Source organism: Streptomyces sp. 3211.6 (genome assembly GCF_003634815.1).
In the GTDB taxonomy this organism is placed as follows: domain Bacteria; phylum Actinomycetota; class Actinomycetes; order Streptomycetales; family Streptomycetaceae; genus Streptomyces; species Streptomyces katrae_A.
Window position 1 is genome coordinate 6,124,149 of record NZ_RBXC01000001.1, and the last position, 115,343, is coordinate 6,239,491.

Genomic DNA, 115,343 nt, shown 5'->3' on the forward strand with positions numbered 1-115,343 from the left:
GGCCCGGCCCGCCGGGGTAGGTCCGGTACACGGGCGAGGCGATCAGCAACTCGCGGACCGCCGAAGCCCGTTCCGGTCCCGCCCAGCGTTCCAGGGTGGCCAGTTCGGCGGCCAGGTCACCGGTCAGGACCTCCCGGGCGGCCGTCGAAGCGGTGTCCTCCCACGAGGGTGTGCCCGTCGACTCGCCGTGCTGCCGGGCCAGTTCACCGACTCCGGCCGCGTCCGTGAACACCCCGTCCACCCGGTGCAGCGCGTCGTAGCCGGTGGTGCCCGCCACGGGCCAGGACGCCGGCAGGCGTTCGTCGCGGGCCAGGATCTTCTCCACGACCACCCAGCAGTCCGGGCCGGCCGCCGCCCGCAGCCGTCGCAGGTACTCCTCGGGGTCGGCCAGGCCGTCCACGTGGTCGATGCGCAGGCCCGCCACCACCCCGTCCCGTACCAGCTCCAGCACCTTGGCGTGGGTGGCGGCGAAGACGGCGGGGTCCTCCACCCGCACTCCGATCAGGTCCGAAATGGTGAAGAAACGGCGGTAGTTGAGGGAGGTACGGGCCTCGCGCCACCAGGCCGGCCGGTACCACTGGGCGGCCAGCAGCTCCGGCAGCGGCAGGTGCGCGGTGCCGGCGCGCAGGGGGAACTCCCGGTCTCCGCAGCGCAGCAGGCCCGCGCCGGCGTCCACGGTGAAGGGCTCGTCCGGCCGTGCGAGCACCGGCAGCAGGAGCTGTCCGCCCCCCGCCTCCCAGTCGATGTCGAACCACCGGGCGTAGGGCGACGCCGGCCCCTCCCGCGCCACCTCCCACAGGGGCCGGTTCAGCCGCAGTGGCGACGGCAGCGCCATGTGGTTGGGGACGATGTCGAGCACCAGCGCGAGCCCCCGCTCCCGCGCGGCCGCGGCCAGGGCGCGCAGACCCCGCTCCCCGCCGAGTTCCTCCCGGACCCGGCCGTGGTCGGTGACGTCGTACCCGTGGGCCGAGCCCGGTACGGCCTCCAGGACGGGGGAGAGGTGGAGGTGTGACACGCCGAGCGAGGAGAGGTACGGCAGGGCTGCCCCGGCCGCCGCGAAGGGGAATGCGGGCGTCAGCTGGAGACGGTACGTCGACGCCGGAATGACGTCCTTCTGAACGTCGGATTCCGATTGGCTGATTGAATACCGCTGGCTCATGAGAACGTACGTACCCAGCCCGCGTGATTCCGTGCCATGACCCAATGCATCCGGGTGACTGCGCCGCGTTAGTGTCGATCAAGTGGCTTCAACCCTCAGTACGTACCGGAGCGTCATCGCCCTGACCGGGCCCTTCCTCCCCGTCCTCTCCTTCTTCGCCCGACTGCCCGTCGCGATGTCCCAGTTCGGGAGTGTCCTGCTGGTGTCCGAGACCAGCGGCTCCCTGGCCACCGCCGGCATCGTCGGGGGCTGTCTCTCGGCGGGCCAGGTGGTCTTCGGGCCCGTTCTGGGGCGGCTCGCCGACCGGCACGGGCAGCGGCCTGTGGTCCTCGCCGCGGCGGCGGTCAACGCCGTGGCCACCGCCGCCCTCGTCGCCGGGGCGCTCACGGGCCTGGGGACCGCCGTGCTCGCCGCCGTCGGCGCCGTCGCCGGGGCCTCCGTGCCGCTGATCGGGCCGCTCGCCCGGACCCGCTCCGTGGCGCTCGCCCACCGGGCGCGGGCCGGTGAGGGGGTGGTGGGGGCCGTGCACTCGCTGGAGGGCACCCTCGACGAGGTCTCCTTCGTCTTCGGCCCCGCGCTCGTCGGCCTGGCCGCGCTCGCCCTGCACCCGGCCGTCGCCCTCGGCGGGGCGGCCGCCCTCGTCGCCGTCTTCGGCACCGCCTACGCCCTGCACCCCACCGCCGCCGTCACGGCCGCGAGCTCGGCACGGGCCCGCGCCGAGGGCGTACGGGCGCCGCGCCGGCCCCGCGTGGCCCAGCCCCGCGTGGTCCACGCCGTCCGCGCCTCCCTCGCCCTCCAGGGCGCCATGTTCGGCGCCTGCCAGGCCGGAATCGCCTCCCTCACCGCCAGGTTGGGCGTACCCGGCCAGGCCGGCATCGTGTACGCCGCGATGGGGGTGGTCAGCGCCGCCGTGGGCCTCGCGCTCGGCGCGCTGCCCGCCCGCTTCGGGCTGCGGCTGCGCTGGCGGGTGGCGACGGGCGCGGCGCTGGTGCTGTCGGTGCCGCTGCTGTTCACGCAGACGCTGTGGCCGCTGTACGCGGTCGTGACCGTCCTCGGGGCCGCCTACGCCCCGCACCTGATCACCGCGTTCGCGCTCACGGAACGGGTGGTCGCGCCGTCCCGGCTGGCCGAGTCGATGGCCTTCGCCGCGAGTGCGCTGGTGGCCGGGCAGGCCGCGGCCCTGGCCGTCTCCGGGCGGCTCGCCGAGGCCCACGGGCCCGTCGGGGCCTTCGCGGTGGCCGTGGGCGCGGCCGCACTGTGCCTGGCCACCGCCCTGGTCACCCGGGTCCCGTCGGCCCGGCCCCCGGCCCCGGCCGCGGAACCCGCCAGGGCGTTCATCCCGGCCCAGCGCACCGGTTCCGTCGAGGGCCGGGGCGCGCCCGGCGGCGCCGCGGGCTACGCGGGCCGCTGAAGCGCCGCTGCACGCCACGCCGGGTGCTGGAGCACCGCCGCGGACTACTCCGGCCGCTGGAGGACCGCTGCACGCTACGCCGGGCGCTGGAGCACCGCCAGGCACCGGCCCGTCAGCGCCACCCGGTCCCCGGCCGCGTACTGCGGCCCGGTGCCCGGGGGCAGCACCTCCGCCCGGGAGGTGTCCACGACCAGCCGCCAGTGCGCGCCGTGCCCGGCCGGGACGGTGAACTCCTGCGGGTCGGCGCCCGCGTTGAACATCAGCAGGAACGAGTCGTCGGTGATCCGCTCCCCGCGCGAGCCGGGCTCGGAGATGGCCTCACCGTTGAGGAACACCGTCAGGGCCCGGGCGTGCTGCGCCTGCCAGTCCCGGGCCCGCATCTCCTCGCCGTGCGGGGTGAACCAGGCGATGTCGGAGAGTTCGTCATGCGTGCCCTCCACCGGCCGGCCGTGGAAGAAGCGGCGCCGCCGAAACACCGGGTGGTCGCGGCGCAGCCACACCATCCGGCGGGTGAACTCCAGGAGTGAGGGCGGTGGTTTCCCCGGTTCGGGCCAGGTCACCCAGGACAGCTCGTTGTCCTGGCAGTAGGCGTTGTTGTTGCCGCCCTGGGAGCGGGCGAACTCGTCGCCGTGGCTGAGCATGGGCACGCCCTGCGAGAGCATCAGGGTGGCGATGAAGTTGCGCATCTGCCGTTCGCGCAGCTCCAGGACGGCGGGGTCCTCGGTCGGCCCCTCGACCCCGCAGTTCCAGGACCGGTTGTGGGTCTCGCCGTCCCGGTTCCCCTCCCTGTTGGCCTCGTTGTGCTTCTCGTTGTACGAGACCAGATCGTGCAGGGTGAAACCGTCGTGGCAGGTGGCGAAGTTGATGGAGGCCAGCGGGCGGCGCCCGTCGTCCTGGTAGAGGTCCGAGGAGCCCGTCAGCCGTCCCGCGAACTCCGCGAGGGTGCGCGGCTGGCCGCGCCACAAGTCCCGTACGGTGTCGCGGTACTTGCCGTTCCACTCGGTCCACAGCGGCGGGAAGTTGCCCACCTGGTAGCCGCCTTCGCCCAGGTCCCAGGGCTCCGCGATCAGCTTGACCTGGCTGACCACCGGGTCCTGCTGCACCAGGTCGAAGAACGAGGACAGCCGGTCGACCTCGTGGAACTGCCGGGCCAGGGTGGCCGCCAGGTCGAAGCGGAAGCCGTCCACGTGCATCTCGGTCACCCAGTACCGCAGCGAGTCCATGATCAGCTGGAGGACGTGCGGGGAGCGCATCAGCAGGGAGTTCCCGGTCCCGGTGGTGTCCGTGTAGTGCCGGGGGTCGTCCGCGAGCCGGTAGTACGAGGCGTTGTCCAGGCCCCGGAAGGACAGGGTGGGGCCCAGGTGGTTGCCCTCGGCGGTGTGGTTGTAGACCACGTCCAGGATCACCTCGATCCCGGCCTCGTGCAGGGCGCGCACCGCCGACTTGAACTCCAGCACCTGCTGGCCCCGGTCGCCGGAGGCGTAGCCGTTGTGCGGGGCGAAGAAGCCGATGGTGTTGTAGCCCCAGTAGTTGCTGAGCCCGTCGTTGGCGAGGCGGTGGTCGTTGACGTACTGGTGCACGGGCATCAGCTCCAGCGCCGTCACCCCGAGCTTGACCAGGTGTCCGATGACCGCCGGGTGGGCCAGCGCCCCGTAGGTGCCGCGCAGCTCCTCGGGAAGGTCGGGATGACGCATGGTCAGGCCCTTGACGTGGGCCTCGTAGAGCACCGTGTGGTGGTATTCGTGGCGCGGCGGGCGGTCGTTGGCCCAGTCGAAGTACGGGTTCACCACGACCGAACTCATCGTGTGCGGCGCCGAGTCCAGGTCGTTGCGGGAGTCGGGACGGCCGAAGTGGTAGCCGTAGACCTCCTCGCCCCAGTCGATCCGCCCGCTGATGGCCCGGGCGTACGGGTCCAGCAGCAGCTTGGCCGCGTTGCAGCGCAGCCCGCGCTCGGGCTCGTACGGGCCGTGCACCCGGAACCCGTACCGCTGGCCGGGCATCACCCCGGGGAGGTAGGCGTGCCGGACGAAGGCGTCCGTCTCACGCAGCTCCACGGCGGTCTCGGAGCCGTCGTCGTGCAGCAGGCACAGCTCGATGCGGCGCGCGGCCTCGGAGTAGACCGCGAAGTTGGTGCCGGCGCCGTCGTACGTGGCACCCAGCGGATACGCCTGTCCCGGCCAGACCTGCATCAGCAACGACTTCTTTCCATCCTGGTCCGGTCGGTCCGGCGCGGATCACGTCTCTGCCGAATCTTCCCCGAAAGAGGCTCCGCACGCGTGGACTTGGGATGCTCCTCACGGGTGAACCGGAGAGCTGATATGCGGATCGGCTGACCGTCCGGGCATCACATAATGGTCTGACGGACAGTCGGACGGGGTGTGCGTGATCACCTCGGCCGGCTTCGGGCTGCATCGGGCCGCGCGCGCGGAGTACCCTTCCGTGATCACTGGAGACGGGCGTCCGGACGCAGAAGGCGGTGCACGAGTGAGCTCGGGAGGTCTGGAGCTGCCCCCTGGTGACAGCGGTCACGAGGGCGGCCCGGCGGACGCCCCAGGCGGTGTGCCGGGGGCCGCGGCGGCCGGGGCGGCGGTGTCGCTGGCCCAGCCGGCGGCCGGGGAGGGGCGTGCCGGGGCGGAGCTGGACTGGAGCGCCGAGGCGTGGAGCGAGGTCCGGACCCGGGCCCAGCGTGCGGGGCGGGCGTACATCTGGCTGAACCTCATCGAGCAGCGGCTGCGGTCGGTGGTCGGCGCCGTGCTGCGGCCCGTCTACGAGCCCGTGCACGGCGGGGACGACTGGGTGGTCGCGGCCGCCGGTCCCGCCGGGCAGGAGTGGGTGCAGCGGGCGGTGGCGGTGCGCGAGGTCAGCCGGCGCAAGGGCTACCTCCTCGACCCGGCCGACGACAACGTGCTGAGCTTCCTGACCCTGCCGCAGCTGCGGGAGCTGATGGTCCAGCACTGGCCCTGTTTCGAGCCGTACTTCGACGACCGGCGCGAGATCGAGCTGGCCCTGGACGAGCTGGAGGTCACGCGGAACGTGGTCTCCCGCAACCGGGCGCTGTCGCGGGCGGTGCTGGAGCAGGCGGAGCGCGCGTCGGCGCGGCTGCTGGAGGTGCTGGGGGCCGGTTCGGGCAGCCCGTCGGCGGACCGGCTGCCGATCGACGCCGTGGAGGACCTGGTCGGGGACCGGTACGCGGACGTCATCTCCGTCCATCCGGACCGGGTGCGGCTCCAGCGGCAGCTGCCCGCGGAGGACCTGTTCGGCGGCGCGCGGCGGCTCGACGCGATCGGCATAGGCCTCAACCTGCTGGTGCAGAACTTCTCGGGCCGCCGGCTGGTACGGCTGTCGGAGGCGGGCTGCCGGGTGCGGCTGCTGTTCCTGAACCCGGCGAGCAGCGCGGTCAAGCGGCGCGAGCGCGAGCTGGGGCTGCGCAAGGGCGAGCTGAGCCGCTCGGTGGAGATGAACATCCTGCACGTGCGCCGGGTGCGGGCGGGCCTGAAGGACCCCTCGCGCTTCGACATCCACGTCTTCGACGAGACCCCGCGCTTCACCGCCTATCTGGTGGAGGGGCACTCCTCGGGCATCGCGGTGGTCCAGTCGTACCTGCGGCGGGCCCGGGGCATGGAGGCGCCGGTGCTGGTGCTGCGCGGGGGCGGGCGGGGGGTTCCCAAGGACGCGGACCACGGGCTGTTCCAGACCTACCGGGAGGAGTTCGAGTCGGTCTGGGAGGACTCCCGCCCGGTGTCCTGAGCCCGGCCCCCGGGGGTGGCCGCGTCCGGTGTCAGTGCCTCGTGGCAGGCTGAAACGCGTTGACCGGAAAACGGGGGAGGGCGCGTCATGGAGGCGTGGCACGGGGGAGTGCGCGGCGGGTTCGGCCAGGGGACGGCGGGCGCGGGGCCGACGGGTGGCGTGGCGCTCGTCACAGGCGGGCGGCGGCCGACGCCGCGCGCCGGGGCGGGAGCCGTCCGATGAGCTGGCTCGGCGGGCCGCTGGTGGCCTTCGACCTGGAGACCACCGGGACCGACGTGGAGACCGACCGGATCGTGACGGCGGCGGTCGTGCGGCTGGACGCGGACGGGTCCGTGACGGGGGAGCGGACCTGGCTGCTCGATCCCGGGGTGGCCATACCGGAGCAGGCGTCGGCGATCCACGGCATATCGACGGAGCACGCCCGGGCGCACGGGGTGCCCGCCGCGTCCGCCGTGGAGGAGATCGCGCGGACCGTGGCCGGGGCGCTGCGGCTCGGGACGCCCCTGGTGGTGATGAACGCGCGCTACGACCTGTCCCTGCTGGACCGCGAGTGCGGGCGGCACGGGGTCGCCTCGGTCAGCGAGCGGCTGGGCGGCGGGCCTTGGCCCGTCATCGATCCGCTGGTGATCGACAAGCACGTGGACAAGTACCGCAAGGGCAAGCGGGCCCTCCACGCGCTGTGCGACCACTACGGGGTGGCGCTGGACGACGCGCACAACGCGCGGGCGGACGCCCTGGCCGCCGCCCGTGTGGTGCGGCGCATGGGGGAGCGGCACCGGCCGGTCGGCCTGATGCCGCTGGCGGACCTGCACGAGCTCCAGGTCCGCGCGGCGGCCGAACAGTCGGTCTCGCTCCAGGCCTACCTGCGGCGCACGGCCGACCCGGCGGCGGTCGTCGAGCCGGCCTGGCCGCTCATACCCCGCGGGCGCTGACCGCCCCGGCCCGGCGCCGCTCACCGCGCGGCCCCGCGCTGTCCCCGTGGATCAGAAGGGGTACCAGCGCACGTGCGGGTCCCCGTCGCGCAGGGAGGCCACACGGCGGCGGAACTCGGCCAGGGCCTTCGGGTTGGCCGGTGCGTGCTGGGCGACCCAGGCGCAGCTGGCCGTCTCGCGGGCGCCGCGCAGCAGGGCGCAGCCCTCCCATGCCCGTACGTCCCAGCCGTAGGCGGTGGTGAAGGCCTCGTAGTCGGCCGGGGGCAGCCCGTACCGGTCGCGGGACAGGGCCATCACCACCAGGTCGTGCTCGCGCAGGTCCACCGAGACGGTCTCCAGGTCGACCAGGACCGGCCCGTCCGGCCCCACGTGCACGTTGCGGGGCAGGGCGTCGCCGTGGACCGGACCCGGGGTCAGGTGCGGGGTGAGGGCGGCGACCTGCCCGGCGTAAGCGTCGCGGCGGGCCCGCAGGTAGGCCGCGTCCTCGGGGTCGACGGCCGTCCCAGCCAGCCGCAGCCAGCGTTCGACCCCGCCGAGGAGATCCCGGGCGGGCAGCGCGAAGGGCGGGGCGGGCAGCGCGTGCAGCGGCCGCAGGAGCGCCGCCAGGTCCTCGGGGCCGGCCGGGCGGAGCGCGTCGGGGAGCCGGTGCCACAGGGTCACCGGGTGGCCGTCGACCAGCCGTGGCTCCGGTTCGGCCGCGCGGACCGCCGGGATCCCCGCGGTGGCGAGCCAGCCGGCGACCGCCAGCTCGCGCTCGGCCCGCTCCAGCAGCCCGGCCTCGCGGCCGACCTTGACGACGAGGTCCCCGAGGGCGAAGACGGCGTTCTCGCCGAAGGCGAGCAGCTCGGCCGGTCCCGTGAGACCCGCCCGTGTCAGTACGTCCCTGGCCCGTGCCTCGTCCATGCGCTCGTCTCGTCCTTCGCCGCTTGATCGTGAATGCGTCAAGTCTCCCATTCCCCGGCCGACGGGGGCCCGTTCTGCGGTTATTGGGTTGCACGAGACGTCTCGTCTCGTTAATGTCGATCACATGACCTCAGCCAGGACCGCACACATCGCCATGTTCTCCATCGCCGCCGCCGGGCACGTGAACCCGAGCATCGAAGTCGTCCGGGAACTCGTCGCACGGGGCCACCGCGTCAGCTACGCCATCCCCGCCCCCTTCGCCGGCACGGTCGCCGAGACCGGTGCCACCCCGGTGGTCTGGAAGTCCGTCCTGCCCACCGAGGAACAGCCGGAGGCCTGGGGCACCGAGCTCATCGACCACCTCGAACCCTTCCTGGAGGACGCCGTGCAGTCGCTCCCCCAGCTCGCGGCCGCCTTCGAGGACGACGTACCGGACCTCGTCATCCACGACATCACCTCCTACGCGGCGCGCGTCCTCGCCCACCGCTGGCAGGTCCCCGCGGTCTCCCTCTCGCCGAACCTGGTGGCCTGGGAGGGCTACGAGGAGGAGGTGGGCGCCGCCATGACCGCCGAACTGCACGCGAGCGAGCGCGGCAGGGCGTACTACGCCCGCTTCCGCGCCTGGCTGGACGAGAACGGCATCGAGCAGGACGCGGACTCCTTCGTCGGCAGGCCGCGGCGCAGCGTCGTGCTGATCCCGCGCGCCCTCCAGCCCCACGCCGACCGGGTCGACCCGGCCGTCCACACCTTCGTCGGGGCCTGCCAGGGCGACCGCAGCGCCACCCAGGGCACCTGGGAGCGCCCCGCGGCCGCCGAGGGGAAGAAGGTCCTGCTGGTCTCGCTCGGATCCACCTTCACCAAGCAGCCCGCCTTCTACCGCGCCTGCATCGAAGCCTTCGGGGACCTGCCCGACTGGCACGTCGTCCTGCAGATCGGCAAGTTCACCGACGAGGCCGAACTGGGGGAGGTCCCCGCCAACGTGGAGGTCCACCGCTGGGTCCCCCAGCTGGACATCCTGCGGCAGGCCGACGCCTTCGTCACCCACGCCGGCGCGGGCGGCAGCCAGGAGGGCCTGGCCACCGGCACCCCGATGGTCGCCGTCCCGCAGGCCGTCGACCAGTTCGGCAACGCCGACATGCTGGCCTCCCTCGGGGTGGCGCGGCACGTCCCGATGGAGGAGGCCGACGCGGCCACCCTGCGCGAGGCCGTCCTCGGCCTGCTCGCCGACCCCCGCGTCGCCGCCCGCGCCGAGGAGATCCGCGCGCAGATGGCCACCGAGGGCGGCACCCGGCAGGCCGCCGACCTCATCGAGGCCGCGCTGCCGTAGCGGCATAGGGTGCGGCCATGACCAAGAAGCCGACCCCCGTCAAGAAGTACGCGGCGCTGCTGCGCGGCATCAACGTCGGCGGGAAGAAGAAGGTCCCCATGGCGGAACTCCGTTCCGTGCTGGAGGGGCTCGGGTACGGCGAGGTGCGGACCTACCTGCAGAGCGGCAACGCCGTCTTCAGCAGCGCGAGCCAGGACCCCGCCGCCCTCGCCCGGGAGCTGGAGGCGGCCATCGAGGCCCGCTTCGGCTTCCCGGTGAAGGTCCTGGTGGTCGACGGCGCGTACCTGCGCGCCGTCGCCGAGGCCTGCCCCTTCCCCGCCGCCGAGCTGGAGGGCAGGCAGCTGCACGCCACCTTCTTCTCGCAGCAGCCCGGCCCGGAACGCTTCGCGGCGGTCGACCCGGCCGCGTACCTCCCCGAGGACTACCGCCTGGGCGACCGCGTCCTCTACCTCTACGCCCCGGGCGGGCTGGGCAGCTCCGAGCTGGGCGCGGCCCTCCACAAGCCGGCCGTCCTCAAGGGCATCGACGCGACCACCCGCAACTGGAACACGGTCGCCATGCTGGTCGAACTGACGGCCGATCAGCCAGACCCGGCCGGCCAGGCCGACGACGATTAGCCCGCGGGCCCCCAGGACGCGCCCGCCCCCTCCCGGACGGCCCCGGCCACCCGAACGCGCGCGGCCGGAGCGGGCGCCACCCCGCCCACCAGGCGGTCCTCGCCCCGTCCCGGCCCGGTGGGCCCACGTTCCGCACCGTGTGCCAGGCTCTGGGCATGCGTTACATCATCATCGGCGCCGGAGCGGTCGGCGCGACCATCGGGGGACGGCTCGCGGAAACGGGCCGGGAGGTCGTCCTCGTCGCACGTGGCCCGCACGCCGAGGCCCTGAGGGCGCACGGGCTGCGGCTCACCACCGCCGACGGGGAGCGCGTCCACCGCCTGCCCGTCGCCACGCACCCCGCAGACCTCGGCGCACTGCGCCCCGACGACGTACTGCTGCTGACCGTCAAGACCCAGGACGCCGTCGCCGCCCTCGACGCCTGGGGCGCCGCCGAGGTCACCGGAGGCGGCACCGCAGCCCAGCGGCTGCCGCTGCTGTGCGCCCAGAACGGCGTGGAGAGCGAGCGCCTCGCCCTGCGCCGCTTCGCCCGCGTCTACGGGGTCTGCCTCTGGCTCCCCGCCACCTTCCTGGAACCCGGCGTGGTCTCCGCCCTCTGCACCCCGCTGACTGGCATCCTCCACCTCGGGCGGGCCGCCGGCGGGTCCGACGAGCGGATCCGGGCCATCGCCGCCGACCTCGGCAAGGCCGGCTTCGAGGCCCCCGTCGTCGAGGACGTGATGCGCTGGAAGTACGCCAAGCTCCTCGGCAACCTGGGCAACGCGATCCAGGCCACCACCGGCCCCGAACCCGACCCGGCCAAGGCGGCCCTGCTGCTGCGCGCGATCCGCGAGGCCAAGGCCGCCTTCGCCGCCGCGGGTATCGACTACGTATCGGAAACCGACCAGTCGGCGGCCCGTGACGGCAAGGTCGACCAGCCGCCCGGCGTCCGGGGAGGCTCCTCCTGGCAGAGCCTGGCCCGCGGCACCGGCTCGGTCGAAGCCGACTACCTCAACGGCGAGATCACCCTGCTGGGCCGCCTCCACGGCGTTCCCACCCCGGTCAACGACGTCCTGCGCCACGCGGCGAACATCTTCGCCCGCGAATCCCTGCCCCCGGGAGCCATGTCCATCACCGACCTGACCGCCCTGGCCGACGAGGCCGAAGGGCGAGGATAGTACCCGCCCATGACTGACCTATATTGTTCTGGAACCGTAAAGGCCACACACAACTCAATCGCCTGACAATGATCGCTTCCAGACGCGGTCGACGACGCCATGCACCAGCGTTCCACCGCGAAGGCTCCCGGGGCCGGTTCCAGAGGAATCCCCGACCGCCTTCGCAAGGGCTGACGTGCAGTGGCGATTTTGACGTGCGGAGCGTTCGGCTCGGCGCTGCCTCGCGGATGAGCAGAACAACTTGACGAACGGCTTGAATGTGCAGAACGGACTGGCCCGAGGTGCCACCATCACGGGCGAACCCCACAACCAGGGACCAGGGTCTGTCGGACTCTCCGTGGTCATCCCCGCCTACCGGGAAGAGGAGCGTCTCGCCCCCACCCTGGAGCTGGTCCGGGACTACCTCGACGAGCACGTAGGCAGCGGCCAGGCCGACTGGGAGGTCATCGTCGTCGACGACGGCTCCCCGGACAGGACCGCGGCCATAGCGCTCAAGGCCGGGGCGGACGAGCCCCGCATCCGGCTCGTGCAGTCGGAGGAGAACAGGGGCAAGGGCAGCGCCCTGCGCCTGGGTGTCCGTGCCTCCCTGGGCCGACGCGTACTGATCATGGACGCCGACCTGGCGACCCCCATAGAAGAACTCGCCCGGCTGGAACAGGCGCTGGCCGACAACCCGTCCCTGGACGCGGCCATCGGCTCGCGCGCCCACCGCGACTCCGCCATCGAGCGCCAGCAGAGCGTGCTGCGCGAGGTCCTCGGCTGGGTCGGCAACCGGGTCATCCGTCTGGTGGCCGTACGGGGCATCCGCGACACGCAGTGCGGGTTCAAGCTGTTCGACGGGGACCAGGCCCGGGCCGCCTTCGGCGCCGCCCGGCTCGACGGCTGGGCCATCGACGTCGAGATCCTCCAGTACTACCGCCGCAAGGGCTGGCCCGTGGCCGAGGTGCCCGTCCGCTGGGCGCACCAGGACGGCTCCAAGGTGCAGCTGCTGGACTACCTGCGCACCCTCGGCGAGCTGATGCGGCTGAACGCGGGCGGCCTCGCCGTCGCCGGCCTCTACCTCCTGGCGTCGCTCTACCTCTACAAGGGGCTCTGGACGGACCTGGACGGGTCGATCCTGGCCCACTCCCTCCAGGACCAGAACCAGTGGGAGTGGTTCTTCGGCGTCACGGCCGACAACGTCGCCCATCTGCGCAACCCGTTGTTCACCGACTTCCAGAACATGCCGGACGGCGTGAACCTGATGGCGAACACGGTGATGCTCGGGCTCTCGGTGCCCATGACCCCGGTCACCCTGCTCTTCGGTCCGACCGTCGCCCTGGCGCTGGTCTTCACGCTCGGCATCGCCGCGACGGCCTGGGCCTGGTACTGGCTGATCCACCGCCGTCTGACGGAGAGCCGCTGGGCGGCCGCGGCCGGCGGCGCGCTGGCGGCCTTCGCGCCGCCCATGATCTCGCACGCCAACGCGCACCCGAACTTCGTCGTCCTCTTCATGATCCCGGTGATCATCGACCGGGCCCTGCGCCTGTGCGCGGGCAAGAACGTGGTCCGCGACGGCGTCTTCCTGGGCCTGTTCACCGCCTACCAGATCCTCCTGGGCGAGGAGCCCTTCCTCCTGGCCGCGATGGGCATGGCGATCTTCGCCCTCATCCACGCCTGCTACGACCGGGAGAACGCGCGCGCCGCCGCCAAGCCGCTCGCCAAGGGCCTCGGGATCGCGGCGGCCGTCTCCATACCGCTCGCCGCCTTCCCCCTGTACTGGCAGTTCTTCGGACCGCAGAGCTACCACTCGGTGCTCCACGGCGACAACGGCGCCGGCAACCCGCTGCGCGCCCTGAGCGAGTACCCGGCGCGCTCCCTGTTCGGCGACGCCGAGACCGCGGCCAAGCTCTCGATGAACACCACCGAGCAGAACGCCTTCTACGGCTGGCCGCTGCTCGCGCTGGCCATCGGCATCACCCTGTGGATGTGGCGCCGCCCCCTCGTGCGCGCCCTGGGCCTCACCGCCGTGGCCGCCGCCGTGCTCTCGCTCGGCCCCCGGGTGGAGCTCGACAAGTTCGGCATCACCGTGCCCGCCCCGTGGCGCCTGCTGCGGCACCTCCCCCTGCTGGAGTCCGTGATCGAGAGCCGGGTGGCGATGGTCTGCGCCCCGGTCTTCGGCATGCTGCTCGCCCTCGCGCTGGACCGGATACGGGGCTTCCGCTCCGGCGACCACCGTGCGGTCGGCTACCTCGCCGTCGCCGCCGCCGTGGTCCCGATCCTGCCGCTCCCGCTGGTCACCAAGGTCCGCGAGCCGGTGCCGTCCTTCATCACGCAGGGCCTCTACAAGGACTACGTCAAGGACGGCCGCTCGCTCGTCCCGGTGCCCCTCCCCGACCCCGGTTCCGCCGCCGCCCTGCACTGGCAGAGCGGCACGGGCTTCGGCTTCAAGCTCGCCGGCGGGTACTTCAACGGTCCCGACGGCCCCGACCGCGTCGGGATCTACGGCGCCAAGCCGCGCAAGCTCTCCACCCTCCTCAACGACGTGCGCTGGGGCACCGTCCAGCCCCCGCAGGACATCACCCCGCAGATGCGCGACCAGGCCCGTGAGGACCTGGCGTACTGGAAGGCCGGCGTGCTGGTCCTGCCGGTCAACCAGCAGCGCGCCCCGGAGCTGCGCAGCACCCTCTCGGGTCTCCTGGGCCAGGAACCGAAGGTGGTCGCCGACTGCCTGATCTGGCAGGTCGACGCCTCCTAGCCGGCGGTGTTGTCCTGGGACGTCGGTGACAGGCGTGCTGGGTGCTTGAAACGGGCGAGGGCCTCCGGATCCGGTGTGGATTGCGATATCTGCACCGAGATCAGGAGGCCCTCGTGGTCCCCCGCAATGCCCCGCCGACCGAGGCCTGGCGGCTGCGTCCGGGCCCGCTGGACCCACCGCTACCGACAACTGGGCGTCGCCGCAATGCACGTCCCGCCCGCCCGCACCGTCAGGCCTGCCGCTGCGCGCGGGCGCCGCGGGGTACGAGGGCGCCTCCCATCACCCCCGCCGTGACCACTGCGGCGACCACCGTGACGGCCAGCCAGCCGCCCGGGACAGCCATGCCGGTGCCCATACCAGTCAGGAATGCCGCCGAGGCGGCGAGGCCCCACAGGGTGCCGGCCGCGCAGCTGACGACGATCAGCAGCCCGGACATCGAGGACGCGAGCCGCCGGCGCCACCAGGCCGTGGCCCCGACGGCGCCGAGCATCCGGTACTCGCCCCTCAGGTCCGAGGTCCACAGGCTGACCATGGCGGCCACGATCAGCACGGTGGTCAATACGGAGACCCCCGCCACGGCGGGCTGGAGCCGGGCCACCGCGCCGACGACCGACGGGCCGGACTCGACGGCGACGGTCGAATCCGCCTGCGCGTCCACCGGGAGGGCCCGCAGGACGTCCTGCTGCCGGGGCTTGGCGTCCGCGTCGAGCAGGTACGTCGGGGAGCCGACGGGGATGATGCCCGACTTCCGGGCCCCCGCCGGGCTGACGAGGACCGCGGGCAGTTGCTGGTACTCATCCGCCCGGGCGGCGTCCGGGTGGATGAGCGGCAGGGTCGTGGTGCTGTCCAGGGCGAATCCGTCCGGCTTGCGCGCCATCGCCACGAGCGCGACCTCGCCCCCCAGCCCGACCGGTGTGACGGCGACGGCCGCCTGGCCGCTCTCGTAGCGCTGCCGCTGTTCGGCCGTCATCGTGCCGGCGAGCGCCTCGGCACCCGCCGTGTCGGCGATACCGACCGCGGGGAAGGGGATGTGGGACCGGGAGCCGACGTAGCAGGGCTGCCAGTCGTTGTTCCCGTACTTCAGCAGGCCACGGTCGTCGATACAGCCCAGGAAGTCGGTACGGGGCGACACCGGCAGCTGCTTGCCCTCGCGCGCGACCGCCGCCCGCTGGTAGCCGGTCGACACCCGCGAGGCCCCGGTGGAGCTGCGCAGGGCGCCCAGCTCGGTGGCGGTCAGCGGACGGGAGGAGACGATCAGGGCCGCGGCGGCGGGCAGTTCCGGCCGGTAGTCCTCGCGCTGTTTCTCCGCCACCGAAGCGGAGGCGATGAGCACCGTGGTGGACACGGCAGCGACCGCGCCGAGCGCGACCACCGTCGCGATCGCGCGGACCGGGAAGGCCAGCAGGGAGCGCAGCGCCGACCGGAACACGGCGGGCAGCGGCAGGTACGGGGTGTCCGCCTTGCGCAGGGCGAACGCCGACAGCACCAGAGCGGTCGCCGTGACCCCGGAGGCGAACACGACCACCCCCAGCGCGGCCGTGACGGCCCCGGCGTCGAGCGCGACGGCGGCGAGTCCTGCGGCGGCCGCGGCCACCAGGCATCCGGCCGCAGCGGACCGCAGGCGCGGCCGACGGCCGCCGTGGACCGGAGGGACCGCCTTGAGCAGGGCGACGGGATCCTCCCGCAGGGCGGCGCGCGACGGCAGTACGGAGGCCAGGACCGTGACGGCGACGGCGACGCCGGCCAGCACCAGCGAGGTGGTCCAGGCGCCGTCGACCGGCCCCCAGTCCGCGCCCGCCCGCTCGGCCAGCACCGGCGCGGCGACCCGCGCCACTGCCTGCCCTGCGGCGAGGCCCGCCGAGGAGCCGAGCACCGCCACGCACAGGGCGTGGGTCCGCAGGAACGAGGCCGTCACCCGGGCGGGAGCACCCAGGGCCGCGAGGAGCCCCATGTGCCGGCGCTGGCTGCGTACGACGACCGCGAAGGCGGCGGTCACCAGCAGCACGGTCTCGGCCAGCAGCCCGAGCCCGATCAGCAGGGCGGTGGAGTCCGCGGCCCCGCCCCGTTCGGCGAGCGCGGCGGCCTGGCTGCCGGGCACGTACGCGTATCCCGCGCTCTTGAGCTTCCCGGACACGGCGGGCAGATCCGCCCCAGGCGGCCAGGTGACGAACCATCGGGGGCTGCCCAGGTCCTTCGCCGACGCCAGGGCCGCGGCCGCCCGGGGCCCGCCCGGTGGGAGGGCGAACAGGCGGTGTCCGAGGTCGAACCGGTCGGAGACCAGGGCCGACACGGTGAACTGCCCGCCGCCGATGGACACGTTCTGACCGGTCCCGGTGATCCCGACCGAGGCCGCCAGTGCGGACGACAGCACGATCGTGCCGTCCTGGGAGGACGGGGCGCCTCGATCGACGCGGTACAGGCCGTCGGTGAGGGGGTCGGCCAGGCTGACCGCCCTTCCGTCGACGGTGCTCTGGCGTCCCTCCGGTCCCCGGACGGTGAGCCCGAGCACGTCGGTGTCGTAGGCGAGACGGGTTCCGCCGGGAAGGGCGGGCCCGAGCTGCATCGCCAGCTGCGCGGGGGAGGCCGCGTCCGGGTTCCGCTCGCCGGCCAGGGTGGTGAGCCGGCCGTCCGCCGCGCCGAAGGCGGCCGCCCGGGCCTCCGGCACCGAGACGAGGGCGGTGGCGGTGACGGCCGCGACCGCCGTCCCGACGGCGACGGGCAGCGCGATGGCCAGGCACACCAGCAGCGTGCGCAGACGGCTGCGGCTCGCCAGCCGCCACCCGAGGGTCCAGGCGAGGCGGCGGTTGCGGTTCACGCGCCACCCTCCACGACGCGGCCGTCCTGGATCCGGACGACATGGTCGGCGGCCGCGGTGACGTCCGGGTTGTGCGTCGCGATCAGACAGGCCACCCCGTCCGCCGCGACCTCGCGCAGGAGCTCGACGATGCGCTCGCCGTTGGCGGAGTCCAGGGCGCCCGTGGGCTCGTCGGCCAGGACGAGCGGGCGCCGGTCGGCGACGGCACGGGCGATGGCCACGCGCTGCTGCTCGCCGCCCGAGAGCTGGTCGGGGAACTTGCGGGTGTGCCGGGGCACCCCCGTCCGCTCCAGCGCAGCCGCCGCACGGCGCCGGGCCTCGGCCCGAGCCATGCCGGACAGCTCCAGGGGTAAGCACACGTTTTCCAGCACCGTCATGGTGCGGATCAGGTTGTACTCCTGGAAGACGTAGGCCACCAGGCTCGCCCGGGTGCGGGTGAGTTCGGCGGGGCCCATGTTCGTCAGGACGTGGCCGGCCAGGGTGATCGTCCCGGAAGTAACCTGTTCCAGGCCGCCGGAGACGTTGAGCAGGGTGGACTTGCCCGAGCCGCTGTGGCCGACCAGGGCGGTGAGACGGGCGGCATGGAAGTCGGCCGTGACCCCGTCCAGGGCCACGTGCCGTGCCTCGCCGCTGCCGTAGACCTTGTGGACGCCTTCGAGCCGGAGGACCGGTTCGTCCGGTCCTCCGGCTCCAGGTGTGGTGGAAACCGCGGTGCGCATCGTTCGGGAACAACCTCTCTCACGCTGTCGTAGCTGCCCCGCGGATCGCTCCGCGGTCTCCACCGGTGTCAGTCGGTCATCGCTCAGGAGGCCTTGGTCTCCATGATGGCCTGGCGCATGCTGAACCAGCAGAACCCGTTCTGCGCGTACTGCCACCCGGTGACCCACGCGGTGTAGATGTCCGGGGCGCCGGCGCAGTCGGCCCGGCCACGGGCCTGGCCGCCCACGACGTCACCGCACGAGATCCACACGCCGTCGCTGTTCTTGCCGTAACTGCCCACGGCGCAGTCGGCGTACACCGCCTCCGCCCCGGTGGCCGCGGCCTGTGCGGGCGCGGCGGCCACGAGGCCGGTGAGTGCGGCGGCGCCGAGACCGAGCGCTGCCACCTTGCGGCTGAAGTTGCCACGTAACACGAGATGTTCTCCCTCTGGGATGCGGGTCAGAACTGATCGTCGGTTGTGCAGAAGGAACACAACCGCTCGCATGAAACGGACATAACCGTGATTTACGCCAGCCGAGGGCCCGTGAAGGGACGGGTTCGGAGCGGGAGGCAGCTGTTATGGGTCTTGACAAATGCTCGCGAACGGCTGAAAACCGCAGCATGTCGCGCGCTGGCCCCGCCGTGAGGTGGCGCAAGCGAGGACGAGAGGGCGCACGGGATGGCCGATCTCGACGCGGAGGGCGAGGCAGCCGACTCGTGCCGGAGTACGTACTCGTCGTAGGACCACCCGTCTTGTCGCTGTAGACGTGGACCGGGTGGTCGAGTGTTCGATGTGCGTAGCCAGAGGGAGGAGGATCGAGTTCCGTGAGTGACGAACTGATCGTTCCGGGATAAGTGCTGTCCTGAAAACGGGCCGACTGCCGTTCTCTGCGCCGAGCGGGGGCCGCAGTCTCCCTCGGCCCGTGGCCCCGTTCTCCTTTTGGACGCGTCGGCGCCCGGCTGCGTTCACCATCCGGACCGCCGCCCGAGTGTGCGGGAATCCCGTCGTACGGCCGGACTCGGCCGTTGCGGCGGGGTGGCCGCGGGGCCTTGCCCCGCCGCCGGCCTTCTTCGCCCCGCCACTGCGGTCACCCGCCGAAAATCCGACCCTGACGGCAACCCCCGCGGCGGCCAGCCCGCCAACTGGCCCGGCAACCGCACCTTCCTTGGAGGTGTCGACGACAGCAGCACGGGCCTGACCCACATCGGAGCCCGCGAGTACGAACCCTCCACCGGGCGCTTCATCTCGGTCGACCCGATCATCGACATCACCGACCCGCTCCAGATGAACGGCTACACCTACGCCAACGGCAACCCCATCACCAATAGCGACCCGTCCGGCCTGATGATCTACGAGGGCATGGACAGCGGCGGCATCAGCAGCGGCGGATGCGGTGGCTGCAATATCGTCAACCACCCCGATGACTATCACTCGATCGGATTTAAGTCTTACTACTACCCCAAGGATTACGACAGCTACATCGAAATGGGCCCCGTCAAGGTCCACTACACGAGCCAGAAGGCCCTCGATAACGCATTCGCTGCAGTAGAAAAGCACCAGCCCAACCTCTTCAAGAAGTACAACTGGGTCGCAAACTGCATGTACAAGGACGGACGGTGCAACGCCACCTCGGTACCAGTCCTCCCCTACCTCTCCCACGTGATGTGCAACATGGACGGCATCACCTGCGAGAATTCAGTAGACAACATTGGATACATACTGGGCCTTGGCTTGTATGCCGAACTCGAAAACGGTGGCGAGCTCGAGAAGAGCATCAACAAGATAGTCTTCGGCGGTAAGCCGGCGGCTCGGCCTAAGTCAAAGCCCGATGAATGCAAGAACAGCTTCGTATCTGGCACGCGCGTACTCCTCGCGGACGGCACCAGCAAGCCCATCGAGGAGCTGAAGCCCGACGACGAGGTTCTGGCCACCGACCCCGAAACGGGCGAGACCACGCCCGAGACCGTGACCGCAGCCATCCGCACCGAGGACGACAAGGAATACGTCGACCTCACCATCGAAACGACTGATGGCCCCCAGACCATCACTACCACTGACCACCACCCCTTCTGGTCCGAAACCGACCGTGAGTGGCGCGACGCAGCAACCCTCACCCCCGGCACCCACCTACGGACAGCAGAGGGTAAATCTGTCACCCTCACCAACAGCCGGACCTACCTCGCCCACCTCGTCACCCACAACCTCACGGTTGCGGCGCTCCACACGTACTACGTGTTGGCGGGGGCCGTCTCGGTCCTCGTCCACAACTGCCCCCCGTCGGCCGGCAGTGGCGTTGTCGAGTTCAGTCCGCCCCCCAATGCGACTGCAGCCGAGATCCAGGAGGTCAAGGACTATGTTGCCTCCTGCGAACGAGCTCGCTGTGCTGGCCACACGGCTGGTGGCCGCCCGAGCACCACTGGCACGCTGCGAAGCCAAGCCAGCAGATCGGCGGCGGCCGAGCGCAAGCGAGCCGCTGCTGCAGGTACTCCGTACACAGGTGTCGTCGGGCACGGGCCCGATACCACTTGACAGGGATGGCTAATCCGCCTGAGTGGATTGACCTGTCCAGTAGGGTAAATTCAAGCCTTGGTGGGCAATCGCTACGTTACCCAGTGGGATTCGTTCCGACTGAATTTAGGTTTAAACCATGAAGCATGATGATCGGTACTGGCGGCAGACGGTGGAGCGATTTTCGCGCTTGACCAACGAAATGGCCGCAGCGGATGTCAATGAGATCTGGAATTACGGGCCACCAAACCCCGGAGCCACGCCGACGGAGATCGGTGAATGCAGGGAGATTGTCCCTGGACTTCTCGTCGCAGGTCATGTGCAGCTGCTGACGGTAGCGAATGGCTGGCCCGGCTTCTATCACGATGTGGACCTGTTTGGAACGGATGATTTCATTCGCGGCGAAAAACTTCAAAAGGCGTGGGAGCTCCTGGAGGCGGCCGATCAGGGGAGCGGTGGCCTTCTCTCGATCGACCGCGCGAAGTTCCTCCCAATCGCTGCAGCGCAGTTTGACATCGACTGCTTCGTGCTCGGTCTTGAAACTGGGGTGGTTAGATGGATTGCAGGACAAGAAATCGAGACGTTTCCATCAATTGCCGCTTTCGTTGAGGGAATGATTCGCTACAACGAAGAAACCCTGACCGAATTGCGGGTGGATCCCTGGCTCGGGGCGGGGTAGCTGCCGCACCCGACGGGGGTACATCATTCCCTGCCTGGCAATTCGAAATTTAGAATGTAACATCCCATTCCTTGCTGTGGAGAAGAACTTCGCGTCGTACGCCGCGGCAGGGTTGACGGGATAGCCTGATGTTGCAAGAGAAGGGCGTACCGATTAATTTTCGGCAGGCCCTTTCTCACTTGATGGATGGGCCATGGCTAACGACCGCAGCGAGAAGCCTCCGCCAGCATCCCGCTATCCGTCCGAGCCGCCGCGGGCGTCGCGATCAGAAGCGTGCGGCACGCGAGCGACCGAAGTCCGCTGGACCGGTTTTCCCCTGACTCCTCGCCGGTACCGATTAGCGGCTCGACGACCTGGCCCCCGCCCGTATGGCCTGACTCGCGTGGAGGGGCGACATTCCCCCGCCTGCCTGTCCGCGCGCGTCCGTGGCACGTCGGCTACTGGGGGATCACGATGCAGGGGGTGCTCGGCGCAACAGGCGGAGGCGGGTTGCTGCCGCCGATGACGAGGGACAGGAGGACGGAGAACCCTTCGTTGCGCAGGACCCTGGCGGCCTGCGCGCGCTTGAGCGGGTCCGGGGTTGGAAGGGAGAGGGCCACGCATGAGGGGTCGGTGCCGGTGCGGATGGGGACGGCCGCGCACCCTTGTGTCCAGGGCGTATTCCTGGAGGTCGAGAGGGGCTCGCCGGGATCGCGGGTGTCGAGTTCGGCGAACAGCTCCTCCTGGCTGGTGATCGTGTGCGGGGTGAAGGCCTCCATTCAGTGCCTGACCAGGTGGTCGCGGCGCTCGGCGGGGTTGGGCTGGCCCAGCAGGGCCTTGCCGATGGCGTGGACGGCTTCCCGCCGGGGCGGTGGGGCTGTCGGCGTACTGGGTGATGGAGGCCTCGCCGTCGGTGTAGGCAGCGACGTAGACCGCGGCCCCGACCTCGTGGCGCAGCAACGCGCCCGCGGTGCGGCCGGAGTCGGCGAGCTTGAGGGAGGAGCCAGTGGCGTAGACGCCGAACGCGACTGGGGTGGCGAGCTGGGTGCGGACCAGGATTTCGATGGCGTGTGCAAGGTGGAAGTGGGATAGCGCGATCTGCCCCGGGAGGCCCTGTCGATGTATCCGTGGATGACCTCCAGGACGCGCTGAGGCCTTTGGGTGGCCTCCAGCTGGGGGTTGGCTGGCTGGAGGCGCTTGGGTCGCTTCGCCATGTGGGCGCCCGGCTTCGCCTCCGAGGACAGGCCCCGCTCAGGCCGTCAGGGCCCGGTGCGGGGTGTGGGTCGGGGTGGCTGTGTCGTAGCGGTGGAGGAGGAGGCGGGCCAGGTCCGGGGCTGCGCCCAGGACGTCCGCCACCGCGTCCGCGCCGGCCGTCCGGGCGCCCGTCACGATGCGGTCCGGGAGGAAGCCCGGGGCGATGACGTACGGGGCCACGGCCACGCGGCGGACGCCCTCCGCGCGCAGGGCGCGGACGGCGTCCTCCGTACGCGGAAGGGCGGCGGAGGCGAACGCAGGCCGCACGGCGCACCAACCGGTGTGCCGCCACTCCCGCGCGATTTCAGCGATCACTGCGATCGCCTCCGGGTCCGAGGAGCCGGCGGACGCGAGGACGATACCGGTCCTCGCGCGGTCCGCCGGGGTGAGGCCGACACCGGCCTCGGCGAGGCGGCGCTCCAGGGAGGCCACCAGGAAGGGGTGCGGGCCCAGCACGTCCGCCACCCGGACCGCGAGGTCGGGCAGGCGGGTCGCCGACTCCGCGAGGACCGCGGGGATGTCGGCCTTGGCGTGGAAGGCCCTGGTGAGGAGCAGCGGCAGGGCCACGACCTCCCGGGCGCCCGACAGGTACAGGGAGGCCAGGGCCTGGGAGACGGTGGGACCGTTGAAGTCCAGGAAGGCCGTCTCCACCCGCAGCCCCGGCCGCAGCGAGCGGACGCGCCCGACGAGGGCGTGCACGGTCGCCGCGTGCCGCGGGTCGCGGCTGCCGTGGGCTATGACCAGGAGGGCGGGGGAGGACATGGGACTCTCGGGTTTCAGTTCTTGACCAGCAGGCCGCGGCTGCGCAGGACCCAGCGCTCGACCGGGCTGAAGATCAGCAGGTCGATGGCGATGCCCACGACCAGGATCAGGACGATCGCGAGGAACACGCCCGGCAGGTCGATGTTGTTGCGGCCGTTCTCCAGCAGCTGGCCGAGGCCGAGGCCCAGGTCGGGGGAGCTGGCGATGATCTCGGCGGCCATCAGGGAGCGCCAGGAGAAGGCCCAGCCCTGCTTGAGGCCGGCGACGTAGCCCGGCAGGGCGGCCGGCATGACGACGTGCCAGGCGCCGCGCAGGCCGGTGGCGCCCAGGGTGCGGCCGGCCCGCAGGAACAGCGGCGGGACCTGGTCGATGCCGGAGACGAGACCGTTGGCGATGGACGGGACGGCGCCCAGCAGGATCACCGTGTACATCATGGCGTCGTTGAGGCCGAACCAGAGCACCGCCGGCGGCACCCAGGCGACCGAGGGCAGGGACTGCAGGCCCTGGAGGATCGGGCCGATCGCGGCGCGGACGAACTTCACCCGCGCCACCAGCAGGCCCAGCGGGGTGCCGATGGCCAGGGCGAGGAGGAAGCCGAGCAGACCGCGGGAGACCGAGGTCCAGATGACGTCGAGGAGCGTGCCCTTGAGCCACATCGCGGACAGGCTGTCCCAGACGGCGGAAAGGGCGGGGAGCTTGGTCTCGTTGGTGACCTTCGCCGAGACCAGGACCTGCCAGACCACCAGCACCAGGCCGACGGCCAGGAGCGGGGGCAGGACCTTCTTGGTCAGGACCTCGCGCACCGGGGTGCGGTGGGTCTGGACCGCGTCGAGGGCGTCGAGGCCGGCCTCCAGGCCGGCCAGGTCGTCGCCCTTCGCCGCCTTGGGGGTGGTGTCAGTGCTGGCCATGGCGGCGGATCTCCCCACGCAGGTGTTCAGTGATCTCGAGGGACAGCTCGGCTACGTCCGCGTCCTCGATGCGGCGCGGCTGGGGGATGTCGACGGTCCATTCCTTGGCGACCCGGCCGGGGCGGGAGGAGAGGAGGACGACGCGCTGGGCGAGGCGGACGGCCTCGCGGACGTTGTGGGTGACGAAGAGGACCGAGAGGCCGCCCGCGGCGGAGCCGCTGATGTTCGCGGCGTCCCAGATGCGGGTGAGTTCGCCGTGGAGGACGTCGCGGGTGATGGCGTCGAGGGCCGCGAACGGCTCGTCCATGAGGAGGAGGCGGCTGTCCTGGGCGAGGGCCCGGGCGAGGGCGACGCGCTGGCGCATGCCGCCGGAGAGTTCGTGGACGCGCTTGGCGTGGGCGCCGCCGAGCCGGACCAGCTCCAGCAGCCGTTCGGCCTCCGGCTTGCGGTCGGCCTTGGCCACCCCGCGCAGCCGCAGCGCCAGCTCGATGTTCTTCCCGGCCGTCAGCCAGGGGAACAGGGCGTGCTCCTGGAACATCAGCGCCGGACGGCCGCCGGGGGTCTCGATCGACCCCGCGGACGGCTTGTCCAGACCCGCGACCAGGTTCAGCAGGGTGGACTTGCCGCACCCCGACGCCCCCAGGAGGGTGACGAACTCGCCGGGAGCGACATCGAGGCTGATGTCGTCCAGGACGAGCTGCGATCCGGCCGGGCCGGAGAAGGACTTCGAGACGTGCTCGATGCGGGCGGCGTGCGTCTGCTCCGCAGCCGCGCCCTCGGCAGCCTTGGCGAGCATGGTGGCCATGGTCGTCACCTCCTGGGTTTGCTGGACTACGGGTTACTTGGCGCCGAGGCCGGCGTCGGAGACCTCGGGCTTTCCGGCGGTCTTGAGGACCTTGTTGAGGAGCGTGAGGTCGTAGATGCCGGTGAGGTCGGGCTTGTCCAGGAGCTTGGCCTTGACGGCCCAGTCGGACTCGGTCTTCAGGGTGCCCGCGAGGGGGTCGTCGGTGACGAGGATGGACTGCCAGGCCGGGTCGAGGACCTTGGCGTCGAGTTCCTTGCCGCTGTCGGCCTTGAGCTTGGCGTTGGCGGAGGCCTTGGCCTTCTCGGGGTTGGCGTTGATCCACTCGTTGGTCTTGACGGTGCCGCGCAGGACGGCCTCGACGACGTCGGCGTGTTCCTTGAGGAACTTCTGGGACACGATGACGTTGGTGATGACGAACTTCTTGTCGGGCCACAGGGAGGTCTCGTCGAGGAGGACGGAGCCGCCGTCGGAGACGAGCTTGGAGGCGGTGGGTTCGGGGACCCAGGCGCCGTCGATGGAGCCCTGCTTGAAGGCGTCGGGGGTGACCTTGTTGTCGGTGCGGACGACGGAGACGTCGCCCTTGCCGGATTCGGGGTCGACCGTCCAGCCCTTCTCGGCGATCCAGTTGAGGAAGGCGACGTCCTGGGTGTTGCCCTTCTGCGGGGTGGCGATCTTCTTGCCCTTGAGGTCGTCGAGGGTCTTGATCTTGTCGGGGTTGACGACGAGCTTGACGCCGCCGGAGGCGGAGCCGGAGATGATCCGCAGGTTGGAGCCCTTGGACTTGACGTAGCCGTTGATGGAGGGGGAGGGGCCGATGAAGCCGATGTCGAGGGAGCCGCCGTTGAGGGCTTCGATCTCGGAGGGGCCGGCGTTGAAGGTCTGCGGCTTGATCTGGGTGGCGCCGAGTTCCTTGGCGATGAGGCCTTCCTGGAGGCCGACCAGGGCGGTGGCGTGGGTCAGGTTCGGGAAGTACCCGATGCGGACCTCGGACGCCGAGAGCTTCGCGCCACCGTCGGCGGTGGCGCCGGCCGCCTTGTTCTCCGGCTTCTCGGCCTGGGAGCCGTAGCCGCAGGAGGCGAGGGCGCCGATCAGCAGCGGCAGGGCGGTGGCGGCGACGGCGCCGCGGCGGAGCAGGGTCTTGTGGATGGCAGGCACGGGAGGACTTCCTCTCGGCGCGCCGTCAGTCGGTTACGGCGCGGTTCTTCGGCGGTGGTGCGGGGGCGGGCAGGCGTGGGGGCGAAGGCGGGACGCCGACGGCAGTCCGGTCAGCACGCACATCGGGCCACTCCGCCCTGGCCGCTGCCGAGGGCGCCGCTTCCCACGCGGCCGCCCTCCTTGGCGAAGCTGGTGTACATGTCGGTCCGCATGGCCTAGAAGTCCCAGCCTTCCTCGTCCGCCGGTACCGCTTCGGCCTTGGAGGCGAAGGACTCGCCCGCCATGCCCGCCGCGAGGGTGGTGCCGTCGGCCGGGTCGATCAGCAGGAAGGACCCGGTACGGCGCGAGTCGGCGTACGCGTCGAGCGCGAGCGGCTCGGCGGTGCGGACGACGACGCGGCCGATGTCGTTGGCCACCAGCTGACCCGGGGCCGGGTGCTGGGAGAGGTCGTCGAGGGTCAGCCGGGACGGGATCTCCTTGACGATCGCCTTGACCGTGCGCGTGGTGTGCTTCAGCAGCACCCGCGCGCCCACGGCCAGCGGCTGGTCGGCCACGTGGCAGACCGTCGCGACGACGTCCTGGGTGGTGGCCGGCGCGCTCGCGGTCGGCGCGATCAGGTCGCCGCGCGAGATGTCGATGTCGTCCTTCAGCCGCAGCGTCACCGACTGCGGGGACCAGGCGATGTCCACCGGCTCGCCGAGCGCGTCGATGCCCTCGATGACCGAGGTCTTGCCCGACGGCAGGACCGTGACGGCTTCGCCGACGCGCAGGACGCCGGAGGCGATCTGGCCCGCGTAGCCGCGGTAGTCGGGGTGCTCGGCGGTCTGCGGACGGATCACGTACTGCACGGGGAAACGCGCCGGGCAGGCGGTGAGGTCGTGGCTGACCGGGACGGTCTCCAGGTGCTCCAGCACCGTCGGGCCGCCGTACCAGTCCATGTTCGCGGAGGGCTCGACCACGTTGTCCCCGGCCAGCGCCGAGATCGGGATCGCGGTGATCTCCGGGACGCCCAGCTCGGAGGCGTAGGCGGTGAACTCCTCGGCGATCTCCGCGAAGACGCTCTCCCGGTAGTCGACGAGGTCCATCTTGTTGACGGCGAGGACGACGTGGGGGACGCGCAGGAGGGCGGCGACGGCGGCGTGGCGGCGGGTCTGCTCGATGACGCCGTTGCGGGCGTCGACGAGGACCACGGCGAGGTCGGCGGTGGAGGCGCCGGTGACCATGTTGCGGGTGTACTGCACGTGCCCGGGGGTGTCGGCGAGGATGAACCGGCGGCGGGCGGTGGCGAAGTAGCGGTAGGCCACGTCGATGGTGATGCCCTGCTCCCGCTCGGCCCGCAGGCCGTCGGTCAGCAGCGCCAGGTCCGGGGCGTCCTGGCCGCGGTCGGCGGAGACCCGCTCCACGGCCTCCAGCTGGTCCTCGAGGACCGACTTCGAGTCGTGCAGCAGGCGGCCCACCAGGGTGGACTTGCCGTCGTCGACGGAACCCGCGGTGGCGAAGCGCAGCAGCGTCGTGGCGCTGAGCTGCTCGGTGGTGGTGGTCATGGCTAGAAGTACCCTTCGCGCTTGCGGTCTTCCATCGCGGCCTCGGACAGCTTGTCGTCGGCGCGGGTGGCGCCCCGCTCGGTGAGGCGGGAGACGGCGATCTCGGCGATCACGGCGTCCAGGTCGGCGGCGTCGGAGTCGACGGCGCCGGTGCAGGACATGTCACCGACGGTGCGGTAGCGCACGAGGCGCGTCTCCACCGGCTCGGTGTCCTTGGGGCCGCCCCACTCGCCGGCGGTCAGCCACATGCCGTTGCGCCGGAAGACGTCCCGCTCGTGCGCGAAGTAGATCTCCGGCAGTTCGATGCCCTCCCGGGCGATGTACTGCCAGACGTCCAGCTCGGTCCAGTTGGACAGCGGGAAGACGCGGACGTGCTCGCCGGGGGCGTGGCGCCCGTTGTAGAGCTGCCAGAGCTCGGGGCGCTGGCGGCGGGGGTCCCACTGGGAGAACTCGTCGCGCAGGGAGAACACCCGCTCCTTGGCGCGGGCCTTCTCCTCGTCGCGGCGCCCGCCGCCGAAGACGGCGTCGAACTTCAGCTGCTGGATCGCCTCGGTCAGCGGGACGGTCTGAAGCGGGTTGCGGACGCCGTCCGGGCGCTCGCGGAGCTTGCCGGCGTCGATGTACTCCTGGACGGAGGCCACGTGCAGGCGCAGGCCGTGCCGGGCGACGGCGCGGTCGCGGTAGGCCAGTACCTCGGGGAAGTTGTGGCCGGTGTCCACGTGCAGCAGGGCGAAGGGCACCGGGGCGGGGGCGAAGGCCTTCAGCGCCAGGTGCAGCATGACGATGGAGTCCTTGCCGCCGGAGAAGAGGATCACCGGCTTCTCGAACTCGCCCGCCACCTCGCGGAAGATGTGCACCGCCTCGGATTCGAGGGCGTCGAGGTGCGACAGCGCGTAGGGCGCGTCGGAGCCGGACTCGGTGTGCGGGTGCGCGGCGGTGGTCATGCCAGACCCCTCTCGGTGAGCAGTGCGTGCAGGGCGGAAGCCGATTCCTGCACGGTCTGCGTGTGCGACTCGATGCGGAGGTCGGGGGTCTGCGGTGCCTCGTACGGGTCGTCGACGCCGGTCAGGCCGGAGATCTCGCCCGCCGCCTGCTTGGCGTACAGGCCCTTCACGTCGCGCTCGGAGCACACCTCGACGGGGGTCGCGACGTGTACTTCGAGGTAGCGCGTACCGGCGGCGGCGTGCCGCTTGGCGACGGCCTCGCGGCTGTCGGCGAAGGGCGCGATCACCGGGACGAGGGCCTTGACGCCGTTGCTCGCGAGGAGTTCGGCGACGAAGCCGATCCGCTGCACGTTGGTGTGCCGGTCCTCGCGGCTGAAGCCCAGGCCGGCGGAGAGGAACTCGCGGATCTCGTCGCCGTCGAGGACCTCCACCCGGTGGCCCTCGCCCCGCAGCCGCTCCGCCAGCGCGTAGGCGATGGTGGTCTTGCCCGCGCTGGGCAGACCGGTCAGCCACACGGTGGCTCCCTGGCCGGTCACGCTCATCCGCTTCTCCGTAAGTTCCGTGGTGTGCCTGGTTTGTGGGGGGTGGGGGGTGGTCATCAGCCGTGCAGTCCGCACTCGGTCTTGCCGCGGCCGGCCCAGCGGCCGGCCCGTACGTCCTCGCCCTCGGCGACCCGGCGGGTGCAGGGGGCGCAGCCGACGGAGGTGTAGCCGTCCATCAGCAGCGGGTTGGTCAGCACCCCGTGCTCGGCGACGTACGCCTCCACGTCCTCCTGGGTCCAGCGCGCGATCGGCGAGACCTTGACCTTGCCCCGCTTCTCGTCCCAGCCGACCACCGGGGTGTTCGCCCGGGTGGGGGACTCGTCGCGGCGCAGGCCCGTGGCCCAGGCCTCGTACGCGGTCAGGCCCTCTTCGAGGGGCTTGACCTTGCGCAGGGCGCAGCACAGGTCGGGGTCGCGGTCGTGGAGCTTCGGCCCGTACTCGGCGTCCTGCTCGGCGACGCTCTGGCGCGGGGTGAGGGTGATGACGTTGACGTCCATCACGGCCTCGACCGCGTCGCGGGTGCCGATGGTCTCCTCGAAGTGGTAGCCGGTGTCCAGGAACACCACGTCCACGCCGGGGAAGGCGCGGGAGGCGAGGTGGGCGACCACCGCGTCCTCCATCGAGGAGGTCACGCAGAACTTCGCACCGAAGGTCTCCGCGGCCCAGGTGAGGATCTCCAGTGCGGAGGCGTCCTCCAGCTCCCGGCCCGCCCACCCGGCGAGTTCCTTGAGTTCCGTGAGACGCGCGTCTTGAACGGTGGTCATATCTCGTCCCCTCCAGCGACGTTGGTCTGAACACCCCGGGCCAGCAGCCCGAGGTACTTCAGCTGGAAGGCTCGGTTGCAGGCCCTGCATTCCCAGGCGCCGTGGCCCGTTTCGTTGGGAAACAGGTCCTCGGCGCCGCAGTACGGGCAGTAGAACGGTGCGGCGCGCTCGCTCACGAGAGGTCCTCGTCCTTGGCGCGGCCGACCCAGGCGGCGAAGCGCTCGCCGTCCTCGCGCTGCTCCTCGAAGCGCGTGACGACCCGCTCGACGTAGTCCGGCAGACCGGCCGAGGTGACCTTGAGGCCGCGGACCTTGCGGCCGAAGCCGGCCTCCAGGCCCAGGGCGCCGCCCAGGTGGACCTGGTAGCCCTCGACCTGGTTGCCCTCGTCGTCCAGGACCAGCTGGCCCTTGAGACCGATGTCCGCCACCTGGATACGGGCGCAGGCGTTCGGGCACCCGTTGATGTTGATGGTGAGCGGCTCGGCGAAGTCCGGGAGGCGGCGCTCCAGTTCGTCGATCAGGGACGCGCCGCGGCCCTTGGTCTCGACGATGGCCAGCTTGCAGAACTCGATGCCGGTGCAGGCCATGGTGCCGCGGCGGAACGGAGACGGCTTGACCCGCAGGTCCAGCGCCTCCAGCGCCCCGACGAGGGAGTCGACCTTGTCGGCCTCGATGTCGAGGACGATCATCTTCTGCTCGGCGGTGGTGCGCAGGCGGCCGGAGCCGTGCTGCTCGGCGATCTCCGCGATCTTGGTCAGGGTGGCGCCGTCCACACGGCCGACGCGGGGGGCGAAGCCGACGTAGAACCTGCCGTCCTGCTGCTGGTGCACGCCGACGTGGTCGCGCCACTGGCCGCTGGGCTGCTCGGGCGCGGGGCCGTCGGACAGCTTGCGCTTCAGGTACTCGTCCTCCAGGACCTGGCGGAACTTGGCCGCGCCCCAGTCGGCGACGAGGAACTTCAGGCGGGCGCGGGTGCGCAGGCGCCGGTAGCCGTAGTCGCGGAAGATCGAGATGACGCCCTCGTAGACGTCCGGGACCTCGTCGAGCGAGACCCAGGTGCCCAGGCGGACGCCCAGCTTGGGGTTGGTGGACAGGCCGCCGCCGACCCAGACGTCGAAGCCGGGGCCGTGCTCCGGGTGGTTCACGCCGACGAAGGCGACGTCGTTGATCTCGTGCGCCACGTCGAGCAGCGGCGAGCCGGAGATCGCGGACTTGAACTTGCGGGGCAGGTTGGAGAAGTCCTTGTTGCCGACGATGCGGCGGTAGATCTCCTCGATGGCGGGGGTGCCGTCGATGATCTCGTCCTGGGCGATGCCGGCGACGGGCGAGCCGAGGATGACGCGGGGGGTGTCACCGCAGGCCTCGGTGGTGGACAGGCCGACGGCCTCCAGGCGGCGCCAGATCTCGGGGACGTCCTCGATCCGGATCCAGTGGTACTGCACGTTCTGGCGGTCGGTGAGGTCGGCGGTACCGCGCGCGAACTCCTCGGAGATCTCGCCGATGACGCGCAGCTGCTCGGTGGTCAGCCGGCCGCCGTCGATGCGGACGCGCAGCATGAAGTACTTGTCGTCCAGCTCCTCCGGCTCCAGGATCGCGGTCTTGCCGCCGTCGATCCCGGGCTTGCGCTGGGTGTAGAGACCCCACCAGCGCATACGGCCGCGCAGGTCGTTGGGGTCGATCGAGTCGAAGCCCGTCTTGGAGTAGATCGTCTCAATGCGCGTCCGCACGTTGAGACCGTCGTCGTCCTTCTTGAACTGCTCGTTGCCGTTGAGGGGGGTGTGGTGTCCGACGGCCCACTGGCCCTCACCGCGGTGACGGCCGGTCTTGCGGCGCGCGGCGGCTGCAGGGGCGGCTGCGGGCGTTTCGGGGGTGGCGGCCATGGCGGGTACGTCCTTCTTCAACGGCTCGAGGCGGGGCAGGGGGAGCGGCGGCGCGCCCCTGTCACGCTGGAATCTCCGAGCAGGTGTGGTCGATTTCCGCCCTTTTGTCGGGGTTTCCGGCATGCGAGGGCGGTGTTCGGCCTTCAGGGGGCTTGCAGGGGGTCGACGCGTCCGCGGCGGCGGGGACGGCGGCGACGTGCGGCGGTGGCTGGTTCCGTCAGCTCGCGCGACACATGGCGCTGGACATGCGGCCGAGGTCGACGTGACGTCGACTCACCAAGGCGATTCCAGCTCCATTCATGGCCGAAGCGTGGCACGGGCCGATTGGAGGAGTCCACTACTGTCCATCATGCGGACGAACTGGTCCCGGATTATGAGATCGCGTGACGGGAGTCACGCCGCACGGGTCTTCCGTTCCCGCCCCGCCCGCGCCGCCCGGAGGGCCGGGGCGGCGCGGACGGGGCCTCGTGAAATGAAGGGACGGGGGCCTACGCGCCGGGCCAGGGGCCGGGGGTCGGGGTGTCCTGCTTCTCTTCCGTTTCCGTCTTGAAGAGCTTGAAGCCGCGACGCTGGTAGTTGTCCATCGCCGTGGGCCCGTCCTGGCTGCACGTGTGCAGCCAGACACGGCGGGTGGGCTCGCGGTCCGGCCAGCGCTCCGCGAGGTCCCAGGCGCGGGCTATGCCCACCGACAGCAGGTGCCCCCCGATCCGCCGGCCCCGGAAGGCGGGCAGCAGTCCGAAGTAGATGATCTCCACCACGCCGTCCGGCTGCGGGTCGAACTCCACGTACCCCGCCGGGGTGCCCCGGTCGTACGCCACCCACGTCTCCACGCCCGGCCGCTCCAGCTGCTCCACCCACTGCGCGCGGGTCAGCGACAGCCGGTCCGTCCAGTGGATGTCCTGGCCCACCGAGGCGTACAGGAAGCGGCTGAACTCGGGGGAGGGCACCTCGGCCCGGCTGATCGTGATCTCCGGGCCGGGGTGGGCCGCCGGAACCAGGTCGGCGGGAGAGGTCATCTCGAGGGACCAGGTGGTCAGTGTGATGGTGCTCATGCGCTTCAGGGAACCACACCCCCGGAGGCCCCCGGCGCTCCCCAGGGACCCCCCAGGCCCAGCCGGGCCCGGACCACCGCCGGGGCCGTGGAGTGCGGCAGCAGCCCGGCCGGGTGCTGCGGGCGGATCAGCTCCACCTCCACGTCCTCCGCGAACCGGTACGGCCGGTGGCTCAGCACCCCGGCGAGGTGGCGGCGGACCCGGGAGAGCTCGGCCCGGACCGTCACCGTACGCGTGGGGTCCCCGAACAGCTCCTGCGCCAGCTCCGCCGCCGTCCGCCCGCGCGGGGTCTCCGCCAGCAGGAACAGCAGCTCGGCGTGGCGCGGGCTGAGCTCCTGCGACCAGCTGCCCGCGGCCCCGTACACCGTCGCCGACCAGGACCGGGGCCGGCTCAGGTCCAGCACCACCCGGCTCACCGCCGCGGCCGCCGAACGCTCCTCCAGGCGCAGCAGCCAGCCCCCGGGCAGCGGCTCGGCGACGCAGTCGCCCAGCTGCGGGATCCACAGCCGCCCGGGGCCCAGCGCCTTCGGCAGCTGCACCCGGTCCGCGGGGACCAGCCCCGTCACCGCCGCCGTCCAGCCGTGCGGGTCCACGGCCACCGCCCGCCCCGGCAGGCGGGCCAGCAGCGGCGCCGCCACCGTCCGCAGCCGCTCCAGGGACTCCAGGTGGCGCACCCGCAGCTCCCGCTCGGCCAGCCGGGCCACCGAGCTGACCCAGGCCAGCGTCGCCGGGTGCATCGTGGCCAGCGGCCCGCTGACGTCGACCACGCCCAGCAGCTGCCCGTCCCGGGGGTCGTGCACGGGGGCACCGGCGCAGGTCCAGTCGTGATGGCTGGAGACGAAGTGCTCGGCGGAGAACACCTGCACCGGCCGCCGGGTCACCAGCGAGGTGCCCACCCCGTTCGTGCCGACCACGGCCTCGTCCCAGTCGGCCCCCACCGCGAACCCCAGCCGGTCGGCCTTGCGCAGGATGCTGCTGTGCCCCTCCCGCCACAGCAGCCGCCCGTCGGCGTCGGCGACGACCATGATGTGCAGGGACTCGTCCAGCTCGGGCAGCAGCCCCTCCCGCAGGACGGGCAGGAGCTCCCGCAGCGGTGAGACCTGCCGGCGCTCCTCGGTCTCGGCGGCCGACAGCATCCGCGAGCGCGTGTCCCGGTCGGGGTGCACCCCGCCGGCCATCATCCGCCGCCAGGACTCGGCGATCTCCGGGCGCGGGGCGGCCGGCGGGCGGTCCCCGGCCAGCGCCGCCGCCCGTACCCCCTTGAGCAGACGCGCGGCGTCCCGCGCGTCCATGGCCGAGATGCGCGCCACGTCGACCGTGCTGCCTGCGGTGTTGGCCACCGGAACCTCCCCGTGCTGAACAGGACGTACTGCGGAAACCGCCGAGGCCGGCGCGCGAGACCCTTCCCCGGGCACGTGCGGCGGGCACCTGCGACCACCTGTCGACCGAAGGGTTGCAACGGTATGCAACTCTCGCCAACCCCCGGCCGTCCGACCGAAACTATCGGTACGCCGCCCAGCGGCGTGACAGCTCCTTCCTCGGGGCTCTTGGGACCAGGGGTGGTGCCGAGTCGGCGCGGCGCCACCCCCGGTCCCACCTGGACGGGTTCGGATCCCGGCGCTGAACGGTTCAAGGTCGCGGTGGTTTGGGGACCGCCGCGGCCCCGCGGTCCCGGCTGGTTTGGGGACCATCCGGGAACCGCGCGAACCGCAGCGGTCAGGGGACCGCGTTCAGCCCGCGATCCGCGCCCGTGCCACCACCGCACCCAGGTCCAGGGTGTGCGGCAGCGTCCCGAAGGCCGCCCCCCAGTCGCCGCCGAGCCGCGACGCGCAGAAGGCGTCGGCCACCTCCGGCGGGGCGAAGCGCACCAGCAGCGAACCCTGCAGCACCAGCGTCATCCGCTCCACCACCCGGCGCGCCCGTCCCTCGATCCCCTCCAGGTCCGCGAGGTCCGTGAACAAGTGCTTGACGGCCGCGTCCAGCCGGTGGTCGGCGCCCCGGGCCAGGCCGATCTCCTGGAGGAAGGCGTTCAGGGCCTGCGGCTCCCGCTGCAGGGCGCGCAGCACGTCCAGGGACTGGACGTTGCCCGAGCCCTCCCAGATCGAGTTCACCGGGGATTCGCGCAGCAGTCTCGGCAGCCCGGACTCCTCTACGTAGCCGTTTCCCCCCAGACACTCCAGTGCCTCCGCCACCATCGGCGTACAGCGCTTGGTCACCCAGTACTTCGCCGCAGGCACCGCCAGCCGCAGGAAGGCCCGCTCCTGCTCGGTCCCCGCGTCGTGCGCGGCCGCCAGGCGCAGGGTCAAGGCGGTGGCCGCCTCCGACTCCAGGGCGAGGTCGGCGAGGACGTTGCGCATCAGCGGCTGGTCGATGAGCGGCGCTCCGAAAGCAGAGCGGTGCTCCGCGTGGTGGACGGCCTGCGTCAGCGCCTGCCGCATCAGCGCGGCCGACCCGGTCACACAGTCCATCCGGGTCGCCGCGACCATCCCGATGATGGTCCGCACCCCCTGCCCCTCCTCGCCCACCCGCCGCGCCCAGGTCCCGTCGAACTCGATCTCCCCCGACGCGTTCGACCGGTTCCCCAGCTTCTCCTTCAGCCGCTGGATCGCGAACGCGTTCCGCGTCCCGTCCGGCAGCACCCGCGGCACCAGGAAGCAGGTCAGCCTGTCCTTCCCCGAGGGGGCCGCCTGCGCCAGCACCAGGAAGGCGTCCGACATCGGGGCCGAACAGAACCACTTGTGCCCGGTCAGCAGGTACTCCCCGGAGGCGTCCAGCGGCTTCGCCGACGTCGTGTTCGCCCGGACGTCACTGCCGCCCTGCTTCTCCGTCATCGCCATCCCGAACAGCACCCCGGCCTTGTCCCCCGGCGGCCGCAGCCCCTCCTCGTACACGTGCGAGGTCAGCAGCGGCTCCCACCGCGCGGCCAGCTCCGGATCCGCGCGCAGCGCCGGCACCGCCGCGTGCGTCATCGACACCGGGCAGCCGTGCCCCGCCTCCGCCTGCGACCACACGAAGAAGCCCGCCGTCCGCCGCAGGTGCCCCGACGGCCGCCCCCAGGCGTCGGTCAGCCCCGCACCCACCGCGTGCCCCAGCAGCCGGTGCCACGCCGGATGGAACTCCACCTCGTCGATCCGGTGCCCGTAGCGGTCGTGCGTCCGCAGCACCGGCGGGTTCTCGTTCGCCTCCCGGCCCCACCGCTGGGCCTGCGCCGACCCCGCGGAGCGCCCCAGATCGGTGAGCTCCCGGCGCACCTCGTCCCGGACGCCGGGAGCCGCGTCGGCGAGGTGCCGCTCCACCCCCTCGGTGAGGGCACGGTCGCCGAGGTAGACCTCGTACCCGACGAGCGGCGGGGCCTGGTTGCTGACTGTGTGGGTGGTGGCTGCCATGCGGCTACGGTAAGGACGTGCAGCCAGCAAAAGAAACACCCGAGGGAACCCCGGCCCGTCCGGGCAGGCTCCACCGGGCCCGCGTCCTCTACCGCAACGTCTCCAAGCGCAAGATGGGCTGGCTGCTCCTCAAAGACACGGTCAACTCGTGCATCGAGTACCGGATCCTCGGGCTCGCCGCCGAAGCCGCCTTCTTCACCCTCCTGTCCCTGCCCCCGCTCTTCCTCGGCCTGCTGGGCCTCCTCGGCTACGTGGACGGCTGGACCAACACCCAGTCCGTGGCCAGCATCGAGGAGAACATCCTGCGCGCCGTCGGCACCGTCCTGTCCGACCGGGGCGTCAACGACATCGCCCGGCCGATGCTCGACGACGTCACCCGCGAGGGCCGCCCCGACCTGATCTCCCTCGGCTTCGCCTTCGCCCTGTGGTCCGGCTCCCGCGCCGTCAACGTCTTCATCGACACCATCACCGTCATGTACGGGCTCGACGGGCAGCGCGGCATCGTCAAGACCCGGCTGCTCGCCTTCCTCCTCTACGTCGTCGCCCTGGTGATCGGCGCGATCGTGCTGCCGCTGATGGTGGTCGGCCCCGACGCCGTCGTCCGGCTGGTGCCCTGGAGCACCGAGGTGATCGCCGTCCTGTACTGGCCGGTGGTCACCCTGCTCTCCATCGCCTTCCTCACCACGCTCTACCACGTCTCCGTGCCCGTCCGCTCGCCCTGGATCGAGGACGTCCCCGGCGCGCTCGTCGCCCTCGCGATGTGGGTGCTCGGCTCGTTCCTGCTGCGGATCTACCTCACCAACACCGTGGAGGGCCCGACCATCTACGGGTCCCTGGCCGCCCCGGTCGCCATCCTGCTGTGGATCGGCATCTCGGCCTTCGCGGTGCTCGTCGGCGCGGCCGTCAACGCCGCCATCGACCGGGTCTGGCCCTCGGTGGCCACCGCCGCCGCCCGCGAGGCCAACGAACGGGTCCGCGAGGCCGAGGCCGCCCAGCTCGTCGCCCGGGCCGCCGCCTGGCGGGCCCTGGCCGAGGGGGAGTCCGAGGACGACGAGGACGCCGGGATGCCCTCGGAGTTCCCCGAGCGCTGGTCGAACTTCCTGCCGCCGGACGACTACACCTCCCGCCTGCGCAAACACTGACCGGCCCGGCGGCGGCCGCCCCTCTCCACCCGTGGGTGGAGAGCCAACCTCCACCCGGGATCCACCCCGGCGCCGATCACGCGGACGCGGCCCGTTCCTAGCGTGAAGGGCATGGATATCGCACGTGTTCTCGTCATCGCACTGGTCGTCGTCTTCGTCCTCGTACGCAGGTTCGGCGGGCGGCCCGTCAAGGACCAGGACCGCCTCTGGGTACTGCCCGCCGTCCTCGCCGCCGTCGGCGTGGCCGAGGGCGGGCTGCTCGCCCCCGCCCACCCGGTGCTCAGCGCCCTGCTGCTCGCCGCCGGGATCGCCGCGGCCTTCGGCACCGGCCACCTCATGGGCCGCGCCATGACCCTGTGGCGCGAGCCCGACGGCACCCTCTGGGCCAAGGGCAACCGCACGGTCCTCGCCCTGTTCGGGCTCTCCCTCGCCACCCGGGCGGGCCTCGCCCTCCTCGGCGCCGCCGCGGGCGTCCCCGTGAAGAACGGGCCCCTGCTGGTCACCTTCGCGAGCTGGATCCTGGCCCAGGGCCTGGCCCTGGCCGCCCGCTCCCGCAGGGTCCCCGCAGCGGCCTGAAGGGACCCTCCGATGCACACCGCCACCCGCGGACCCGCCTGGCTAGAGTGGGCAGGGATGCCGATGTCACGCACCCTGCCCGCGCTCACGAACACCCACGTCAGGATGGCCGTCCAGGCGGCGCTGCTCGTCTGGTTCCTGCACGGCCTGCTCACACCCCCGCCCGGCGCCCCCGCCCTCGCGTGCGGGCTGGCCGGGCTCGCCCTGACCCTCCTCGGCGTCACCCTCCTCGACCGCCGCCCCCGCACCGGGGCGTGGACCCTGGCCGCCGCCCTGGCCGCCGCCTGCGCCACCGGCCTGCTGGCGCCCGCCACCCCCTGGGTGGTCCTCGTCTTCGCCGTGTGCGGCTTCGCCGCGGCCCGCCTCGGGGTGCTCCCCGCCGGCGTCCTGCTCGCCGCCGGGTCGGCCGCGGCCGCCGCCGTCATCCTGCTGCGCTCCCGCGACCCCGTCGAACTGTGGAACGTCGTTGGCCTCTGCGGGATGTTCGCCTACGTGCGGGCCGGCCGCTCCCGGCGCGCCGCCGCCGAGTCCGAGCGCCAGCGCGCCCTGCTGGCCGAGCGGGCCCACGTGGCACGGGAGGTCCACGACATCCTCGCGCACTCCCTCTCCGCCCAGCTCATCCACCTGGAGAGCGCCCGCCTGACCCTGGAGGCCGGCCGCTACGAGGAGGCCGGGGCCCTGGTCGAGCGGGCCCGCACCCTCGCCAAGGGCGGCCTGGAGGAGACCCGCCGCGCCGTCGCCGTGCTGCGCGGCGACACCCCCGCCCCGCGGGAGGCCCTCGCCGCCCTCGCCGAGGAGCACCGCCGTACGACGGGCGCCGCGTGCGCCCTCACCGTCGCGGCCGGCCCGCTCCCGCTGCCGCCCGAGGCCGCCCTCGCCGTCGTCCGCACCGCACAGGAGGCCCTGACCAACGCCCGCAAACACGCCGCCGGGGCCGACGTGGAGATCACCCTCTCCTGTGCCGGCGGCCGCTACGAACTGTGCGTCACCGACTCCGGCGGCACCGGCCCCGCCCCGCACGCCACCACCGGCGGCGGATACGGCCTGGTCGGGATGGCCGAACGGGCCGAACTCATCGGAGCCCGCCTCGACGCCGGGCCGTACGGCCCCGGCTTCCGCGTCCGCCTGGAAGGACCCCTCGCACCGTGAGCGACACCGCAGCCCCGATCCGCGTGGTCGTGGCCGACGACCAGACCGTCGTACGGGAAGGGCTCGTCCTGCTGCTGGGACTGCTGCCCGGCACCGAGGTGGTCGCCGCGGCCGCCGACGGCGCCGAGGCCGTCCGGCTCGTCGCCGAACACGCCCCCGACGTGGTCCTGATGGACCTGCGCATGCCCCGCATGGACGGTGTGGAAGCCACCCGGCTGATCACCGAGAACCACCCCGGCACCGGGGTCGTCGTCCTCACCACCTTCAGCGACGACACCTCCGTCCTGGACGCCCTCAAGGCCGGCGCCCGCGGCTACCTCACCAAGGACGCCGACGCGCAGGAGATCGCCCGCGCCCTGGCCGCCGTACGCGACGGCGCCACCAGCCTCGGCCGCGCGGCCCAGGAACGACTCGTCGCGGCCGCCGTCGCCGCACCGCCTCCGCGCCCCCAAGGGGCCGCCCTGCCCGACGGCCTGACGGCACGTGAGGGCCAGGTGCTCGCCCTGATCGCCGAGGGGCACTCGAACTCCGAGATCGCCCGGCGGCTCACCATCGGCGAATCCACCGTCAAGACGCACATCAACAACCTCTTCGCCAAGACCGGGGTCCGCGACCGCGCCCAGGCCGTGCGCTACGCCTACCGCCACGGGCTGGCGGCCCCGTCCGATTAATTCGGTGGAACGGCCCGACGGGGCCGGGTTATGGTTCCGGGGACGGAAAGCGCGGGGCCCAACCGCCTTCCGGGAGAGCCGCGTCGGCTCGTCGAGGACCCAACAGGAGGTGAGAACGTTGATGACTGTCACGGTGACGGGTGCTGCCCGCGTTCAGGAGTTCGTCTTCGTTTCCGCCCCCGTGGTCTCCGGCTGACCTCACACCTCTGCGCGCGCCGCCGTGCGCGCGCTGCCGGGGCCACCCTGTGAAGGGTTCCCCTTGACTCTCTCTTCCTCCCTTTCCGCACGCCCGCACGCCCTCGCCGCCTACGGCTGGGACGAGACCTGGGCCGCCGAGTTCGCCCCGTACGCCGCCGCCGGACTCCTTCCCGGCCGGGTCGTCCGCGTCGACCGCGGACAGTGCGACGTCATGACCGAGGACGGCGTGATCCGCGCCGACACCGCGTTCGTGACCCCCCACGACCCGCTCCGGGTCATCTGCACGGGCGACTGGGCCGCGGTCGAGGCGACCGGCAGCCCGCGCTACGTGAAGGCCTACCTGCCGCGCCGCACCGCCTTCGTGCGCTCCACCTCCTCGCAGCGGTCCGAGGGGCAGATCCTCGCCGCCAACGTCGACCACGCGATCATCGCGGTCTCGCTGGCCGTCGAGCTCGACCTCGGCCGGATCGAACGCTTCCTCGCCCTGGCGTGGGAGTCGGGTGCCCAGCCGCTGGTCGTACTGACCAAGGCCGACCTGGTCCCCGACCCGGACGCGCTCGCCTACCTCGTCCGGGACGTGGAGACCACCGCGCCCGGCGTCCAGGTCCTCACCGTCTCCTCCCACACGGGGGAGGGCACGGACGTCCTCGCGGCGGTCGTGTCCGGCGGGACCAGCGTCCTCCTGGGGATCTCCGGCGCGGGCAAGTCCACGCTGGCGAACGCCCTCCTCGGCGAGGACGCCATGGACGTCCAGGCCACCCGCGAGGTCGACGGCAAGGGCCGCCACACCACCACCACCCGCAACCTGCTCGCCCTCCCGGGCGGGGGCGTCCTGATCGACACCCCGGGACTGCGGGGCGTGGGGCTCTTCGACGCGGAGGCGGGCGTGGGGCAGGTGTTCTCGGAGATCGAGGACCTCGCCGCCGGCTGCCGCTTCCACGACTGCGCGCACGAGGCGGAGCCGGGCTGCGCCGTCCTCGCGGCGGTGGCCGACGGGACGCTCCCGGAACGCCGGCTGGAGAGCTACCGCAAGCTGCTGCGCGAGAACCAGCGCATCGTGGCCAAGACGGACGCCCGCCTGAGGGCGGAGATCCGCCGCGACTGGCGCGTCAAGTCGGCGGTGGGCCGCGCCAACTACGCCGCGAAGCGGGGCGGCCGGGTCTGACCCGCGGTGCGGGCCGGGGTCCCGGCCCGCACCGCGGCACCGGACGGTCAGGCGGACGTGAACAGCAGGGCGGCGTTGTGGCCGCCGAAGCCGAACGCGTTCGACAGGGCGGCGGGCACCGGCATGCGCCGGGGCCCGCCCGCGACCACGTCCAGGCCGATCAGAGGGTCCTGGGACTCCAGGTTGCGGGTCGGCGGGACCACCCCCTCGTACACGGACATCACCGCTGCGAGCGCCCCCACCGCCCCCGCCGCCCCGAACAGGTGGCCCGTCATGGACTTGGTCGCCGTCACCGCGGCGTGCGTGCCGACCGCCTCCCCGAGCGAGCGGGCCTCCACCAGGTCGCCCGCCTGCGTCGACGTCGCGTGCGCGTGCACCAGCGCGACGTCGGCCGGGCCGAGTCCGGCCGAGGCCAGCGCGGTCCGTATCGCGCGCACCTGCCCAGGCGCGTGCGCGGCGGTGATGTGGTGGGCGTCCGAGGTCACCCCGGCCCCCGCCAGCCGCGCGTACACCCGGGCCCCGCGGGCCGCCGCGAACTCCGCCCGCTCCAGGACGAGCAGCCCCGCGCCCTCGCCGATGACGAACCCGTCGCGGCCGGTGTCGAAGGGCCGGCAGGCCGCCCCGGGGGCGTCGTTGCGCGTCGAGTGGGCCCGCGCCTGCGCGAACCCGGCCAGGGGCAGCGGATGCACGCAGGCCTCCGTCCCGCCGGCCACCACCACGTCGGCCCGGCCCAGCCGGATCAGGTCCAGGGCCAGCGCCAGTGCCTCCCCGCCGGAGGCGCAGGCACTGACCGGGGTGTGCGCCCCGGCGCGCGCGCCGAGCTCGATGGACACCCAGGCCGCCGGACCGTTGGCCATCAGCATCGGCACGGTGTGCGGGGAGACCTTGCGCACCCCCGAGGACTCCAGCACGTCGTCCTGCCCGAGCAGGGTCAGCGCCCCGCCCGTCCCGGTCCCGACGACCACGGCGAGCCGCTCCGGCTCCACCGGGGGCCGTCCCGCGTCGGCCCAGGCCTCGCGGGCGGCGACCAGGGCGAGCTGTTCGCACCGGTCCAGGCGACGGGCCAGGACCCGGTCGAGCACCTCGGCCGGGTCCTGGCGGACCCGCCCGGCGATGCGCACCGGCAGGGAAGCCGCCCAGTCCTCCTCGATGGCGCGGATGCCGTTCTCCCCGCGCAGCATCGCCCGCCAGGTCGCCGCCGCGTCGCCGCCCAGCGGGGTCGTGGCCCCCAGGCCGGTGACGGAAACTTCGGTGATGCCCGTACCCATGACGGATCCCCCTTGTGGTCGTTCCACAGTCGGTCTGACTATGTGTCCCACCACTGTGGCAAGCAACGGCAAGGATTCCAGGCGTGCGCATCGAGCAATTCATGATCACGAATTTGTAGGGTTCAGTGAATGACGGTCAGTCGGTCAGGACCGTCGCCGCCCACGCCGCCACCACGGTCAGGCAGGCCGTCAGCTCCACCAGCACGCTCGTCCCCACCGCCCGCATCACCGCCCGCACCGAGGCCACGGCCTCCCCGTGCGCCCCCAGCCGCCGCCGCTCGCACAGGTAGATCCCGCCCACGAACCCCGGGACCGCCCCCACCACCGGGAGCAGCACGAAGCCGACGAGCGCCCCGGCCCCGGCGTACCGCACCATCCGGCGGGTCACCCCCACCCCCCGCAGCCGCCGCGGCGGCAGGTACGCCGTGACCAGCTGGACCACGAGCAGCAGCACCGTCGCCCCGGCCAGCAGGCCCCAGGCCGGCGCCGTCCGCTCGTGCAGCGTCCACCACAAGAGCCCTGCCCACACCAGCCAGGTCCCCGGCACCCCGGGCACCAGCACCCCCGCCACCCCGAGCAGCATGACCAGCCCCACCAGGAACAGCTGAGGCAGACCCATGCGCCCAGCGTGCCCGAGGAGGTGCTACCGGGCCACCCAGCCCCGTTCGTACGCGTGCCAGCCCAGCTGGAGCCGGGTGGTCACCCCGGCCAGCTCCATCAGGCCCTTCACCCGGCGCTGGACCGTGCGCAGGCCCAGCTCCAGGTGCTTGGCCACGCTCGAATCCGTCATCCCGGCCAGCAGCAGGGTCAGGATCTCCAGGTCCGTGGTGTCCGGCACGCCGCCCGACTCCTGCGGCGCCCCGGTCGTCCCCAGCCGGAGCGGGACGGCATCGTGCCAGACCGCCTCGAACAGCCCCACCAGCGACTCCAGCAGCCCCGAGGCGTGGACTACGAGCGCCGCCGGCTCCGCGCCGCGCGCCGTCAACGGCACCATGGCCAGGGTGCGGTCCGCGATGACCAGGCTGGTGGGGACCCGGCCCGTCACCCGCACCCGCGCGCCCCGCACCAGCGCCGTCGACGCCTCCCGGATCCCGGTGGGCAGGCCCAGCACGTCCCGCTCGATGACCACCCGGTACGCGACGCCGCGCACGGAGGCCTCCTCCTCCGTCGGCTCGTTCTCCATGCCCGAGACGACCAGCGGCCGCGCGCTCGCCAGGGCGCACACCTCCGCCTGTGCGCCCAGCTGGATCTGGTGGAAGCGGTGCGCGACCGCGCTCGCGCCCGTCACCACCTCCACCAGGTCGTGCACCACCGGGTCCGCGGGCTCCGCCCGGTACTCCCGCGCCAGCAGCTCCGCGGCCTGCTCGGCCTGCTCCAGTTCCTGCCGCTGCCGGGTGAGGAGGGCGCCCAGGGCCACCTCCGGCGGGGCGGCGACCCAGCGGCCGGGACGGGCCGAGGAGCGGGCCGCCAGCCCCTGCCGTTCCAGGCGCCGCAGGGTCCGCTCCGTCTGCGGTACCGGCAGCGTCAGCCGGCGGGCGAGGTCCGCCGCCTCGGCCGCGCCCAGCGCGACCAGCGCGCGGTACGCCGACTCCTGCCCCTCGTCCAGGCCTATGGCACCCAGCACCCCGTCCACCCCACTCTCCGAGCCGTTCGGGCCCATCTTCGCCGCACGGCCGGTCCGTTTGCCAAGGTGGCGCCGCCGGACCGGGGGACCTTTTCGTGCATTCGGGGTTTTCCGCCGCCCGGTGCGGCCGACAATGAGGGCATGAGTCAGCAGGGCGCGCAGGACTGGTGGCAGAAGCTGTACGAGGACCCGCACGCGGAGCCCGGACCCGACCCGGGGGACACGCTGGACCAGCGCTTCCGCTCGGCGTCGGTCCTGGTCGGCGACGACGGCCCGGCACCGCCCGGGGCCGGGCCCGAGCCCCCGCTGCTGCCCGGCCCCCGCCCCGCCGGCGCCGCGCCCGCGGGGCCCCCGGTGGCCCCCGAGCCGCCCCCCGGGGCCGGCCCGCCGCTGCGGCTGGACAAGGGCGCGCCGCCGCCCCGGCGGGAGGAGCGCCTGCCGCAGCCCCGGCCCGAGGCCCCCGTGCCGCCGCCCCGGCCCGGCGGGCCCGCCCCGGCGCCCCGGTTCGACCATCCCGTGCCGCCGTCCCGGAGCGATCCCCGGGTGGCCGGGGCCACCGGGTACGCCGAGGGGGACCTGGCCGTGCCGCCCGCGCCGGCGGAGGCTCCGCGGGAGCCGGGGCCCGGGCCCCTACCGGAGCCGGCTGGGCGGCCGACGGTCAGCCATCTCGGGGACCGGGCCCCCACCTACGCCGCCGAGCCGGGCGCGCTGCCCGCGGCCGACCCGGCCGCGCTGGACTTCCTCACCCCCGACACCGTCCTGGAGGGGGCCCGCTACGGCACGTACACCCTGCGCGCCGCCTCCCTGCGCGGGGACTCCGCCCGCTACCGGGGCGAAGCCCGCCGGGACTTCCTGCTCACCGCCCGCTTCGGCAGCGGGGACGACGCCCTCGTGCTGGTGGTCCTGGCCGGCGGGGACCGGGCCGCCCCGGGCGCCCGCGAGGCCGCCGCCGAACTCGGGCACTCCGTCGCGGCGGCCGTCGGGCGCAGCCGGGAGCGGCTGGCCGAGGACATCCGGGCGGGCCGCCGCGAAGCCCTGCTCTCCGGGCTCCAGCGTCTCACCGACCGGGGCTACGGGAGGCTGCGGGCCCGGGCCGCCGAACTCGGGCTCGACCAGGAGGCCTACACGGCGGGGCTGCGCGGGCTGCTGCTGCCGCTCGACCCCCAGTGCCCCCACCGGATCTGCTTCGGCGCCGGCGCGGGCGGCATCTTCCGGCTGCGCGCGGGCCGTTGGCAGGACCTGGAGGAGGACACCGCCGGCGCCACCGGTTTCCGGTTCCGCGCCTCCGCGGCCCGTCCGGGTGACACGCTGCTGCTCTGCTCGGGAGGGCTCGCGGACCCCATGCGCGAGGAGGCCCTGCTCCCGGCCGAGCTCGCCGCCCGCTGGTCCCAGGGGGAGCCGCCGGGTCTGGCGGCCTTCCTCGCGGACACCCAGCTGCGGGTCAAGGGATACGCCGACGACCGCACGGCCGCCGCGGTCTGGGAGGCGTGACCGCGCCGTCAAGGGGTGCCACCGCCGGGCGGGGCCGGTTCCTCGATGCCGGCGGGAGATTTCCTCCCCCTCGTGCAGTACGGGCCGCCCGTCAAAAGGCCCCACTTCGCCGGTCGGCGGCCGGAAGCGGCGCAGGGGACCGGTCGCATTCCGGCCTCCGTCCGTACGCGGCCGCGCGGTGCGGCCCGCCGCGTGGCACGGGGGCCCGCTCTGGTGGACGGGGTACGGGAGGCCGGAGGGCTGTCGGTTCCACCCAGGGCCGGTGTCCGGAGGGTGACCGGATTCGCACCATCGGACAGCGGCGCCGTGCCGGCCCGGCCGCGGGCGGGGCGCGGCGCATGGCCGGATCCCGTCGCCGCCGCCCGCCCGGCGCCCGGCGGCGAAGGAGTGCGAACCCGCCCCGGGGGCATGCATCCCGTAGACCAGTTCGACAGCCGGGCACAGTAATACGGGGAGGTACATCGCCGTGCGCGTGGGGGCGAAGACCGGTAAGCCGTGGCGCAGAGGGCGGCCGGTGCCGCGCGAACCGTCGCAGGACCAGACGGAGATGACGCGCAGCGTACCGCGGGCCGACCTGAAGGCGGTGGGCCAGGTGCGCAGGGACCTGCGGGAGCTGCTCCGCCACCGCTGCCGGGCCGACACGGCCGAGGTGGCCGAACTGCTGATCACCGAACTCGTCACCAACGCCCTCGTCCACACGGAAGGGGGTGCCGAGGTGTCCGCGAGCGTCAAGGACGCCCGGTTACGGGTCGAGGTCCGCGACGGAGCCGCCCGCCGGCCCCGGCCGCACGTACCGTCCGCCGACGACGGTACGCACGGACGGGGGCTGGTCCTGGTGGAGGCGCTCGCCGACACCTGGGGCGTGGATCCGACGGCGCTCGGGCCGGGCAAGGTGGTCTGGTTCGAGCTGGAGGACGCCGGATAGCGGCACGGTGGCCCGCGGCGTGCGACGGCGGGGCCGCCCGAAGGCTGCCCCGCCGAGGCGGCACGGCGTTCCGGCCGGTGTGCCGGTCAGCCGAACTGCTGCTCCAGGTCCTTCAGTTTGCGCTCCAGTGAGTCGAGCCGGGGGATGGTCTGGGTGTCGTCCTCGGCGGTGAGGTCCACCGTCCGGGGGCCGGCCGGGTCAGCGGACTCGGCCGTGTTCACGGCTTGCAGGGAGGGCCTTCCGGGGGCCCGTCCCAGCGGGGGCTGGGGGAGCAAGGGCAGTTGTCCGGGTTCCGATATGGCCGGCTCCGCGCCGACCGGCGCGGAGCCCGACCCGGGGTTCAGCCCCGGCAGGTCGACCTGACGCGCCCGGGCCCGCCCGAACGCCCTGTTCTGCCGGCCCAGCGCCTTGATGCGGGCGCGGTCCAGACGGTGCTGCTCCCGCCTGCGGTGGCGGTCCTGCTCCCGCTCCCTCTTGTCCTCGCGCACCTCGTCGACCGCCTCGTCGAGCGTGCGGACGCCCTCCAGGAGCATCAGCGACCAGGCGCCGAAGGTCTCGCGGGGGGCCCGCAGCCAGCGGACCATGCGGATCTGCGGGAGCGGGCGCGGGATCAGGCCCTGCTCGCGCAGCGCCGCCCGGCGGGTCTGCTTGAGGGCCCGGTCGAAGAGCACCGCCGCCGAGAGCGACATCCCGGCGAAGAACTGCGGGGCGCCGTCGTGGCCCGAACCCCGGGGCGCGTGCACCCAGTTGAACCAGGCCGCCGCCCCGGCGAACAGCCAGACCAGCATCCGGGAGCCCAGGGCCGCGTCGCCGTGGCTGGCCTCGCGGACGGCGAGCACCGAGCAGAACATGGCGGCGCCGTCGAGGCCGAACGGGACCAGGTACTCCCAGCCGCCGGAGAGGTTGAGGTTCTGCCGGCCGAAGCCGACCAGTCCGTGGAAGGAGAGCGCGGCGGCCACCGCCGCGCAGCAGAAGAGCAGGACGTACGAGGCGGTGCCGTAGACGGCCTCCTTGCGGCGTCGCCGCTCCTCGCTGCGTTCCCAGCTGTCGTCGGCCGCGGCCTTCTCGCCCTCACGCTTGCCCCGGGCCAGTACCGCCACTGCCGCAAGCACGCCCAGGATCAACAGGCTGCCGGGCAGCAGCCAGTCCAGCGATATGTCGGTCAGTCTCATGCGGTTGTCCCTTGCCTCGCGTATGCGGCGTTCCGGGCGTCATAGTGACGCAGCCGGTCCGTGGTGCACGTGGGTTTCGGGTCAAGTGGACGCCAACGGGGGGCGGGTCCCGTCGGATAGGGTGTTGTGTCTCGAACTCCTGCTCGTAAGCGCCGAGTTGAGTTCGAATTCGCTTCATCCGGCGGGGTGGGTTCAGCCGGTGGCGGCCGTGAGCCGGGCGACCCTTTCGGTGTCGCGGGTGCGGGGGCAGGTCGTACAGGTGTCCTCGGGGCGGACCGTGTAGAAGAAGCAGCAGCCGGCCCGGTCCCGGGTGGTGAGCTCCGTCCCGCCGGGGCCGGCGAGCGTACGGAACCGCGCGCCGCCCGGGTACGGGGCGAGCGCGCCCGGCAGGAGCCGCTCCAGCTCGCGCACCGCCCGCCGCTCCTCGCCGAGCAGGCTCCCGAGGTACCACAGGCCCTCGGTCACCTCGTCGGTGGCCGTGGCCCACAGGGCGCGCGGCCCGCGCCGCATCCGCGGGCCGAACCCCTCGAGCAGCGGCCCGAGGTGCTCGGCCACCGCAGCCCGCACCTCCCGGCGCAGCTCCTCCTCGCCGGTCACGGTCCGCGCGCCGGGGAGGGCCGCCGCGGGGTCGCCGGGCAGGCAGGCGAACTCCTCGACGCGTACGGCCATCCGCCCCTCGGTCCGCTGGAAGGCCACCCGGTCCACGGGGAGCCGGGGCACCCGGCGGTCCAGGAACCAGGGGATGGTGATGAGCAGGCAGGCCGGCCAGGCGTACCGGTGCAGCCCGAAGCCGGCCGCCACGTCGGGCCGCGCCGGGCGCCCGTAGTCCCGTACGACCTGGGCCGCGTCCCAGGCGAGATGGGAGTCGAGCGCCTCGCCGCCCGCCGCGAGCTCGTGCGCGCCGATCCATCCCGCACCGCTGGGGAGGGGTTCGTGCGCGGCGTGCTCGCGGATCCGCAGTCCGGGGTAGGCGGCCGTCAGGCGCTCGTAGGCGCCCGCCACCGGAGAGCCGGGCGGGGCGGGGGCGGGCGAGCCGGACATCACGGACCACCGAATCACGCGGAGTGGGCAAGGTTAGCCTTACCTTAACTGATCTCCGCCGAGCGGGCCGTGCCGTGCCCGTCGCCTATCCTCGGAACCGGTCGAGACCCGGAGGAGGACCGAGTGCACGAAGCGGCCCATGCCCTGGTGTCGGAACCGTCGGAGCCGTCGGAGCCGGCGGGGGCCTTCGAGGCTTCCGTGCCGGTGGTACCGGCCCAGGTCCAGAAGGTGCTGCGCCATTCGGTGCGCGGACAGGTCCTCGTCGCGCTGCGCGCGGCGCTGGTCGACGGGGAGCTGGTGCCGGGGGAGATCTACTCGGGCCCGGCGCTCGGCGATCGCTTCGGGGTCTCCGCGACCCCGGTCCGCGAGGCGATGCAGCAGCTGGCGCTGGAGGGGGCGGTGGAATGCCTGCCCAACCGGGGGTTCCGGGTGCTGACCCGTACCGCCCGGAGCCTGGCGGAGCTGGCCGAGGTGCGGGCGCTGCTGGAGGTCCCGGTGATGCTCCGGCTGGCCCGCTCCGTGCCGGCCGCCACCTGGGAGGCCCTGCGCCCGGCGGCCCATGCCACGGCCGAGGCGGCCGCCGCGGGGGACCTGCCGGCGTACGGGGAGGCGGACCGGGCCTTCCACCGGGCGGTGCTCTCGCTGGCGGACAACGGCCAGCTGGTGCAGGTCGCGGAGGAACTCCACCGGCGTGCGCAGTGGCCCCTGCCGGGGGCTCCGCGGGTGCGGCAGGCCGATCTGGTGGCCGATGCGGCGGAGCATGCGGCGCTGCTGGAGGCGCTGATCGCGCGGGACCTCCCGGTGGTCGAGTCCCTGGTCCGCGAACACTTCGCGGGCGCCTAGCCCCTCCGTCTCCCGCTGCGCGGTACCGTCTCCCCGCCCCGCGCAGCGGCAACGGTCGGCAGCCGACCACCGGCCCCCGGCCACGGGCCCCGGCCCCGCCCGGCCGCCGGCGGACGGAGTCCGTCGCAGCGGCGCGATGCCGGGGAGGCGCCCCCGGCGCCGAGCCGCGCGAGCGGTGCGTCAAGAGGGGAGGCGCCCCCGGCGCCGAGCCGCGCGAGCGGTGCATCAAGAGGGAACGGGGTGGAGTTGGTCCGCCAGCCAGGTCGGGATGCCGCCCAGGAGGTGGAACAGCCGCCGGGCCTCCGCCCGCAGCCGGGACGCCTCCGGCTCCGGCTCCGCCTCCGCCAGCGCGGCCAGCGCGGGGGCCGTGCCCACCAGGAAGCCCAGGTCCTCGCGGATCCGCAGGGACTCCTCGAAGCCCTTGCGGGCCTCCGCCACCTCCCCGTCCCGCAGCGCCAGCGCGGCCAGGTGCCGCCAGGTGAAGGACAGCAGCAGCGTGTCCCCGTGGGCCTCCGCCCCCGCGTGGGCGCGCCGGTAGGCCGGCAGGGCCGCCTGCGGGGCGTCGGCCAGGTGTTCGGCCACCAGCCCCCGCCGGAAGTCCAGCAGCGGGCGGGTCCGCGACCCCGGCGACAGCAGGGCCGCCGCCCGGCCCAGCGCCGAGCGGGCCTCGTCCGCCCGGTCCCGTACGCCGAGCACCGTGGCGGCGTAGGCCAGCTGGCCCCGCTCGCAGGCGGCCGCCCCCCGCTCGTCGTCGTTGCGGGCCGTGGCCTCGGCCAGCCGCAGCGCGTCCTCCGCCTCGCTCCAGCCCTGGCCGGTGAACAGGCACCGTTCCACCAGGAGCGCGGTCCGCTGGACCGCCGCCCCGGCTTCGTGGGCGTGCGGTGTCAGCAGGGCCGCCGCGTCCGTCCAACAGCCGCGCGAGCGCAGCCGCCATATCGCCCGCTGGAGGGGGTCGTCGCCCCCGGTTGATCCCGCACCGGACATGGCGGTATCCGCCACATTGCCCTCCCCGAAGCAGCCAGCAGCAACCAAGCAGCACGTCGTTGAGCCCTGGGGCGAAATGAGAGCACGGATCGGCTGCATCGGCCAAGGGGTCGGGTGAACTCTTTCACAAAGTCCGGACGGTTCGTCAGCGCCCCCCGTCCGGCCCCTTCGTGCCTGCCCGGTCGTATTCGGTCAGCTCATGCGCAGTGCCAGGAAGAAGTCCAGCTTGTCCTCCAGGCGCGAGAGGTCGCGCGCCGTCAGCTGCTCGATTCGCCCGACCCGGTAACGCAGCGTGTTGACGTGGAGGTGCAGCCGCGTCGCGCAGCGGGTCCAGGAGCCGTCGCAGTCGAGGAACGCCTCCAGGGTGGGGATGAGTTCCGCCCGGTGCCGGCGGTCGTAGTCCCGCAGCGGGTCCAGCAGCCGGGCCGTGAAGGCGCGGCGCACGTCGTCCGGCACGAACGGCAGCAGCAGCACGTGCGAGGCGAGCTCGTGGTGGCCCGCGGCGCAGACCCGGCCGGGGCGGGCGGCGGCCACCCGGCGGGCGTGCCGCGCCTCCTCCAGCGCCCCGCGCAGCCCCTCGGCGGAGTGCACGGCCGCGCTGACGCCCAGCGTGAGCCGGCCGTCGTCGGCCAGGCCGGCCGCCAGCGGCTCGCGCACGGTCGCCAGCAGCGCGTCGGCGTGCAGGGCGGAGTCCGGGCCCTTGTCCTCGCCGGCCTCGCCGGAGAGGGCGGGCAGTGGCACGAGGGCGATCGCCTCGTCCCCGGCGTGGGCCACCGCGATCCGGTCGGACGGTTCCGGCCCGGACAGCGACGGGTCGACGAGGATCTCCTCCAGCAGCGACTGGGCCACCGGGCCGCCGGGGATGTCCCCGTTCTCCCAGTCCACCCGCGCCACCACGACCTGCCAGTGCGGGGCGGAGCCCAGCCCGGGCAGCAGCACCGGCGCGGCCACCCGCAGGCGGGCGGCGATCTCGGCGGGCGGCGCGCCCGTCTGGACCAGTTCCAGCACCTCCTGCGCCAGCCGGCGGCGCACCGTACGGGCCGCGTCGCGGCGGTCCCGCTCGACGGCGATCAGCTGGGTGACGCCCTGGAGCAGGTCGAGCCGCTCGGCCGGCCAGTCCCCGGCGTCGGCCTCGACGGCCAGCAGCCAGTCCGACAGCACGGTTTCGCGCACGTCACGGGCCCCGGGGCCCTGACCCCGGCCCGCTCCCCTGATCGGGAAGAGGGAGTAGGTAATACCCTGGATGGACAGCCGGTGCGGGCCCCTTCGGCCGGTCCGGACCGCCGCGAGGTGTTCGCTCGCCAGCGTCGCGCAGACGCCCGGGGCCAGGGGTTCACCCGCCCCGGCGATCTGCCGCCCGGTGGGGGAGAGCACCCAGGCCCGCAGATCGAGGTCCGTGGTGAGCAGATCCAGCACCACATCGGGTCCGCCACCCGCCGGCCCCGAGGTCATCAGCCGCCGGTGGCGGTCCACGACGGCCGCGAGGTCGCCCGCGCGCTCGCCCGAGACCTGCCGCACCACGTATTCCGTGATGGTGGCGAATGCAACGTCCTCGTTCACGGCGAAGAGCGGGAGCCGGTTGCGCCGACAGGCTGAAACCAGATCATCGGGAATGTCGCCGAGCTCCGCCTCGCCCGCCGCGAGGCCGGCCACCCCGGCACTCGCAAGGATTCGTACGAATGGCTCGGAGTCGGCTGAATTTCTTCGCCATGCCAGGCCGGTGAGGACGAGTTCTCCTCCCGAGAGGTATCGGCTGGGATCCCTCAGGTCGGTCGTCATGACCCCGCGGACCGTCCGGTCGAGTTCTTCCTCGCCGCCCAGCAGCCGCAGCCCCAGCGCCTCGGTTTCCAGCAGTGCGCGCAGCCGCATGATGTCGCCGCCGATCTGTCTCGAATGTTGCCGTTGGAAATCGGGCAGGTCGTCGCATCCTGCCTTTCATACGAATCTACAAGACGGGAGAGGCACCCAGCCAACTCCTTCATGGTTTCGGTGACTGCACCCCGGGACGCGCGGCTTGTGTACTGGCTCCACACCGCGTTAACAGCACGTGAACGACCAGTCGAGGGCCCCTAGGCCTCCTGGCTTGAAGTGAACGGCCCGACTAAGAAGAAGAGAGCCGCACATGGACTTCCTTCGCCCCGCCAGCTGGGAGGAGGCACTCGCCGCCAAGGCCGAGTACCCCACAGCTGTGCCGATTGCGGGTGGCACCGACATCATGGTCGAGATCAACTTCGACCACCGCCGTCCGGAATACCTCCTGGACCTCAACCGCATCGAGCTGCTGCGGGAGTGGGAGGTCGGCGAGGAGGTCACCAAGCTGGGTGCCTCCGTTCCGTACACCCAGATCATGGAGAACCTGCGCGGTACGCTCCCGGGTCTCGCGCTCGCCTCGCACACGGTCGCGTCCCCGCAGATCCGCAACCGCGGCGGTGTCGGCGGCAACCTCGGCTGCGCCTCGCCCGCCGGCGACTCCCACCCCGCCCTGCTGGCCGCCGGCTGCGAGGTCGAGGTGGAGTCCGTACGCGGCTCCCGCATGATCCCGATCGACGAGTTCTACACCGGCGTGAAGCGCAACGCGCTCGCCGCCGACGAACTGATCAAGTCGGTGCACATCAAGAACGCCACGGGCCCCCAGCAGTACTCGAAGGTCGGCACCCGCAACGCGATGGTCATCGCCGTGTGCGGCTTCGGCCTCGCGCTGCACCCCGACACCCGTACCGTCCGTACGGGCATCGGCTCCGCCGCCCCGACCCCCGTCCGGGCCAAGGCCGCCGAGGAATTCCTGAACGCCGCGCTCGAAGAGGGCGGTTTCTGGGACAACGGCAAGGTCATCACCCCGTCGATCGCCAAGCAGTTCGGTGAGCTCGCCTCCGCCGCGTGCAACCCGATCGACGACGTCCGCGGCACGGCGAAGTACCGCCGTCACGCGGTTGGCATCCTTGCTCGCCGCCAGCTCGTCTGGACCTGGGAGCAGTACCGCGGCACCAACGGCCGCTCGCTTGAAGGGGCTGCGTAATCATGCGCGTCAATTTCACCGTCAACGGTCGTCCGCAGGAAGCCGACGACGTCTGGGAGGGCGAGTCCCTCCTCTACGTGCTGCGCGAGCGCCTGGGCCTGCCCGGCTCGAAGAACGCCTGTGAGCAGGGCGAGTGCGGTTCCTGCACCGTCCGCCTCGACGGCGTGCCGGTCTGTTCCTGCCTGGTCGCGGCCGGTCAGGTCGAGGGCCGCGACGTCGTGACCGTCGAGGGCCTGGCCGACTTCGCCAAGCAGCGCGAGGAGCACGGCCACGCCTGTGGCACCAGCGCCTGCGGCGGCGGCAAGGGCGTGTCCACGGACGAGGCCAAGCACTGGTCCGCCAAGGGCACCGACTCCCAGACCGGTGAGGGCGTCGAGCTCTCCAACATCCAGCAGGCGTTCATCGACGCCGGCGCCGTCCAGTGCGGTTTCTGCACCCCGGGTCTGCTCGTGCAGGCCGACGCGCTGCTGGAGAGCAACGCGTCCCCGTCCGACCAGGACATCCGTGAGGCCCTGTCCGGCAACCTCTGCCGCTGCACGGGCTACGAGAAGATCCTCGACGCGGTCCGCCTCGCGGCCGCCCGTCAGGGAGAGGCTGTCTGATCATGGCCAACACCCGCACCACGCCTTCCGGGACCCCGACGAACGTCACCCAGAAGCACACCAAGGGCGGCATCGGCGAGTCCACGCTCCGCCCGGACGGCACCCTCAAGGTCACCGGCGAGTTCGCGTACTCCTCGGACATGTGGCACGAGGACATGCTGTGGGGCCAGACCCTGCGCAGCACCGTCGCCCACGCCGAGATCGTATCCATCGACATCTCCGAGGCCCTGGCCATGCCGGGCGTCTACTCGGTGCTGACGTACGACGACCTGCCGGCCGAGATGAAGAACTACGGCCTGGAGATCCAGGACACCCCGGTCCTCGCCAACGGCCGGGTACGCCACCACGGCGAGCCGGTCGCCCTCGTGGCCGCCGACCACCCGGAGACCGCCCGCCGCGCGGCCGCCAAGATCAAGATCGACTACAAGGAGCTGCCGCTCGTCACGGACGAGGCCTCCGCCCTCGCCGCAGACGCGCCGCTGCTCCACCCGGGCCGCGACGACCACCACGCCGGTCACGTCCCGCACCCCAACATCGTGCACCGCCAGCCGATCATCCGCGGCAACGTGGAGGAGGCCCGCAAGCGGGCCGACGTGATCGTCGAGGGCGAGTACACCTTCGGCATGCAGGACCAGGCCTTCCTCGGCCCGGAGTCCGGCCTCGCCGTGCCCTCCGAGGACGGCGGTGTCGACCTCTACGTCGCCACCCAGTGGCTGCACTCGGACCTCAAGCAGATCGCCCCCGTCCTCGGCCTGCCCGAGGAGAAGGTGCGCATGACGCTCTCCGGCGTCGGCGGTGCCTTCGGCGGCCGCGAGGACATCTCGATGCAGATCCACGCCTGCCTCCTGGCCCTGGCCACGGGCAAGCCGGTCAAGATCGTCTACAACCGCTTCGAGTCCTTCTTCGGCCACGTGCACCGCCACCCGGCGAAGCTCTGGTACGAGCACGGCGCCACCAAGGACGGCAAGATCACGCACATGAAGTGCAAGATCGTGCTCGACGGGGGCGCCTACGCCTCGGCCTCCCCGGCCGTCGTCGGCAACGCCTCCTCCCTCTCGGTGGGCCCGTACGTCATCGACGACGTGGACATCGAGGCGATCGCGCTCTACACGAACAACCCGCCCTGCGGCGCGATGCGCGGCTTCGGCGCCGTCCAGGCCTGCTTCGCGTACGAGGCCCAGATGGACAAGCTCGCGGCGAAGCTGGGCATGGACCCGGTCGAGTTCCGCCAGCTGAACGCCATGGAGATGGGCACGATCATGCCCACCGGCCAGGTCGTGGACTCCCCGGCCCCGGTCGCCGAGCTGCTGCGCCGGGTCAAGGCCCGCCCGCTGCCGCCGGAGCGCCAGTGGGAGACCGCCGGCGAGGCCGCGGACCTGCGCGCGCTGCCGGGTGGTCTGTCCAACACCACCCACGGCGAGGGCGTCGTGCGCGGCGTCGGCTACGCGGTCGGCATCAAGAACGTCGGCTTCTCCGAGGGCTTCGACGACTACTCCACCGCCCGCGTGCGCCTGGAGGTCATCAACGGCGAGCCCGTCGCGATGGTCCACACGGCCATGGCGGAGGTCGGCCAGGGCGGTGTCACCGTCCACGCGCAGATCGCCCGCACCGAGCTGGGCGTCACGCAGGTGACCATCCACCCGGCCGACACGCAGGTCGGCTCCGCCGGTTCCACGTCCGCCTCGCGGCAGACGTACATGACCGGTGGCGCCGTGAAGAACACCTGCGAGGCCGTGCGCGAGGCGCTGCTGGAGATGGGCCGCCGCAAGAACGGCTCGTACCACCCGGCGTGGGCCCACGCGGAGCTCCTGCTGGAGGGCGGCAAGGTCGTCACGGACGGCGGTGAGGTCCTCGCGGACATCGCCGACATCCTCGAGGACGAGGCCATCGACCTCGAACTCGAGTTCCGTCACCGTCCGACCGTCGCGTTCGACCTGGTCACCGGCCAGGGCGACGGCCACGTCCAGTACACCTTCGCCGCGCACCGCGCGGTCGTCGAGGTGGACACCGAGCTCGGTCTGGTCAAGGTCGTCGAGCTGGCGACCGCCCAGGACGTCGGCAAGGCGCTCAACATGCTCTCCGTCGTCGGCCAGATCCAGGGTGGTACCACCCAGGGCCTCGGCGTGGCGGTCATGGAAGAGATCATCGTGGACCCGAAGACCGCGAAGGTGCGCAACCCCTCCTTCACGGACTACCTGATCCCGACCATCCTCGACACCCCGACCATCCCGGTCGACGTCCTGGAGCTCGCCGACCCGAACGCGCCCTACGGCCTGCGCGGCCTGGGCGAGGCCCCGACCCTGTCGTCCACCCCGGCCGTCCTCGCGGCGATCCGGGCGGCGACCGGTCTGGAGCTCAACAAGACGCCGATCCGTCCGGAAGCCCTCACCGGGACCCTCTAGGAACGGCCCGGTCCGGGGGCCGAGAGGCCCCCGGACCCCCTGGACTCTCCGGGCGGTGCGGACACGGGAACGTCACACTTGCCGCCCGCACCGCCCGGAGCACCGAAGTAACCGCACCGCTCGCGGTCAGCTTCACCCGCAGCACCCCTGCGAAAACCCCCCCCGTAGTACCAGCGGTCACCCCGCACTACCCGCAGTACACGCAGTGCACTTTCGCGTCGCCTCGGGCCGTCACCCCGGGTCGTGCAGCCAACGCAATTTCCCAAATCCCGCGTCTCCAATCTTTATGCGGGTGCCCCTTTGAACCTTGGGAGTCAGGCACCATGACCCAGTCGTCTGTGGAGCCCAAGACCACCGCGGAAGAGGCCGGCGACGGCTCTCTGAACCCCGCCGGGCGTTCTTGGCTCGACCGTTACTTTCACATCACCCATAGAGGGTCGACCGTCGGCACCGAGATTCGTGGCGGCGTCACGACCTTCATGGCCATGGCGTACATCCTCCTGCTGAACCCGCTGATCCTCTCCGGCAAGGACGTCGCCGGCGACACGATGAGCCAGAAGGCCCTGATCACGGCCACCGCCTTCGCCGCGGCCGCGACCACCCTCCTGATGGGCTTCATCGGCAAGGTCCCGCTGGTCCTGGCCGCGGGCCTGTCCGTCTCCGGCGTCCTGTCCTCGCAGGTCGCCCCGCAGATGACCTGGCCGCAGGCCATGGGCATGTGCGTCATGTACGGCGTCGTGATCTGTCTCCTGGTCGTCACCGGCCTCCGGGAGATGATCATGAACGCGATCCCGCTCGCGCTCAAGCACGCGATCACCATGGGCATCGGCATGTTCGTCGCCCTGATCGGTCTCGTGAAGGCCGGCTTCGTCGGCAAGGGCCCCGAGTTCGGTCCCCCCGTCCAGCTCGGTTCGGTCGGCGAGCTCGCCGGCTGGCCCGTCCTGATCTTCTGCCTCACCCTGCTGGCGATCTTCATGCTCCAGGCCCGCAAGGTCCCGGGCGCCATCCTGATCGGCATCGTCGGCGGCACCGTCCTCGCGGCCATCGTCAACGCCGTCGTGGACATCGACCCGAAGGCCTGGAAGAACGGCCCGCCGGTCCTCGACGGCTCCGCCATCTCGATGCCCGACTTCTCGCTCTTCGGCAAGGTCGAGTTCGGCGGCTGGGGCGACGTCGGTGTCATGACCGTCGGCATGATCGTCTTCACCCTCGTGCTCGCCGGCTTCTTCGACGCCATGGCCACCATCATCGGCGTCGGCACCGAGGCCAAGCTGGCCGACGACCAGGGCCGCATGCCGGGCCTGTCCAAGGCGCTGTTCATCGACGGTGCCGGTGGCGCCATCGGCGGCATCGCCGGCGGCTCCGGCCAGACGGTCTTCGTCGAGTCGGCCACCGGCGTCGGCGAGGGCGCCCGCACGGGCCTCGCCTCCGCCGTCAGCGGTCTGCTCTTCGCCGCCTGCCTCTTCTTCACCCCGATCACGCAGATCGTCCCGGGTGAGGTCGCCTCCGCGGCCCTGGTCGTCATCGGCGCGATGATGATGCAGAACGCCCGCCACGTGGACTGGGCCGACGCCGCGACCGCGATCCCGGTCTTCCTGACCGTCGTGATCATGCCGTTCACGTACTCGATCACCCCCGGCGTCGCCGCCGGTGTGCTCTCCTACGTGGCCATCAAGGTCGCGCAGGGCAAGGCCCGCGAGATCGGTGCCTTCATGTGGGCGCTCACCGTCGTCTTCCTGATCTTCTTCGCGCTCCACCCCATCGAGGCGTGGCTCGGCGTGAAGTAGTCCGGCGAAGATCGGTACCGACCCGGCCGGCACCGGGCCCCCGCGGCCCGGTGCCGGCCGGGTCACCACCCTTCACGCAACCCATACTGGAAACCGAACCTCTCCGAGGAGGCCGCACATGCTGGACATCGCCGAAGAACTGAACCGGTGGGTCGAGCAGGGACGTGACTTCGCCGTCGCCACCGTGGTGGCGGTCGGCGGCAGCGCGCCCCGGCAGCCCGGAGCCGCCCTCGCCGTCGACAGCGAGGGCACGGCCATCGGCTCGGTTTCCGGCGGCTGCGTGGAGGGGGCCGTCTACGAGCTCTGCCGGCAGTCGCTCGAGGACGGCGAGACCGTCCAGGAGCGCTTCGGCTACAGCGACGACGACGCCTTCGCCGTGGGCCTGACCTGCGGCGGCATCATCGACATCCTGGTCACCCCGGTTCCCGTCGGCTCCCCCCGGCGCGAGGCCCTGGCCACCGCCCTGCGCGCCGCCTCGAACGGCGAGGCGGCGGCCCTCGCCCGGATAGCCGACGGCCCGGCCGAGCTGATGGGCCGCGCCCTGGTCGTCCTCGGCGACGGCTCCTTCGAAGGCGGCTTCGGCGGCCACCCCGAGCTCGACCGGACCATCGCCGAAGAGGCCCGCGCCATGCTGGACGCCGGCAAGACCGGCGTCCTGGAGATCGGCGCCGACGGCAGGCTCTGCGGAGAGCCCCTCAAGGTGCTCGTCGAGTCCAGCGTCCCGCCCCCGCGGATGATCGTCTTCGGGGCCATCGACTTCGCCTCCGCCCTGGTGCGGATCGGCAAGTTCCTCGGCTACCACGTCACGCTGTGCGACGCCCGGCCCGTGTTCGCCACGAAGAAGCGCTTCCCCGAGGCGGACGAGGTCGTGGTCGACTGGCCGCACCGCTACCTGGAGGCCCAGGCCCAGTCCGGCGCCGTCGACGGCCGCACCGTTCTGTGCGTCCTGACCCACGACGCCAAGTTCGACGTCCCGCTCCTCGAACTGGCCCTCAGGCTGCCCGTCGCCTACGTCGGCGCCATGGGCTCCCGCCGCACGCACGAGGACCGCAACAAGCGGCTGCGCGAGGTCGGCGTGACCGAGCTCGAACTGGCGCGCCTGCGCTCCCCGATCGGCCTGGACCTGGGCGCCCGCTCCCCGGAGGAGACCGCGCTGTCCATCGCCGCCGAGATCGTCGCCAACCGCCGCGGCGGCAGCGGAGCGGCCCTGACCGGTGCGCACATCCCGATCCACCGGGACTCCTCGCACACCGTGGTCTCCCGCATCGGCTCCGTCGCCTGAGCCGGCGGACCACCGGCACGACCGAAGGCGCAGCCCCCCGAGGGTTGCGCCTTCTGCGCGTCCCGCCTATTTTACCGGCCGGTAACGGAGCTTCTTCGCAACGGAGTTGAGCGGATGTCCCGGTACGGTCGCACCCCTTCACGCACCCTCCGCCTGGCCTGCGCCCTGGCACTGGCGGGCCTCGCGGCCGCGCTGGGCCCGGCCGCCGCCGCGTCCCCCCAGGCGGCGCCCGCCACGGAACCCGGGCTGCGGGAGGTGCTCTTCGTCGGCAACAACTGGGAGGGCACCGCCGACGTCCTCGCCTCCACCGGCGACCTCGCCCGCGTCGGCAGGATCAACGTGATCCCCGACAAGGAGGAAAGGCTCCGGGAGATCTACCTCAACCCCGTGAAGCTCGGCTTCTTCCTGGGCATCCGGGCCACCGCCGGAGAGGGCCACGACCAGTTCGCCGACGACATGTACACCACCCCGGACGGCACCGCGGTGGTCGTCTCGCGCCCCAGCTTCGCCGACGTGGTCTCCGTCGACCTGCGCTCGGGCCGCATCAACTGGCGCTTCCCCGTCGCCGGTTACCGCTCCGACCACATGGCCGTCTCGCCCGACGGCACCCGGGTGGCCGTCTCCGCCTCCACCGCCAACACCGTGCACGTCCTCGACATCGCCACCGGCCGCCAGGTCGGCTCCTTCGCCACCGGCGACAAGCCGCACGAGAACACCTACACCCGGGGCGGCCGCCTCCTGTGGAACAGCTCCATCGGGGACGTGACCTCCGCCCTCGACGCGCCCTGGCTGGACTGGACGAAGGGCGACCGCAAGCTCACCGTCGTCGACGCGCAGACCTTCCGCACCGTCCGGACCGTCGACATGCGCGAACGCCTCGACGCCTTCGGCCGCCAGGACCTCTCCGACGCCGTCCGCCCCATGGTCTTCACCCCCGACGAGTCCACGCTCTACTTCCAGGTCTCCTTCTTCAACGGCCTCGTGGAGTACGACGTCGCCGGCGACCGGATCACCCGGGTCAAGACCCTCCCCGAGAACCCCGCCACCAGCCGCGACCGCACCACCTGGGTCAACGACTCCCGCCACCACGGCCTGTCCATGAGCCCCGACGGCAGCAAGCTCTGCGTCGCCGGCACCATGGACGACTACGCCACCGTCGTGGACCGCGCCACCCTCGCCGAAGGCCCCCTGGTCCCCGCCGACAAGCCCTACTGGGCCACCGTCGACGGCGACGGCAAGGGCTGCGTCATCTCCGAGAGCGGCGCCGACCGGGTCACCGCCATCGACTTCGCCACCGGCGCCAAGCGGGTCTCCGTCCCCGTCGGCGACCACCCCCAGCGGGTCCGCCTCGGCCGCGTCCCGGCGGACTGGAGCGGCCCCGGCGCCCGGCAGGCCCCGGCGGCCACCCGGGAGTAGCGTGGGAAGGGGGAACACCCGTCGCGTCTCGCGCCCCCTGCAAGGAGAGCCGCGCGTATGTCCAGACTGCCCCGATCACCGCGCTCCCGTGCCCCCCACGGCGCGGCCCTGGCCCTCACGCTGTTCCTCGCGCTCTCCGGCCCCGGCCCGGCCTTCGCTGCCACGGCCGCCGGGGATCCGGGCGACATCGAGGTGGGGGACTGCTTCAACGCCAGCACCGCCCCGAAGGACTACCAGCGTGACAAGGTGACCCAAGGGCCCTTGTCGGTCGACATCGTGCCCTGCGACCAGCCGCACCAGTCCGAGGCGTACGCCGTCATCGCCTTGCCGGACGGACCCTATCCCGGCGAGAGCGCGCTCCTGCCCCTCGCCCGCGAGAAGTGCGGCGGCAAGACGCTTTCCGACTACGTGGGCACCGACGCGAAACTCTCGGCCACGTTGACGGAGTACTTCTTCGGTCCGTCCGCCGACAACTGGAAAGCCGGGGACCGCGACCTCATCTGCTATCTCAGCGAACCCGGGGGCAAGACCACCGGCTCCCTGCGCGCCTCCTGATCCTGAGTTCGCACAGATCAAGCCACTATGGTGCGAGCCGTCCGCGATGACCGTTTAGTCTCCTGATCATGGTGGACATCCGCGAGGTACCCGAGGACGGCATCGCCCGCGCCCAGGAGCACGCCTACCTGGTCTTCCACGACCGGCCCGAGCCGGAAGGGCGCGCCCGCCACCACGCCCTGCTGAGCCGCTGCGACCGCCTCGGCGCCTACGACGGGGACACCCTCGTCGGCTTCATGGCGGCACACCCCTTCCGGCTCACCGTCCCCGGCACCGAACTCGCCTGCCCGGGACTCACCTTCGTCTCCGTCGCCCCCACCCACCGGCGCCGCGGCGTCCTCACCGCCCTCATGGACGAACAACTGCGCCGCGCCCGGGCCGCCGGCAGCCCGCTCGTGTGCCTGTGGGCCTCCGAAGCCGCCATCTACGGCCGCTTCGGCTACGGCCCCGCCACCCAGGGCCTCACCATCGAGATCGACTCCAGCCGGCCGCTCGCCCTGCGCATCGCCCCCGACCCGCGCCCCCTGCGGCTGGTCGACCCCGCCGACGCCCTCGCCGTCATCGGCCCCCGCCACGAGGCCGCCCGCCGCACCCGGGCCGGCCGCCCCAGCCGCAGCCCCGCCCGGTGGACCGAGGAATGGCTCTGCGAACAGGACGAGGAGGACGAGGAGTTGGGACCGCCCCGGATCCTCGTCCTCGGCGCGCCCGGGGAGCCGTTGGAGGGCTACGTCCTCTACCGCACCAAACAAGAGTCCGACGACGGCACCGCCCGCACGCCCGGCCTGGTCCGCGTGGACGAACTGGAGGCCGCCACGCCGGCCGTGGCCGCCGCCCTGTGGACCTACCTGGCCTCCCTCGACCTCACCGGAACCGTCCGCGCCTGGGGCCGCCCGGCGGACGACCCCCTGCTGTCCTTCGCCGCCGACCGCGACCAGGTCAGGGTCACCGCCCAGTATCCGGCGCTCTGGCTGCGCCTGGCCGACGTCAGGCAGGCGCTGACCGCGCGCTCGTGGGCGGCGCCGGTGGAACTCGTCCTGGACCTGGCCGACCCGCGGGTGCCCGCGAACGCCGGACGGTTCCGGCTCAAGGCGGGCCCGGACGGGGCGACGAAGGGGAGCCGTGCCGGGCATGGCGGCGGGGGCGGGCGAGCGGACCGCCCCCGCCGCTGCCCGGCTCAGGCGGGCAGCCCGATCCGCGCCGCCGCCATGCCGAAGCCGCTGTTCAGGACGGCGCTGGACAGCCCGCCGCCCTGCCGGCGCAGATCGTCCTCACCATAACGGTGCGTCTTCAGGTGCCAGTTGAGGATCCCCGCAAGCCAGTCCTGGAGCTCGCCCACGTAGGCGTCGAGACCGGCCCGGCCGGCGGCGTCCAGCCTCCAGTCGTCGTACAGCCGCGGCAACCGGTCGTCGATGATGTGCTGGAACTCCTCGGTGCGCTGCGTCATGAGGGAGTGGCAGATGTGCAGGGCCTGCGGATATCCGATGCCGAAGAAGTTGCGGGTGACGACCAGGTGGTTGTGCATCTCCCCCTCGAACTCCACCTCCTTCTGGTAGGAGAAGATGTCGTTCATGATGCAGGCGATGTCCGCCGCCGCGTTCTCCAGCGAACGGATGGTGCTCGACCGGTAGATCGCGGTGGGGATGCCCCGCCCCTCGTGGCCGAGCCGGCACATGTACATCGTCAGCTGCGAGCCGAAGGTGTGGCGGCGCATCTCGGCATAGTCCACGGGGTCGGGGATCCGGCGATGGGCTTGGTTCTCCACCTCCCACACCCAGCTCTTCAGCATCTCCACCACCGTGCTCCTGAACTCGGCGCGGACGTCCGGGGCCATGTCCCGGCTCGTGCGCACCCACAGGTCGGCAAGGGAACGCTCCATCACGATGACCGGTGCCACCACCGGTGCGGCGCCGTCCAGCGGCATCATCTCGATCAGCCGGGCGGTGGCGGCCTTGGCGGCCGCGATGTCACCGGCCTGCCCGAACACCAGGGGGTAGTAGTCGTCCGCGTACGTGCCCCACGTCAGCCAGCACGCGTTGAGGAGCAGCGCATCGGGGCCGGCGTCGGGATCGATACCGGCGGAGCAGAGGGCGAATTCGTAACCGTTCAGCTTCTGTTCGTCCCAGATGGCCGAACCGGGGTCGCCCGGCTGCGGCTCCAGCATCCCCATGCGCCGCGCCCAGTCCAGCGCCCCTTCGCGCGCGTACTCCAGGTGCGGGCTGAGGGACAGCCGGTAGGGCAGGTGGATGTCGGGGATCACGGACGGGCCGGTGTGCTCGAAGGGGGTGAAGGAGAAGGAGCGGCGGCGCATCTCCACCGACCGGCGGGTGAAGACGGACCCGAGGTCGAACGCGCTGGTCCCGAGCCCGCGCGGCAGGAACGGCAGCGACAGCCGGGCGGTGGGGCTGGCCCCCTCGTTCATGTAGCGGCCGGAGACCATGTGCCACTCGTGCCCCCCGGACTGCCAGTCCTGCAGGCCCTTGACGTAGGCGAGGACGGCCGCGACCTCGGGCGGGGTGAGGGCGTGGTCGGCGAAGAGGCGGGGGAGTTCGGCGAGGGCGGTCTGCTCGAACTGCTGGAGGCGTGAGGTGATCAGGTCGTTGGAGATCTCTGCGGCCTCCTGGGTGGAGCACCCGAGGAAGGTCTCCAGCACCAGGACGGCGTTCGACAGCTCGCCCTCGTCGGTGACTTCGCGCTGGTAGGAGAAGATGTCGTTCCTGACGTGCACGGCGTCGGAGAAGGAGTCCCGCAGCACGGCCAGCGGCCGCGAGTGCGCCACGCGCGCCGGCACCTCGGCGGCCACGTACTCCACCAGCCCGGCCGACCAGGGCGCCCCGCCCACCTTCCGCCGCATCTCGATGTACTCGAGGGGGTTCGCGACGCGCCCGATGCCGATGTTGGCGAGCTCCCACATCGACTCGTCGAGCAGGTTCCTCGTGGACAGGGAGAACCGCTCCCGCCAGTCCGCCGTCATGGCCGGGACAGTACGCGCCCACAGGTCGGCGAGCCCGGCCTCGACGGGATTGGTCGCCTCGGGGAAACCTTCCGCCAGGTCCATCGGCATGAAGGCGGCGAGCCGGTCGAGGTAGGCCTTGGCGCCGTCGCGGTCCTGGGAACGCTTGTACATTTCCAGGAAGTGGTCGTCGAAGAAGAACACCCACACGTACCAGTCGGTGACCAGGGACAGCGCCTCGCCGTCGCAGTCGGGGTGCGTGTATGAGCAGAGCAGCGCGTAGTCGTGCGAGTCGAGGTCCGCCTCGTCCCACACCCCGGACCCCTCCAGCATCCCGAGCCCCCGCGCCCACGTCTTGGTGTGGGCCCTGGCCTCCTCCAGGTGGGGGTTCAGCCGCGCCGGGTACGGCACGTAGAACTCCGGCAGTTGAAACGGCTGCTGCGTCACGAGGGGGCACGCCTTTCGTCCGGCCACGGGGCCCGGCCGACCCGGCCCCCGCACGAGATCAGCACTGCCCTACCCCGCCGGGACCCCGGACAAGGCGCATTTCACCGCTTCAGGTGACACGGCCCCCGTTCCCCGGCGCGGGGGCCCGGCGGGGGGTTAGTCGGAGTCGCCCTCCAGGTTGCCTTCCGTGTCCAGGTAGACCTGGCGGAGGGATTCGAGGATCTGGGGGTCCGGCTTTTCCCACATGCCGCGGGATTCGGCTTCCAGGAGGCGTTCCGCGATGCCGTGGAGGGCCCAGGGGTTGGCCTCCTCCAGGAAGGCGCGGTTCTCGGGGTCCAGGACGTAGGTTTCCGTCAGCTTGTCGTACATCCAGTCGGCTACCACGCCCGTCGTGGCGTCGTAGCCGAAGAGGTAGTCGACCGTCGCCGCGAGTTCGAAGGCGCCCTTGTAGCCGTGGCGGCGCATCGCCTCGATCCACTTGGGGTTGACCACGCGGGCTCGGAAGACCCGGCTGGTTTCTTCGACGAGGGTGCGGGTCTTGACCGTTTCCGGGCGGGTGGAGTCGCCGATGTAGGCCTCGGGGGCCGTGCCGCGCAGGGCGCGGACCGTGGCCACCATGCCGCCGTGGTACTGGAAGTAGTCGTCCGAGTCGGCGATGTCGTGCTCTCGGGTGTCCGTGTTTTTTGCGGCGACCGTGATGCGCTTGTACGCCGTCTCCATCTCGGTGCGGGCCGGGCGGCCTTCGAGGCCGCGGCCGTAGGCGTAGCCGCCCCAGACCGTGTAGACCTCCGCGAGGTCGGCGTCGGTGCGCCAGTCGCGGGAGTCGATCAGCTGGAGGATGCCCGCGCCGTAGGTGCCCGGGCGGGAGCCGAAGATGCGGGTGGTGGCCTTGCGTTCGTCGCCGTGGGCGGCGAGGTCGGCCTGGGCGTGGGCGCGGATGAAGTTCTCGGCGTGCGGTTCGTCCAGGGAGGCCGCCAGGCGGACCGCGTCGTCCAGGAGGCCGATGACGTGCGGGAACGCGTCGCGGAAGAAGCCCGAGATGCGGAGGGTGACGTCGATTCGGGGGCGGGCGAGTTCCGACAGGGGGATCGCTTCGATGCCCGTGACGCGGCGGGAGGCCTCGTCCCAGACCGGGCGGATGCCCAGGAGGGCGAGGGCTTCGGCCACGTCGTCGCCCGCCGTGCGCATCGCGCTCGTGCCCCAGAGGGACAGGCCGACCGAGGCCGGCCACTCGTCGTCGTGGTCCGCGCGGTAGCGGGCCAGGAGGGAGTCGGCCAGGGCCTGGCCCGTCTCCCACGCGAGGCGGGAGGGGACGGCCTTCGGGTCGACCGAGTAGAAGTTGCGGCCCGTCGGGAGGACGTTGACCAGGCCGCGGAGGGGGGAGCCGGAGGGGCCGGCCGGGACGAAGCCGCCGTCCAGGGCGGTGAGGACGTTCGTGATCTCGGCCGTGGTGCCGGCCAGGCGGGGGGCCACCTCGTTCGCCGCGAAGGTGAGGATGTCGGAGACCGCCTGAGGGTGGCCGGCCGAGATGGTGGCTACCGCCTCGGGGGACCAGTTCGCGTCCTCCATCGCCTGGACCAGGGCGCGGGCCGTCTCCTCGACGGTGTCCGCCGCGGTGCGGGTGGCCGCCGACTCGTCGAGGCCGAGGGCCTCGCGCAGGCCGGGCAGGGCGGAGGTGCCGCCCCAGATCTGGCGGGCGCGCAGGATGGACAGGATCAGGTTGACGCGGGCCTCACCGGTCGGGGCGCCGCCCAGGACGTGCAGGCCGTCGCGGATCTGGGCGTCCTTGACCTCGCACAGCCAGCCGTCGACGTGGAGGAGGAAGTCGTCGAAGCCGTCGTCGTCGGGGCGTTCGTCCAGGCCGAGGTCGTGGTCGAGCTTCGCCGCCTGGATCAGGGTCCAGATCTGTGCGCGGATCGCCGGGAGCTTGGACGGGTCCATGGAGCTGATCTGGGCGTACTCGTCCAGGTGCTGTTCGAGGCGGGCGATGTCGCCGTACGACTCGGCGCGCGCCATCGGCGGGACCAGGTGGTCGACCAGGGTGGCGTGCACCCGGCGCTTGGCCTGGGTGCCCTCGCCCGGGTCGTTGACCAGGAAGGGGTAGACGAGGGGGAGGTCGCCGAGGGCCGCGTCCGGGGAGCAGGAGGCGGACAGGCCCGCGTTCTTGCCGGGCAGCCATTCGAGGTTGCCGTGCTTGCCCAGGTGGATCATGGCGTCGGCGCCGAAGCCGCCGTCGGCGGCCGATGCCTGGATCCAGCGGTAGGCGGCCAGGTAGTGGTGCGAGGGCGGCAGGTCCGGGTCGTGGTAGATCGCGATCGGGTTCTCGCCGAAGCCGCGCGGCGGCTGGATGAGGATGAGGAGGTTCCCACGGCGCAGGGCGGCGAGGACGATGTCGCCGTCCGGGTTCGAGGAGCGGTCCACGAACATGTTGCCGGGGGCTTCGCCCCAGTGCTCCTCGACGCTCTCGCGGAGGTCCGCGGGCAGCTCGGCGAACCAGCGCTTGTAGTCGGCCGCCGGGATGCGGACCGGGTTGCGGGCCAGCTGCTCCTCGGTGAGCCAGTCCTGGTCGTGGCCGCCGGCCTCGATCAGGGCGCGGATCAGCTCGTCGCCGTCGCCGGAGACCAGGCCCGGGATGTCGGCGGCGGGGCCGAAGTCGTAACCGGCCGAGATGAGGGTGCGCAGGAGTTCCACCGCGCTGGCCGGGGTGTCCAGGCCGACCGCGTTGCCGATGCGGGAGTGCTTGGTGGGGTACGCGGAGAGGACCAGCGCGATCTTCTTGTCGGCGGCGGCGATGTGCCGCAGGCGGGCGTGGCGGACGGCGATGCCGGCCACGCGGGCGGCGCGTTCGGCGTCGGCGACGTAGGCGGGCAGGCCGTCCTCGTCGATCTCCTTGAAGGAGAACGGGACGGTGATCAGCCGGCCGTCGAACTCGGGCACGGCGACCTGGGTGGCGGCGTCGAGCGGGGACAGGCCCTCGTCGTTCTCCTCCCAGTTGCCGCGCGAGCCCGTCAGGCACAGGGCCTGGAGGATCGGCACGCCGAGACCGGCCAGGGCGCCCGCGTCCCACGACTCGTCGTCCCCGCCCGCCGAGGCGGTGGCGGGGCGGGTGCCGCCGGCGGCGAGGACGGTGGTGATGACCGCGTCCGCGCCGGACAGGGCCTGGAGGAGTTCCGGCTCGGGCGTGCGCAGGGAGGAGACGTACAGGGGGAGCGGGCGGCCGCCCTTGGCCTCGATGGCGTCGCACAGGGCGTGGACGAAGGCGATGTTGCCGCTCATCTGGTGGGCGCGGTAGTAGAGCACCGCGACCTGGGGGCCGGTCGCCTCCGTGGCGGGGCGCTCCAGGGGGCCCCAGGTGGGGGAGGCGGCCGGGGGCTCGAAGCCGTGGCCGGTGAGCAGGACCGTGTCGGAGAGGAAGCGGGCCAGCTGGCCGAGGTTGGCCGGGCCGCCGTGCGCGAGGTAGCCGTGCGCCTCGGCGGCGATGCCGATCGGGACCGTGGAGGCCTCCATCAGCTGGGCGTCCGGGGCCTGTTCGCCGGTCAGGACCACCACGGGGCGGGTCTGGCCGGGGGCGAGGAGCACGTCGAGGCCCTCCTGCCAGGCGCGCAGGCCGCCGAGGAGGCGTACGACGACCAGCTCGGCGCCGTCGAGGAGGCCGGGGAGGTCGTCGAGGGGGAGGCGGGAGGGGTTCGCGAACCGGTACGGCACGGGGCCGCCGGCGGTGTTCGCGGCGCGGGCGCTGAGCAGATCGGTGTCGGACGTCGACAGCAGCAGGATCATGCGGCGGCAGGCCTTCCTCGGGGTTTCCGCGCCCCGGGCAGTGAGGACAGCGGGAGTTCCTGACTCACCCGGCGGATCGCTCCGCGGGGCTCACAGTGGCGGGACCGCGCCGGAATCGCACCGGGCTTCCTCCCATGTCGCCGTCCTCGGCGATGACGGGCCGAGTGGTCCGCCGGAAGGTCATCTTAGGTGGCCTTTTCCCTGGCCGGGAGGTGGGGTGGCCCGGTGGGGTGGGTCGGTCTCGCGGGCGGGTGGGGTGTGGTGGGGTGCGGTGCGGTGCGGTGCGGTGCGGTGCGGTGCGGTGTGCCGTGGGGGCTCTGCCCTCGGGGCTGCGCCGCAAACGCCGGGCGGGGGTGGGGGCCGCTGCGCGGAGCCGTCTCCCCGCCCCGCCCTTTCGCCGTCTCTCCGCCAGCTACCGCTGGGAGGTGCCCCCAGGGGCTCCGCCCCGGACCCCGCGTCTCGGACGCCGGCGAGGCCGGATTTCGCCCGGCGGGGTCCGGACGCTCACGGCGGATCCCCTGGTCGGGGTGGCGACGGACACAGGTCGGGGGTGGGGAATCGTGGGTATGCTCGCGGCCATGCCGCCCCAGCCACCTTCCGCCGCATCGCGGGACGAACCCGTCATACGTGACCGCGGTGACGCCTGTCCCGGCGCGTTGCGGCTGCACGCCGCCGACGACGGCTACCTCGCGCGCGTCCGGATCCCCGGCGGGCTGCTCACCACGCGGCAGGCCGTCGCCCTCGGAGACGCCGCCGACCGGTTCGGCGATGGGCACCTGGAGCTCACCTCCCGCGGCAACGTCCAGCTGCGCGGTCTCGCCGAAGGCTGCGGCGGCGGGCTCGCGGAGCTCCTGGACGGAGCCGGGCTGCTGCCCGCGCCCAGCCATGAGCGGGTGCGCAACATCGTGGCCACCCCGGTGGCCGGGCCCCAAGTCGTGGGCTGGGTCCGGGAACTCGACCGGCTGCTGTGCGCCAGCGCCCGGGCGGCGGAGCTGTCCGGCCGGTTCCTGTTCGCCCTCGACGACGGGCGGGGGGACGTGGCCGCCCTCGACCCCGATGTGACCGTGCTGGCACGCGGTCCCGAGGCCGCCCGCGGCCCGGGAAGTTCCACGGATCCGGACGGCGCGGCGGTCCCTGCGGGTCCTGTCGGTCCCAGGGGTTCCGATGGCCTCGACGGCCGTGGTGGCCTCGACAGCCTTGACGGATTCGGTGGCCGCGACGGCGGCGACGGCCGCGGTGGCCGCGGTGGCCGCGGTGGCCGCGTCGGGCTCAACAGCCCCGGTGGCCCTGACGGCCGCGGTGGCCGCGACAGGCTCAACGGCCCCCACGGCAGGCTCAATGGCCCCGAGGGCCATGGTGGCCTCGACGGATTCGATGGCTGCGAAGGCCGCGAAGGCCGCGAAGGCCGCGATGGCGGTGGCCGCGGTGGCTTCGATGGCCTCGACGGCCGTGGTGGCCTTGACGGTTTCGGTGGCTGCGAAGGCCTCAATAGCCGCGATGGCGGTGGCCTTGACGGCCGCGGTGGCCGCGACGGCCCCGGTGGCCCGAAGGGGGCCGGCGGATCTGGCGGTTCCGGGGCCGGGGCGGAGGCCGGGGTCGGTAGCGGCGGTGGGCGGCGGGCCCTCGTACGGCTCGGAGCCGGGCGTGGTGCCGTCGAGGTCGCGGCCGTCGATGCCGCACGGGCCGCTCTGTGTGCCGCAGAGTACTTCCTCGATGTCGTCGGTACCGCCGGGACCCGGGCCTGGCGGCTTGCCGAATTGCCCCCCGAACACGCCTTGGACGAGTGGGAGTTCGTTCGGCGCCTAGCCGACGCAGGGATCGCCGCCGGGCACGTGCCCGAGGTGGCCTGGCCGTACGCCGAGCCGCCCCGGCCCGGGCGCGTGGGCGCGGCCGGGCTGTGCGTGCTGCCCCCGCTCGGGCGGGTCGGCACCGCGCAGTGGCGGGTCCTGGCCGAGGCCGCCGACGGCGGCGACGGCGAGCTGCGCGTCACCCCGTGGCGCAGCCTCGTCCTCCCGCGCGCGGACGCCGACGGCGCCGCACGCATCGAGGCGGCCGGCCTCGTCGTCCGGCCCGAAAGCCCCTGGCGGGCCGTCACCGCCTGTACGGGCAAGCCCGGTTGCGTCAAGTCCCTCGCGGACGTACGCGCCGACGCGCGTGCCGTCGTAAGGGAACAGAAGGCCGCCGGGGAACTGCCCGTGCACTGGTCGGGCTGCGCCCGCCGGTGCGGGCATCCGCGCGGCACCGCCTGGGCGGACCTCGTCGCCACCCCCGACGGCTACGAACTCGACGGGCGGCCCGTCCCGCACGCAGACCTGGCGGCCGCCCTCACGGCCGCACGCACCACCCCCACCACAACCGAAGCCGCAGTGAAGAAATGAGCGAGTACACCGTGTTCGAGTACGAGAAGGACGGCGCCGCGATCTACCGCCAGTCCTTTGCCACGATCCGCGCCGAGGCGGACCTCTCCGGGCTGCCCGCCTCGGTCGCCCAGGTCGCGGTGCGCATGATTCACGCCTGCGGCATGACCGACCTCCCCCAGGACCTCGGCTACACCCCCGAGGTCGTCCTGCGCGCCCGCGCCGCGCTGCACGCCGGCGCGCCGGTCCTGTGCGACGTGCAGATGGTCGCCAGCGGCGTCACCCGCAAGCGGCTGCCCGCCGGCAACGAGGTGATCTGCACCCTCTCCGACCCGGCCGTGCCCGCGCTCGCCGCGAAGATGGGCACCACCCGCAGCGCCGCAGCCCTCGAAGTCTGGCGCGACCGGGGCCTGTTGGAGAACTCCGTCATCGTCGTCGGCAACGCCCCGACCGCGCTGTTCCGGCTGCTGGAGATGATCGAGGAGGGCGCCCCGCGCCCCGCCGCCGTCATCGGCGTGCCCGTGGGCTTCATCGGCGCCGCCGAGTCCAAGGACGCCCTCGCCGCCCACCCCTCGGGCCTCGACCACCTGATCGTGCGCGGCCGGCGCGGCGGCAGCGCCATCGCGGCCGCCGCGGTCAACGCGATCGCGAGCGAGGAAGAATGAGCGGCACGGACCACAACACGGCGAAGGGCAAGCTGTACGGGGTCGGGCTCGGGCCCGGCGACCCGTCGTTGATGACCCTGCGGGCCGTCGAGGTGATAGCGCAAGCGGACGTCGTCGCCTACCACAGCGCCCGCCACGGCCGTTCCATCGCCCGCTCGATCGCCGCGAAGCACCTGCGCGCCGACCACGTCGAGGAGCCGCTGGTCTACCCGGTCACCACCGAGACCACCGACCACCCCGGCGGCTACCAGGGCGCGATGGAGGAGTTCTACGAGGCCTCCGCCGCCCGCCTGGCCGCGCACCTGGACGCCGGCCGGACCGTCGCCGTGCTCGCGGAGGGCGACCCGCTCTTCTACGGCTCGTACATGCACATGCACAAGCGGCTCGCCGACCGCTACGAGGCGGAGGTCGTCCCCGGCGTCACCTCGGTGAGCGCCGCCGCCGCCCGCCTCGGCACCCCGCTGGTCGAGGGCGAAGAGGTGCTGACGATCCTGCCCGGCACCCTGCCCGAGGAGGAGCTCACCGCCCGCCTCGCCGCCACCGATTCGGCCGTCGTCATGAAGCTCGGCCGTACCTTCCCCGCCGTGCGGCGGGCGATGGAGGGCAGCGGCCGGCTGGCGGAGGCCCGTTACGTCGAGCGCGCCACGATGGAGGGCGAGCGGACCGGGGTCCTCGCGGACACCGACCCCGACAGCGTCCCGTACTTCGCCGTCGCCGTCGTGCCCAGCCGCATCGGCAACCCGGGCAGCGCGCCGTCCGGGCCCGGCGAGGTCGTCGTCGTCGGCACCGGCCCGGCCGGGCCGCTGTGGCTGACCCCCGAGACGAAGCGGGCGCTGGCCGACGCCGAGGTACTGGTCGGGTACACCACCTACCTGGACCGGGTGCCGGTCAAGCCGGGCCAGGTGCGGCACGGCTCCGACAACAAGGTGGAGTCCGAGCGGGCCGAGTTCGCCCTCGACCTCGCCCGGCGCGGCAAGCGGGTCGCGGTGGTGTCCGGCGGCGACCCCGGGGTCTTCGCCATGGCCACGGCGGTCCTGGAGGTGGCCGGCCAGGCCCCCTACGCGGACGTGCCCGTACGGGTGCTGCCGGGCGTGACGGCGGCCAACGCGGCGGCCGCCGCGGCCGGGGCCCCGCTGGGCCACGACTACGCCACCCTCTCGCTCTCCGACCGGCTCAAGCCGTGGGAGGTCATCGCGGAGCGGCTGCGCGCGGCCGCCGCCGCCGATCTGGTGCTCGCCCTGTACAACCCGGGCTCGCGCAGCCGGACCTGGCAGGTGGCCCAGGCACGGGAACTGCTGCTGGAGCTGCGCGCGCCGCAGACGCCGGTGGTCGTGGCCCGGGACGTGGGCGGCCCGGAGCAGTCGGTGCGGATCGTCACGCTGGCCGAACTGGAGCCGTCCGAGGTGGACATGCGGACGATCCTGCTGATCGGCTCCTCGCAGACGCAGGTGACCGAGCGGCCCGACGGGTCGCGGGTGACGTGGACGCCGCGCCGCTATCCGTGACGGTGGTGCCGTGGCCCGGACCGGGATCCCCCGGACCGGGCCGCGGCCGGACCGGGATCCCCCGGACCGGGCCGCGGCCGGACCGTCGTTCCGTCCGGGGCGCGGGACCGGCCGGCGTCGCCCCCGCTCAGCCCGGGCAGCCCGCCAGAGCGTCCGGGCAGCCGTGGACCGTCGCCGGGTCGAGCGTGAGCAGCTGCCACGACACCACCCCGGCCGGCGGCGAGTCCTCCAGGGCGGGGTCGATGTGCGCGTTGAGCGCCGACCCCGCCGGGAGGTTCAGCCGGGTCACCTCCCCGGCGGTGCACGACACGTCGAACGACCGGTCCCCGGAGCCGCCTTCGCGGGACAGCACCAGGGTGACCCGGGAACTCTCCTCGCTGTCACAGGCGATGTCGAAGCGGTACGGGCGCTCCCCGCCGGTCTCCAGGGTCTTCTCCATCCCCGCCTTCAGGAACCCCGTCCCCCGCATGGTCACGCGGGCGCCGGCCGCGACGTCCTTGCCCAGGGTCTCGTCGGCCCGCTGGAGCGCGTCGTCGGGCTCCCAGCCCTGGGGCTCGGGCGCCGCGCCCCCACCGCATCCGGTGACGAGCGCCGACGCGGCGGCGAGGGCCAGGACGAGGGCGAGGGGGTGACGTATCCGCATTCCTCCACCCTAAGGGGCGCGGCCCGCTCCGTCCCCGAGCCAGCGCAGGGCCGCCTCCACCGAATCCGCCCGGGCCGGACCCTCCGGTACCGGCGGACGGCGCACGACCAGCACCGGGATCCCGGCCTCCCGGGCGGCGGTGAGCTTGGGGGCCGTCGCGTCGCCGCCGCTGTCCTTGGTGACCAGGACGTCGATGCGGTGACGGGCCATCAGCTCCCGCTCCTCCTCCAGCCCGAACGGGCCGCGGGCCAGCACGGTCTCCAGGCGGGGCGGCACCGGCCCCTCCGGCGGGTCCACCGAACGCACCAGGAACCAGGTGCCGGTGAGGTGCGCGAAGGCGTGCAGGCCCGTCCGTCCGGTGGTCAGGAAGGCCCGCCCGCCGAGGGACGGCAGCACTGCGGCGGCGCCCGCCAGGTCGTCCGCGAACGTCCAGGCGTCGCCCGGGCCCGGACTCCAGCCCGGCCGCCGCAGCGCCAGCACGGGCACGCCCGTGAGTACCTCCGCCCCGGCCGCGTGGAAGCTCATCCGCTCGGCGAAGGGGTGCGTGGCGTCGACGACGTGCGTGACCCCGTGGGCGGTGATCCAGCGGGCCAGCCCCTCGACCCCGCCGAACCCGCCGATCCGGGTCTCGCCCGGCGGCAGCACCGGCGAGCCGACCCGGCCCGCGAGGGAGTTCGTCACCCGGTACGAGGACGCGTACGCGGGGTCCCGCGCCAGTGCCTCCGCCAGCCGGCGGGCCTCGGTCGTGCCGCCCAGGATCAGGACGTGCCGCGCGGGCTCCCGTACGGTGTGCGGCGGCTCAGCAGACATGCCGGTCGCGCTCGGGGGAGTAGAGGTGGCTGTCGCGGAACTGCTCCGCGCCCAGCGTCCGCCCCACCACGATGACGGCGGTGCGCACCAGTCCCGCCTCCTTCACCTGTCCCGCGATGTCGGCGAGCGTCCCGCGCAGGATCAGCTCGTCGGGGCGGCTGGCCATCGCCACCACCGCCACCGGGCACTCGGCCCCGTAGTGCGGCAGCAGTTCCTCCACGACCCGGTCCACGTAGCGGGTGGCCAGGTGCAGCACCAGCAGGGCGCCGCTGCGGCCGAGCGTGGCCAGGTCCTCGCCGGGCGGCATCGGGGTGGCCTGCTGGGCGATCCGGGTCAGGATCACGGTCTGGCCGACGGTGGGCACGGTCAGCTCCCGCTTGAGGGAGGCCGCCGCCGCCGCGAACGCCGGCACGCCCGGGACGACCTCGTACGGGATGCCCGCCGCGTCCAGGCGCCGCATCTGCTCGGCGACGGCGCTGAAGATGGAGGGGTCGCCCGAGTGCAGCCGCGCCACGTCCAGGCCCGCCTCGTGGGCCCGTACGCACTCGGCGATGATCTCGTCGAGGTTCAGCCGGGAGGTGTCGACCAGCCGGGCCCCCTCGGGGCACTCCTCCAGGAGCTCGCGCGGGACCAGGCTGCCGGCGTAGAGGCAGACCGGGGCGGCGGCGAGGGTGCGGGCGCCGCGTACGGTGATGAGGTCGGCGGCGCCGGGGCCCGCGCCGATGAAGTACACGGTCATGTCATTCTCCTTGGTGCTTCGGCTTCGTCACGGACCACTGGGTGACGGGCATCGCCTGTCGCCAGCCGGTGAAGCCGCCGACCGGCACGGCGTGCGCGACGGACAGCTTCACCAGTTCGCCGCCGAGGCGCCGGTGCTGCCCGGCGAGGACCGCCTCCGACTCCAGCGTCACCGTGTTGACGACCAGCCGGCCGCCGGGCGCGAGCGCCGCCCAGGCGGCGTCGAGCAGGCCCGGCGCGGTGAGCCCGCCGCCGATGAACACGGCGTCGGGGGCGGGCAGTCCCTCCAGGGCCGCCGGGGCCGCGCCGACGACCACGCGCAGGCCCGGGACGCCGAGGGCCGCCGCGTTGCGGGTGATGCGCCCGGCCCGCTCCGGGACGCGTTCGACGGCCACGGCGCGGCAGGAGGGGTGCGTGCGCATCCACTCGATGCCGATCGAGCCGGAGCCGCCGCCGATGTCCCACAGCAGTTCGCCGGGGGCGGGGGCCAGCGCGCAGAGGGTCGCGGCACGGACGTGGCGCTTGGTGAGCTGCCCGTCGTGCTCGTACGCGGCGTCGGGCAGGCCGGGGGTGGCGCCGAGCCGGGGGACCGCCGCGCCGGGATCCCGGCGGCACTCCACGGCGACCACGTTGAGGGGATCGCCCGGCCCGTGCTCCCAGGTGTCCGCGGTGCCCCCGTACACGTCCTCGCGCTCGGAGCCGAGCTGTTCCAGGACCCGCATCCGGCTGGGGCCGAAGCCCCGCTCCCGCAGGAGGGCGGCGATCTCGCCCGGGGTCGCCGCTCCGGCGCTGAGCACCAGCAGCCGCCGCCCCTCGTGCAGTGCGGCCGACACCCGGGCCACGGGCCGGCCGACGACGGTCACGACCTCGGTGTCCTCCACCGGCCAGCCCAGGCGGGCGCAGGCGTAGGAGACGGAGGAGGGGTGCGGGTGGACGCGGAGCGCGTCGGGGCCCAGCTCCTCGCAGAGCGCGCGGCCGATCCCGTAGAACATCGGGTCCCCGCTGGCCAGTACCGCGATCCGGCGCCCGGCGTGCTCGGCCATCAGCTTCGGCACGGCGGGCCGCAGCGGGCTCGGCCACGCCACCCGCAGCCCGGCGCACTCGCCGGCCGGGAGGAGGTCCAGCTGCCGGGGCCCGCCGATCAGCACGTCGGCGCCGGTCAGCGCGCCCCGGGCGGTGTCGGTGAGCCCGGCCCAGCCGTCGGCGCCGAGACCGACGACGGCCACGGCCATGGGGGGTGCTGCGGAGCTCACTGCGGTACCTCGGCAGGGGGAGAGGGCGAATGCGCGGGACGGACCCGCAGCTTACTGGGGCGCGGCCACGGCCCCCCTGCCAGGGTGACCAGCACCGACGCCCCCGCCGCCCCACGGACGCGACCACCGCGAAGGCACGCCCTGCCACCGCCCGTGAGGGTCCCTCGCGCAGCCGGCCCCGCCCGCCGCGGCGGCATGCCGCACCACCGCCTGGGCGGGCCCCTCGCGCCGTCGCCCCGTCGGCCGTCGGCACGCCCTGCCACCGCCCGTGAGGGTCCCTCGCGCAGCCGGCCCCGCCCGCCGCGGCGGCATGCCCCGCCGAACGCCCCTGCGGGTGCTGCGCACCGGCATGCCCCCGTCCGCCCCCGGCACGCCCCCGTCCGCCCCGGACGGAACCTGCCCCGGGTACCCGCGCCGCCCCACACTCGGAAGATGGACGACACTCCGGACAACCACCCAGCAGGCTCGGACGACGCCCACGTACGCCCCCGCGCGGCCGGCCCGGCCCGCGGCCCCGACCACCCCCAGGACGACGGAGACGACGGCGACGGCCACGCCGTGATCCTCGGGGCCGGGCTCGCCGGGCTGCTGACGGCGCGGGTCCTCGCGGAGCACTTCGCCCGCGTGACCGTCCTCGAACGGGACGAACTCCCCGAGCACGGCCCCGCGTTCCGCCCCGGCGTGCCGCAGTCCCGGCACGCGCACGTCCTGTGGTCGCGCGGCATCGAGGTCATGGAGCGGCTGCTCCCCGGGATCACGGCCGAGCTGACCGGCGCCGGCGCCGCACTCCTCGAATCCCCGCGCGACTTCCTCTGGCTCAGCCCGGCCGACTGGTTCCAGCCCGTCCCCGGAGCCAGGATGCTGGTCGGCAGCCGCGAGCTGCTCGACTGGACGCTGTGCCGGGCCGTGCGCCGGGACCGCCGCATCGAAGTGCTGGGCGGCCGGCTCGTGACCGGGCTCGTCGCCGGCCCGGACGGCCGCTCCGTCACCGGCGTCACCCTGCGCGACCGCGCCCCGCTGGCCGCCCGCCTGGTGGTCGACGCCACCGGCCGCACCTCCCGGACCCCCGCCTGGCTCGCCGCCCTCGGCCACCCCGCCCCCGAGGTCACCCGGTACGACTCCCACCTCGGCTACTCCAGCCGCCTCTACGCCCTCCCCGACGCTCCGGCCGCCGGGCCGGCGGCCCGGCGCTGGCGCGGGATGTACGTCCAGGGCCGCACCGACCTCCCGCGCGGCGGAGTGCTCGTCCCGCTGGAGGACGGCCGCTGGCTGGCCACCCTCGTCGGCAACGGCGAGCACGCCCCGCCGACGAAGGACCCCGATTTCCTGGAGTTCACCCGCACCCTGCGCAGCCCCGCCCTCTACGAGGCCGTCCGCGACGCCGAACCGCTCACCGAACCCGCCGGCTTCCGCGCCACCGCCAACGAGTGGCGCCACTACGAGCGGCTGGACCGCTGGCCCGACGGCCTCCTCGTCATCGGTGACGCCGCCTGCCGCTTCAACCCCGTGTACGGGCACGGCATGACCGTGGCCGCCACCGCCGCGCACGCCCTCGGCGAGGCCCTGGCCGGCCTGCCGGCCCGGCGGATCCCCGCCGAGTGCCCCACCCTCCAGCGGCGTACGGCGGCGGCCTCCGCGGTTGCCTGGCAGATCGCCACCAGCGAGGACCTCCGCTACCCCTGGACCGAGGGCCCGCCGCCCGACCGCGCGACCCGGGTCCTCCAGCGCTACATGTCCCGCGTCATGGCCGGCGCGAACTCCGACCCGGCCATCTCGGCCCCCTTCTTCGGCGTCCTGTCCCTGTCCGCCCCGCCGAACACCCTCCTCGCCCCCGGCACGATGCTGCGCGTCCTGTCGAAGTGGCGCCTGCCCACCGCCCCCGACGCCCCGCCCTACCCGCCGCACCACACCCGGTAGCAGGGCAGGGCCGGCGGCCGCGCGGTCCTCAGTCGCGCACGGCCCGCTCGTACAGGGCCCGTATGTCGTCCCCGAAGTAGCTGCTGAACGAGGTGGTCTCGTCCCCGCCCCCGTCCCGCCCGCCGATGACCCCGATCAGAGCGTTCCCGGCGCTGAGGACGGGACCGCCGCTGGTGCCGTTGGGGACGTCCGCGCAGTCGAACCGCAGCTGCGCGGGCCCGTCGGCCACGGCAGTGTTCGCGCAGCCCAGCGGCCGCTCGGTGTCGTTCGGGTACCCCACCAGCCGGGCCGGCACCGGCAGTTGCTGGCCGAAGCGGACGGGGTGCGCCCCCGTGACGTCCTCCAGCCGCTGCCCCGGGTGCCCGGCGCGGCGCACCCGTATGAAGGCCACGTCGACGTCCGGGTCGGAGTCGCGCACCCACCGCGGGTCCACGTCGATCCGCGTGGGCACCCACACCCCGTAGGGCGCCTTGCCCTCCTCGTACCCGGGCACGAAGGCCAGGTTGTTGCGGAACCCGCCCGCGTACACGCAGTGCGCCGCGGTGACGACGAGGTCCCCGGCGGCGGAGTGCACCACGCTCCCCGAGCAGTGGTGGTCGTCGTCCCAGTCCAGGCCGGGCGAGAACAGCGCTCCGACGGCGGGCTCGGCCGGCACCTCCCGGGCCTCCAGCGGCTCGGACGCCTTCCAGTCGCCCTCCGCGAAGGCCCGTACCGGCGGCTGGGCCTCCGGGGCCCCCTCGGTCAGCTTCTCCAGCGCCGCGGCGGCGGACTCGTCGGCGAGCGCGGCGTCCTGCACGTACCGCCCCTGCTCACCGTCCCCGCGGGCGACGGTCCCCATTCGGCCCATGCCGAAGGCCACCCCGGCGGCCACCAGGGCGCAGCACACGCCCGCCAGCACGCAGACCCGTACGGCCCTGCCCGTCATCGCGCCACTCCCGCCGCCGAGGATCACCCGTCAACACCCCGGAACGGCCGGCCGTCCCCAGGGGTTCCCGGCCGGAATGTGCCCCTCCTCACAACCCTCCTCACGGCCCGTCCCCGGCCCGCCATCCCCAGTCCTTCCCCTCTTCACCCAACTCCCCTACGCTCCAGGCGCCTTACCACTCGGTAACCCAGGGGAGCCGCACACCCATGTCCATCCGCACCCGCCTGCGCGCGGCAGCCGCACTGCTGACCGCTGCCCTCGCGACCGTCGCCGTATCCGCCACCCCGGCAGCCTCCGCCCCCACGGGCGCCTCCGCGACCGGCGACCTCCGGTACTCCGCGTCCACCGGCGTGGGAGTCCACAACGCCTACGAGAAGGCCAAGTACCCCTACCTCGCGGACGCCCTGGACTCGGGCGCGGCCATGCTGGAGCTGGACGTCTGGACCAACTTCTTCGGCAGCTCCTGGCGCGTCTCCCACGACAACCCCTTCGGCAACGACAACAACTGCGAGAACGCCGCCACCCCCGCCCAGCTGCGCACGAAGTCCCGCGACCAGAACCTTGCGGGCTGCCTCTCCGACATCCGCAGCTGGCACGACGCCCACCCCGGCCACCGCCCGGTCGTCCTCAAGCTGGAGCTCAAGGACGGTTTCGCCGCGAACCTGGGCCGGGGCCCGGCCGCGCTCGACTCCCTCCTCACCTCGAAGCTGGGCGACGCCCTCTACACCCCCGGCCGGCTGGCCGCCGGCTACCCCGACCTGGATACGGCGGCCCGCGCCGACGCCTGGCCGACCCGGGTGCAGATGGCGGGCAAGTTCCTGGTCGAGCTGATCCCGGGCACCCTGGAGGAGGGCAACAGCGCGGACAGGCTCTGGACGGACCGCGAGTACGCCGAGTACCTGCGCGACCACCTCTCCACGGCCGCCGCCTTCCCGGCGGTCCACCGCGCCGAGGCGGGCGACCCCCGGAGCCGCTACGCGGACCCGGCCCTGCGCCCCTGGTTCGTCGTCTTCGACGGCGACGCGTCCGCCTACGCCTCGGGCACGATCGACACCGCCTGGTACGACCGCAACCACTACCTCCTGATCGCCACGGACGCCCAGAACGTCTCCCCGGCGATCGACGCGGTCCACCCCACGGAGGCCCAGGCCCGCGACCGGGTGGCGCTGATGGCGGGCCACCACGCCTCGATCACCTCCGCGGACTGGTACCCCCTGCCCTCGGTCCTCGCCACGGTCCTGCCCCGCGGCTGACCCGCACAGCGGAAGACGAGCGCCCCGCCGGGCGGTCCCGGCGGGGCGCTCGCGCGTGCGCGCCCGGGGTCAGGGGGCGGACGGGGAGAGCTGGAGGGTGGTGGTCGTGGCGGATTCGCGCAGGACCTGGAGGCGGGTGCCGGTGTCCGGGACCTTGACGCCCACCTGGGGCAGGTCCGCGTTCCAGTAGGAGGTGCGGTGGTCGTCGAAGACGGCGACGCCCGGGCGGGAGGGGACGGTCAGGGTGCTGCCGGTCTTGTGGAAGGTGACGCGGTCGGCGGGGCGGGTGGAGAAGGTCGCGTCGAAGGTCTGGGCCCGGGCGTTGGCCAAGGTTCCGTCGGGGTAGCGGAGGGCGTCCGGGCGGGCGTCGACCGGGAGGATCAGGCCCGAACCCGGGTGCGCCTTCGTGGTGTTGTCGCTGTAGGCGGTGTCCCAGAGCCAGAGCAGCACGCCCTGCTGGTAGGGGTAGAACTCGACCCGGTTGTCCGTGGAGGTGAAGTTGTACGGACCGGTGCGCAGGTAGGAGCCGTAGCCCGTGTAGCGGCGGTTCTCCGCGAAGTAGGCGCGCGGGTGGGACTCCGTGCCCGTGCGGCCCTCGGTGCGGGACCACTTGCGGGCCGTCCAGTCGCCGGTTCCGTTCTCGGCACCGTCGGTGAAGAGGGTGCGGCCGTCGGCGTCCGAGGTGATGCGCAGGTCGTCGAAGGTGACGCCGCGGCCGTGGGTGTTGCCGTCCGAGGTGGCGTGGAAGCGGATCCGGGTGGTGGCGGCCGGGAGCGGGACCTTGAGTTCGGTCCAGCCGGCCGAGGCGCCGGAGACCCCCTTCGCGGGGATGGCCGTCCCGTTCACCGTGCCGGGCAGCGGGGTCCAGGTGGCGCCGTCGTCGGAGGAGCCTTCGACCGTGAGGAAGTCGAAGTCCTGCTCCGTGTCGTACCAGAGGCGGGCTCCGAGGGTCGCCGGCCCGCCGGAGAGGCCGACGGTGCGGGTGAGGGTGTTGTCCATGAAGTCACCGGTGCCGCTCCACCACTGGCTCGCGCCCTCGTACGGGTCGGTGAGCTCGGTGCGGGTGGTGGAGGGCGGGAGGTGGACCAGGAGGGCCTGGGGGTCCTGGGTGTTGTAGCCCGAGACGCCCAGGGTGGCGCGCGTCCTGCGGCCCGCGTCGGCCTCCGTGTAGTCCAGCCAGCCCAGCTGGAGCTTGCTCCACGGGTCCAGGTCGCCGGGGAACTGCCCCGTGGTGTTGGGGCCCTTGCCCAGGTAGGAGGCCGAGGACATCAGGGACCAGAAGTTGACGGCGTTGTCCCCGTCCGAGCTGTACAGGTCGGGCAGGCCCAGGTCGTGGCCGAACTCGTGGGAGAAGAGGCCCGCGCCGCTGTTCTCGCCGCCGGTGAGGTAGTCGCCGGCCCAGATGCCGGAGTCGCCGACCGGGGTGCCGCCCGCCTTGTTGCCGGCCGGGCCCGCGGTGCCGGCCTGGTCCCAGTAGGCGAACCAGCGGTGGGCCCAGATGGCGTCCTTGCCCTGGTCGCCGCCGCCCCAGGTCTGGTCCTTGCCCGCGTGGACGATCACCAGGTGGTCGAGGTAGCCGTCGGGCTCGTTGAAGTTGCCGTCGTGGTCGGCGTCGTAGCGGTCCCACACGTCGTACGGGGCGAGCTCGGCCTTGATCTCCTCCGGCGTACGGCCCTTGGCGAGTTCGGAGTCGTACCAGGCCTTGGTGGCGTCGCGCACCAGGTCCCAGTTGGTGCGGCACTGGCCGGACTCGGTGCACTTGTCCGTGCCGTAACGGGCCTCGTTGTAGGGGAGCTTGACCCAGTCGGTGATCGTGCCGTCGAGGTCGTAGCGGCCGGAGGACTGGAGGTTGTAGTAGGCCCGCATCGAGGCCGCGCCCGGGTCGGCGGAGAAGAACTGCTGCCGGTAGAAGTCCCGGTCGAAGTCCTTGCGCCAGAGGGTGTGGTTGTCGTCCTTGGGCGGCTTGGCGATGGTGTTGTGCACGGGGCCGGGGGTGCCGCCGAAGCGGGGGTCCGTCTCGTCGCCGAACTCGGCGAGGATGACGAACACCTTGTCCTTGCGCTCCTGCGAGAGCTCGACGTACTGGTCGCCGATCCTGGCGGTACGGGGGGCCGGGCCGGCCCGGCGCGATCCGCCTGCGCCGCCGCTCGCCGCGACGCCCTCCATGGCCTGGCGGCGCAGGGCCTGGCGCTGGAGTTCGAGGGGCGCGGGCGGCGGGGCGGCCTCCTGTCCGGCCTGCGGGGCGGCGGGGGCCGGCGGGGGCGGGGCGGCCGCCTGGGCGGGGGTGGCGAGGAAGGCGAGAGCGGTGAGTGATATCGCCGCTCCCGCCGCGGCAAGTCTGCGCAACGGGGGTGACCTTTCCGGGAGTTGGGGCGCAGGTAATATTTCACATGTCACAGGTGACGGCTAGAGGGCGTGAGGCGAGGGGCCGGGGCCCGTGGGGCGCCGCGCGGGGCGAGGTCCCCTGCCCGCCCTTCCTCCGTGCCCAGGGGCTCCACCCCTGCCCCCAAAATCCGGCGCCGCCGGCGTTCGAGGCGCTGGGGGCCCGGGGGCGGAGCCCGGGAACGGGGTCCGGGGGAGAAACGGCGAAAGGGCGGGACCGGGAGACGGCTCCGCGCAGCGGTACGCCCGCGCGGGAGCCCGGCGGTGCCGTTTCCCCGGGGGCGCGGCCTCGTTGAGGCGAGCGGAGGCCGCAGCCGGTGCGGCCCGACGCAGCCGAGCGCACAGGGGGCCCGCGCATGCTCAGCCAACGCCACCGCGACCGCCGGAGGCGGCCCCACGCCCCGTACGGGCCGGACCGGGACGCCCTCGGCGCCGGCCGTGACCGTGAACGCCGTCGATATCCGGCCCGGGACCCTCTCGGTGTCCGCCCCGGCCGGCCCTGCGAAGCCCCGCCGGAGGCGTCGTGAGCGGCCCGGACGGCCGGGAGGGCCCGGAGGGCGTGGCCCCGCTCCCCGCGCAGGGGTACGCGACCCTCACCTTCGAGGCGCCGGCGGAGCGCCCCGGCATCGGGGCCGCCGCCCCCGACCGCACGCCCCCCGGCGGCTGGCACCTGCCCTGGGACCGGCTCGGCACCGCCGAAGCCGCTCGCGTGCTCGGGCAACTCCGCGCAGGGCAGTACGAGTTCCACACCTCGGGCGTCACCGGTGAGCCCGTCCGACGGGTCCTGTCCGGCGAACTGCTCGCGGCCGACGCCGCGCACGCCGCCCGCCTGCTGGCCCCGTACGCCCCCGGGGCCGTCGTCAGCTTCGTCCCGCCCCGGCACGCCTTCGGGGCCTCCGCCACGATGATGCTGCCCGCCCTCACCGGGCTGCCGGTGTGGTTCTGGCCCGCCGACGACTGCCCGCCCCCGCCCGTCGCCGCCCGGCGGATCGCCGTCGTCGCCATCCCGCGGACCTTCCGGGCCCTGGCCCGCCACCCGCGCTGGACGGCCTCCTTCGAACACCTCGTCCTCCTCCACGGCTCCGCCGAACTCCCGCCCGAGGCACGCCGGTTCCGGGACGACCCACGCATCGACCTGATCGAGCTGCTGGGCTCCACCGAGACCGGTGCCGTCGCGCACCGCAGCGGCTGGGACCCGCAGGGGGCGTGGACCCTCCTGGACGACGTCGCCTTCGCCGCCCCGGCCGTCGGCGCAGAGGGCCCGCTCACCGTCACCGGCCCCCGCCTCGCGGCCCTCCCCGACGGAGGCCGCCCAGCGCACCACGAGATGGACGACCTCGTGCACCGCCTCGGCGACCGGCTCTTCCTGCGCCGCGGCCGCCGCGCCCACCTGCTCAAGGCCAACGGGATCCGGCACGACCTGGGCGCCATCGCCGCCCGGCTGGCCGCCGCACTCCCCGGGGCGGACGTGGCCTGCGTGCGCACCCCCGGACCGCGGGGCGGCGAGGCGTACGACATCCTCGTCGCCGGGGGAGGCCCCCTGACCGCGGAGGGCGTACGCGCCGCCGCCCGCGGCCTCGGCGCCGAACCCCGACGGGTCCACCTCGTCGACCACATCCCGCGCGGCCCCCTCGGCAAACCGCTGGCCGTCCCCCCACAACCCCCCGCATGACCCTCCCCGCACCATCCGCGGCCTGAACTCCGCGTTCGCCACCCCCCGTTCGCCGCACGGCGCTATCGTGCCGGGCGGGGGCAGACGCGCCGGCAGACGAGGGGGCGGTAAAGGCGATGCGGTTTCTGTTCGTTCACGGCACGGGCGTACGGCGCGACCGGCACGACACCCTCTTCGCGCTGGTGCGCGAGCGGCTCACCGGCCGCTTCCCCGGCGCGGCCGTCGACTCCTGCTTCTGGGGCGAGCGCTTCGGAGCCGCCCTCGGCTCCGGCGGCCGCTCCGTCCCCGGACTGCGCGCCGCCGCAGCCGGCGGCGCGGACGCGGCCGACACCGAGACCGCCGAGTGGGGGCTGCTGCTCGCCGACCCCCTGTGCGAGCTCCGGGTGCTGGCGGAGGCCGGCTGGGACGCCGGCGGGCCCGGGGCCGACGCCGGGGACGACCCCTTCGCCATGCCCGGCGTCCAGCCCGCCGGAACCCGCGTCCTGGACCTGCTGCACCGCTTCGCCGAAGCCCCCTACGGCCCGCGCGGCGAAGGCAGCGAGCTCCGCGCCCTGCTGGACGGCACCGGCCTCGCCCCCGGGTTCCGCCCCGCGCTGCGGGCCGCCGCCGGCTCCGCCGAGGCCGCCCGCGCCGGGGCCCGTGCCACCGCCGAGCCGCAGGCCCGCGAGCTGGCCACCGCCCTCGCCCGGTCCGTCACCGCCGGAGCCCTCGCCACCGCCGGGACCGACGCCGACTGCACCGCCGCCGAACGCGACCGGCTCGTCGAACTGCTGACCGCCCGCCTCGGCGGCGGCGCCCGGGTCCCCGGCGCCCGCGCGGCCGCCTTCCTCGGCCGGCTCGCCCTGCGCGTCTCCACCCAGCCGCTGCTCAACGCCTGGCGCGGCTCCCTCACGGCCGGCGCCACCCCCGCCCTCGGCGACATCCTGCGCTACCAGGCCCGCGGCACCGAACTGCGCTCGTTCCTGCACGCCAGGATCACCGCCGAACCGGGCCCGACCGTACTCATCGGCCACAGCCTCGGCGGCATCGCCCTGGTCGACCTGCTCGCCCTGGAGGCCGCCACCGGCGGGCCCGTGCCCGGCGCCGAACTGCTGGTCACCGTGGGCTCGCAGGCCCCGTACCTGTACGAACTCGGCGCCCTCACCGCCCTCCCGCCCGGCAGCGCCCTCCCGTACGGCTTCCCGCGCTGGCTCAACGTGTACGACCGCCAGGACGTCCTCTCCTACGTCGCCGGACCCGTCTTCCCCGGCGACCCCCGCGTCACCGACCACGAGATCCGCAGCCGCCAGCCGTTCCCGGCCTCCCACAGCGCCTACTGGAAACAGCGGTCCCTCTACGAGCGCATCGAACGGGCGGTGGCCGAAGCGGGCATCGGGTGACCCACCCCGGACTCCGGCCGGACACGGACCTCGAACTCCCGTCCGGCCCACCGTACTTGCCCGCCGCCCTGGCGCCCCGGCGCACCTTCGCCCTCGTCGCAGGGGTCGAGCGGTACGGGATCAGCCACCACTGGAACCTGCGCGGACCCGCCCGCGACGCCCTGCGCTTCGCCCGCTGGCTCACCGGCCCCGGCCAGGTTCCGGCGGCGAACGTACGGCTGCTGCTCTCCCCGCTCGACGACCCCGGCCGGCTCGACTGGACGGCCTCCCCGGGCCTGGCCGAGCTGAGGACGGCGTACCGGCCCGCCACCGAGGCGAACGTCAAGTCGGCCCTGCTCGAAGAACTCCCGCAGTGCGACGGCGACCTGCTGTGGATCTTCTGGGCCGGCCACGGCTACCTCGGACGCGACGGGGAGCTGATGCTGCCCTGCGCCGACGCCGGACCCGGCCAGATCCGCCACCTCAACCTCGACTCCGCGCTGCGCTGGTGGAAGACCGACCTGGTCAAGCACCGCCGGTTCCCGCTCCAGGCCGCGCTGGTGGACGCCTGCCGGGTCGACGCGCCCCGCGACAGCCGGTGGAACTTCGGCAGCACCGACTACGGCGGCGGCGCGACCGTCCCCGGCCGGCGGCAGTTCCGCCTCTACGCCTCCCGTGAGGGCGAAGCCGCGCAGAACGACGCCGAACGCGGCGCCGGCCGGTTCACCGAGGCCCTCCTCGCGGAACTCGGCGACCGGTCCGTGCGCGAGGGCGTCACCGGCCTCCCGGAAGCCGCCCGCCGCATCCACCGCACCTTCCAGGAACTGCGCGAACGCGGCGAAGGCTGGCAGCTGCCCCAGTTCCTCGTCGACCGGGACTGGGACGCCGGCTCCTTCCTCGACGACGGCCTCTACGGCCCCGCCCTGCCGCGGGCCGCCCGCCTCGACCAGGCAGGCTGGGACGGACTCGGCGAGCTGTTCGAGGGCCGCGCCCTGCCGAGCTGCGCCTACGAGGCCTACGCGTGGGCGTTCAAGGAAGCGGGCTGCGCCGCCCCCGTCCACCACGGGCTGCCCGCCGACAGCCTCCTCGACGTGGCCGCCGACCTCGACGAACGGCAGGGCGGCCGCGGCGGCATGCCCCTGGCCGTGCCCTTCGTCCACTACCTCGCCGACCGGGCCGCCCGTCCCGCCGGCGCCGCGGGCGGCCTCGGCGACCCGGTCTGGGCCGCCCGGCTCGCCCTGTGGGTCCGCGCCGCCCGCCGGCGCCTCTCCCTGCCCGTGCTGCGTCCGCCGCCCGGCCCCGCCCGGCAGGCCGTGCTGCACGTCCGGCTGGAGTCCCCGCCGGGCGGCGAGGACGGCCTGCTCGCCCGGATGTGGCTGCGCGGCGAACACACCCGCCACATATGGGAGTCGGAGGGCAGCCCGGTGCCGGCGGCCGTCGTGCGCGCCGAACTGCTGCGCCAGCTCGCCCTGTTCGGCGCCGAGCCGAAGGAGGCTGACGGCACCGGACAGGCCTCGGAGGGCATCGGGCGGATCGAGTTCCACGTGCCGTACGAGATGCTGGAGACGGCTTTCGACCAGTGGCCCGTCCCCCGCGGACCCGGCGGCCGCACCCGCCCCCTCGGCATGCTCTACGAGGTGGTGGTGCGCTGTCCGCAGGAACGGGAGGACACCCGCACCGAATGGCGGGCCAAATGGCGCTGGATGCACGCCCAGGGAGGCCGCCACCCGGACACCGTACGGGTGGTGGAGGACCCGGAGGTCACCGACGCCCTCGGGGTGCAGCTGGGGGCCCGCACCGCGCCCGCCTGCGTCCTCGGGCACGCCTCGGCGGCCCGGACGGAGGCCCTGCTGGAGGCGGTTCTCGAAGGGGGCGTCCCGGCCGCCGTCTGGCAGCGCGGCGGCGGCGCGCCCGCCGGGGGCCTGCCCGCCCGGCTCTCCCCGGAGGCCCTGCCCGGCGCACCGGCGGTGCTCGGCCTGCCCGCCCGCGTGCGCGAAGTGCGCCGGGCGGCCGCCGGGGGAGCGGCCGAAGGGGCAGACCGGCTGGTGCTGTTGTGGGACGATCCCGACGACACGATCGACCTCCGCTCCCTGCTGTGACCCCGTATCCGAGCGAAGCACCCGAAGCACCCGAAGCACCCGAAGCACCCGAAGTATCCGGACCACCCGCACGATCCGAACGGCCCGACCGACCGCACGACTTCACGACGACTTCACGCGACGATGACGATGGAGGCAGAGGCAGTGGCGAAGGACTGGTGGCTGTACCAGGGCACGGGCCGGGGCGAGGACCGGCGCGCCCGCCTGGAGGCCGGATCGCCGCCGCCCTGGCGGGACTTCACCGGCCGCCCCGACCCGGACTACCGGCCGCCCGGCTGCACCGGGGAGGCCTGGGAGCGCACCCGGCGGCGCGGCGAGGGGTACGTCCCCGACGAACCCGAGAAGGACGTCGTCAACACCGCCCTCCACCTGCGCCGGCCCCTGCTCGTCACCGGCAAGCCCGGCGTCGGCAAGTCCACCCTCGCCTACAGCATCGCCGCCGACCTCGCCCTGGGCCCCGTCCTGCACTGGCCGATCACCAGCCGCACCGTCCTGCGGGACGGCCTCTACCTCTACGACGCCATCGGCCGGCTCCAGGAAGCCGGACTGGAACAGGTCCGCCTCCCCGGCGCCCCGGCCGCCACCGGACCGGCCGTCCCCGCCCCCTCCATCGCCCGCTACCTGCGCCTCGGCCCGCTCGGCACCGCCCTGCTGCCCCAGCCCAGGCCCCGCGTCCTGCTCATCGACGAGATCGACAAGAGCGACATCGACCTGCCCGGCGACCTCCTCACCGTCTTCGAGGACGGCGGGTTCGTCATCCCCGAACTCGCCCGCCTCGCCAAGGAGGAGCCGACCGTCGCCATCGGCACCGACGACGACCCCGACGCGGGCGTCGCCGTCACCCAGGGCCGCGTGCAGTGCAGCTACTTCCCCGTCGTCGTCCTCACCAGCAACGGCGAACGCGACTTCCCGCCCGCCTTCCTGCGCCGCTGCGTCCGCCTCCACCTCGACGCCCCCGGCCCCGAGAAGCTCGCCCGGATCGTGCGCGGACGGCTCGGCGTCGACATCACCGCGGCGGACGGCGCCGAGTACCAGGACCTCGTCCGCAGCTTCCTCGAACGGGCCGACGACGGCGACCTCGCCACCGACCAGCTCCTCAACGCCATCCAACTGCGCCTCGCCGGTGCCTGGTCGGCCCCCGGCGACCGCGACCGCTTCCTCGCCACCGTCATGCAGCACCTGACCGGGCCCACCGCGTGATCGAGAAGCTCCTCGCCGCCTTCGGCGAAGGCGCCGAGGCCGGAGCCGCCCCGCGCACCGCCATCGGGGCGGAGGAGATCGCCGACATCCTGTGGCTGGCCGCCCGCGTCGACCCCGCCGCCGCGGACGCCCGCACGCCCGCCCCGGCCGCCGACGGCGCCGAAGCCTGCGCACCGCCGCCCGACCCGCCCGACCCCCCGGCCGGACCCGCCCCCGCACCGGGCGCCGGCACGGACCAGCTCTTCCCCGCCACCACCCGCCCCGGCCCGCCCGACGGCCGCGCCGACGGGGCGTCCGGCCGGCGCGGCGTACCCCTGCGCCTGCCGCGCACCGCCTCCCTCGACGACCCGCTCGGCCTCATGCGCTCCCTGCGGCCCGTCGGACGCCGCTCCATCGGCGGCCCCGGCGAGGAACTCGACGAACAGCTCACCGTCGAGCGCAGCATCGAGGCCATGGTCCCCACCCCGGTGCTGCGCCCCGCCGAGAGCCGCTGGCTGGACCTGGCCCTGGTCGTCGACGCCCACCACTCGATGCTGCTGTGGGCCGACCTCGTCGCCGAACTGCGCGGGGTCCTCACCCGCAGCGGGGTCTTCCGCGACGTACGCACCTGGCAGCTCACCGGCACCGGCCGCGGCGGCACCCCCCAGCTCGCCCGGGGCCCCGGCGGACCGCCCCGCAACCCCCTCGAACTCGCCGACCCGGCCGGCCGGCGGCTGATCCTCGTCCTCTCCGACACCGTGGCGGGCGGCTGGCAGGAGGCCCCGCTGCGCGCCGTGCTGCGCCACTGGAGCAGCCACAACGCCGTGGCCGTGCTCAACGTCCTGCCCGAACGGCTGTGGACCCGGGGCGCCGTAGCGCCCGTGCCCTTCGCCGTCCGCTCCGAGCGGCCCGCCGCGGCCACCCGCTCCTGGCAGCGGGTGCCGGCCGCCCGGCGGGCGCGCGGCGGCGGGCCGGTGGTCCCGGTCGTCGGCCTCGCCTCCGGGAGCCTGGCCCGCCTCGTCCGCGTGGTGTCCGGCGACGGGCGCTGGCGCCGCCTGGCCTGCCTGCGGCTCGACGCGGGCGCCTCCGTGACGCCGCCGGTGCCGGGGCCGGCGCGCCCGGCGGCCGACCCGCTGGAGCTGGTGGAACGCTTCCGGGCCGGCGCCTCCCCGACCGCGCAGCAACTCGCCGCGCACCTGGCCGCCGTACCGCTGACGCTGCCCGTGATGACCCTGGTCCGCCGCTCCCTGCTGCGCGGCTCCGAGCACGGCCACCTGGCCGAGGTGGCCCTGGGCGGGCTGTTCGCCCCGTGGCGGGGGCAACAGCGGCCCGAGGAGGCGGAGTTCGAGTTCCTTCCGGGGGTGCGGGAGGTGCTGCTGGGCTCCCAGCTGCGCGGGGACGTGGCGGAGGTCAGGGAACTGGTACGCCGCAGGGTGTGGGAGTACATGTCCCGCAACCGGGGCACGGGCCCCGACTTCTCGGCGACCCGGGTCACGACGGGGACGGAGGGCCGGCGGCTGGTCCCGGAGGGGGCTCTGCCGTTCGCGGAACGCGGGCCGGTGGGGGAACGCGGGCCGGGCACGGACCGGGAGGTGGGCGAACGCCGCGGGCCGGGCGCGGGCCGGGAGCCGGGCGCGGCGGCTGCCGTGGCGGACCCGGGGCCCGGCGGCCGGGTGGTCCGGGTCGGCTTCGACCCGTTGAGGGAGCCCGGTGAGGTCGGGATCCTGCTCGCGCCGCGGCTGGTGCTCACGGTGGGGCAGGCGGCGGGGCCGGGGGAGACCGTGTGGGTCAGGGCGGGCGGCCGGGAGTTCGCCTGCCGGCCGGTGTGGTGGGACGACGCGAGCCCGCCCGTACTGCTGCTGGAGAGCGAGAGGGACCTCACCGACCCGGCGGGGTTCGTCCCGCAGCCCTGGGGGACGGCCCCCGCCGGCGCCGCGGCGCGCGTCCGCGTCGACGGGGCCACGGAGGCGGGACAGCCGGCCGCGCTGACCGCGACCCTGGTCCGCGACGGCGGAGCGGCCAACGGGGAACTGGTCCTGCCCTCCCCGGACCCGGAGACCTGGACCCACTTCGTCGGAGCCCCCGTGTCCCACGAGGGCCGGCTGCTCGGAGTGGTGCACACCGTGTACCGCGACCGCCTGGTGTTCCTGACGGCCGCCGCCCTGCTGGAGCAGCCCGCCTTCCGCGCGGCGCTGGACGGCCACCCGGCCGCGGTCCCCCACCTCGGGGGGGACGAGGGCGGTCCGCAGGTGACCGTGGACGTACGGGTGGGCCAGGGGGCGGTGCCCCGCGGCAGCTCGGCGGGCGCGGAGCTGCGCGACCTGATGGCCCGGCTGATGACGGATGCCCAGGTCCGGGGGACACCGGTCGGCGGAGAGGGTTCGAGGACCCTGCACGTGGTCCTGAACGCGCCCGGCGCCCTGGGCCGCGCGGGGCGGCTGCTGGCGGCACTGCCGGCGACGCTGGCCCGGTACGGGGACGGACCCGGGCAGGGTGTCCAGCCGCCGCTCGCCATGGTGCTGGGGACCGGCGACCCGCAGCATCCGCTGCGGGAACCGGAACGGCTGATCGAGCACGACCTGATCGGGGAGCGGTTACGGAGCGCCCGGCGGGGGCGGACCGGGCGGCTCCTGCTCGTCCTCTCCCAGCGTTTGTACGAGGAACTCGGCGCACTGCTCGGCCCGACCGCGCTCAGCGTGCTCACCCCGCTCGGGGACGGTGCCGGGGCCTGGGTGTACGAGGGCGGCCCCCGGCAACTGGCGGAACTGCTGACGGAGGCCGACGAGTCCGCGCGCGGCACGGCGGTCACCTGGCACCGGTGCCGCGCCGGTGCCTCGGACACCGACCCGCTGGGCTGCCCGGGCAGCCGGCTGCTGGAGCGCCACGCCTGCCTGGCGCACCTGCCGCCCGGGGAACAGGAAGCGGTGCTGAGCTCCCTCGGCCCGGGCTCGTCGGTCGATTTCAGGGGGATCCCCCTCACCCAGGGCCTGTTGCGCCGTGTCCTCGACGCGGTACGGGAGCCGGGGACGGGACAGATCACGCTCGGCGCGGCGGCCTTCGCACAGGCGCGCTTCGTGGACGGCTGGGAGGAGGAGGGGGTGGTGTTCACCGGAGCGGCCGACTTCTCGGACGCCTCCTTCGCCGGCCCGGTGGACTTCTCGGGGGCGGTGTTCCGCGCGGACGCCTCCTTCGACCGGGCCGTCTTCGAAGACACCGTGGGGTTCCCGCACAGCAGGTTCGAGGGCCGGGCCGGCTTCCGCCGGGCGGTCTTCCGGCGGGGTGCGCACTTCACGCAGGTCACCTGGAAGGGCGATGTCTGCTTCCAGAGTGCTCTGATGGGGGACTTCCACCGGCTGCGGCGGGTGACCGTGGAGGGGGAGGCCGACTTCCGCCACGTGCGGTACGAGGGCTCGATGCTGCTGGAGGACTCCACCCTGGCCGGGCCGGTGAGTTTCGAGTCCGCCGTGTGGCGGGGCTCGCTGTCGGTGGCCGATACGCGCTTCATGTCGACGGCGGTCTTCGACCTCGCGCGGTGTGAGGGGATCGCCCTGCTCCGGGCCGGCCGTTTCAACGGCCCGGCCCGCTTCGCCTCCACCGTCTTCGAGGGGGCGGCGAGTTTCTCCATGGGGGCGTTCGAGGAGGCCGCGGTCTTCACCGGGGCCGCCTTCAACGGGCGCGCCTCGTTCGCGAGCACCGTCTGCGCCGGCGGTGTCTCCTTCGACCGTACGGTCTTCTCCGGCTCGCTCACGTGGCGCGACATGACGGTCGAGAACGGGCCGAGCAGCTTCGCCGACGCGCGGTTCCTGGGGCCGGTGAGCTTCCTGCGCACCGAGTTCGTGACCGGCACGGGTTTCGACGGCGCGGCCTTCGACGGCACCGTCACCCTCGCGGACACCACCTTCCGAGCCGGTCTGACCTTCGACGGCACGGCCTTCAACGCCCGGACCGAGTTCACCGGCGTCAAGTTCCCCGGGTCCCTGCCCCTTCCCGGCGACTGGACCGCGAGAAGGTCCGACGCGGGCCTGTGGTACATCACTTCACCGCACCCCGCCGCCTCCCTCCCGGAAGACGCCGCCCCCGACGACGCGTGACGCATCCAGCGTCCTGCGTCCTGCGTCCTGCGTCCTGCGTCCTGCGTCCGGATCCTGCATCCTGGGGCGGCAACCTCCCCACCCGCCACAGGAGTTCGCCCATGTCCTCCCCGCGCCACATCCCCTTCACCCGCCTGCACAACTTCCGCGACCTCGGCGGCTACCGCTGCGCCGACGGCCGGACCACCGCCTGGGGCGTCCTCTACCGCGCCGACTCCCTGGGCAAGCTCGACCCGGCCGACGCCGACTGGGAGCGCTTCCTCGGCCTGGGCATCCGTACCGTCATCGACCTCCGCTACCCCTGGGAGATCGAGGCCAAGGGCCGGATACCGCAGGCCGAGCGCTTCACCTACGCCAACCTCAGCATCGAGCACCGCCCGTACGACCAGGCCGCCATCGACCCCGCGCTCGACCCCTGGCGCTACCTCGCCGACCGCTTCGCCGAAGTCGCCGAGGACGGGGTCGAGGAGATCCGCCGGGCCATCGGTCTCATCGCCGACGGACCCGGACCCGCCGTCTTCCACTGCACCTCCGGCAAGGACCGCACCGGCCTCATCGCCGCCCTCGTCCTGACCCTCCTCGGCGCTCCCGAGGAGGAGATCCTCGCCGACTTCGCCCTCACCGAGCTCGCCACCGCCCGCCTGACCGCCGACTGGCACGCCGCCAACCCGGGCCGCACCCTGCTCTGGCCCTCGTACGGGCGCGCTCCGGCCACCGTCATGGCCCTGGTCCTCGCCGACCTGACGGATCGTTACGGCTCCCCGTCCGCCTACCTCACCGACACCGTCGGCATCACCCCGGACACCGTCGGCCGGCTGCGCGAACGCCTCCTCGTCTGAGGACGCGAAAACCCGGTGCGCCCGGCGGCGCGCGCTGCCTACACTCGCCGTGCGCGCCGCCGGACCGGCCCGCGCGCCTCATGCCGTCGGACGAAGAGAAGGGGAGCAGGGACATGCGCACGCACACCGCCGCCGCCCTCGTTCCCCCGGCCCGGTACGACGTGATCCCGGTGTCTCGCACCGCGCGGTAACAGCTGCGCGGCTGTCACCGTACGCCCGTGAACGTACCCGCCCGGGCCCTGAAGTGGTCCTCGCCCGGCCGACGATGACGCCCTGTCGTCCAAGGCCGCGCATGCACACGCACATGCGCATGCGCGTAGGGGTACGCACGGGAATCGCGCCGCCCACCTCCTGATCCAAGGCACCGAAAGGCCATGGGCCATGCGCACTCGCACCAGCACCACCCCCCTCGCCGCCGTCCGCAACCTCGGCATCCTCGCCCACGTCGACGCGGGCAAGACGACCGTCACCGAGCGGATCCTGTTCGCCACCGGCACCATCCACAAGCGCGGAGAGGTCCACGACGGAACCACCGTCACCGACTTCGACGCCCAGGAACGGGCCCGCGGCATCACCATCTTCGCCGCGGCCGTCAGCTGCGCCTGGGACGGACACCGGATCAACCTGATCGACACCCCCGGCCACGTCGACTTCGCCGATGAGGTCGAGCGTTCCCTGCGCGTGCTCGACGGGGCCGTCGCGGTGTTCGACGCCGTCGCCGGGGTCGAGCCGCAGAGCGAGTCGGTGTGGCGGCAGGCGGACCGGCACGGCGTGCCCCGGATCGCGTTCGTCAACAAGCTCGACCGCGCGGGCGCCGACCTCGACACGGCGGTCGCCTCCATCCGGGACCGGCTCGGCGCCGTCCCCCTGGTCGTCCAGCTGCCCGTGGGCCGCGAGGACGCCTTCACCGGCGTCGTCGACCTGCTGCGGATGCGCGCCCTGCTCTGGGGTGCGGGCGCCGACTCGTACGAGACCGCGCCCGTCCCCGACGCGCTGCTGGAGGAGGCGCAGCGGCGCCGGCGCCTCCTGGAGGAGACGGTGGCCGAACTCCATGCGGACGCCCTGGAGGAGTTCTGCGCGACGGGCTCCCTCGCCGAGGCGACGCTGGTCCGCGCCCTGCGCGAGCTGACCCTGGCCGGGGAGGCAGTCGTGGTCCTGTGCGGCTCGGCGTACCGCAACCGCGGGATCGAGCCGCTGCTGGACGCGGTGGTGGCGTACCTGCCGTCGCCGGCCGACATGCCGCCCGTACAGGGCCGCGCCGCCGACCCGGCGGAGCCGCTGGCGGCGCTCGCCTTCAAGGTGACGGCGACGCCGACCGGACGGCTGACGTACGTACGCCTCTACGCGGGCACCCTGCGCAAGGGCGACACCGTACTGGACCCCGGTACGGGCAGGACGGAACGGGTCGGGCGGATCCTGCGGGTGCAGGCCGACCGGCACGAGGAACGGGAGGAGGCGGTGGCCGGTGACATCGTGGCCGTGATCGGGCCCAAGGCGGCCCGGGCCGGCAGCACCCTGTGCGCGCCGGGGGCCCCGCTGCTCCTCGAACCGCCGTCCGTGGCCGATCCGGTGGTGTCGGTGGCGGTCGAGGCGGGCCGCAGCACCGACACCGGCCGGCTCTCCGCCGCGCTGGCCCGGATCGCCGAGGAGGACCCCTCGCTGGTGGTCCGGACGGACGCGGAGACCGGACAGACCGTGCTGTCGGGGCTGGGCGAGCTCCATCTGGAAGTCGCGGTGGAGAAGATCCGCCGGGACCAGGGCGTGGAGGTCGTCGTGGGCCGTCCGCGGGTCTCCTACCGGGAGACCGTGGTGGAGGGGGTGACCGGGCTGGTCCACCGGCACGTCAAACAGGACGGCGGCGCGGGCCAGTTCGCCCATGTGGTGATCGACGTCGAGCCGCTGGGCGAGCCGGGCTTCGCGTTCCGTTCGACGGTCGTCGGGGGCCGGGTCCCGGCGGAGTACGCGCGGGCCGTGGAGGCCGGCTGCCGGGACGCGCTCGCCGAGGGTCCCCTCGGCGGGCACCCGGTGACGGGGCTGCGGGTCGTCCTCACCGACGGGGCGACCCACTCCAAGGACTCCTCGGAGCTCGCCTTCCGCGCGGCCGGCCGGTTCGCACTGCGGGAAGCCCTGCGGGCGAGCACGCTGGAGCTGCTGGAGCCGGTCGCGGAGGTCACCGTGACCGTCCCGGACGAGTCCGTCGGCGCGGTCCTCGGCGACCTCGCCGCCCGGCGGGGCCGGGTCACGGGCTCGGCCACCCGGGCCGGGACCGCGGTGGTGACGGCGACGGTGCCGCTGGCCGAACTCTTCGGCTACGCGTCCCGCCTGCGCGGCCGCACCCAGGGCCGGGGCACCTTCACCACCCGCCCGGCGGGCCTGGCCCCGGTCCCGGCGGGGGTGGCCTCGACCCTGCTGCCGGGCTAGCCGTCGGCCCCGCCCCGCCCCGCCCCGCCCGGTACGCCGGGCGGGGCGGGGCTTCGGGGACCCGGCTTCCGAAATATCTTGACGTCGAGATAGCTGGGAGGGCAGGCTACCGCCTGGTATCTCGACATCGAGATACTTTCGGACGGGGGAAGGCGGAGACCGGGCATGGGGCGGCACGGCACGACAGGGCGCGACAGGGGCAACGACACCGGGCACGACGGCGCCCCGGACCCGGGCCCGACCGACGAGCAGCCCGCGCAGGCGGCCCCCGCCCCGGCCCCGGGCCTCGCCCCGGCTCCGGGCCCCGTCCCGGCTCCGGGCCCCGTCCCGGCTCCGGGCCCCGTCCCGGCTCCGGGCCCCGTCCCGGCTCCGGGCCCCGTCCCGGCCCCGGGCCCGGGCCCCGCTTCAGCCGCGCACCCGGCTCCGGCCCGGCCCACGGACCCTCCGCCCGGCCCGGGCCCCGCCCCGGAGGCAGGGGGCGCGACGGGTGGTCTGATCGCCCAGCTGCGGCGGCCTCCCGGCGGCCGGGACGCCCGGATCATGCTCCTCGGCCAGCTCCTCGACCGCACCGGGACCGGCGTCTGGGCCGCCTCCTCCGTCCTCTTCTTCACCTTCGTCGTCGGCCTCGACGCCGGCCGCCTCGGCCTCATGCTCGGCGTCGGCGCCCTCGCGGGCATCGCGGGCTCCCCGCTCGCCGGCCACCTGGCCGGCCGGTACCCCGTACGCCCCCTCCTGATCGCCTGTCACCTGCTGCGGCTCGCCGCCCTCTGCGCGATGCTCGTCGTCACCCGCTTCGAGCTGCTCCTGCCCATCGTCGCCCTCACCCACCTCGGCGACCGCGCGGCCAAGACCCTGGAGATGCTGTTCGCCACCCGGGTGGCGGGCGAACGCCGCGCCACGTACCAGGCCCTGTCGCGCAGCGCCGCCAACGCGGGGTACGCCGTCGGCGCGGGCATCGCCGCCATCGGCCTCGCCGTGGGCACCCGGGGGGCGTACGAGCTCCTCATCCTCGGCAACGCCCTGTCCTTCCTGGCCGCCTCGGCACTGGTCTGGCGCACCCGGGAGCCGCACGGCCACGGCCGCCTGATCGCCGCGGCACGCCCGGCCGCGGGGGAGGGCGCGGCGCAGGACGGGGCCACGCCCTCCGCCGGCTCCGCGTCCGCCCCCAGGAGCCCGTGGCGGGACCGGGGCTACCTCCGCTTCGTCCTCCTGGACATGCCGCTCAACCTGGACGACTCGCTCCTCAACGTCGGCCTGCCCCTGTGGCTCGTCCACCACACCGACGCCCCGCACGCCGTCGTCCCGGCCTTCCTCGCCCTCAACACCGTGCTCGTCGTCGTCCTCCAGCTCGCCGTCTCCGCGAAGGTGAGCACCGCCCGCCAGGCGGCCGGCGCCGTCGGCTGGTACGGGCTCTTCCTGCTCGCCGCCTGCGCCCTCCTCGCGCTCACCCCCGCCCACGGCCCCTGGACCGCCTCCGCCACCCTGCTCGGCGCCGCGGTCCTGGTCACCGCCGCCGAGCTGGTGCGTTCGGTGTGCTCCTGGGAACTGGCCGTCTCCCTCGCGCCGCAGCAGGCACGGGCCTCCTACCTGGGGGTGGCCGGCATCTCCCCGTCCGCCCAGAAGGCCGTCGGACCGCTGCTGCTGACCGGCGCCGTCATGGCCGCGGGCCCGGCGGGCTGGCTGGCCCTCGGCGCCGGGGTGGCGGGCCTGGCCCTGGTCCAGCGCCGGGCCGCGCTCCACCGCCTGGACGCAGCCCTGCCGGCCCCCGCCGCCTGAGCGCCGCACCTACCCGGCTGCGGAGGAGATTGCCCCGGCCCGGGGCGGGTAACCGCCTGCTGGGGGCCCTATCCGGCACTGGGAGGAGCCATGGCCCGTCGTGTGCACGAGGTGATGACCAAGAACCCCGTGACCGTCGAGAAGCAGACCTCGCTCGCCGAGGCGGCCAGGGTGATGCGGGACGCCGACATCGGCGACGTCCTCGTCGTCGACGAGGGCAGGCTCCGCGGCATCCTGACCGACCGCGACCTCGTCGTCCGGGCCATGGCCGACAACCGGGACCCGTCGGAAACCACGGTGCATGCCGTCTGCACCACCGACCCGGTCACCGTCGGCCCCGACGACGGGGTCGACGAGGCCATCACCCTCATGCGGCGCAAGGCCCTGCGCCGCCTGCCGGTGGTCACCGGGGACGGCGGGCTCGTCGGCGTGGTCAGCCTGGGCGACCTGGTGGTGGAGCAGGACCCGGGCTCGGCCCTCGCCGCCATCGCGGCGGCCGGACCCGACAGCTGAACGCAACAGCGGAGGAGGTGTCGCCATGAACGCGTACGTACCCCTGGTCTCGGTGGCGGACGGCGGACTGCTGATCCCCGCCAACGAGGTGACGGCCCTGCTGCGGCGCCTCGCGGGCGGCTGGCTGCAGTCGGTGTACGACGGCGAGACCGACCTCGACCCGGGTACGACCCTGGGCCTGGCCAACATCCTGGTGGAACTGGCCGACCAGATCGACGTCGAATGCATCGGCTTCATGCCCGTCGCGGACGAAGGCGCCTGCGACCCGGGCGCCTGCGACCCGGACGCCTGACCGGGGCCGGGACAGGGTCAGACGATGCCCTCCGCGATGTCCGCCTGCTCGCGGGCGTTGCCGTAGGCGGAGGGGGTGCTGTACGAGCGCCGTGCCGCGTACCACCAGGCGCTCGCGAGGGCCAGGACGACCACGAGGGCGATCACCGCGTAGTTCATCGAGTCGATCGTCACCGGGGACTTCTGCGGCAGGCAGAACAGCACGGTGACCACGGCCACCCACACGACCGCGACCCAGCCGACCGGCCGGCTCCAGCGGCCCAGGTTCCAGGGGCCGGGCTCGAACCGGTCGCCGGCGCGCAGCCGCAGGTAGACCGGGATCGCGTAGGCCGGGGTGATGCCGATGACGTTGATGGCCGTCACGGCACCGTACGCCGTGGCCGACCACAGCGAGGGAAGGGCGAGGACGCCGGCCACGGCGACGGAGAGCCAGACGGCCGGGACCGGGGTCTGGGTGCGGCCGCTGACCTTGCGCCACAGGGCCGAGCCGGGGAGCGCGTTGTCACGGCTGAAGGCGAAGACCATCCGGCTCGCCGCGGCGACCTCGGCGTTGCCGCAGAACAGCTGGGCCACGATGACGACGAGCAGCAGCGCCCTGGCGCCGCCGGAGCCCAGGGCGTCGAGGAAGATCTGGGCGGGCGGGACCCCGGTGGCGCTGCCCGCGACGGCCGCGTAGTCCTGGATGGCGAAGGTGAGCCCCGCCAGCAGTGCGAACCCGGCGAGCCAGGAGGCCCAGATGGCCCGGACGATGCCCTTGGCCGCGGCGACGGAGGCGTTGGAGGTCTCCTCCGAGAGGTGCGCGGAGGCGTCGTAGCCGGAGAAGGTGTACTGGGCGAGCAGGAGGCCGACGGCGGCGACGTAGAACGGGTTGGCCCAGCCGGTGTCGTTGACGAACTTCGTGAAGACGAACGAGACCGGCTGGTGGTGGTCGGGGACGAAGGCGAGCGCGCCGACGATCAGCGCGACGCCGCCCAGGTGCCACCAGACGCTGACGGAGTTGAGCACGCTCACCAGGCGGACGCCGAAGAGGTTGAGCACGGCGTGCAGCAGCAGGATCGCCAGGAAGATCAGGAAGGTCGAGCCCGGGGTGGGCGTGAAGCCGAACTGGAGGTTCAGGAACGCGCCGGTGAACAGGGCGGCGCCGTAGTCGATGCCGGCGATGGCGCCGAGCAGCCCGAGCAGGTTCAGCCAGCCCGTGTACCAGCCCCAGCGGCGCCCGCCGAGCCGGTCGGCCATGTAGTAGAGCGCCCCGGAGGTGGGGTAGGCGCTGGTCACCTCGGCCAGGGCGAGGCCCACGCAGAGGACGAAGAGCCCCACGCCGGCCCAGCCCCACAGCATCACGGCCGGGCCGCCGGTGCCCAGGCCGAAGCCGTACAGGGTCATGCAGCCGGACAGCACGGATATGACCGAGAAGCTGATGGCGAAGTTGCCGAAGCCGCCCATCCGGCGGGCGAGGACGGGCTGGTAGCCGAGTTCCCTGAGCCGCTCCTCCTCGTCCATGGGGGGCGGGGCCTGGTGGTCCGGGCGGGCTGCCGGCGTGGTGCGCGACACGGGGGTACCTCCGAGGGGGTGGGAGCACGGGGACGGGGGAGGGGAGCGGGGTGTTGCCTGGGGGCCGCGGCGCGGGGGGTGCGGCGGGAGGTCAGCTCCGGTCGGCCAGACTGCGCGACCTGGCGCGCAGGAAGACCTCCTCGGCCAGGGCCTGGTCCGCGGGGTCGCGGGTCCGCTGGGCCCACGGCGAGGTGGTCCAGTAGCCGCCCATCGCCTCGAAGACCCGGGCCGCCCCGCCGAACCGGTGGGCCCCCCACAGGGCGTGGGCGAGGTGGTTCAGGTCGAGCGGGGAGGCGTACGCCGGGTCGGCGTACGCGAACCAGGCGTCCAGGGCGTGCACCGCGTCGCGGATGGCGTCCTCCGCGACCCAGTGCAGGTCCAGCGCCCGCTCGTGGCCGCCCTCACGGCGGTACCGCTCGACGTGGACGTAGAGCGGCAGGAGGTGGACGGCCGACCCGGGCGGGGCCGTACCGGCCGCCCAGCGGGCGAAGTTGACGCCCTCCGAGCGCGGGCCGGCCGCACCCGCGAGCACGAACTGCAGCATCCGGTGATAGGCCTCGCGGTTGTACGGGTCCCGTTCGTCGGCCTGCGCGAGGATCCCCCAGGGCCCCGGGGGCAGCATCGGGCCGGGCGGCGCGAGCCGGTGCTCGTCCATCCGCCGGTGCCCGTCGAGGAGGGCGAGCGCGAGCAGGCAGACCCACGGCACGGGGTCGGCCGGGCTGATCGCGGCGGTGTTCCGGCAGGCCTGCCAGGCCTCCTGCCACAGTTCGTGGGTACGGGGATGGCCGGAGCGGTGGGCACGGACGGCGCGCTCGACGGCGACCCGGGTGTGCATGACGGTCGCGGCGAGGCTGGTGGGCTGCTCGGCGCGCCAGGCCAGGACCACGTCGGAGCGGGCGGCGACCGCCGCGAGGACCTGGGTGCGCTGGGTCCACAGCCCCCAGCCGTCCGTGCGCTCCAGCAGCCGGGCCATCGACAGCCAGCGCCCGGCGCGCAGGTCCTGGACGGCGGCGCGCAGGTCGTCGTCGCGGCCGGCGGGGTGGTAGACGGGCCGGAAATCGCTGCCGGCCATCACCTCGTCCCGGGTGCGGTGCGGCAGGTTCGGGCTCGTCTTGCGGTCTTCGTGGTCATCGGGGTCCTCGGATCGCATGGAGGTGCGGGGATGCGTGAACCATGCGCGAACTGGCCGGCGAACCCCCGCCGTCGACCCACGGACGGCGCCCTTACCGACCGTTGATCGGCGATCACTATAAGGCGAGTCCGGCCGACTGCACCCGGAAACTTTTTCGAACGCAAGTATCAAGCCACACAAGGGATATGAGGTGGCGCCATCCGGACCCCCGCCGCCCGGACGGATCTTGACGGGCGCCCGCACGCTGGGGAAGGCTTCCGACCGACGATCGATGGACCTGCCGGAACACGGACGGAGTCGTGATGACGGGCCCGGTGCTCGCAGTGGACCAAGGCACCTCGGGAACCAAGGCCCTCGTCCTGTGTCCGGACCGCGGGGTCATCGGCTCCGCCTCCGCCCCCGTGCGCCCCCGCCACCTGCCGGACGGCCGGGTCGAAGTGGACCCTCGCGACCTGCTGCGATCGGTCGTCGACGCCGGACGGGCCGCCCTGGCGGCGGCCGGCGAACCGGCGGTGGCCGTGGGCCTGGCCAACCAGGGCGAGACCGTCCTCGCCTGGGACCCGGCGGACGGCGAACCGCTGACCGACGCGATCGTCTGGCAGGACCGGCGCGCCGCCGGGCTCTGCACCGAACTGGCCCCGCACGCCGACCTGCTGCGGGAGCGCACCGGCCTGCCGCTCGACCCCTACTTCGCCGCCCCCAAGATGGCCTGGATACGCCGCCACCAGACGCGGCGGGGCGTCGTCACGACCAGCGACGCCTGGCTGGTGCACCGCCTCACCGGCGAGTTCGTCACCGACGCCGCGACCGCGGGCCGCACGCAGCTGCTCGACCTCGACACCGTCGGCTGGTCGCGGCCGGCCCTCGCCGCCTTCGGACTCGACGGGGAACCGCTGCCGAGGATCGTCGACGCGGACACCCGCGTCGGCACCACCAGCGCCTTCGGCCCCGAACTGCCGCTGACCGGCCTCCTCGTCGACCAGCAGGCCGCCCTCCTCGCCCAGAGCGTCACCGTGCCCGGCGCCGCCAAGTGCACCTACGGCACCGGGGCGTTCCTGCTCGCCCAGACCGGCCCCGAACCCCGCCGCAGCTCCACGGGACTGGTCGGCTGCGTGGCCTGGCGGATCGCCGGACGCACCAGCTACTGCCTCGACGGGCAGGTCTACACGGCCGCTTCCGCCGTGCGCTGGCTGACCGACCTCGGAGTGATCTCCGGCGCCGAGGACCTCGACACCGTGGGCGCGAGCGTTCCGGACTCCGGCGGCGTCACCTTCGTCCCCGCCCTCGCCGGGCTCGCCGCGCCCTGGTGGCGGGGCGACCTGCGCGGCTCCGTCACCGGCCTCGGCCTCGGCACCACCGCCGGCCACCTCGTGCACGCCCTGTGCGACGGGATCGCCGCCCAGGTCGCCGAGCTCGCGGACGCCGCCGCGGCGGACCTCGGCGCGCCGCTCACCTCCCTGCGCGTCGACGGCGGCCTGACCCGTTCCGCCCTGCTCATGCAGGCCCAGGCCGATCTGCTCGGGATCCCGGTCGAGGTGTCCGCCCTGCCGGACGCCACCGCGCTGGGCGTCGGCGCGGTCGCCCGCCTCGGTCTCGACCCCTCCCTCACCGTCCGCGACGCGGTCCCGGCATGGAAGCCGTCCGCCGTCTACGAGCCCAGGGCCGGCGCCGACGAGACCGCCGACCGCCGCGCACGGTTCCGCGCGGCGGTCGCGGCCCTCCTCGACGGCCCGGCATGAGCGTCACCACCCGTGGCCCCCTGCCCGGCGGGGAGTACGACGTCACGGTCATCGGCGCCGGAGTGGTCGGCTCCGCCATCGCCCGCGAACTGGCCCGGTTCCCGCTGCGGACCGCCCTGGTCGAAGCCCGCGACGACGTCGGAGACGGCACCTCCAAGGCCAACACCGCCATCCTGCACACCGGCTTCGACGCGGTGCCCGGCTCCCTGGAGTCCCGGCTCGTGCGCGAGGGCAGCGGGCTGCTCGCCGCGTACGCCGCCGAGAGCGGCATCCCCGTCGAGCCGCTGGGGGCGCTCCTCGTGGCCTGGGACGAGGACCAGCTGGGCGCCCTCCCCGGCCTCGCCGCCAAGGCGCAGCGCAACGGCCGCCACGACACCCGCATCATCACGGCCGAGGAGGTGCGGGCCCGCGAACCGGAACTCGGGCCCGGAGTGCTGGGCGCGCTGGAGGTACCGGGAGAGTCGGTCATCTGCCCCTGGACCACCACCCTCGCCTACGCGACACAGGCGGTCCGCGCAGGCGTCGACCTCCACCTGAACTGCCGCGTCACCTCCATCACTTCGGGACCCCGGCCGGCCCCGGACGACGTGCACACCCCCCACACCCCCCACACCCGCCACGCCCTCCACACCCTGCACACGGTCCGCGGGCCGCTGCGCACCCGCCACCTGGTCAACGCGGCCGGGCTGCACGCCGACCGGATCGACCGGCTCCTCGGCCACGCGGACTTCACCGTGACCCCCCGGCGCGGCCAGCTGATCGTCTTCGACGAACTGGCCCGGGGCCTCGTACGCCACATCCTGCTGCCGGTGCCGACCGCGCTCGGCAAGGGGGTCCTGGTGACCCCGACGGTGCACGGCAAGGTGATGCTCGGCCCGACCGCCGAGGACCTGGACGACAGGACCGCCACCGGCTCGACCGCCGAAGGCCTCGCCCTGCTCCGGGAGAAGGGCCGGCGGATCCTGCCCGCCCTCCTCGACGAGGAGGTCACCGCCGTCTACGCGGGCCTGCGGGCCGCCACCGCCTCCGAGGACTACGCGATCCGCGCCCACCCCGCCCAGCGGTACGTCACGGTCGGCGGTATCCGCTCGACGGGCCTGACCGCCTCGATGGCGATCGCGGCCCACGTGGTGGAGCTGCTGACCGAAGGCGGCCTGCCCCTCTCCGGCGCCCGGGACCCGCAGCCGGTCCGGATGCCGAACCTGGGGGAGGCGTTCCCCCGCCCCTACCGCGACGCCGGGATGATCGCGGCGGACCCGGAGTACGGGCGGATCGTCTGCCACTGCGAGCGCGTGACGCGCGGTGAGATCCGTGACGCCCTCGCCGCAACCATCCCGCCCGGCTCGCTCGACGGCCTGCGCCGGCGCACCCGCGCCCGGGCCGGCCGCTGCCAGGGCTTCCACTGCGGTGCGGCCGTCCGCGCGCTGTTCGAGTCCGAGGAGCCCCACCGGTGAACCGCACCGACCCCACCGGCCGCACGGACCGGACCGTGGACGTCCTGGTCGTCGGAGCGGGCCCCGCCGGACTCGCCCTCGCCACCCGCGCCGCCCGCGCCGGCGCCGGCCGGGTCGAGGTCCTGGAACGCGAGGAGGAGCCGGGCGGCGCACCCCGCCACTGCCACCACGGCGGCTTCGGCAGCCCCCCGCTGCCCTGGGTCACCGGCCCGGCGTACGCCCGGCGCGCGGTGGCGGCGGCCCTGGACGCCGGGGCCGCCCTCCGCACCGGCGTCACCGCCACCGGCTGGGCCGGACCGCTGACCCTGGAGACCACGAGCCCGTCGGGCCTGGAGCGGATCACCGCCCGGGCCGTCGTCCTCGCCACGGGCGCCCGCGAACGCCCCCGCAGCGCCCGCCTGGTCCCGGGCACCCGCCCCGCAGGCGTCTTCACCACAGGGGAACTCCAACGCTCGCTCCACCCGCACGGCCGCCACCCCATCGGCCGCAGAGCCGTGCTGATCGGAGCCGAACCGGTGGCCCGCCACGCGGCACGCACCCTCCGCCGCACGGGCACGCAGGTGGTGGCGATGCTCACGCAGCACCCGCGGGCCACCGCCCTCCCCGGCATCCCCCTCCTCACCCGGACCACGGTGACGGAACTGCACGGCCGTGGCCGGCTCACGGGCGTGGCCGTCCGCCACGAGGACGGCCGGTCGGGGGTCATCGCCTGCGACACGGTGGTCTTCACCGGCGACTGGATCCCCGAGCACGACCTGGCCCGCCGCGGCGGCATCGCCCTGGCCCCCGGCACCCGCGGCCCCGCCGTGGACCCCGCCTTCCGCACCGGCACCCCCGGGGTCTTCGCCGTGGGCAACACCCTCCACGGCATCGAGCCCGCGGCCACCGCCGCCGCCGAGGGCGCCGCCGCCGCGACCCCGCTCCTGGCCCACCTCTCGGGCACCCCCTGGCCCACCCCCGGCCCACCCCTCCTGGTCCAACCCCCCCTGGCCTGGGCCACCCCGACCCACCTCACGACCCCCGCGACCCGCCCCCTCCTCGTCCGCACCGCCGAACCCCTGACGGCCCCGAAGCTCCAGCTCCACCAGAACACCCGCCTCCTCTGGCACCACCGCCCCCCAACCCCCCTCACCCCCACCCGCTCCCTGCGCCTCCCCCCACACTGGACCCCCCGGGTGGACCCGGACGGCGGCCCGGTAATCCTGAGCATCACGGACCGCGCCTAGAGCCAGTCCCGCCTCTTGAAGACGACGTAGAGGCTCGTACAGACCACCGCCATCAGGAGGATGGCGAAGGGGTACCCGAAGCTCCAGCTGAGCTCGGGCATGGCTTCGAAGTTCATGCCGTAGATCGTGCCGACCAGGGTGGGGGCGAAGAGGATAGCCGCCCAGGAGGAGATCTTCTTGAAGTCGTCACCCTCACACCGCTGACCTGCGGAAACCGGCTGCACAGGCGGCCCGACCTGCGACGATCCGCCTCTCCGGCCCTTTCGCGGTGCTGCCCGTTTGTACGGCCGATCCTCCCCAGCCGCTCCCCAATGGGTCAACGCCGCGGTATGGGCGAGCGCGACTTCATCGCCTTGGTCGACGGCGTGCACCTGACTGCTGGTCCGGCTGCGCGTGCCGGCCGCCGCCTGGGTGGGCGGCCGGTCAAGGTCTACCTTCCTCGTAGCCACCCCCTGCCCCGGGAGTGTGTCTGCCAGTACGCCAGTGCCTCCTGGGTGGTCGCGAGGTCGGGGTGGTCCGGGCGGAGTACGCGCAGTTGCTCGTTCAGCAGGTCGGAGAGGAGGGCAATCGCGCCGCGAGGGTCGCCGGAGCGGCCGCGCCAGTGGGCGAGCGCGGCGCGGGTGCGGAAGATTTCGGACCGGTCGGTGTCGGTGGCCACCGCGTGCGGATTGGACCAGGTGTTCCGAGAAGCCCGGGCGATCTCGCGCGATTCCAGGCGGAGCTGGTCGTTGAGCAGGTCGGTCAGGACGGTCACGGCCCCTCGCGTGTCGCCCGACTCGCCCAGCCAGTGGCCGAAGCGGAAGCGGGTCTCGAAGGTGCCCGAGTACTCCGGCCCGTAGTTGCGGAGCTGCTCGTCAACGAGCTGGCGATACGCGACCACTGCCCCGGCAGCGTCCCCTGCCTTTCCCTGCCACTCGGCGGCGGTGCGGCGCAGAGTGAAGTCGGGCGGGCCCGTCCGTCCGTTAACGGCCGCGATGTACCGATCATCGGCGATCATGTCGTGATAGACGCTTGCGACGCCCGGCAGGTCGCCTGCCTCTTTGAGCCAGTAGGCCAGGCGGTGGCGCAGCTCGGTGACCTCCGCGACGAGGCGGACCCGTTGGGAGGGGAACAGTTCGTACTCCGGGTTCAGCAGGGCCAGCTGATCGTCGATCATCCGCCGGTACTCGGTGATAGCGGCGGCGAGGTCGCCGGACTCCGCCCGCAGCCGGGCGATCCGGCCGCGCAGTTTCGTCACGGACTCGTGCCGGGTTCCCAGCCGGTCGGCCGTCGTCGGCAGCAGCGCCAAGAAGTAGTCCAGTGCGGCCTGTGGCCGGCCGTCGTCCGCCAGCGCGTCGCCCACCCGGAACACGAGGTCGTGCAGCCCCGGACCGGTACTCCAGCCGTGCCGGAGCGCGGGCTCGCCGGAGCCCAGCAGGAGGACCGGGGCATTGCGCGTCAGCGCCTCGACATTCGAACGCAGCACGTCCGGCGGGAAGTCGAGGACGCGCGAACGCAGATGTGGCATCTGCTCACGCGGAGGTACCATGAAGAACGTCATCGAGTTCGCCTCGTCCGCCGACTTCCGGGACGCGGCGAAGAGCAGGTTGGCGGCCCAGTCGACCAGCTCCGCGGCCCGGCTCGCGGGCACGCCCTCGCGGACGGCTCGCTGCACCACCGGGTGGACCCGCACGGACCGGTCCCGGTCCGCCGGGTCGTAGTCGAGCAGGCTCCACCGGTGCAGCAGCGCGAGCGTCTCGACGGTACTCCCGTCCGGCTCCACGTCCTCCGTCGGGCGTGGGGTCCCCTCCGGGGCGCGGTACCTGAACGCAGGGGTCAGCACCGCAGCCGGGATGCCGTCGAAAGCCAGCGGCGCCGCCAGCTCCAGCAGGGCCCGCGCCGTCCCGACCGGCTCCTGGGCGTCGGCGCGCTCCAGCGCGAGGTCCCAGAGGTTCGGCAGAGGCAGGCTCTGCTCGTCCGGCAGTCCGCCAGGGTCCGGTACGAGGTCGGCCAGCTGCCGCCCCTCGTCGCGGAGTAGGCGGAGGTAGTCGGCGCAGCTCAGGCCGGTGCCGACCAGGTAGGCGGCCGCCTGCGCGAGCGCGACCGGCAGGTGTCCGAACTCGCGGGCGAGCGCCTCCAGCTGCTCAGGCGGTTCGAATCGGCCGGACGCGGCGAGCACCGCCGTGAGGTAGCCGAAGGCCTCGGCGGAGCTGAACGACGGCACGGTGACCACCTGTCGGCCGAGCCCCTCGCGGGCCAAGTCCCGGCGCGAGGTGGTGACCAGGGTCCGCCCAACGGGCTGGTTCGGAGGCCAAAGCCCACGCAGAGCGTCGGGGTCGACCAGACCATCCAGGGCGATCAGCCAGCGGACCGCCTCCCCGCCCCCGCCCGGCCGGAGCCAGGCCAGGAACTCCCGCGCGCCCTGCTCCGGATCGGCTGGGTCACTACCAGTGATCTCGGCGATGGCCCGGGCGTAGGCGGTCAGAATCTCCACGCGGCTGCCGGCGGTCACCCAGACCAGCAAGTCGAGCTGCCCGGCCTGCCAGGCCGTCCGGGCCTCGTTCGCGGCCAGCTGGGTCTTGCCGACCCCCGCTGTGCCGACCAGTATCCGGTAGCGCGCAGGGGTGTCGGGGATGTCGACAACGGCCCGGTGCTGGAAGCAGCCCGCGGTGTTCGGAACCGCCCCGACCTGGTGCGGCCAGGCCGCCGGGGCACGTCGGCCGGCGTAGTAGGCCACTTGGTCGGCGTGGCCGACGGCGAGGCTGTGGTTGCTCGCCTGTACCCCCGTGAACAGCGGCGGCGGCGAGGTCTGTGTTGGGCTAGGCGTAGCCGGTCCGTTCAGCCCCTGGACGGATCCGGCCCCTGAGGGTGGCCGATCTGCACACCCCCGTGGATCACACCGGCGGCGACCGAGCCTTCCTGTGCGCTGATGTGCACGCTTCCGCCGACCGCCATCCCGCCATCCCCGGCCGACACTTGGGCCTGCGCCGCGCGCTCTTCAAGCAGCTCGCGCAGGGCCTCGCCCGCGCGCTCGCGCTCGCCGTCCGGCAGATCCTCCAAGAACGCCTCGAACCGGACCTGCCAGGAGGCCTCCTGCCGGATCCTGAGCCGCTCCAGCTGGCTGCCCTCGGCCGCCTCGAGCTCGGCGGCGGTGCGTTCCAAACGCTCCAGCTCAGCGCTCTCGCGCTGGGCGTTCCCCCGCCCGAACCAGGCGGCCACCCGGCTTCGGAACCCCTCCCAGGCCGCGGTCCCGGCCGCGGTCATCACCGCCGTCCCACCGGACATGGCCAGCCCCGTCAACGCCTCGGACAGCATGCGCAACCCCCCGTGTCGGCAACCGTGACCCCGACCGTACCGCGAGCCGGGCACCGCGCCCAGGCGGATATCCACACAATCGCTCAGGCGAGCGAGGGCAGGTGACCAACCGTGAAGCCAGACCGGCCAATCGTCACCCTGAAGCGCCGATGTCAGTACCGTTCGCCGGCACGGCGCCCGGCGGATTCCCCCCTCTACAGCCAGTCGCGCTTCTTGAAGATGACGTACAGGCTCACGCACACCGCTGCCATCAGCAGGATCGCGAAGGGGTAGCCCGCCGCCCAGTGCAGTTCGGGCATCGTCTCGAAGTTCATGCCGTAGATGGTTCCCACCAACGTGGGTGCAAACAGAATGGCGGCCCACGAGGAGATCTTCTTGAAGTCGTCACCCTCACACCGCTGACCTGCGGAAATCGCCCGAACAGGCAGCCCGACCTGCAACGATCCGCCTTTCCGGCCCTTTCACCGTGCTGCCCGTTTGTACGGCCGATCCTCCCCAGCCGCTCCCCAACGGGCCTTCACTCTCCCCAGATTCTCCCCAGCGAGAGCGTGCACAGACGTCCCGCTACTGCGCAGTGGGGCGTCTGTGCACGATGGGCTACGCGACGTCGACTCCGTGCGCCCTGGCCAAACTGTTCAGCCCGTCGGCCCACCCCTGTCCGATTGCCCGGAGCTTCCACACCGGCCTCCCCTCGGGCGACGTGTGCCGGTACAGCTCTGCGATGACCATCGCTTTGATGGCGGGGTCGGCGGGTGGCTGGAAGGTCCATGCGGCGGAAGCGCATCCGATGGACAGCTCCGCGTAGGTTAGGCAGCCGCACGTCAGCCCGGTGTCGACGTCCATGTTGATCGCGATCGTCATGCGCTGGACGTGCTCGGGCAGGGCGGTGAGGTGGGCGGTGGCGCGTTCGACGGTATGCGCGCCATCGTGCTGCTTCCCCAGGAGCCGAGCAGCCCCGTCGGCGGCGGACGGCTGGTTGTAGAAGACGAAGTCGTCGTCGGAGGCGACTCGGCCCTGCGTGTTGGTGAGGAAGAGGGTGAGGTCGGCATCCGCGCCGTCGAAGCTGAACGCGATGTTCAGCCCTTCCCACGCCTCGTCGGGCAACGTGAGGTTCTGCCCCGGCGTTAGTGCCGCAGGGGCGGCGAGAACGGGCTCGCTGATGACGGGTGGCTGGGCCGCGGACGGCGTCTGGGCTCTCCACTCGGCGAACGTGTGGATCCGGTAGTGGTCTGCGGCTCGCGCATCGTGCGCGGCGGGGACGTTGGCAAGGAGGTCTCCGTCCAGGCCAGCCAGCGTGGTGTCAACCGAGGCGGCTTCGTCCTGGGCGTGGTCGAGCAGGCTTTGGAGGCCGGGCAGCCGACTGATATCCAGCGGCTTGATGGTGCTCGACAGATTTCCGGAGGCGGTAGTGGAGACGGCACAGGCGACGTCCTGTCCGAGGTCGAGGAACCGCAGCGCGTCCTCGGGCTGCCGCCAGGGGCTCGTCTCAATGGCCTGGCGGGTCCACCGGCCGTACGCCGCGAACCCCAGCCGCTGGGTGTCCGGCATACGAGTGATCACTGCCAGGTCGATCGCGGTGATCCCTGGCGCGACGGCAAAGCCCTCCTTGAGGGTGGCGATGACGTTGGAGCCCATGGCCGTGAGCCACCACAGGACCCGGTCCCGCTTCGTCAGCGTCTTCAGCGTGGGGCGTCCGCTGGAGGTGACGCCGGGAGTCTGGTCGGGCAGTGAGTCGATGTCGTGCTGCCGCATCACCACGGACATCACGGAGCCGTCTACCCCGACAGCACAGCCAGCGGCGGGGTTGTCGGAGAAGGCATAGTTGACCGTCTCGCACACGGTCGCCTCGTCGTTCGCGACGAGGTCCTGCCACCACCGCTGTGCCTCGGCGTTCAGCTCCCCGTGAACACCGTACAACCACGCTTGTTCGGCAGCCAGGTACCCCGGAGCGTCGTACTCGGCCCGCCGTTTCGCCTCCGCGCGCTCGGCACGGGCGAACACGCCGAGCCCCGCCAGGTGGAACGCCTTGGCCTCGGCCAGAGCCCAAGGCAGCCCGAGCTGCGGGGGCTCGGGTATCACCGGCGGATGCACGGGCGAGAAGGACTGCAGGTGCACGCTGGTCATCTGTTGCCGCAGCTCTCGCAAGTGCGCGATAGCCGCATCCCGTTCCGCATCCTGCTGGGCCCGCTCGGCCTGCCGGCGCACCCGTTCGAGCTGTGCGCTCGAAGGCCCAGCCGTCCGCGGACGCGAGCCGGAGCGGGTCGTCCGACTCGTACTGGTCCGTCGGCGCCCGCCGCCCAGCGCCGTGGAGGCATAGAGAGGCCCCATCCCCGACGAGAGCGTCGTCCGGCCACCACCCACGCTCACGCGTGCCATCCGAGGCCCGACGGACGTCCGTACGCCCCTGGTCGAGACACGCACACTCAATCCGGGCACACCAACGCGGAAACCGAAACCCATGGAGCCTCCCACTCTGCAGCAGGAAGTCTGTCACTGCCCGGACACTGGTACTCAGGGATCGCTGCAATCCAAGAGACAAAGGGGAGGCAGACCGAAATCCACCTCGGGGCGGGGCGGGGCGGGCAGGGCGGGGCCGGCGAGATGGGTGGTGAGAGGCCGGGCCGCCCACCGAATACATATCTCACACCCAGGGATCGGCTATCGCCCTGCTCTGAGTACAGGGCGATAGCCGAATCAACTGCGCCCTGCTGTCAGGGCCGGCGTGCCGGCCGCACTGCTGGCGATGGCCGGGGCACGGGACGGACAGGCGAGGCGGGCGGCCTTGGCGCGGTCGCCTTCGGCTGGGAGGCGGCCAGGTCGTTCAGGACCGCCTCGACCACGGGCCAGCACATGTTTAGGGTGTCGCGGTCTGGCGTGTGGGCATCCCGGATCTCTGCGCGCGGATGGACGAAGTTGCGGTACCTGCGCAGCTCGTGACAGAAGCGCTCGACGTCGGCACCGATCCACCCGGCGGTGTGGCAGGTCCTGATCAAAGTGTCCAGGGTCACCTTGTCCGGTGACGTGCTGCCGAGTCGTGAGGCGTCGCGTTCGCGGACCACTTGGACCATGACGCCTTCCAGCAGGCTGCCGAGCATGATGATGGCTGCCACGTGAGCGCCATTGGCGTAGCAGGTGCGTGCCTCGTCCAAGCGGTGTTGGAGCAGGGCGGCCATCTTCCGGTCACTGATGAGATCGGTCATGACCGTGCTGAGTTCGGCAGGGCCCCGGCTACCCGGGTGGGCAAGGGAAGGGTCGCAGGCGACGAGACGGGGGCGGCCGCCAGGATTCTCCAGGCGTGCTCCCTCGTATACCAGGAAAGCGTTGACCGCGGAGACGACAGCAGGGAGCTGGTCCGGCTCGTCCAGGTATTCGCGGGGGTCGGCCAGGCGCAGCAGGACCCTTTCCAGTTCGGTGGGTTCCTCTCGTCGTTCGCTGAGCCGGGCGAGCGTCCAGTCCATCCTGTACTCGCCGTTGTACTCCGGCACCCGCTGCCAGCCGGCGTGTTCCAGGAAGCGTGCGATCTCGAAGCCCTTGCGGTAGTAGAGGTGGTCGTCGCCGCAGATCACGCGCGCGAGCTCCTCCAAGGTGTTGGCGTCGAGGATGCCGAGTGGGGACTGCGCAGTCATGCCGAGCCTTCCGTGCTGTCATCGGTTTCGTCGTCTGCTTCGTTGTCTTCGGCTTCGCCGCGCGCGTTGGACAGGTGATCCATGCCAGGGCCCTCGGGCGGCTCCGCCGTGTCATCGGCGAGGCCCTCGTCGGAGGAGAGGTCGAACGGCGTCCACTGCGTTCCGGTGGGTGCGGTGGACGACTGGGCTCGATCGCTGGTTTCTTCGAACGTGGCCGGATGGATGCCACGTCGTTCGAGCTCAACCCACAGGCCGGAGAGTGCTTCCTCGGGGTCGAATCGGAACTCGCTCTCGCGAATCCGCCAGAACGTCCAGCCGACGCGCTGGAGTTCACGGTCGCGCCGTTGGTCATGCCGGATCTGCTCGGGTGTCGAGTGATACCGGTCGCCGTCGCACTCCACGGCCAGGCGCCCACGTGCCCCTACGACGACGAGGTCGAGGCGCTTGTTCCCTGCCGGATACTGCGGGACGACGTGATATCCCCGGGCCTTCAGGCGCAGGTAGACCTGCTGCTCGAAGAGCGATTCGAAGGGCCTCTGCGGCACATCGCCCGCCACCTCTCCGATGTCCTCGGAGCTGGCAAGTGCAGATGGCGGGTTCTCCATATAGGACAGGAGGTTGAGTCGCATGTCCTCCCTCTTCAATCGGTCCGGCGGTACCGAGTAGAAGAGCCACATCTGGTCCTGTGCCCGGGACGCGGCGACGTTGTATGCCTGTCGTTCGCTGCGGGCACCTCCCGTGATGCGCGGCGGATCGGTGACGACCATCGACAGCAGGATGACGTGCCGTTCGTCTCCCTGGAACGACGCCGGGCTGCCCACGCGGATCTGGTGGCGTTCAAGCAGCGGCGCCGGGATACGTTCCTGAATGAGCTTTTCCAGGAGCTTGACCTGACCTATCGACCCCTGAAGGGTGATGACGCCCATGGTCCGGTCGCGGTAGGCAGGGTCTGCCACGAGCCTGGCCAGGCAGTCGACGATGGCCTCGGCTTCCATCGGGTTGCGGATCCTGCTGTCGCGCCCCTGGGTAACGGCCCCTTCGACGAAGTGGGTCACGAGGGGGTCGAGGCGCTCACCGCCGTACTGGCGCAGAGGCTGTAGCTTGTTGTTGTAGAAGGTCTGCGAAGACCAGCCGATGATCTCCGGCATGCAACGGAAGTGCTCCTCCAACCGGATCACCTTCGGGAAGAAGGTGGACAGGAGCTGGTAGAGGTTGGTGGAAGGTCCGTACAGCGTGCGCAGCCTCGGCGGCATGTCCGGCAGGTGCGAGACGAGCCGGTCGTGGATCGCCTGGTGCCGGCCCATGCCACTGAGCGGGGGCGCACACTGTTTGTCGTCCCCCACGACGATGACGCGGGGTGCCAGCCACAGCAGGAACAGGGCGTCCATGCCGGCCTGACTAGCCTCGTCGACGATGACGACGTCGAACGCGTCCCGCCTGGGCTGCACCATCTCGGCGACCTGAGAGATGGGCATGACCCACGCGGGGACTGCTTCCTGCGCCGTCTTCATAGCGTCGTACGCCGCGGCACGGTATCGGCCCGCACCGCGCCCCTTGCCCTTGCCGTACGAGGACATGTGGTTGCGGTACGCCTGGAGTGCCGACCGCTGCTCTTGCGTCATGCGATGCAGACAGTGCCACCTTCCCCAGGTGGCAGCGAGTTCACCGGTGATGTCCTCCAGGTGACGTTCACACTGCGCCAGTTCGCCTTCGACCTGACGTTCGCGTCCCGGTGTGCGCTGACGGTGGACGAAGGCAGAGGCCACCGCCCAGGCCCACGCTTCCGCCAGCGAGTCCAGGCGAGCTTCCCATGCCCGGTCACCAGGGTCGTGCGTCAGCTGGTCAGCGAGCAGCGGGTGGGCCCGGCGGACGCTTTCGAGTAGCACGGCGCATCGACGCCGGCGGTGTTCACGCCGATGTGCCTCGCGCAGTGCCTCAAGTTCCTTGGCGTATCGGTCGACGTCCTGCTCCCGAACGGCTTGGGCGGCGGCCACAGCTTCGGTGGTGGGGTGGGAGCTGTCCACCGGTGTGCGCAGTTGTTCCTCCCAAGCAAGCAACTGGGCCGTAGCCTCGTCTGCCGCTCGTCGGCCGGAGACCGCAGAGAGGGCGCCGGTGAAGTCCTGCCATGCCGACCTGGAAGTGAGGGTGATGTGCACCCCATGATGTACGAGCAGCTCGTCGATGCGCTCGCGGCCGGCGCCGAACGTGTCGACATGGTCCAGGCGTGTGTAAGCCTCCGTCAGCGACGCGAGCCGAACTTCCAGCGGCCCTTCGGATACGGGCACCTGCACTTGGCCCCACCGCTCCGCAAGTGTGGCAACGGCGGAGCGAGCGCGGAGGTGAGCAAGGGCGGCGTCGAGATCCTCCAGGGTTTCGGGTGAGTGACCGTTCACGGTGCACGAGTCGAGGAGGGCCTGCGCGGCCTTCTGCGCCCGCGAGGCGCGGAAGCTGCCGCGGACTCGCAGTTTGCCACCCGAGACGAGGT

86 protein-coding genes, 3 pseudogenes and 1 riboswitch (2 of these 90 cut by a window edge) are annotated in these 115,343 nt (G+C 73.3%); of the genes and pseudogenes, 44 read left to right on the forward strand and 45 right to left on the reverse strand.

Annotated elements, in window-relative coordinates; translation table 11 throughout:
• On the reverse strand, window positions 1–1,159 hold the 5' portion of the coding sequence (treY, locus tag BX286_RS28230; RefSeq protein ID WP_121016645.1) for a malto-oligosyltrehalose synthase. Its footprint begins 1,106 nt before the window's first position; 1,159 of the gene's 2,265 nt are visible here — the first part of the coding sequence; the start codon lies at window positions 1,157–1,159; its stop codon lies beyond the left edge, outside the window.
• Between the two features lie 82 nt (window positions 1,160–1,241).
• On the opposite strand from treY, the gene BX286_RS28235 reads away from it, so the two are divergent.
• Entirely contained in the window at window positions 1,242–2,570 is a 1,329-nt protein-coding gene (locus BX286_RS28235) for an MFS transporter (RefSeq protein ID WP_121016647.1), read from the forward strand.
• Window positions 2,571–2,644: 74 nt separating this feature from the next.
• Here BX286_RS28235 and glgX read toward each other — a convergent pair whose 3' ends face one another.
• Complete coding sequence (gene glgX / locus BX286_RS28240; protein ID WP_079432017.1) at window positions 2,645–4,759, reverse strand: glycogen debranching protein GlgX; 2,115 nt, start codon at window positions 4,757–4,759, stop codon at window positions 2,645–2,647.
• Between the two features lie 295 nt (window positions 4,760–5,054).
• Here glgX and BX286_RS28245 point away from each other — a divergent pair, with 295 nt between their 5' ends.
• Both BX286_RS28245 and BX286_RS28250 read left to right on the forward strand, forming a co-directional pair.
• Window positions 5,055–6,317, forward strand: coding sequence for an SAV2148 family HEPN domain-containing protein (locus BX286_RS28245; protein ID WP_079430315.1), 1,263 nt, complete (start codon window positions 5,055–5,057; stop codon window positions 6,315–6,317).
• 218 nt (window positions 6,318–6,535) lie between these two features.
• Window positions 6,536–7,249, forward strand: a complete 714-nt coding sequence (locus BX286_RS28250; RefSeq protein ID WP_079430316.1) for a 3'-5' exonuclease — start codon at window positions 6,536–6,538, stop codon at window positions 7,247–7,249.
• A 51-nt stretch (window positions 7,250–7,300) separates the two neighbouring features.
• On the opposite strand, the gene BX286_RS28255 is transcribed toward BX286_RS28250, so the two are convergent.
• Entirely contained in the window at window positions 7,301–8,152 is an 852-nt protein-coding gene (locus tag BX286_RS28255; protein ID WP_121016648.1) for a phosphotransferase enzyme family protein, read from the reverse strand.
• A 124-nt stretch (window positions 8,153–8,276) separates the two neighbouring features.
• Between BX286_RS28255 and mgt the strand changes: the two genes are divergently transcribed.
• From mgt to BX286_RS28275, 4 genes are all read left to right on the forward strand, one after another.
• The gene (mgt, locus tag BX286_RS28260; RefSeq protein ID WP_121016650.1) at window positions 8,277–9,479 is read left to right on the forward strand and encodes a macrolide-inactivating glycosyltransferase; all 1,203 of its coding nucleotides are present in this window, start codon (window positions 8,277–8,279) and stop codon (window positions 9,477–9,479) included.
• Window positions 9,480–9,496: 17 nt separating this feature from the next.
• Complete coding sequence (locus BX286_RS28265; RefSeq protein ID WP_079430319.1) at window positions 9,497–10,096, forward strand: DUF1697 domain-containing protein; 600 nt, start codon at window positions 9,497–9,499, stop codon at window positions 10,094–10,096.
• 155 nt (window positions 10,097–10,251) lie between these two features.
• Window positions 10,252–11,253, forward strand: coding sequence for a ketopantoate reductase family protein (locus BX286_RS28270; protein ID WP_079430320.1), 1,002 nt, complete (start codon window positions 10,252–10,254; stop codon window positions 11,251–11,253).
• Window positions 11,254–11,590: 337 nt separating this feature from the next.
• On the forward strand, window positions 11,591–13,990 hold the full coding sequence (locus BX286_RS28275; protein ID WP_261993530.1) for a dolichyl-phosphate beta-glucosyltransferase: 2,400 nt from the start codon (window positions 11,591–11,593) through the stop codon (window positions 13,988–13,990).
• A gap of 229 nt (window positions 13,991–14,219) precedes the next feature.
• Here the strand turns inward: BX286_RS28275 and BX286_RS28285 are convergent, their stop codons facing one another.
• From BX286_RS28285 to BX286_RS28295, 3 genes are all read right to left on the reverse strand, one after another.
• Window positions 14,220–16,805, reverse strand: coding sequence for an FtsX-like permease family protein (locus tag BX286_RS28285; RefSeq protein WP_121016651.1), 2,586 nt, complete (start codon window positions 16,803–16,805; stop codon window positions 14,220–14,222).
• Window positions 16,802–17,524, reverse strand: coding sequence for an ABC transporter ATP-binding protein (locus BX286_RS28290; protein WP_121016653.1), 723 nt, complete (start codon window positions 17,522–17,524; stop codon window positions 16,802–16,804). Before BX286_RS28290 ends, BX286_RS28285 begins: the two co-directional genes overlap by 4 nt.
• An 83-nt stretch (window positions 17,525–17,607) precedes the next feature.
• Window positions 17,608–17,937: a hypothetical protein gene (locus tag BX286_RS28295; RefSeq protein ID WP_079430323.1), complete on the reverse strand. Its 330-nt coding sequence runs from the start codon at window positions 17,935–17,937 to the stop codon at window positions 17,608–17,610.
• Window positions 17,938–18,495: 558 nt separating this feature from the next.
• Between BX286_RS28295 and BX286_RS28300 the strand changes: the two genes are divergently transcribed.
• Together BX286_RS28300 and BX286_RS28305 are read left to right on the forward strand one after the other, a co-directional pair.
• The gene (locus BX286_RS28300) at window positions 18,496–20,034 is read left to right on the forward strand and encodes a polymorphic toxin-type HINT domain-containing protein (protein ID WP_187344208.1); all 1,539 of its coding nucleotides are present in this window, start codon (window positions 18,496–18,498) and stop codon (window positions 20,032–20,034) included.
• Window positions 20,035–20,152: 118 nt separating this feature from the next.
• Entirely contained in the window at window positions 20,153–20,692 is a 540-nt protein-coding gene (locus BX286_RS28305; RefSeq protein WP_148710298.1) for a hypothetical protein, read from the forward strand.
• A gap of 437 nt (window positions 20,693–21,129) precedes the next feature.
• Here BX286_RS28305 and BX286_RS28310 read toward each other — a convergent pair whose 3' ends face one another.
• From BX286_RS28310 to BX286_RS28380, 15 genes are all read right to left on the reverse strand, one after another.
• Window positions 21,130–21,450, reverse strand: coding sequence for an IclR family transcriptional regulator C-terminal domain-containing protein (locus BX286_RS28310; protein WP_079430328.1), 321 nt, complete (start codon window positions 21,448–21,450; stop codon window positions 21,130–21,132).
• Window positions 21,451–21,922: 472 nt separating this feature from the next.
• On the reverse strand, window positions 21,923–22,687 hold the full coding sequence (locus tag BX286_RS28315) for a sirohydrochlorin chelatase (protein WP_121016656.1): 765 nt from the start codon (window positions 22,685–22,687) through the stop codon (window positions 21,923–21,925).
• 14 nt (window positions 22,688–22,701) lie between these two features.
• Window positions 22,702–23,595, reverse strand: coding sequence for an ABC transporter permease (locus BX286_RS28320; protein WP_121016657.1), 894 nt, complete (start codon window positions 23,593–23,595; stop codon window positions 22,702–22,704).
• On the reverse strand, window positions 23,582–24,400 hold the full coding sequence (locus BX286_RS28325; RefSeq protein ID WP_121016659.1) for an ABC transporter ATP-binding protein: 819 nt from the start codon (window positions 24,398–24,400) through the stop codon (window positions 23,582–23,584). Before BX286_RS28325 ends, BX286_RS28320 begins: the two co-directional genes overlap by 14 nt.
• A gap of 33 nt (window positions 24,401–24,433) precedes the next feature.
• Window positions 24,434–25,555 (reverse strand): aliphatic sulfonate ABC transporter substrate-binding protein, encoded by a 1,122-nt coding sequence (locus BX286_RS28330; RefSeq protein WP_079430332.1) that lies wholly within the window; start codon window positions 25,553–25,555, stop codon window positions 24,434–24,436.
• A gap of 215 nt (window positions 25,556–25,770) precedes the next feature.
• Window positions 25,771–27,099 carry a sulfate adenylyltransferase subunit 1 gene (locus BX286_RS28340; protein ID WP_079430334.1) on the reverse strand — a complete coding sequence of 443 codons (1,329 nt, stop codon included), beginning with the start codon at window positions 27,097–27,099 and terminating at the stop codon, window positions 25,771–25,773.
• Window positions 27,100–27,101: 2 nt separating this feature from the next.
• On the reverse strand, window positions 27,102–28,043 hold the full coding sequence (cysD, locus tag BX286_RS28345; RefSeq protein WP_079430335.1) for a sulfate adenylyltransferase subunit CysD: 942 nt from the start codon (window positions 28,041–28,043) through the stop codon (window positions 27,102–27,104).
• Window positions 28,040–28,642 carry an adenylyl-sulfate kinase gene (gene cysC, locus BX286_RS28350; RefSeq protein WP_107502373.1) on the reverse strand — a complete coding sequence of 201 codons (603 nt, stop codon included), beginning with the start codon at window positions 28,640–28,642 and terminating at the stop codon, window positions 28,040–28,042. Before cysC ends, cysD begins: the two co-directional genes overlap by 4 nt.
• Entirely contained in the window at window positions 28,642–29,349 is a 708-nt protein-coding gene (locus BX286_RS28355; protein WP_121016660.1) for a phosphoadenylyl-sulfate reductase, read from the reverse strand. Before BX286_RS28355 ends, cysC begins: the two co-directional genes overlap by 1 nt.
• A complete protein-coding gene (locus tag BX286_RS28360) occupies window positions 29,346–29,525 on the reverse strand; it encodes a hypothetical protein (RefSeq protein ID WP_121016662.1) in 180 nt (59 codons plus the stop codon). The genes BX286_RS28355 and BX286_RS28360 overlap by 4 nt, the downstream gene beginning before the upstream one ends.
• The gene (locus BX286_RS28365; protein ID WP_100862611.1) at window positions 29,522–31,228 is read right to left on the reverse strand and encodes a nitrite/sulfite reductase; all 1,707 of its coding nucleotides are present in this window, start codon (window positions 31,226–31,228) and stop codon (window positions 29,522–29,524) included. The genes BX286_RS28360 and BX286_RS28365 overlap by 4 nt, the downstream gene beginning before the upstream one ends.
• Before the next feature lie 217 nt (window positions 31,229–31,445).
• Window positions 31,446–31,529: a putative leader peptide gene (locus BX286_RS38090; protein ID WP_358899165.1), complete on the reverse strand. Its 84-nt coding sequence runs from the start codon at window positions 31,527–31,529 to the stop codon at window positions 31,446–31,448.
• A 187-nt stretch (window positions 31,530–31,716) separates the two neighbouring features.
• Complete coding sequence (locus BX286_RS28370) at window positions 31,717–32,280, reverse strand: GNAT family N-acetyltransferase (protein ID WP_079430340.1); 564 nt, start codon at window positions 32,278–32,280, stop codon at window positions 31,717–31,719.
• 5 nt (window positions 32,281–32,285) lie between these two features.
• Window positions 32,286–33,572: a GAF domain-containing protein gene (locus tag BX286_RS28375; protein WP_121017746.1), complete on the reverse strand. Its 1,287-nt coding sequence runs from the start codon at window positions 33,570–33,572 to the stop codon at window positions 32,286–32,288.
• Between the two features lie 438 nt (window positions 33,573–34,010).
• A complete protein-coding gene (locus tag BX286_RS28380; RefSeq protein WP_079430341.1) occupies window positions 34,011–35,666 on the reverse strand; it encodes an acyl-CoA dehydrogenase family protein in 1,656 nt (551 codons plus the stop codon).
• A gap of 17 nt (window positions 35,667–35,683) precedes the next feature.
• Between BX286_RS28380 and BX286_RS28385 the strand changes: the two genes are divergently transcribed.
• From BX286_RS28385 to rsgA, 5 genes are all read left to right on the forward strand, one after another.
• Window positions 35,684–36,808 carry a YihY/virulence factor BrkB family protein gene (locus BX286_RS28385; RefSeq protein WP_079430342.1) on the forward strand — a complete coding sequence of 375 codons (1,125 nt, stop codon included), beginning with the start codon at window positions 35,684–35,686 and terminating at the stop codon, window positions 36,806–36,808.
• Between the two features lie 111 nt (window positions 36,809–36,919).
• Window positions 36,920–37,384, forward strand: a complete 465-nt coding sequence (locus tag BX286_RS28390; RefSeq protein ID WP_121016664.1) for a hypothetical protein — start codon at window positions 36,920–36,922, stop codon at window positions 37,382–37,384.
• 57 nt (window positions 37,385–37,441) lie between these two features.
• Window positions 37,442–38,533: a sensor histidine kinase gene (locus BX286_RS28395; protein ID WP_123995253.1), complete on the forward strand. Its 1,092-nt coding sequence runs from the start codon at window positions 37,442–37,444 to the stop codon at window positions 38,531–38,533.
• Window positions 38,530–39,204: a response regulator transcription factor gene (locus BX286_RS28400; protein ID WP_079430345.1), complete on the forward strand. Its 675-nt coding sequence runs from the start codon at window positions 38,530–38,532 to the stop codon at window positions 39,202–39,204. The genes BX286_RS28395 and BX286_RS28400 overlap by 4 nt, the downstream gene beginning before the upstream one ends.
• Before the next feature lie 259 nt (window positions 39,205–39,463).
• Window positions 39,464–40,567, forward strand: a complete 1,104-nt coding sequence (rsgA, locus tag BX286_RS28405; RefSeq protein ID WP_100862610.1) for a ribosome small subunit-dependent GTPase A — start codon at window positions 39,464–39,466, stop codon at window positions 40,565–40,567.
• Between the two features lie 47 nt (window positions 40,568–40,614).
• On the opposite strand, the gene BX286_RS28410 is transcribed toward rsgA, so the two are convergent.
• The 3 genes from BX286_RS28410 to BX286_RS28420 form a co-directional block, all read right to left on the reverse strand.
• Window positions 40,615–41,835 carry a beta-ketoacyl synthase gene (locus tag BX286_RS28410; RefSeq protein WP_079430347.1) on the reverse strand — a complete coding sequence of 407 codons (1,221 nt, stop codon included), beginning with the start codon at window positions 41,833–41,835 and terminating at the stop codon, window positions 40,615–40,617.
• A 136-nt stretch (window positions 41,836–41,971) separates the two neighbouring features.
• Window positions 41,972–42,454: a DUF456 domain-containing protein gene (locus BX286_RS28415; protein ID WP_121016665.1), complete on the reverse strand. Its 483-nt coding sequence runs from the start codon at window positions 42,452–42,454 to the stop codon at window positions 41,972–41,974.
• Between the two features lie 24 nt (window positions 42,455–42,478).
• A complete protein-coding gene (locus BX286_RS28420; protein WP_079432020.1) occupies window positions 42,479–43,459 on the reverse strand; it encodes a helix-turn-helix domain-containing protein in 981 nt (326 codons plus the stop codon).
• Window positions 43,460–43,600: 141 nt separating this feature from the next.
• Between BX286_RS28420 and BX286_RS28425 the strand changes: the two genes are divergently transcribed.
• Complete coding sequence (locus tag BX286_RS28425; RefSeq protein WP_121016667.1) at window positions 43,601–44,950, forward strand: protein phosphatase 2C domain-containing protein; 1,350 nt, start codon at window positions 43,601–43,603, stop codon at window positions 44,948–44,950.
• A gap of 547 nt (window positions 44,951–45,497) precedes the next feature.
• Window positions 45,498–45,875 (forward strand): ATP-binding protein, encoded by a 378-nt coding sequence (locus BX286_RS28430; protein ID WP_079430350.1) that lies wholly within the window; start codon window positions 45,498–45,500, stop codon window positions 45,873–45,875.
• An 86-nt stretch (window positions 45,876–45,961) separates the two neighbouring features.
• Here the strand turns inward: BX286_RS28430 and BX286_RS28435 are convergent, their stop codons facing one another.
• Together BX286_RS28435 and BX286_RS28440 are read right to left on the reverse strand one after the other, a co-directional pair.
• Window positions 45,962–47,047 carry a DUF2637 domain-containing protein gene (locus tag BX286_RS28435; RefSeq protein WP_079430351.1) on the reverse strand — a complete coding sequence of 362 codons (1,086 nt, stop codon included), beginning with the start codon at window positions 47,045–47,047 and terminating at the stop codon, window positions 45,962–45,964.
• Between the two features lie 192 nt (window positions 47,048–47,239).
• On the reverse strand, window positions 47,240–48,088 hold the full coding sequence (locus BX286_RS28440; protein WP_121016669.1) for a (2Fe-2S)-binding protein: 849 nt from the start codon (window positions 48,086–48,088) through the stop codon (window positions 47,240–47,242).
• 198 nt (window positions 48,089–48,286) lie between these two features.
• Here BX286_RS28440 and BX286_RS28445 point away from each other — a divergent pair, with 198 nt between their 5' ends.
• Window positions 48,287–48,931: a GntR family transcriptional regulator gene (locus tag BX286_RS28445; protein ID WP_237293377.1), complete on the forward strand. Its 645-nt coding sequence runs from the start codon at window positions 48,287–48,289 to the stop codon at window positions 48,929–48,931.
• Window positions 48,932–49,156: 225 nt separating this feature from the next.
• Here BX286_RS28445 and BX286_RS28450 read toward each other — a convergent pair whose 3' ends face one another.
• A complete protein-coding gene (locus tag BX286_RS28450; RefSeq protein WP_185117230.1) occupies window positions 49,157–49,915 on the reverse strand; it encodes a hypothetical protein in 759 nt (252 codons plus the stop codon).
• Window positions 49,916–50,107: 192 nt separating this feature from the next.
• Window positions 50,108–51,784 carry a PucR family transcriptional regulator ligand-binding domain-containing protein gene (locus tag BX286_RS28455; protein WP_079430355.1) on the reverse strand — a complete coding sequence of 559 codons (1,677 nt, stop codon included), beginning with the start codon at window positions 51,782–51,784 and terminating at the stop codon, window positions 50,108–50,110.
• A 253-nt stretch (window positions 51,785–52,037) separates the two neighbouring features.
• Here BX286_RS28455 and BX286_RS28460 point away from each other — a divergent pair, with 253 nt between their 5' ends.
• The 8 genes from BX286_RS28460 to BX286_RS28495 all read left to right on the forward strand — a co-directional run bounded on the left by BX286_RS28460 (window position 52,038) and on the right by BX286_RS28495 (window position 62,252).
• The gene (locus BX286_RS28460) at window positions 52,038–52,931 is read left to right on the forward strand and encodes a xanthine dehydrogenase family protein subunit M (RefSeq protein ID WP_079430356.1); all 894 of its coding nucleotides are present in this window, start codon (window positions 52,038–52,040) and stop codon (window positions 52,929–52,931) included.
• 2 nt (window positions 52,932–52,933) lie between these two features.
• Window positions 52,934–53,533, forward strand: a complete 600-nt coding sequence (locus BX286_RS28465; RefSeq protein WP_079430357.1) for a (2Fe-2S)-binding protein — start codon at window positions 52,934–52,936, stop codon at window positions 53,531–53,533.
• Window positions 53,534–53,535: 2 nt separating this feature from the next.
• The gene (gene pucD / locus BX286_RS28470) at window positions 53,536–55,935 is read left to right on the forward strand and encodes a xanthine dehydrogenase subunit D (protein WP_079430358.1); all 2,400 of its coding nucleotides are present in this window, start codon (window positions 53,536–53,538) and stop codon (window positions 55,933–55,935) included.
• A 323-nt stretch (window positions 55,936–56,258) separates the two neighbouring features.
• Window positions 56,259–57,722 (forward strand): NCS2 family permease, encoded by a 1,464-nt coding sequence (locus BX286_RS28475; RefSeq protein WP_079430359.1) that lies wholly within the window; start codon window positions 56,259–56,261, stop codon window positions 57,720–57,722.
• A 118-nt stretch (window positions 57,723–57,840) separates the two neighbouring features.
• Window positions 57,841–59,004 (forward strand): XdhC family protein, encoded by a 1,164-nt coding sequence (locus tag BX286_RS28480; RefSeq protein WP_079430360.1) that lies wholly within the window; start codon window positions 57,841–57,843, stop codon window positions 59,002–59,004.
• A 114-nt stretch (window positions 59,005–59,118) separates the two neighbouring features.
• Window positions 59,119–60,420 (forward strand): YncE family protein, encoded by a 1,302-nt coding sequence (locus BX286_RS28485; protein WP_121016670.1) that lies wholly within the window; start codon window positions 59,119–59,121, stop codon window positions 60,418–60,420.
• 57 nt (window positions 60,421–60,477) lie between these two features.
• Window positions 60,478–60,975, forward strand: coding sequence for a septum formation family protein (locus tag BX286_RS28490; RefSeq protein WP_079430362.1), 498 nt, complete (start codon window positions 60,478–60,480; stop codon window positions 60,973–60,975).
• Between the two features lie 68 nt (window positions 60,976–61,043).
• A complete protein-coding gene (locus tag BX286_RS28495; protein WP_121016672.1) occupies window positions 61,044–62,252 on the forward strand; it encodes a GNAT family N-acetyltransferase in 1,209 nt (402 codons plus the stop codon).
• Here BX286_RS28495 and BX286_RS28500 read toward each other — a convergent pair.
• On the reverse strand, window positions 62,150–64,372 hold the full coding sequence (locus tag BX286_RS28500) for a terpene synthase family protein (RefSeq protein ID WP_121016674.1): 2,223 nt from the start codon (window positions 64,370–64,372) through the stop codon (window positions 62,150–62,152). The genes BX286_RS28495 and BX286_RS28500 overlap by 103 nt on opposite strands.
• A gap of 156 nt (window positions 64,373–64,528) precedes the next feature.
• Window positions 64,529–68,149 carry a cobaltochelatase subunit CobN gene (cobN, locus tag BX286_RS28505; protein WP_121016675.1) on the reverse strand — a complete coding sequence of 1,207 codons (3,621 nt, stop codon included), beginning with the start codon at window positions 68,147–68,149 and terminating at the stop codon, window positions 64,529–64,531.
• A 32-nt stretch (window positions 68,150–68,181) separates the two neighbouring features.
• Window positions 68,182–68,339, reverse strand: a riboswitch (cobalamin riboswitch).
• A gap of 376 nt (window positions 68,340–68,715) precedes the next feature.
• Between cobN and BX286_RS37910 the strand changes: the two are divergent.
• The 4 genes and pseudogenes from BX286_RS37910 to BX286_RS28525 form a co-directional block, all read left to right on the forward strand.
• Window positions 68,716–69,229: pseudogene (locus tag BX286_RS37910) on the forward strand (cobalamin biosynthesis protein CobG); the annotation flags it as partial.
• Window positions 69,214–70,527 (forward strand): hypothetical protein, encoded by a 1,314-nt coding sequence (locus BX286_RS38095; RefSeq protein ID WP_398898903.1) that lies wholly within the window; start codon window positions 69,214–69,216, stop codon window positions 70,525–70,527. The pseudogene BX286_RS37910 and the gene BX286_RS38095, both read left to right, overlap by 16 nt.
• On the forward strand, window positions 70,524–71,171 hold the full coding sequence (locus tag BX286_RS28520) for a precorrin-8X methylmutase (RefSeq protein WP_121016677.1): 648 nt from the start codon (window positions 70,524–70,526) through the stop codon (window positions 71,169–71,171). The genes BX286_RS38095 and BX286_RS28520 overlap by 4 nt, the downstream gene beginning before the upstream one ends.
• The gene (locus BX286_RS28525; protein ID WP_079430368.1) at window positions 71,168–72,676 is read left to right on the forward strand and encodes a precorrin-2 C(20)-methyltransferase; all 1,509 of its coding nucleotides are present in this window, start codon (window positions 71,168–71,170) and stop codon (window positions 72,674–72,676) included. Before BX286_RS28520 ends, BX286_RS28525 begins: the two co-directional genes overlap by 4 nt.
• 127 nt (window positions 72,677–72,803) lie before the next feature.
• Here BX286_RS28525 and BX286_RS28530 read toward each other — a convergent pair whose 3' ends face one another.
• The 4 genes from BX286_RS28530 to cbiE are packed head-to-tail and all read right to left on the reverse strand — an operon-like array spanning window position 72,804 to window position 76,099.
• The gene (locus tag BX286_RS28530) at window positions 72,804–73,319 is read right to left on the reverse strand and encodes a hypothetical protein (protein ID WP_100862600.1); all 516 of its coding nucleotides are present in this window, start codon (window positions 73,317–73,319) and stop codon (window positions 72,804–72,806) included.
• Between the two features lie 9 nt (window positions 73,320–73,328).
• On the reverse strand, window positions 73,329–74,129 hold the full coding sequence (locus tag BX286_RS28535; protein ID WP_121016678.1) for a cobalt-precorrin-6A reductase: 801 nt from the start codon (window positions 74,127–74,129) through the stop codon (window positions 73,329–73,331).
• Entirely contained in the window at window positions 74,119–74,868 is a 750-nt protein-coding gene (gene cobM / locus BX286_RS28540; RefSeq protein WP_079430371.1) for a precorrin-4 C(11)-methyltransferase, read from the reverse strand. The genes BX286_RS28535 and cobM overlap by 11 nt, the downstream gene beginning before the upstream one ends.
• Window position 74,869: 1 nt before the next feature.
• The gene (gene cbiE, locus BX286_RS28545; RefSeq protein WP_121016680.1) at window positions 74,870–76,099 is read right to left on the reverse strand and encodes a precorrin-6y C5,15-methyltransferase (decarboxylating) subunit CbiE; all 1,230 of its coding nucleotides are present in this window, start codon (window positions 76,097–76,099) and stop codon (window positions 74,870–74,872) included.
• 453 nt (window positions 76,100–76,552) lie between these two features.
• Between cbiE and BX286_RS28550 the strand changes: the two genes are divergently transcribed.
• On the forward strand, window positions 76,553–78,037 hold the full coding sequence (locus BX286_RS28550) for an NAD(P)/FAD-dependent oxidoreductase (RefSeq protein WP_187344209.1): 1,485 nt from the start codon (window positions 76,553–76,555) through the stop codon (window positions 78,035–78,037).
• Between the two features lie 28 nt (window positions 78,038–78,065).
• Here the strand turns inward: BX286_RS28550 and BX286_RS28555 are convergent, their stop codons facing one another.
• Window positions 78,066–78,962 (reverse strand): serine protease, encoded by an 897-nt coding sequence (locus tag BX286_RS28555; RefSeq protein ID WP_121016681.1) that lies wholly within the window; start codon window positions 78,960–78,962, stop codon window positions 78,066–78,068.
• Between the two features lie 206 nt (window positions 78,963–79,168).
• On the opposite strand from BX286_RS28555, the gene BX286_RS28560 reads away from it, so the two are divergent.
• On the forward strand, window positions 79,169–80,215 hold the full coding sequence (locus BX286_RS28560; protein WP_079430374.1) for a phosphatidylinositol-specific phospholipase C domain-containing protein: 1,047 nt from the start codon (window positions 79,169–79,171) through the stop codon (window positions 80,213–80,215).
• A gap of 69 nt (window positions 80,216–80,284) precedes the next feature.
• Here BX286_RS28560 and BX286_RS28565 read toward each other — a convergent pair whose 3' ends face one another.
• On the reverse strand, window positions 80,285–82,561 hold the full coding sequence (locus tag BX286_RS28565) for an immune inhibitor A domain-containing protein (protein WP_121016683.1): 2,277 nt from the start codon (window positions 82,559–82,561) through the stop codon (window positions 80,285–80,287).
• Between the two features lie 559 nt (window positions 82,562–83,120).
• Between BX286_RS28565 and BX286_RS28570 the strand changes: the two genes are divergently transcribed.
• From BX286_RS28570 to BX286_RS28620, 10 genes are all read left to right on the forward strand, one after another.
• Window positions 83,121–84,269, forward strand: coding sequence for an AMP-binding protein (locus BX286_RS28570; RefSeq protein ID WP_079430376.1), 1,149 nt, complete (start codon window positions 83,121–83,123; stop codon window positions 84,267–84,269).
• Window positions 84,270–84,385: 116 nt separating this feature from the next.
• Complete coding sequence (locus BX286_RS36760) at window positions 84,386–85,648, forward strand: hypothetical protein (RefSeq protein ID WP_079430377.1); 1,263 nt, start codon at window positions 84,386–84,388, stop codon at window positions 85,646–85,648.
• Window positions 85,645–87,726: a caspase family protein gene (locus BX286_RS28580; protein ID WP_121016684.1), complete on the forward strand. Its 2,082-nt coding sequence runs from the start codon at window positions 85,645–85,647 to the stop codon at window positions 87,724–87,726. The genes BX286_RS36760 and BX286_RS28580 overlap by 4 nt, the downstream gene beginning before the upstream one ends.
• A gap of 129 nt (window positions 87,727–87,855) precedes the next feature.
• On the forward strand, window positions 87,856–88,926 hold the full coding sequence (locus BX286_RS28585; protein WP_185117157.1) for a MoxR family ATPase: 1,071 nt from the start codon (window positions 87,856–87,858) through the stop codon (window positions 88,924–88,926).
• Window positions 88,923–92,996 carry a pentapeptide repeat-containing protein gene (locus tag BX286_RS28590; protein ID WP_121016687.1) on the forward strand — a complete coding sequence of 1,358 codons (4,074 nt, stop codon included), beginning with the start codon at window positions 88,923–88,925 and terminating at the stop codon, window positions 92,994–92,996. The genes BX286_RS28585 and BX286_RS28590 overlap by 4 nt, the downstream gene beginning before the upstream one ends.
• A 101-nt stretch (window positions 92,997–93,097) precedes the next feature.
• Window positions 93,098–93,835, forward strand: coding sequence for a tyrosine-protein phosphatase (locus BX286_RS28595; RefSeq protein WP_121016689.1), 738 nt, complete (start codon window positions 93,098–93,100; stop codon window positions 93,833–93,835).
• Window positions 93,836–94,216: 381 nt separating this feature from the next.
• The gene (fusA, locus tag BX286_RS28600; protein ID WP_121016691.1) at window positions 94,217–96,256 is read left to right on the forward strand and encodes an elongation factor G; all 2,040 of its coding nucleotides are present in this window, start codon (window positions 94,217–94,219) and stop codon (window positions 96,254–96,256) included.
• A gap of 165 nt (window positions 96,257–96,421) precedes the next feature.
• On the forward strand, window positions 96,422–98,032 hold the full coding sequence (locus BX286_RS28610; RefSeq protein WP_261993532.1) for an MFS transporter: 1,611 nt from the start codon (window positions 96,422–96,424) through the stop codon (window positions 98,030–98,032).
• 90 nt (window positions 98,033–98,122) lie between these two features.
• Window positions 98,123–98,545: a CBS domain-containing protein gene (locus BX286_RS28615; RefSeq protein WP_079430384.1), complete on the forward strand. Its 423-nt coding sequence runs from the start codon at window positions 98,123–98,125 to the stop codon at window positions 98,543–98,545.
• Between the two features lie 25 nt (window positions 98,546–98,570).
• Window positions 98,571–98,837, forward strand: a complete 267-nt coding sequence (locus tag BX286_RS28620) for a DUF6213 family protein (RefSeq protein ID WP_079430385.1) — start codon at window positions 98,571–98,573, stop codon at window positions 98,835–98,837.
• A 17-nt stretch (window positions 98,838–98,854) separates the two neighbouring features.
• Here BX286_RS28620 and BX286_RS28625 read toward each other — a convergent pair whose 3' ends face one another.
• On the reverse strand, window positions 98,855–100,336 hold the full coding sequence (locus tag BX286_RS28625; protein WP_079432021.1) for an amino acid permease: 1,482 nt from the start codon (window positions 100,334–100,336) through the stop codon (window positions 98,855–98,857).
• 142 nt (window positions 100,337–100,478) lie between these two features.
• The gene (locus BX286_RS28630; RefSeq protein ID WP_121017748.1) at window positions 100,479–101,459 is read right to left on the reverse strand and encodes a hypothetical protein; all 981 of its coding nucleotides are present in this window, start codon (window positions 101,457–101,459) and stop codon (window positions 100,479–100,481) included.
• A gap of 362 nt (window positions 101,460–101,821) precedes the next feature.
• On the opposite strand from BX286_RS28630, the gene BX286_RS28635 reads away from it, so the two are divergent.
• Genes BX286_RS28635 through BX286_RS28645 form a run of 3 tightly spaced genes read left to right on the forward strand, consistent with a single transcriptional unit; the run spans window position 101,822 to window position 105,938 of the window.
• Window positions 101,822–103,258, forward strand: coding sequence for an FGGY family carbohydrate kinase (locus BX286_RS28635; RefSeq protein ID WP_100862591.1), 1,437 nt, complete (start codon window positions 101,822–101,824; stop codon window positions 103,256–103,258).
• Window positions 103,255–104,712, forward strand: coding sequence for an FAD-dependent oxidoreductase (locus BX286_RS28640; protein WP_121016692.1), 1,458 nt, complete (start codon window positions 103,255–103,257; stop codon window positions 104,710–104,712). Before BX286_RS28635 ends, BX286_RS28640 begins: the two co-directional genes overlap by 4 nt.
• Entirely contained in the window at window positions 104,709–105,938 is a 1,230-nt protein-coding gene (locus tag BX286_RS28645; RefSeq protein WP_121016694.1) for an NAD(P)/FAD-dependent oxidoreductase, read from the forward strand. Before BX286_RS28640 ends, BX286_RS28645 begins: the two co-directional genes overlap by 4 nt.
• Here BX286_RS28645 and BX286_RS28650 read toward each other — a convergent pair.
• The 7 genes and pseudogenes from BX286_RS28650 to BX286_RS28680 all read right to left on the reverse strand — a co-directional run.
• Window positions 105,935–106,120, reverse strand: a pseudogene (locus BX286_RS28650) (CorA family divalent cation transporter); the annotation flags it as partial. The gene BX286_RS28645 and the pseudogene BX286_RS28650 overlap by 4 nt on opposite strands.
• A 248-nt stretch (window positions 106,121–106,368) precedes the next feature.
• Window positions 106,369–108,654 (reverse strand): tetratricopeptide repeat protein, encoded by a 2,286-nt coding sequence (locus BX286_RS28655; protein WP_121016695.1) that lies wholly within the window; start codon window positions 108,652–108,654, stop codon window positions 106,369–106,371.
• 101 nt (window positions 108,655–108,755) lie between these two features.
• Window positions 108,756–109,232, reverse strand: coding sequence for a hypothetical protein (locus BX286_RS28660; protein ID WP_079430390.1), 477 nt, complete (start codon window positions 109,230–109,232; stop codon window positions 108,756–108,758).
• A gap of 194 nt (window positions 109,233–109,426) precedes the next feature.
• A pseudogene (locus BX286_RS28665) lies at window positions 109,427–109,612 on the reverse strand (CorA family divalent cation transporter); the annotation flags it as partial.
• Window positions 109,613–109,829: 217 nt separating this feature from the next.
• Window positions 109,830–111,437 carry a TerD family protein gene (locus BX286_RS28670; protein ID WP_261993533.1) on the reverse strand — a complete coding sequence of 536 codons (1,608 nt, stop codon included), beginning with the start codon at window positions 111,435–111,437 and terminating at the stop codon, window positions 109,830–109,832.
• A gap of 506 nt (window positions 111,438–111,943) precedes the next feature.
• Window positions 111,944–112,858 carry a hypothetical protein gene (locus BX286_RS28675; RefSeq protein ID WP_187344210.1) on the reverse strand — a complete coding sequence of 305 codons (915 nt, stop codon included), beginning with the start codon at window positions 112,856–112,858 and terminating at the stop codon, window positions 111,944–111,946.
• Window positions 112,855–115,343: the 3' portion of an AAA domain-containing protein gene (locus BX286_RS28680; protein ID WP_121016699.1), read on the reverse strand. It continues 2,170 nt past the right edge of the window; 2,489 of the gene's 4,659 nt are visible here — the last part of the coding sequence; its start codon lies off the right edge, out of view; the stop codon is at window positions 112,855–112,857. The genes BX286_RS28675 and BX286_RS28680 overlap by 4 nt, the downstream gene beginning before the upstream one ends.

Excerpts from the sequence above, each read along its gene's own strand:
- glgX (WP_079432017.1), bottom strand. The coding sequence starts at position 4,759 with ATGCAGGTCTGGCCGGGACAGGCGTATCCGCTGGGTGCCACGTACGAC.
- BX286_RS28250 (WP_079430316.1), top strand. The coding sequence starts at position 6,536 with ATGAGCTGGCTCGGCGGGCCGCTGGTGGCCTTCGACCTGGAGACCACC.
- BX286_RS28255 (WP_121016648.1), bottom strand. The coding sequence starts at position 8,152 with ATGGACGAGGCACGGGCCAGGGACGTACTGACACGGGCGGGTCTCACG.
- mgt (WP_121016650.1), top strand. The coding sequence starts at position 8,277 with ATGACCTCAGCCAGGACCGCACACATCGCCATGTTCTCCATCGCCGCC.
- BX286_RS28265 (WP_079430319.1), top strand. The coding sequence starts at position 9,497 with ATGACCAAGAAGCCGACCCCCGTCAAGAAGTACGCGGCGCTGCTGCGC.
- BX286_RS28270 (WP_079430320.1), top strand. The coding sequence starts at position 10,252 with ATGCGTTACATCATCATCGGCGCCGGAGCGGTCGGCGCGACCATCGGG.
- BX286_RS28290 (WP_121016653.1), bottom strand. The coding sequence starts at position 17,524 with ATGCGCACCGCGGTTTCCACCACACCTGGAGCCGGAGGACCGGACGAA.
- BX286_RS28305 (WP_148710298.1), top strand. The coding sequence starts at position 20,153 with ATGAAGCATGATGATCGGTACTGGCGGCAGACGGTGGAGCGATTTTCG.
- BX286_RS28310 (WP_079430328.1), bottom strand. The coding sequence starts at position 21,450 with ATGGAGGCCTTCACCCCGCACACGATCACCAGCCAGGAGGAGCTGTTC.
- BX286_RS28315 (WP_121016656.1), bottom strand. The coding sequence starts at position 22,687 with ATGTCCTCCCCCGCCCTCCTGGTCATAGCCCACGGCAGCCGCGACCCG.
- BX286_RS28320 (WP_121016657.1), bottom strand. The coding sequence starts at position 23,595 with ATGGCCAGCACTGACACCACCCCCAAGGCGGCGAAGGGCGACGACCTG.
- BX286_RS28325 (WP_121016659.1), bottom strand. The coding sequence starts at position 24,400 with ATGGCCACCATGCTCGCCAAGGCTGCCGAGGGCGCGGCTGCGGAGCAG.
- BX286_RS28340 (WP_079430334.1), bottom strand. The coding sequence starts at position 27,099 with ATGACCACCACCACCGAGCAGCTCAGCGCCACGACGCTGCTGCGCTTC.
- cysD (WP_079430335.1), bottom strand. The coding sequence starts at position 28,043 with ATGACCACCGCCGCGCACCCGCACACCGAGTCCGGCTCCGACGCGCCC.
- cysC (WP_107502373.1), bottom strand. The coding sequence starts at position 28,642 with ATGACCACCCCCCACCCCCCACAAACCAGGCACACCACGGAACTTACG.
- BX286_RS28355 (WP_121016660.1), bottom strand. The coding sequence starts at position 29,349 with ATGACCACCGTTCAAGACGCGCGTCTCACGGAACTCAAGGAACTCGCC.
- BX286_RS28365 (WP_100862611.1), bottom strand. The coding sequence starts at position 31,228 with ATGGCCGCCACCCCCGAAACGCCCGCAGCCGCCCCTGCAGCCGCCGCG.
- BX286_RS38090 (WP_358899165.1), bottom strand. The coding sequence starts at position 31,529 with ATGAATGGAGCTGGAATCGCCTTGGTGAGTCGACGTCACGTCGACCTC.
- BX286_RS28370 (WP_079430340.1), bottom strand. The coding sequence starts at position 32,280 with ATGAGCACCATCACACTGACCACCTGGTCCCTCGAGATGACCTCTCCC.
- BX286_RS28375 (WP_121017746.1), bottom strand. The coding sequence starts at position 33,572 with ATGGACGCGCGGGACGCCGCGCGTCTGCTCAAGGGGGTACGGGCGGCG.
- BX286_RS28380 (WP_079430341.1), bottom strand. The coding sequence starts at position 35,666 with ATGGCAGCCACCACCCACACAGTCAGCAACCAGGCCCCGCCGCTCGTC.
- BX286_RS28390 (WP_121016664.1), top strand. The coding sequence starts at position 36,920 with ATGGATATCGCACGTGTTCTCGTCATCGCACTGGTCGTCGTCTTCGTC.
- BX286_RS28395 (WP_123995253.1), top strand. The coding sequence starts at position 37,442 with ATGCCGATGTCACGCACCCTGCCCGCGCTCACGAACACCCACGTCAGG.
- BX286_RS28410 (WP_079430347.1), bottom strand. The coding sequence starts at position 41,835 with ATGGGTACGGGCATCACCGAAGTTTCCGTCACCGGCCTGGGGGCCACG.
- BX286_RS28415 (WP_121016665.1), bottom strand. The coding sequence starts at position 42,454 with ATGGGTCTGCCTCAGCTGTTCCTGGTGGGGCTGGTCATGCTGCTCGGG.
- BX286_RS28425 (WP_121016667.1), top strand. The coding sequence starts at position 43,601 with ATGAGTCAGCAGGGCGCGCAGGACTGGTGGCAGAAGCTGTACGAGGAC.
- BX286_RS28430 (WP_079430350.1), top strand. The coding sequence starts at position 45,498 with ATGACGCGCAGCGTACCGCGGGCCGACCTGAAGGCGGTGGGCCAGGTG.
- BX286_RS28435 (WP_079430351.1), bottom strand. The coding sequence starts at position 47,047 with ATGAGACTGACCGACATATCGCTGGACTGGCTGCTGCCCGGCAGCCTG.
- BX286_RS28440 (WP_121016669.1), bottom strand. The coding sequence starts at position 48,088 with ATGTCCGGCTCGCCCGCCCCCGCCCCGCCCGGCTCTCCGGTGGCGGGC.
- BX286_RS28450 (WP_185117230.1), bottom strand. The coding sequence starts at position 49,915 with ATGTCCGGTGCGGGATCAACCGGGGGCGACGACCCCCTCCAGCGGGCG.
- BX286_RS28455 (WP_079430355.1), bottom strand. The coding sequence starts at position 51,784 with ATGCGGCTGCGCGCACTGCTGGAAACCGAGGCGCTGGGGCTGCGGCTG.
- BX286_RS28460 (WP_079430356.1), top strand. The coding sequence starts at position 52,038 with ATGGACTTCCTTCGCCCCGCCAGCTGGGAGGAGGCACTCGCCGCCAAG.
- BX286_RS28465 (WP_079430357.1), top strand. The coding sequence starts at position 52,934 with ATGCGCGTCAATTTCACCGTCAACGGTCGTCCGCAGGAAGCCGACGAC.
- pucD (WP_079430358.1), top strand. The coding sequence starts at position 53,536 with ATGGCCAACACCCGCACCACGCCTTCCGGGACCCCGACGAACGTCACC.
- BX286_RS28475 (WP_079430359.1), top strand. The coding sequence starts at position 56,259 with ATGACCCAGTCGTCTGTGGAGCCCAAGACCACCGCGGAAGAGGCCGGC.
- BX286_RS28480 (WP_079430360.1), top strand. The coding sequence starts at position 57,841 with ATGCTGGACATCGCCGAAGAACTGAACCGGTGGGTCGAGCAGGGACGT.
- BX286_RS28485 (WP_121016670.1), top strand. The coding sequence starts at position 59,119 with ATGTCCCGGTACGGTCGCACCCCTTCACGCACCCTCCGCCTGGCCTGC.
- BX286_RS28490 (WP_079430362.1), top strand. The coding sequence starts at position 60,478 with ATGTCCAGACTGCCCCGATCACCGCGCTCCCGTGCCCCCCACGGCGCG.
- BX286_RS28495 (WP_121016672.1), top strand. The coding sequence starts at position 61,044 with ATGGTGGACATCCGCGAGGTACCCGAGGACGGCATCGCCCGCGCCCAG.
- cobN (WP_121016675.1), bottom strand. The coding sequence starts at position 68,149 with ATGATCCTGCTGCTGTCGACGTCCGACACCGATCTGCTCAGCGCCCGC.
- BX286_RS28520 (WP_121016677.1), top strand. The coding sequence starts at position 70,524 with ATGAGCGAGTACACCGTGTTCGAGTACGAGAAGGACGGCGCCGCGATC.
- BX286_RS28525 (WP_079430368.1), top strand. The coding sequence starts at position 71,168 with ATGAGCGGCACGGACCACAACACGGCGAAGGGCAAGCTGTACGGGGTC.
- BX286_RS28530 (WP_100862600.1), bottom strand. The coding sequence starts at position 73,319 with ATGCGGATACGTCACCCCCTCGCCCTCGTCCTGGCCCTCGCCGCCGCG.
- BX286_RS28535 (WP_121016678.1), bottom strand. The coding sequence starts at position 74,129 with ATGTCTGCTGAGCCGCCGCACACCGTACGGGAGCCCGCGCGGCACGTC.
- cobM (WP_079430371.1), bottom strand. The coding sequence starts at position 74,868 with ATGACCGTGTACTTCATCGGCGCGGGCCCCGGCGCCGCCGACCTCATC.
- cbiE (WP_121016680.1), bottom strand. The coding sequence starts at position 76,099 with ATGGCCGTGGCCGTCGTCGGTCTCGGCGCCGACGGCTGGGCCGGGCTC.
- BX286_RS28550 (WP_187344209.1), top strand. The coding sequence starts at position 76,553 with ATGGACGACACTCCGGACAACCACCCAGCAGGCTCGGACGACGCCCAC.
- BX286_RS28555 (WP_121016681.1), bottom strand. The coding sequence starts at position 78,962 with ATGACGGGCAGGGCCGTACGGGTCTGCGTGCTGGCGGGCGTGTGCTGC.
- BX286_RS28560 (WP_079430374.1), top strand. The coding sequence starts at position 79,169 with ATGTCCATCCGCACCCGCCTGCGCGCGGCAGCCGCACTGCTGACCGCT.
- BX286_RS36760 (WP_079430377.1), top strand. The coding sequence starts at position 84,386 with ATGCGGTTTCTGTTCGTTCACGGCACGGGCGTACGGCGCGACCGGCAC.
- BX286_RS28585 (WP_185117157.1), top strand. The coding sequence starts at position 87,856 with ATGGAGGCAGAGGCAGTGGCGAAGGACTGGTGGCTGTACCAGGGCACG.
- BX286_RS28595 (WP_121016689.1), top strand. The coding sequence starts at position 93,098 with ATGTCCTCCCCGCGCCACATCCCCTTCACCCGCCTGCACAACTTCCGC.
- fusA (WP_121016691.1), top strand. The coding sequence starts at position 94,217 with ATGCGCACTCGCACCAGCACCACCCCCCTCGCCGCCGTCCGCAACCTC.
- BX286_RS28610 (WP_261993532.1), top strand. The coding sequence starts at position 96,422 with ATGGGGCGGCACGGCACGACAGGGCGCGACAGGGGCAACGACACCGGG.
- BX286_RS28615 (WP_079430384.1), top strand. The coding sequence starts at position 98,123 with ATGGCCCGTCGTGTGCACGAGGTGATGACCAAGAACCCCGTGACCGTC.
- BX286_RS28620 (WP_079430385.1), top strand. The coding sequence starts at position 98,571 with ATGAACGCGTACGTACCCCTGGTCTCGGTGGCGGACGGCGGACTGCTG.
- BX286_RS28625 (WP_079432021.1), bottom strand. The coding sequence starts at position 100,336 with ATGGACGAGGAGGAGCGGCTCAGGGAACTCGGCTACCAGCCCGTCCTC.
- BX286_RS28630 (WP_121017748.1), bottom strand. The coding sequence starts at position 101,459 with ATGGCCGGCAGCGATTTCCGGCCCGTCTACCACCCCGCCGGCCGCGAC.
- BX286_RS28635 (WP_100862591.1), top strand. The coding sequence starts at position 101,822 with ATGACGGGCCCGGTGCTCGCAGTGGACCAAGGCACCTCGGGAACCAAG.
- BX286_RS28640 (WP_121016692.1), top strand. The coding sequence starts at position 103,255 with ATGAGCGTCACCACCCGTGGCCCCCTGCCCGGCGGGGAGTACGACGTC.
- BX286_RS28660 (WP_079430390.1), bottom strand. The coding sequence starts at position 109,232 with ATGCTGTCCGAGGCGTTGACGGGGCTGGCCATGTCCGGTGGGACGGCG.
- BX286_RS28675 (WP_187344210.1), bottom strand. The coding sequence starts at position 112,858 with ATGACTGCGCAGTCCCCACTCGGCATCCTCGACGCCAACACCTTGGAG.